111 protein-coding genes (2 of these 111 cut by a window edge) are annotated in these 112,889 nt (G+C 69.8%); 39 read left to right on the forward strand and 72 right to left on the reverse strand.

The genetic code is table 11. The features are described from left to right. Both ABD951_RS18800 and ABD951_RS18805 read left to right on the forward strand, forming a co-directional pair. Positions 1-643, forward strand: partial view of an ESX secretion-associated protein EspG gene (locus ABD951_RS18800; RefSeq protein ID WP_345348367.1) — the 3' portion only. 128 nt of this gene lie to the left of the window's left edge; 643 of the gene's 771 nt are visible here — the last part of the coding sequence; its start codon lies off the left edge, out of view; it ends in the stop codon at positions 641-643. A gap of 89 nt (positions 644-732) precedes the next feature. Further along, complete coding sequence (locus ABD951_RS18805; protein ID WP_345348370.1) at positions 733-1,368, forward strand: TetR/AcrR family transcriptional regulator; 636 nt, start codon at positions 733-735, stop codon at positions 1,366-1,368. 23 nt (positions 1,369-1,391) lie between these two features. Here the strand turns inward: ABD951_RS18805 and ABD951_RS18810 are convergent, their stop codons facing one another. Both ABD951_RS18810 and ABD951_RS18815 read right to left on the reverse strand, forming a co-directional pair. Then, positions 1,392-2,177: an enoyl-CoA hydratase gene (locus ABD951_RS18810; RefSeq protein WP_345348373.1), complete on the reverse strand. Its 786-nt coding sequence runs from the start codon at positions 2,175-2,177 to the stop codon at positions 1,392-1,394. Between the two features lie 19 nt (positions 2,178-2,196). Next, positions 2,197-3,165 carry an NADPH:quinone oxidoreductase family protein gene (locus ABD951_RS18815; RefSeq protein WP_345348376.1) on the reverse strand — a complete coding sequence of 323 codons (969 nt, stop codon included), beginning with the start codon at positions 3,163-3,165 and terminating at the stop codon, positions 2,197-2,199. A 169-nt stretch (positions 3,166-3,334) separates the two neighbouring features. Here ABD951_RS18815 and ABD951_RS18820 point away from each other — a divergent pair, with 169 nt between their 5' ends. From ABD951_RS18820 to ABD951_RS18840, 5 genes are all read left to right on the forward strand, one after another. After that, the gene (locus ABD951_RS18820) at positions 3,335-4,138 is read left to right on the forward strand and encodes a crotonase/enoyl-CoA hydratase family protein (protein WP_345348379.1); all 804 of its coding nucleotides are present in this window, start codon (positions 3,335-3,337) and stop codon (positions 4,136-4,138) included. A gap of 118 nt (positions 4,139-4,256) precedes the next feature. Then, positions 4,257-5,450, forward strand: coding sequence for a thiolase family protein (locus ABD951_RS18825; protein ID WP_345348382.1), 1,194 nt, complete (start codon positions 4,257-4,259; stop codon positions 5,448-5,450). A 57-nt stretch (positions 5,451-5,507) separates the two neighbouring features. Then, a complete protein-coding gene (locus ABD951_RS18830; RefSeq protein WP_345348385.1) occupies positions 5,508-6,269 on the forward strand; it encodes a 3-hydroxyacyl-CoA dehydrogenase in 762 nt (253 codons plus the stop codon). A 25-nt stretch (positions 6,270-6,294) separates the two neighbouring features. Beyond that, entirely contained in the window at positions 6,295-6,924 is a 630-nt protein-coding gene (locus ABD951_RS18835) for a TetR/AcrR family transcriptional regulator (RefSeq protein WP_345348387.1), read from the forward strand. A gap of 28 nt (positions 6,925-6,952) precedes the next feature. After that, the gene (locus tag ABD951_RS18840) at positions 6,953-8,110 is read left to right on the forward strand and encodes an acyl-CoA dehydrogenase family protein (RefSeq protein ID WP_345348390.1); all 1,158 of its coding nucleotides are present in this window, start codon (positions 6,953-6,955) and stop codon (positions 8,108-8,110) included. An 86-nt stretch (positions 8,111-8,196) separates the two neighbouring features. Here the strand turns inward: ABD951_RS18840 and ABD951_RS18845 are convergent, their stop codons facing one another. The 8 genes from ABD951_RS18845 to ABD951_RS18880 form a co-directional block, all read right to left on the reverse strand. Further along, on the reverse strand, positions 8,197-9,186 hold the full coding sequence (locus ABD951_RS18845) for an NAD(P)H-dependent flavin oxidoreductase (protein ID WP_345348393.1): 990 nt from the start codon (positions 9,184-9,186) through the stop codon (positions 8,197-8,199). 115 nt (positions 9,187-9,301) lie between these two features. Then, positions 9,302-9,934, reverse strand: coding sequence for a TetR/AcrR family transcriptional regulator (locus ABD951_RS18850; protein WP_345348396.1), 633 nt, complete (start codon positions 9,932-9,934; stop codon positions 9,302-9,304). Between the two features lie 74 nt (positions 9,935-10,008). After that, complete coding sequence (locus ABD951_RS18855; protein WP_345348399.1) at positions 10,009-10,866, reverse strand: enoyl-CoA hydratase-related protein; 858 nt, start codon at positions 10,864-10,866, stop codon at positions 10,009-10,011. A 3-nt stretch (positions 10,867-10,869) separates the two neighbouring features. Further along, positions 10,870-12,387: a class I adenylate-forming enzyme family protein gene (locus ABD951_RS18860; RefSeq protein WP_345348402.1), complete on the reverse strand. Its 1,518-nt coding sequence runs from the start codon at positions 12,385-12,387 to the stop codon at positions 10,870-10,872. 53 nt (positions 12,388-12,440) lie between these two features. Beyond that, a complete protein-coding gene (locus tag ABD951_RS18865; RefSeq protein WP_345348405.1) occupies positions 12,441-13,307 on the reverse strand; it encodes an SDR family NAD(P)-dependent oxidoreductase in 867 nt (288 codons plus the stop codon). A 178-nt stretch (positions 13,308-13,485) separates the two neighbouring features. Next, entirely contained in the window at positions 13,486-14,928 is a 1,443-nt protein-coding gene (locus tag ABD951_RS18870) for an MFS transporter (protein WP_425569886.1), read from the reverse strand. Further along, entirely contained in the window at positions 14,913-15,704 is a 792-nt protein-coding gene (locus ABD951_RS18875; protein ID WP_345348408.1) for an enoyl-CoA hydratase-related protein, read from the reverse strand. Before ABD951_RS18875 ends, ABD951_RS18870 begins: the two co-directional genes overlap by 16 nt. 41 nt (positions 15,705-15,745) lie before the next feature. Next, a complete protein-coding gene (locus tag ABD951_RS18880) occupies positions 15,746-16,696 on the reverse strand; it encodes a PDR/VanB family oxidoreductase (protein ID WP_345348411.1) in 951 nt (316 codons plus the stop codon). A gap of 170 nt (positions 16,697-16,866) precedes the next feature. Here ABD951_RS18880 and ABD951_RS18885 point away from each other — a divergent pair, with 170 nt between their 5' ends. The 3 genes from ABD951_RS18885 to ABD951_RS18895 all read left to right on the forward strand — a co-directional run bounded on the left by ABD951_RS18885 (position 16,867) and on the right by ABD951_RS18895 (position 19,272). Continuing rightward, positions 16,867-17,652: an SDR family NAD(P)-dependent oxidoreductase gene (locus ABD951_RS18885; protein ID WP_345348414.1), complete on the forward strand. Its 786-nt coding sequence runs from the start codon at positions 16,867-16,869 to the stop codon at positions 17,650-17,652. Between the two features lie 20 nt (positions 17,653-17,672). Continuing rightward, positions 17,673-18,539 (forward strand): alpha/beta fold hydrolase, encoded by an 867-nt coding sequence (locus ABD951_RS18890; RefSeq protein ID WP_345348417.1) that lies wholly within the window; start codon positions 17,673-17,675, stop codon positions 18,537-18,539. Positions 18,540-18,630: 91 nt separating this feature from the next. Further along, complete coding sequence (locus tag ABD951_RS18895; protein ID WP_345348420.1) at positions 18,631-19,272, forward strand: TetR family transcriptional regulator; 642 nt, start codon at positions 18,631-18,633, stop codon at positions 19,270-19,272. Positions 19,273-19,283: 11 nt separating this feature from the next. On the opposite strand, the gene ABD951_RS18900 is transcribed toward ABD951_RS18895, so the two are convergent. The 4 genes from ABD951_RS18900 to ABD951_RS18915 all read right to left on the reverse strand — a co-directional run bounded on the left by ABD951_RS18900 (position 19,284) and on the right by ABD951_RS18915 (position 23,292). Further along, positions 19,284-19,625: an antibiotic biosynthesis monooxygenase gene (locus ABD951_RS18900; protein ID WP_345348423.1), complete on the reverse strand. Its 342-nt coding sequence runs from the start codon at positions 19,623-19,625 to the stop codon at positions 19,284-19,286. A 130-nt stretch (positions 19,626-19,755) separates the two neighbouring features. Then, entirely contained in the window at positions 19,756-21,240 is a 1,485-nt protein-coding gene (locus tag ABD951_RS18905; protein WP_345348426.1) for an aldehyde dehydrogenase, read from the reverse strand. A gap of 10 nt (positions 21,241-21,250) precedes the next feature. Further along, positions 21,251-22,075: a mycofactocin-coupled SDR family oxidoreductase gene (locus tag ABD951_RS18910; protein ID WP_345348429.1), complete on the reverse strand. Its 825-nt coding sequence runs from the start codon at positions 22,073-22,075 to the stop codon at positions 21,251-21,253. Between the two features lie 200 nt (positions 22,076-22,275). Next, positions 22,276-23,292, reverse strand: coding sequence for a GNAT family N-acetyltransferase (locus tag ABD951_RS18915; RefSeq protein WP_345348432.1), 1,017 nt, complete (start codon positions 23,290-23,292; stop codon positions 22,276-22,278). Positions 23,293-23,473: 181 nt separating this feature from the next. Between ABD951_RS18915 and ABD951_RS18920 the strand changes: the two genes are divergently transcribed. Then, on the forward strand, positions 23,474-24,643 hold the full coding sequence (locus ABD951_RS18920; protein ID WP_345348435.1) for an aromatic ring-hydroxylating oxygenase subunit alpha: 1,170 nt from the start codon (positions 23,474-23,476) through the stop codon (positions 24,641-24,643). 54 nt (positions 24,644-24,697) lie between these two features. Beyond that, entirely contained in the window at positions 24,698-25,849 is a 1,152-nt protein-coding gene (locus tag ABD951_RS18925; RefSeq protein ID WP_345348438.1) for an acyl-CoA dehydrogenase family protein, read from the forward strand. 85 nt (positions 25,850-25,934) lie between these two features. Here the strand turns inward: ABD951_RS18925 and ABD951_RS18930 are convergent, their stop codons facing one another. The 27 genes from ABD951_RS18930 to ABD951_RS19060 all read right to left on the reverse strand — a co-directional run bounded on the left by ABD951_RS18930 (position 25,935) and on the right by ABD951_RS19060 (position 57,768). After that, on the reverse strand, positions 25,935-29,204 hold the full coding sequence (locus ABD951_RS18930) for a protein kinase domain-containing protein (protein ID WP_345348442.1): 3,270 nt from the start codon (positions 29,202-29,204) through the stop codon (positions 25,935-25,937). Between the two features lie 109 nt (positions 29,205-29,313). Then, entirely contained in the window at positions 29,314-29,943 is a 630-nt protein-coding gene (locus ABD951_RS18935) for a hypothetical protein (RefSeq protein ID WP_345348445.1), read from the reverse strand. 62 nt (positions 29,944-30,005) lie between these two features. Further along, positions 30,006-30,965, reverse strand: coding sequence for an MlaD family protein (locus ABD951_RS18940; RefSeq protein ID WP_345348448.1), 960 nt, complete (start codon positions 30,963-30,965; stop codon positions 30,006-30,008). Continuing rightward, positions 30,962-31,957 carry an MlaD family protein gene (locus ABD951_RS18945; protein ID WP_345348451.1) on the reverse strand — a complete coding sequence of 332 codons (996 nt, stop codon included), beginning with the start codon at positions 31,955-31,957 and terminating at the stop codon, positions 30,962-30,964. Before ABD951_RS18945 ends, ABD951_RS18940 begins: the two co-directional genes overlap by 4 nt. Next, on the reverse strand, positions 31,954-32,982 hold the full coding sequence (locus ABD951_RS18950; protein ID WP_345348454.1) for an MlaD family protein: 1,029 nt from the start codon (positions 32,980-32,982) through the stop codon (positions 31,954-31,956). Before ABD951_RS18950 ends, ABD951_RS18945 begins: the two co-directional genes overlap by 4 nt. Position 32,983: 1 nt before the next feature. Continuing rightward, positions 32,984-34,003, reverse strand: a complete 1,020-nt coding sequence (locus tag ABD951_RS18955) for an MlaD family protein (RefSeq protein ID WP_345348457.1) — start codon at positions 34,001-34,003, stop codon at positions 32,984-32,986. Next, positions 33,988-34,992 (reverse strand): MlaD family protein, encoded by a 1,005-nt coding sequence (locus ABD951_RS18960; protein ID WP_345348460.1) that lies wholly within the window; start codon positions 34,990-34,992, stop codon positions 33,988-33,990. The genes ABD951_RS18955 and ABD951_RS18960 overlap by 16 nt, the downstream gene beginning before the upstream one ends. Beyond that, positions 34,989-35,963 carry an Mce family protein gene (locus ABD951_RS18965; protein WP_345348463.1) on the reverse strand — a complete coding sequence of 325 codons (975 nt, stop codon included), beginning with the start codon at positions 35,961-35,963 and terminating at the stop codon, positions 34,989-34,991. The genes ABD951_RS18960 and ABD951_RS18965 overlap by 4 nt, the downstream gene beginning before the upstream one ends. 112 nt (positions 35,964-36,075) lie before the next feature. Next, a complete protein-coding gene (locus tag ABD951_RS18970; RefSeq protein ID WP_345348466.1) occupies positions 36,076-36,915 on the reverse strand; it encodes an MlaE family ABC transporter permease in 840 nt (279 codons plus the stop codon). A 38-nt stretch (positions 36,916-36,953) separates the two neighbouring features. Further along, positions 36,954-37,850 (reverse strand): ABC transporter permease, encoded by an 897-nt coding sequence (locus ABD951_RS18975; RefSeq protein ID WP_425569887.1) that lies wholly within the window; start codon positions 37,848-37,850, stop codon positions 36,954-36,956. Positions 37,851-38,000: 150 nt separating this feature from the next. Then, positions 38,001-39,014 carry an ABC transporter ATP-binding protein gene (locus ABD951_RS18980; RefSeq protein WP_345348469.1) on the reverse strand — a complete coding sequence of 338 codons (1,014 nt, stop codon included), beginning with the start codon at positions 39,012-39,014 and terminating at the stop codon, positions 38,001-38,003. Positions 39,015-39,246: 232 nt separating this feature from the next. Further along, complete coding sequence (locus ABD951_RS18985; protein WP_345348472.1) at positions 39,247-40,998, reverse strand: FAD-dependent oxidoreductase; 1,752 nt, start codon at positions 40,996-40,998, stop codon at positions 39,247-39,249. A 144-nt stretch (positions 40,999-41,142) separates the two neighbouring features. Further along, positions 41,143-41,781, reverse strand: a complete 639-nt coding sequence (locus ABD951_RS18990) for a TetR/AcrR family transcriptional regulator (RefSeq protein ID WP_345348475.1) — start codon at positions 41,779-41,781, stop codon at positions 41,143-41,145. 84 nt (positions 41,782-41,865) lie between these two features. After that, a complete protein-coding gene (locus tag ABD951_RS18995; RefSeq protein WP_345348478.1) occupies positions 41,866-42,510 on the reverse strand; it encodes a TetR/AcrR family transcriptional regulator in 645 nt (214 codons plus the stop codon). Positions 42,511-42,752: 242 nt separating this feature from the next. Beyond that, positions 42,753-43,991 carry a cytochrome P450 gene (locus ABD951_RS19000; protein WP_345348481.1) on the reverse strand — a complete coding sequence of 413 codons (1,239 nt, stop codon included), beginning with the start codon at positions 43,989-43,991 and terminating at the stop codon, positions 42,753-42,755. A gap of 28 nt (positions 43,992-44,019) precedes the next feature. Continuing rightward, positions 44,020-44,271 (reverse strand): ferredoxin, encoded by a 252-nt coding sequence (locus tag ABD951_RS19005; RefSeq protein ID WP_345348484.1) that lies wholly within the window; start codon positions 44,269-44,271, stop codon positions 44,020-44,022. Beyond that, positions 44,268-45,143 carry an SDR family NAD(P)-dependent oxidoreductase gene (locus ABD951_RS19010; RefSeq protein ID WP_345348487.1) on the reverse strand — a complete coding sequence of 292 codons (876 nt, stop codon included), beginning with the start codon at positions 45,141-45,143 and terminating at the stop codon, positions 44,268-44,270. The genes ABD951_RS19005 and ABD951_RS19010 overlap by 4 nt, the downstream gene beginning before the upstream one ends. A 329-nt stretch (positions 45,144-45,472) precedes the next feature. Next, positions 45,473-46,354 carry a sulfurtransferase gene (locus tag ABD951_RS19015; protein WP_345348490.1) on the reverse strand — a complete coding sequence of 294 codons (882 nt, stop codon included), beginning with the start codon at positions 46,352-46,354 and terminating at the stop codon, positions 45,473-45,475. Between the two features lie 147 nt (positions 46,355-46,501). Further along, entirely contained in the window at positions 46,502-47,857 is a 1,356-nt protein-coding gene (locus ABD951_RS19020) for an MFS transporter (RefSeq protein ID WP_345348493.1), read from the reverse strand. Positions 47,858-48,319: 462 nt separating this feature from the next. Then, complete coding sequence (locus tag ABD951_RS19025) at positions 48,320-50,728, reverse strand: CaiB/BaiF CoA transferase family protein (protein WP_345348496.1); 2,409 nt, start codon at positions 50,726-50,728, stop codon at positions 48,320-48,322. A 28-nt stretch (positions 50,729-50,756) separates the two neighbouring features. Beyond that, a complete protein-coding gene (locus ABD951_RS19030) occupies positions 50,757-52,199 on the reverse strand; it encodes an aldehyde dehydrogenase (RefSeq protein WP_345348500.1) in 1,443 nt (480 codons plus the stop codon). Positions 52,200-52,315: 116 nt separating this feature from the next. After that, a complete protein-coding gene (locus tag ABD951_RS19035) occupies positions 52,316-53,500 on the reverse strand; it encodes a thiolase C-terminal domain-containing protein (protein WP_345348503.1) in 1,185 nt (394 codons plus the stop codon). Then, positions 53,497-53,937 (reverse strand): Zn-ribbon domain-containing OB-fold protein, encoded by a 441-nt coding sequence (locus ABD951_RS19040; RefSeq protein WP_345348506.1) that lies wholly within the window; start codon positions 53,935-53,937, stop codon positions 53,497-53,499. The genes ABD951_RS19035 and ABD951_RS19040 overlap by 4 nt, the downstream gene beginning before the upstream one ends. After that, positions 53,934-54,248 carry a hypothetical protein gene (locus tag ABD951_RS19045; protein WP_345348509.1) on the reverse strand — a complete coding sequence of 105 codons (315 nt, stop codon included), beginning with the start codon at positions 54,246-54,248 and terminating at the stop codon, positions 53,934-53,936. Before ABD951_RS19045 ends, ABD951_RS19040 begins: the two co-directional genes overlap by 4 nt. Positions 54,249-54,376: 128 nt before the next feature. Further along, complete coding sequence (locus ABD951_RS19050) at positions 54,377-55,858, reverse strand: acetyl-CoA acetyltransferase (RefSeq protein ID WP_345348512.1); 1,482 nt, start codon at positions 55,856-55,858, stop codon at positions 54,377-54,379. Then, a complete protein-coding gene (locus tag ABD951_RS19055; protein ID WP_345348515.1) occupies positions 55,855-56,892 on the reverse strand; it encodes an LLM class F420-dependent oxidoreductase in 1,038 nt (345 codons plus the stop codon). The genes ABD951_RS19050 and ABD951_RS19055 overlap by 4 nt, the downstream gene beginning before the upstream one ends. Positions 56,893-56,958: 66 nt before the next feature. After that, positions 56,959-57,768, reverse strand: coding sequence for an enoyl-CoA hydratase/isomerase family protein (locus ABD951_RS19060; RefSeq protein ID WP_345348518.1), 810 nt, complete (start codon positions 57,766-57,768; stop codon positions 56,959-56,961). Positions 57,769-57,902: 134 nt separating this feature from the next. On the opposite strand from ABD951_RS19060, the gene ABD951_RS19065 reads away from it, so the two are divergent. After that, a complete protein-coding gene (locus ABD951_RS19065) occupies positions 57,903-58,724 on the forward strand; it encodes a glucose 1-dehydrogenase (RefSeq protein WP_345348521.1) in 822 nt (273 codons plus the stop codon). A 62-nt stretch (positions 58,725-58,786) separates the two neighbouring features. On the opposite strand, the gene ABD951_RS19070 is transcribed toward ABD951_RS19065, so the two are convergent. Together ABD951_RS19070 and ABD951_RS19075 are read right to left on the reverse strand one after the other, a co-directional pair. After that, positions 58,787-59,539 (reverse strand): SDR family oxidoreductase, encoded by a 753-nt coding sequence (locus ABD951_RS19070; protein WP_425569888.1) that lies wholly within the window; start codon positions 59,537-59,539, stop codon positions 58,787-58,789. After that, a complete protein-coding gene (locus ABD951_RS19075; protein ID WP_345348524.1) occupies positions 59,536-61,059 on the reverse strand; it encodes a class I adenylate-forming enzyme family protein in 1,524 nt (507 codons plus the stop codon). The genes ABD951_RS19070 and ABD951_RS19075 overlap by 4 nt, the downstream gene beginning before the upstream one ends. A gap of 184 nt (positions 61,060-61,243) precedes the next feature. On the opposite strand from ABD951_RS19075, the gene ABD951_RS19080 reads away from it, so the two are divergent. Next, positions 61,244-61,585 (forward strand): hypothetical protein, encoded by a 342-nt coding sequence (locus ABD951_RS19080; RefSeq protein ID WP_345348527.1) that lies wholly within the window; start codon positions 61,244-61,246, stop codon positions 61,583-61,585. A gap of 129 nt (positions 61,586-61,714) precedes the next feature. Continuing rightward, positions 61,715-62,203 carry a hypothetical protein gene (locus tag ABD951_RS19085; protein ID WP_345348530.1) on the forward strand — a complete coding sequence of 163 codons (489 nt, stop codon included), beginning with the start codon at positions 61,715-61,717 and terminating at the stop codon, positions 62,201-62,203. Here the strand turns inward: ABD951_RS19085 and ABD951_RS19090 are convergent. The 9 genes from ABD951_RS19090 to ABD951_RS19130 all read right to left on the reverse strand — a co-directional run bounded on the left by ABD951_RS19090 (position 62,178) and on the right by ABD951_RS19130 (position 75,966). Then, entirely contained in the window at positions 62,178-64,298 is a 2,121-nt protein-coding gene (locus tag ABD951_RS19090; RefSeq protein ID WP_345348533.1) for a molybdopterin-containing oxidoreductase family protein, read from the reverse strand. The genes ABD951_RS19085 and ABD951_RS19090 overlap by 26 nt on opposite strands. Then, positions 64,295-65,929 carry an FAD-dependent oxidoreductase gene (locus ABD951_RS19095; RefSeq protein ID WP_345348536.1) on the reverse strand — a complete coding sequence of 545 codons (1,635 nt, stop codon included), beginning with the start codon at positions 65,927-65,929 and terminating at the stop codon, positions 64,295-64,297. The genes ABD951_RS19090 and ABD951_RS19095 overlap by 4 nt, the downstream gene beginning before the upstream one ends. Beyond that, entirely contained in the window at positions 65,929-68,166 is a 2,238-nt protein-coding gene (locus ABD951_RS19100; protein WP_345348539.1) for a molybdopterin-dependent oxidoreductase, read from the reverse strand. The genes ABD951_RS19095 and ABD951_RS19100 overlap by 1 nt, the downstream gene beginning before the upstream one ends. Further along, on the reverse strand, positions 68,166-70,298 hold the full coding sequence (locus tag ABD951_RS19105) for a molybdopterin-containing oxidoreductase family protein (protein WP_345348541.1): 2,133 nt from the start codon (positions 70,296-70,298) through the stop codon (positions 68,166-68,168). Before ABD951_RS19105 ends, ABD951_RS19100 begins: the two co-directional genes overlap by 1 nt. 5 nt (positions 70,299-70,303) lie before the next feature. Continuing rightward, the gene (locus ABD951_RS19110) at positions 70,304-71,827 is read right to left on the reverse strand and encodes a class I adenylate-forming enzyme family protein (protein ID WP_345348544.1); all 1,524 of its coding nucleotides are present in this window, start codon (positions 71,825-71,827) and stop codon (positions 70,304-70,306) included. 242 nt (positions 71,828-72,069) lie between these two features. Further along, positions 72,070-73,320, reverse strand: coding sequence for a CaiB/BaiF CoA transferase family protein (locus ABD951_RS19115; RefSeq protein WP_345348547.1), 1,251 nt, complete (start codon positions 73,318-73,320; stop codon positions 72,070-72,072). After that, a complete protein-coding gene (locus tag ABD951_RS19120) occupies positions 73,317-73,985 on the reverse strand; it encodes a PaaI family thioesterase (protein WP_345348550.1) in 669 nt (222 codons plus the stop codon). The genes ABD951_RS19115 and ABD951_RS19120 overlap by 4 nt, the downstream gene beginning before the upstream one ends. Before the next feature lie 11 nt (positions 73,986-73,996). Beyond that, positions 73,997-74,776, reverse strand: a complete 780-nt coding sequence (locus tag ABD951_RS19125; protein ID WP_345348553.1) for an enoyl-CoA hydratase/isomerase family protein — start codon at positions 74,774-74,776, stop codon at positions 73,997-73,999. 5 nt (positions 74,777-74,781) lie between these two features. Beyond that, positions 74,782-75,966, reverse strand: a complete 1,185-nt coding sequence (locus ABD951_RS19130; RefSeq protein WP_345348556.1) for an aromatic ring-hydroxylating oxygenase subunit alpha — start codon at positions 75,964-75,966, stop codon at positions 74,782-74,784. A gap of 86 nt (positions 75,967-76,052) precedes the next feature. Here ABD951_RS19130 and ABD951_RS19135 point away from each other — a divergent pair, with 86 nt between their 5' ends. Next, on the forward strand, positions 76,053-76,649 hold the full coding sequence (locus ABD951_RS19135; protein ID WP_345348559.1) for a TetR/AcrR family transcriptional regulator: 597 nt from the start codon (positions 76,053-76,055) through the stop codon (positions 76,647-76,649). An 84-nt stretch (positions 76,650-76,733) separates the two neighbouring features. On the opposite strand, the gene ABD951_RS19140 is transcribed toward ABD951_RS19135, so the two are convergent. From ABD951_RS19140 to ABD951_RS19155, 4 genes are all read right to left on the reverse strand, one after another. Continuing rightward, positions 76,734-77,342 (reverse strand): TetR/AcrR family transcriptional regulator, encoded by a 609-nt coding sequence (locus ABD951_RS19140; RefSeq protein WP_345348562.1) that lies wholly within the window; start codon positions 77,340-77,342, stop codon positions 76,734-76,736. 64 nt (positions 77,343-77,406) lie between these two features. Further along, positions 77,407-78,072, reverse strand: coding sequence for a histidine phosphatase family protein (locus ABD951_RS19145; protein ID WP_345348565.1), 666 nt, complete (start codon positions 78,070-78,072; stop codon positions 77,407-77,409). 1 nt (position 78,073) lies between these two features. Then, complete coding sequence (pheA, locus tag ABD951_RS19150; protein WP_345348568.1) at positions 78,074-78,994, reverse strand: prephenate dehydratase; 921 nt, start codon at positions 78,992-78,994, stop codon at positions 78,074-78,076. A gap of 94 nt (positions 78,995-79,088) precedes the next feature. Next, the gene (locus tag ABD951_RS19155; RefSeq protein ID WP_425569889.1) at positions 79,089-79,820 is read right to left on the reverse strand and encodes a hypothetical protein; all 732 of its coding nucleotides are present in this window, start codon (positions 79,818-79,820) and stop codon (positions 79,089-79,091) included. A 125-nt stretch (positions 79,821-79,945) separates the two neighbouring features. On the opposite strand from ABD951_RS19155, the gene ABD951_RS19160 reads away from it, so the two are divergent. The 3 genes from ABD951_RS19160 (at position 79,946) to ABD951_RS19170 (ending at position 83,057) form a co-directional block, all read left to right on the forward strand. Continuing rightward, positions 79,946-80,713, forward strand: coding sequence for a DUF2470 domain-containing protein (locus tag ABD951_RS19160; protein WP_345348571.1), 768 nt, complete (start codon positions 79,946-79,948; stop codon positions 80,711-80,713). Between the two features lie 29 nt (positions 80,714-80,742). Then, positions 80,743-81,555, forward strand: a complete 813-nt coding sequence (locus ABD951_RS19165) for a CPBP family intramembrane glutamic endopeptidase (protein ID WP_345348574.1) — start codon at positions 80,743-80,745, stop codon at positions 81,553-81,555. Between the two features lie 293 nt (positions 81,556-81,848). Further along, complete coding sequence (locus ABD951_RS19170; protein ID WP_345349018.1) at positions 81,849-83,057, forward strand: LCP family protein; 1,209 nt, start codon at positions 81,849-81,851, stop codon at positions 83,055-83,057. A gap of 83 nt (positions 83,058-83,140) precedes the next feature. On the opposite strand, the gene ABD951_RS19175 is transcribed toward ABD951_RS19170, so the two are convergent. Continuing rightward, on the reverse strand, positions 83,141-83,419 hold the full coding sequence (locus ABD951_RS19175; RefSeq protein WP_345348577.1) for a hypothetical protein: 279 nt from the start codon (positions 83,417-83,419) through the stop codon (positions 83,141-83,143). A 380-nt stretch (positions 83,420-83,799) separates the two neighbouring features. Between ABD951_RS19175 and ABD951_RS19180 the strand changes: the two genes are divergently transcribed. Next, positions 83,800-84,351: a ferritin gene (locus ABD951_RS19180; protein WP_345348580.1), complete on the forward strand. Its 552-nt coding sequence runs from the start codon at positions 83,800-83,802 to the stop codon at positions 84,349-84,351. Between the two features lie 18 nt (positions 84,352-84,369). On the opposite strand, the gene ABD951_RS19185 is transcribed toward ABD951_RS19180, so the two are convergent. Next, positions 84,370-85,083 carry a FadR/GntR family transcriptional regulator gene (locus tag ABD951_RS19185; protein ID WP_345348583.1) on the reverse strand — a complete coding sequence of 238 codons (714 nt, stop codon included), beginning with the start codon at positions 85,081-85,083 and terminating at the stop codon, positions 84,370-84,372. 23 nt (positions 85,084-85,106) lie between these two features. Then, positions 85,107-86,774, reverse strand: coding sequence for an L-lactate permease (locus ABD951_RS19190; protein ID WP_345348587.1), 1,668 nt, complete (start codon positions 86,772-86,774; stop codon positions 85,107-85,109). 188 nt (positions 86,775-86,962) lie between these two features. On the opposite strand from ABD951_RS19190, the gene ABD951_RS19195 reads away from it, so the two are divergent. The 3 genes from ABD951_RS19195 to ABD951_RS19205 are packed head-to-tail and all read left to right on the forward strand — an operon-like array spanning position 86,963 to position 89,957. Then, positions 86,963-87,712: a (Fe-S)-binding protein gene (locus ABD951_RS19195; protein WP_345348590.1), complete on the forward strand. Its 750-nt coding sequence runs from the start codon at positions 86,963-86,965 to the stop codon at positions 87,710-87,712. After that, positions 87,709-89,337: a LutB/LldF family L-lactate oxidation iron-sulfur protein gene (locus ABD951_RS19200; RefSeq protein WP_345348593.1), complete on the forward strand. Its 1,629-nt coding sequence runs from the start codon at positions 87,709-87,711 to the stop codon at positions 89,335-89,337. Before ABD951_RS19195 ends, ABD951_RS19200 begins: the two co-directional genes overlap by 4 nt. Beyond that, complete coding sequence (locus tag ABD951_RS19205; RefSeq protein WP_345348596.1) at positions 89,334-89,957, forward strand: LutC/YkgG family protein; 624 nt, start codon at positions 89,334-89,336, stop codon at positions 89,955-89,957. Before ABD951_RS19200 ends, ABD951_RS19205 begins: the two co-directional genes overlap by 4 nt. A 64-nt stretch (positions 89,958-90,021) precedes the next feature. On the opposite strand, the gene ABD951_RS19210 is transcribed toward ABD951_RS19205, so the two are convergent. From ABD951_RS19210 to ABD951_RS19225, 4 genes are read right to left on the reverse strand one after another with little or no spacing between them, the layout of a single operon-like run. Then, positions 90,022-90,936: a DUF5926 family protein gene (locus ABD951_RS19210; RefSeq protein ID WP_345348599.1), complete on the reverse strand. Its 915-nt coding sequence runs from the start codon at positions 90,934-90,936 to the stop codon at positions 90,022-90,024. Positions 90,937-90,964: 28 nt separating this feature from the next. Further along, positions 90,965-91,732, reverse strand: coding sequence for a glycerophosphodiester phosphodiesterase (locus tag ABD951_RS19215; protein ID WP_345348602.1), 768 nt, complete (start codon positions 91,730-91,732; stop codon positions 90,965-90,967). Further along, on the reverse strand, positions 91,729-92,640 hold the full coding sequence (locus tag ABD951_RS19220) for a DUF4328 domain-containing protein (protein WP_345348605.1): 912 nt from the start codon (positions 92,638-92,640) through the stop codon (positions 91,729-91,731). The genes ABD951_RS19215 and ABD951_RS19220 overlap by 4 nt, the downstream gene beginning before the upstream one ends. Beyond that, positions 92,641-92,985 (reverse strand): rhodanese-like domain-containing protein, encoded by a 345-nt coding sequence (locus ABD951_RS19225; protein ID WP_345348608.1) that lies wholly within the window; start codon positions 92,983-92,985, stop codon positions 92,641-92,643. Positions 92,986-93,252: 267 nt separating this feature from the next. Here ABD951_RS19225 and ABD951_RS19230 point away from each other — a divergent pair, with 267 nt between their 5' ends. Beyond that, positions 93,253-94,182, forward strand: a complete 930-nt coding sequence (locus ABD951_RS19230; RefSeq protein ID WP_345348611.1) for an LLM class F420-dependent oxidoreductase — start codon at positions 93,253-93,255, stop codon at positions 94,180-94,182. Between the two features lie 78 nt (positions 94,183-94,260). Here the strand turns inward: ABD951_RS19230 and ABD951_RS19235 are convergent, their stop codons facing one another. From ABD951_RS19235 to ABD951_RS19245, 3 genes are all read right to left on the reverse strand, one after another. Next, entirely contained in the window at positions 94,261-94,860 is a 600-nt protein-coding gene (locus tag ABD951_RS19235) for an Rv1733c family protein (protein ID WP_345348614.1), read from the reverse strand. A gap of 117 nt (positions 94,861-94,977) precedes the next feature. Then, positions 94,978-95,646, reverse strand: coding sequence for a peptide-methionine (S)-S-oxide reductase MsrA (msrA, locus tag ABD951_RS19240; protein ID WP_345348617.1), 669 nt, complete (start codon positions 95,644-95,646; stop codon positions 94,978-94,980). 9 nt (positions 95,647-95,655) lie between these two features. Beyond that, positions 95,656-96,795 carry an acyltransferase family protein gene (locus ABD951_RS19245; protein WP_345348620.1) on the reverse strand — a complete coding sequence of 380 codons (1,140 nt, stop codon included), beginning with the start codon at positions 96,793-96,795 and terminating at the stop codon, positions 95,656-95,658. A gap of 191 nt (positions 96,796-96,986) precedes the next feature. Here ABD951_RS19245 and ABD951_RS19250 point away from each other — a divergent pair, with 191 nt between their 5' ends. The 4 genes from ABD951_RS19250 to ABD951_RS19265 all read left to right on the forward strand — a co-directional run bounded on the left by ABD951_RS19250 (position 96,987) and on the right by ABD951_RS19265 (position 100,196). Beyond that, positions 96,987-97,610 carry a superoxide dismutase gene (locus tag ABD951_RS19250; protein WP_345348623.1) on the forward strand — a complete coding sequence of 208 codons (624 nt, stop codon included), beginning with the start codon at positions 96,987-96,989 and terminating at the stop codon, positions 97,608-97,610. 114 nt (positions 97,611-97,724) lie between these two features. Further along, complete coding sequence (locus ABD951_RS19255) at positions 97,725-98,570, forward strand: SMP-30/gluconolactonase/LRE family protein (RefSeq protein ID WP_345348626.1); 846 nt, start codon at positions 97,725-97,727, stop codon at positions 98,568-98,570. A gap of 123 nt (positions 98,571-98,693) precedes the next feature. Continuing rightward, positions 98,694-99,221: a peptidase gene (locus ABD951_RS19260; protein ID WP_345348629.1), complete on the forward strand. Its 528-nt coding sequence runs from the start codon at positions 98,694-98,696 to the stop codon at positions 99,219-99,221. Between the two features lie 270 nt (positions 99,222-99,491). Further along, positions 99,492-100,196 (forward strand): TMEM165/GDT1 family protein, encoded by a 705-nt coding sequence (locus ABD951_RS19265; RefSeq protein ID WP_345348632.1) that lies wholly within the window; start codon positions 99,492-99,494, stop codon positions 100,194-100,196. Between the two features lie 23 nt (positions 100,197-100,219). On the opposite strand, the gene ABD951_RS19270 is transcribed toward ABD951_RS19265, so the two are convergent. Next, positions 100,220-101,011 carry an ankyrin repeat domain-containing protein gene (locus tag ABD951_RS19270; protein ID WP_425569890.1) on the reverse strand — a complete coding sequence of 264 codons (792 nt, stop codon included), beginning with the start codon at positions 101,009-101,011 and terminating at the stop codon, positions 100,220-100,222. After that, the gene (locus ABD951_RS19275; protein WP_345348635.1) at positions 101,008-101,595 is read right to left on the reverse strand and encodes a GlcG/HbpS family heme-binding protein; all 588 of its coding nucleotides are present in this window, start codon (positions 101,593-101,595) and stop codon (positions 101,008-101,010) included. The genes ABD951_RS19270 and ABD951_RS19275 overlap by 4 nt, the downstream gene beginning before the upstream one ends. A 163-nt stretch (positions 101,596-101,758) precedes the next feature. Between ABD951_RS19275 and ABD951_RS19280 the strand changes: the two genes are divergently transcribed. Then, positions 101,759-102,925, forward strand: a complete 1,167-nt coding sequence (locus ABD951_RS19280; protein ID WP_345348638.1) for a sensor histidine kinase — start codon at positions 101,759-101,761, stop codon at positions 102,923-102,925. Continuing rightward, positions 102,922-103,542 (forward strand): response regulator, encoded by a 621-nt coding sequence (locus ABD951_RS19285; protein ID WP_345348641.1) that lies wholly within the window; start codon positions 102,922-102,924, stop codon positions 103,540-103,542. Before ABD951_RS19280 ends, ABD951_RS19285 begins: the two co-directional genes overlap by 4 nt. On the opposite strand, the gene ABD951_RS19290 is transcribed toward ABD951_RS19285, so the two are convergent. Next, the gene (locus tag ABD951_RS19290; RefSeq protein WP_345348644.1) at positions 103,511-104,116 is read right to left on the reverse strand and encodes a TIGR03086 family metal-binding protein; all 606 of its coding nucleotides are present in this window, start codon (positions 104,114-104,116) and stop codon (positions 103,511-103,513) included. The two genes, ABD951_RS19285 and ABD951_RS19290, sit on opposite strands and share 32 nt — an antisense overlap. 167 nt (positions 104,117-104,283) lie before the next feature. Between ABD951_RS19290 and ABD951_RS19295 the strand changes: the two genes are divergently transcribed. Continuing rightward, entirely contained in the window at positions 104,284-104,682 is a 399-nt protein-coding gene (locus ABD951_RS19295) for a PPOX class F420-dependent oxidoreductase (protein WP_345348647.1), read from the forward strand. Positions 104,683-104,746: 64 nt separating this feature from the next. Then, positions 104,747-105,100, forward strand: a complete 354-nt coding sequence (locus ABD951_RS19300; RefSeq protein ID WP_345348650.1) for a TraR/DksA family transcriptional regulator — start codon at positions 104,747-104,749, stop codon at positions 105,098-105,100. Between the two features lie 100 nt (positions 105,101-105,200). Here the strand turns inward: ABD951_RS19300 and ABD951_RS19305 are convergent, their stop codons facing one another. Then, complete coding sequence (locus ABD951_RS19305; protein WP_345348653.1) at positions 105,201-105,527, reverse strand: hypothetical protein; 327 nt, start codon at positions 105,525-105,527, stop codon at positions 105,201-105,203. Between the two features lie 274 nt (positions 105,528-105,801). Between ABD951_RS19305 and ABD951_RS19310 the strand changes: the two genes are divergently transcribed. After that, complete coding sequence (locus tag ABD951_RS19310) at positions 105,802-106,569, forward strand: SDR family NAD(P)-dependent oxidoreductase (RefSeq protein WP_345348656.1); 768 nt, start codon at positions 105,802-105,804, stop codon at positions 106,567-106,569. A 124-nt stretch (positions 106,570-106,693) separates the two neighbouring features. Continuing rightward, positions 106,694-107,209 carry a hypothetical protein gene (locus ABD951_RS19315; protein WP_345348659.1) on the forward strand — a complete coding sequence of 172 codons (516 nt, stop codon included), beginning with the start codon at positions 106,694-106,696 and terminating at the stop codon, positions 107,207-107,209. Between the two features lie 11 nt (positions 107,210-107,220). On the opposite strand, the gene ABD951_RS19320 is transcribed toward ABD951_RS19315, so the two are convergent. Continuing rightward, entirely contained in the window at positions 107,221-107,877 is a 657-nt protein-coding gene (locus tag ABD951_RS19320) for a YoaK family protein (RefSeq protein WP_345348662.1), read from the reverse strand. A 33-nt stretch (positions 107,878-107,910) separates the two neighbouring features. Next, complete coding sequence (locus ABD951_RS19325) at positions 107,911-109,479, reverse strand: TM0106 family RecB-like putative nuclease (RefSeq protein WP_345349024.1); 1,569 nt, start codon at positions 109,477-109,479, stop codon at positions 107,911-107,913. 225 nt (positions 109,480-109,704) lie between these two features. Between ABD951_RS19325 and ABD951_RS19330 the strand changes: the two genes are divergently transcribed. The 5 genes in view from ABD951_RS19330 to ABD951_RS19350 are tightly spaced (at most 38 nt apart) and all read left to right on the forward strand, a layout consistent with a single transcriptional unit that may run on beyond the window. Continuing rightward, the gene (locus tag ABD951_RS19330; protein ID WP_345348665.1) at positions 109,705-110,322 is read left to right on the forward strand and encodes a DUF6474 family protein; all 618 of its coding nucleotides are present in this window, start codon (positions 109,705-109,707) and stop codon (positions 110,320-110,322) included. Positions 110,323-110,342: 20 nt separating this feature from the next. Then, complete coding sequence (locus ABD951_RS19335) at positions 110,343-110,876, forward strand: hypothetical protein (protein ID WP_345348668.1); 534 nt, start codon at positions 110,343-110,345, stop codon at positions 110,874-110,876. 38 nt (positions 110,877-110,914) lie between these two features. After that, a complete protein-coding gene (locus ABD951_RS19340; RefSeq protein ID WP_345348671.1) occupies positions 110,915-111,562 on the forward strand; it encodes a YcnI family copper-binding membrane protein in 648 nt (215 codons plus the stop codon). A gap of 32 nt (positions 111,563-111,594) precedes the next feature. Next, complete coding sequence (locus ABD951_RS19345; protein WP_345349027.1) at positions 111,595-112,110, forward strand: copper resistance CopC family protein; 516 nt, start codon at positions 111,595-111,597, stop codon at positions 112,108-112,110. Continuing rightward, positions 112,110-112,889: the 5' portion of a CopD family protein gene (locus ABD951_RS19350; RefSeq protein WP_425569891.1), read on the forward strand. The gene runs 213 nt beyond the window's last position; only the first 780 of its 993 coding nucleotides appear in the window; it begins with the start codon at positions 112,110-112,112; its stop codon lies beyond the right edge, outside the window. The genes ABD951_RS19345 and ABD951_RS19350 overlap by 1 nt, the downstream gene beginning before the upstream one ends.

Consider the following 112,889-nt stretch of genomic DNA (forward strand, 5'->3'; position numbering starts at 1 on the left):
GTCCCTCGCCGCGCGGGGGCTGCTGCCGGCCGGGCACCCCGATCCCGGAGTGGCCGATCTGCTGGCGGTCCTGGCCCGTCCGACGACGGAACTCGCGCTGCGCCGGTACACGGGTGCCGGCGAGGCCTCCCGGATGTGCGCGGTCCGCGGCGACACCGGTACCTCGGTCGCGGCGCTCCGGGGCCCGGCGTCGTATGTGCTCACCGAGCTCGACGCGATCGATCCGGTGCTGGTGCTCGACGTGCTCGGCCACCGTGCTCCGCTCGACATCGGCGCCCTCCGTGCCCCGACCGAGCCGCTCGCCGCGGCGATGGGCGACCTCACCGACCCGCCCGCCGTCGCGCGCCGGCTGTCCGCGCTGGGGTGTGCCCGGCGCGACGCCGACCGGCTCGCGGTCGCGTTCGCCGGGTGCATCGGCCACGCGGAGATCGTCGCGATCACCCACGAGGGCGGCGGGCGGCGCCGGATCACCGGGCCGGTGACGGTGTTCGACACCCCCGCCGGACGGATCGTCGGGACGTCGACGGTGTCCGTGGACGGCACGGCCTGGACCACCCTCGGTCCCGGCGGCGACGCCCGGGTGCGGCAGGCGATCCGGGACCTGCTCCCCGGATCGTCCGAGATGGTCACCGAATTGCCGTGACCACGGGGCGGTCTCGTGACGCGGTCCACACCGCCGGTGCCGGTACCCTGTCCGGTGACCATGTGGCGATCGAGACGTTTGGTAGGGCAATGGGTGAACCCGTCGACGGGACGGCTCCGGACGAGGGCGGCATCGACTGGCGCCGAGTCGAGGACGTCGAGCTGACCCCGATCCTCGAGGCGTCGCTCGACGCGTTCTACGAGCTCGGATACCACGGGACCACGGTGCGCGAGGTGGCCCGCCGCGTCGGGGTGACGGTGCCGGCGCTGTACTACCACCACGACAGCAAGGAAGGCCTGCTGATCGCGCTCCTGGAACTGTCGACCGCGGACGTGCTGGCGCGAGCGCACGCCGCGGACGCCGACGGCGGCGACGACCCGGTTCGGCGGCTGGCGAACGTCATCGAGGCGATCGTGCTGCGGATGACGGGTCGCGCGCGGCTGGCGTCGCTCGAGGGCGAGATGCGGTACCTGAGCGACGAGAACCGGCAGCGTTACCGCGCGGTGCGCAAGGGCATCGAGGAGGTCGTGCTGCGGATCGTCCAGGACGGCACGGCGAGTGGGGATTTCGACGTCGACGATCCCGCGGAGACCACCCGTGCCCTGCTCGGCATGTGTCAGTCCATCCCCCGCTGGTACCACGCGGAGGGCACGCTCTCCCCGGAGGAGGTCGCCGCGAAGTACGTGGCCATCTCGATGAAGACCGTCGGAGCACGGACGAAGTAGCCGCAGGGCCGGGTCGACCCGGGTCAGCCGCGTCCGAACACCGCTGCGCGCTTGTTCAGGAACGCGTCCACGCCCTCGGCGAAGTCCGCGGCGGCGAGCAGTTCGAGCTGGCCGCCGCGTTCCCGGGCGAAGGCCGGGTCGAGCTGGCCCAGGGTCGCGTCGTTGATCGCGCTCTTGGTGGCCGCGAACGCCTCCGACGGGCCCTCCACCAGACCGCGGACGAGCGCGTCGACGTCGTCCGCGAACGTCGCGTCGGGGTACACGCCCGCGATCAGGCCGGCCTCGAGGGCGGCGGCGGCGGGCAGCCGCTCGGCGAGCAGCGCCAACTTCAACGCACGCGCCCGGCCGATGGACGCGGCAACCAGCGCGGTCGCGCCCCCGTCGGGCATCAGCCCGATCTTCGTGAACGCGAGCAGCAGGTAACTCGACTCGGTGGCGACGGTCAGGTCGGCGGCGAGCGCGAGCGAGACACCCACACCGGCGGCGGGGCCGTTGACGGCCGCGACGACCGGACGCGGGAACGCGCGCAGTGCGGCGACCAGTCGGTTGGCGGCGTCGATGGTGGACGGTTCGGGCGGTCCGGACAGGTCGCCGATGGTGGACAGGTCGGCGCCGGTGCAGAACGCCCGGCCGGCGCCGGTGAGCACGACGACGCGCACCGCATCGTCTCCGACGTGCTTGTCGAGGGCGTCGGCGGCCGCGTTCAGGGTTTCGGCGGTGACGGAGTTCATCCGGGCGGGCCGGTTGAGGGTGATGCGCAGGACGCCGTCGGCGAGGTCGACGAGGATCTCGGAGGTGTCGGTGCTCATGGTTGTCCTTCCGGGAGGTTCAGGATTGAAGGGTGAGGGCCACTTTTCCAGCAGCACTTCGTGATTCGAGACTGCGCAGGGCGTCGGCAGCCCGTTCGAGGGGGTAGGAGGTGGGTTCGGCGACCTGGAGGGCACCCGACTCGAGTTGCGGCGCGAGCTCGGCCCACTGCCGCGCCGGGTAGCCGAAGTCCTCGCGGACGTACTCGCCCCAGCCGGCGCCGACGACCGTCGTGTTCCTGAGCAGCAACCGGTTCACCTTGACGGTGGGGATCTCGCCCCCGGTGAAGCCGAGCACGACGTGCCTGCCGTTCGTCGCGAGGCTGCGCAGGCTGTCGAGGAACCGGTCACCGCCGACGGGGTCGAGCACGATGTCCACCCCCCGTCCGCCGGTGATCTCGGCGACGGCGTCCTTGAAGCCGTCGGCGAGCACGGTGTGGGTGGCGCGGTTGGCCTTCGCGACCTCGGCCTTGTCCGCGCTGCTCACGACCGCGATCGTGTCGAGCCCGAGCGCGGCCGCGACCTGCAGGCACGCGGTGCCGAGGCCGCCGGCGGCGCCGTGCACGAGGACGGTCTCGCCGGCCCGGTACCGGGCGCGTTCGGTCAGCGCGAAGTGCGCGGTGAGGTAGTTCATCAGAAAGCCCGCACCGGCGGTCAGCGAGACGGCGTCGGGCAGCCGGAAGACGGTCGACGGGTGCACGGCGACGGTCTGCTGCCAGGCGCCGCCGAAGGCCAACACGGCGACCCGGTCGCCGGCGCGAAATCCGCTGTCGCTCGGCGCTTCCCGAACGACACCCGCCCCCTCGACGCCGGGCACGAACGGAGTCGGGCGGACCACCTGGTAGCCACCGGCGGTCTGCAGCAGATCCGGGAAGGAGACTCCGGCGGCCACCAGGTCCACGACCACCAGCCCGGCCGGGTCGGGTTCGGGGATCTCCACCGTCCGCACCCCGTCGGGTCCGATCGCCTCGACCACCTGCACTGCCCGCATGCCGTCTCCTGCATCGTCGAATCCGGCCGCGATCGCGACCGAATCCATCAGTACCAGACCCCCTGAGCGGGCGCTAGCTAATGCCACCCATTGACCCGCCCGGGCAACCCGTGATAGGTCTCTTAGCGAGCGTTCAGTAATCGCGTCCACACGAATCCGAGGAGTACCCATGGCCGACGAGCCGAGCACCGCGTCCGAGCCGGCAGCGCTGTACGAGCGCCGCGGGAACGTCGCGCTCATCACCCTGAACCGACCCCGGGCCATGAATGCGGTCAACGCGGCCCTGTCCACGGCGGTCGGCAACCTGCTCGAGCAGGCCGAGGCGGATTCCGAGGTGCGGGTCATCGTCATCACCGGCTCGGGTCGCGCGTTCTGCGCCGGGGCCGACCTCAAGGCGCTCGGCTCCGGCCAGTCGCTGGACGCCGACGGCCACCCGGAGTGGGGCTTCGCGGGCTACGCGCAGCACTGGGTCAGCAAGCCGACCATCGCCGCGGTCAACGGCTTCGCTCTCGGCGGTGGCACCGAACTCGTCCTCGCCAGCGACCTCGCGGTCGTCGACGAGAACGCCCAACTCGGCTTGCCCGAGGTCAAGCGGGGCCTGTTCGCCGCAGCGGGCGGAGTCATCCGCCTGCAGCAGCAGATCCCGAAGAAGGTCGCTCTCGAGATCGCGCTGACCGGTGAGCCGATCAGCGCCGCGCAGGGCAAGGAGCTCGGCCTGGTCAACCGCGTCGCCCCGGCAGGTACCGCGCTCGAGGTCGCCCTCGAGCTGGCCGAGAAGATCGCGGTCAACGCGCCGCTGTCGGTGCGTGAGTCCAAGGCCATGATCCACAACACCGCGCTCGGCCCGGACTGGGAGCAGGGCGTCTGGGACGCGAACGCCAAGGCCCTGCAGGTCGTCTTCACCAGCGCCGACGCCAAGGAGGGCCCCGCCGCGTTCGCCGAGAAGCGTGAGCCCGTCTGGCAGGGCCGTTAGCCCACCCACCACCCGCGCCGCTGACCGGGAGCCGCCCCTCCGGACCCGGTCCGGTGCCCCGTCGATCCCCTCCGGGGCACCGGACCGACACAACCACCACACGAAAAGGATCACCACCATGACGAATGCAGTCATCGTCGACGCCGTCCGCCTCGCCTCCGGCAAGGGCAAGATGGGTGGCGCTCTGTCCGGGACGCACCCGGTCGAGCTGCTGGCCACCGTTCTCCGCTCGATCGTCGAGCGCAACAACCTCGACCCCGCCCAGGTCGACGACGTCATCGGCGGCTGTGTCGCCCAGGTCGGCGAGCAGTCACTGAACATCTCCCGCACCGCACTGCTGTCCGCCGGATTCCCGGACTCGGTGCCCGCCACCACCATCGACCGGCAGTGCGGGTCGAGCCAGCAGGCCGCCCACTTCGCCGCCCAGGGCATCATCGCCGGCGCCTACGACATCGTCATCGCCTGCGGCGTCGAGTCGATGAGCCGCATCCCGATGGGCACCGCGACCCTGGGCAAGGACACCGCCGGCCCCGGCATCGCCGCCCGCTACCCCGAGGGCCTGGTCAACCAGGGCATCTCCGCCGAGCTGATCGCCGCGAAGTGGAAGCTCGACCGCGACACCCTCGACGCCTACTCCGCGCGGTCGCACCAGCGCGCCGCCGCCGCGATCGCCGCGGGCGCGTTCGACAAGGAGATCGTCCCGATCGACGTCGTGGGCGCCGCCGGTCAGACGGTCGCGCACACGGTTGACGAGACGGTCCGCGCCGCCACCACCGCCGAGGGTCTCGGTGGTCTCAAGCCCTCGTTTTACACCGATCAGTACGCGGCCCGCTTCCCGGAGGCAGGCTGGCACATCACCCCCGGCAACTCGTCGCCGCTGACCGACGGCGCCTCCGCGGTGCTGATCATGAGCGAGGAGGCCGCGAACAAGCTGGGCCTGACCCCGCGCGCCCGCTTCCACTCGTTCTCCGTCGCCGGCGACGACCCGGTCTTCATGCTCACCGCCCCGATCCCGGCCACCCACAAGGTGCTCGCCCGGGCCGGCCTGAGCATCGAGGACATCGACGCCTACGAGGTCAACGAGGCGTTTGCTCCCGTACCCCTCGCCTGGGCGCACGAGTTCAACGCGGACCCCGCGAAGCTGAACCCGCGGGGCGGCGCGATCGCCCTCGGTCACGCCCTCGGCTCCTCCGGCACCCGCCTGCTCACCACGCTCGTCAACCAGCTCGAGGCCACCGGTGGTCGCTACGGCCTGCAGACCATGTGCGAGGGCGCAGGCATGGCCAACGCCACCATCATCGAGCGTCTCTGACCCCGTACCCTCGCTCCGCGAAAGCGTTGCAGACCAACCTGATCCGAAAGGCAACCCATGATCATCAATGACAGCGTCGCGGTCGTCACCGGTGGCGCGTCCGGCCTCGGCCTCGCCACCACCAAGGCCCTGCTCGCGGACGGCGCCCAGGTCGTCATCATCGACCTGCCGTCCTCCAACGGTGAGACCGTCGCCAAGGAGCTCGGCGACCGCGTCCGCTTCGTCGCCGCCGACGTCACCGACGAGGCCGCAGTCACCGAGGCCCTCGACGTCGCCGAGTCCCTCGGCCCGCTGCGTGTCGCGGTGAACTGCGCCGGCATCGGCAACGCCATCAAGACCGTGGGCAAGCAGGGCGCGTTCCCGCTCGACGCCTTCAAGAAGGTCGTCGACGTCAACCTGTTCGGCACATTCAACGTGCTCCGCCTCGCCGCCGAGCGCATCTCGAAGACCGAGCCGATCGAGGGCGAGCGCGGCGTCATCATCAACACCGCCTCCGTCGCCGCGTTCGACGGCCAGATCGGCCAGGCCGCGTACTCCGCCTCGAAGGGCGGCGTCGTCGGCATGACCCTGCCGATCGCTCGCGATCTTGCGTCGCTGCTGATCCGCGTCGTCACCATCGCACCGGGCCTGTTCAAGACCCCGCTGCTCGGTTCGCTACCCGAGGAGGCCCAGAAGTCCCTCGGCGGCCAGGTCCCGCACCCGTCGCGCCTCGGTGACCCGGCAGAGTACGGCGCCCTCGCCGCGCACATCGTGTCGAACCCGATGCTCAACGGTGAGACCATCCGTCTCGACGGCGCCATCCGCATGGCACCGCGCTGAGGCACCCGTGAACGAGGAGGGGCCGATGTCCGCACCGCCCGAAACCACCACTGACTGGCGGGAATTCGAGCCGATGCGGCTCGGCCCCATCCTCGACCACGCACTGGAGGCATTCCACGAGAACGGCTTCCACGGGACCACCGTCCGTGATCTGGCCCGCCGGATCGGGGTGACGGTGCCCGCCCTGTACTACCACCACGAGAACAAGGAAGCGGTTCTCGTGGCGATCATGGACACCACCGTCCGTGACCTGATCGACCGCTGTCGTGCCGCGGTCGCCGACGGCGGTGACGACCCGGTGCGGCGATTCAGCCTCTTCATCGAGGCGGTGGTGCTGAACATGACGCACCGCGCACGACAATCGGCACTCGACTCCGAGGTGCGGCACGTCTCGCCGGCCAACCGCCGCAACTACGCCGCCACCCGCAAGGAACTCGAACTGATGGCGCTGGACCTGGTGACCGACGGTGCCGAACGGGGCGTGTTCGTCGTCGACGACGTCCCGGAGACGGTCCGCGCCCTCCTCGGCATGGGGCAGTCCATCGCGCGCTGGTACCAGATCGACGGCCCCCTGACCCCGGACGAGGTCGCCGAGCGCTACACCGCCATCGCCCTGCGCGTGGTCGGATGCCAGGCCCCTCCGGCAGCCCCCTGACAGCCGCGCCCACAAAGGAGCAGAACCCATGCAGCGCACCCACTTCGAACCCGATCACGAGGACTACCGCGGCACCGTCCGCGAGTTCCTCGCCCGCGAGGTCGAGCCCCACTACCTGCAGTGGGAGGAGGACCGCCTGATCGACCGCGCGTCCTACGTCGCGGCGGGCAAGTCCGGCATCCTCGGTCTCGGCGTGCCGGAGGAGTTCGGCGGCTCCGGCGTCACCGACTACCGCTTCCGGCAGGTGGTCACCGAGGAGATCGCCCGCGTCGGCGCCACGTCGTTCGGCTCCAGCCTCGCGCTGCAGGACGACATCACGATCCCGTACATCCTGCACCTGGGCACCACCGAGCAGAAGGAGCGCTGGCTGCCGAGGATGGCGGCCGGCGAGCTCATCGGTGCCATCGCGATGACCGAACCCGGTGCCGGCTCGGACCTGCAGGGTGTCAAGACGACCGCGGTCCGCGACGGTGACGAGTGGGTGATCAACGGCCAGAAGACGTTCATCACCAACGGTATTCACTCCGACCTGGTGATCGTCGTGTGCCGCACCGACCCGAACGCGGGGTCCCGGGGCTTCTCGCTGATCGTCGTCGAGCGCGGCACCCCCGGCTTCAGCCGGGGGCGGAAGCTGCACAAGGTCGGCCTCGCCGCGCAGGACACCGCCGAGCTCGTGTTCGAGGACGTCCGCGTGCCCGCGGACAACCTGCTCGGCACCGAGGGCCGCGGCTTCGTCCACCTGATGGAGAACCTGCCCCTGGAACGCATTGGGATCGCCGTCGGCGCGATCACCGCGGCCCGGGCCGCGTACGAGTGGACCAAGACCTACGCGTTCGAACGCAAGGCGTTCGGGAAGCCGATCGGCGACCTGCAGAACACCCGCTTCGTGCTCGCCGAGATGCTCACCGAGATCGAGGTCACCGAATCGCACATCGACCGGTGCGTGATCGCCCTCAACGCAGGCGAACTCACGGCCGTCGACGCGTCGAAGGCGAAGTGGTGGGCCACCGAACTGCAGAAGCGGGTCGTGGACCGCTGCGTCCAGATCCACGGCGGCTACGGCTTCATGATGGAGTACCCGATCGGCCGCGCCTACGTCGACACCCGCATCCAGACGATCTACGGCGGCACCACCGAGATCATGAAGGAGATCATCGGCCGCGACATCGCCGCGGAATTCGCGTAGGCCACCCCCGCATCCACCGTTCCCACATGTCACATCGGGTGCGCTCGAGTGAGCCAACGTGACATGTGGGAACCCACTGGAGGGGGTCAGGTGCCGAGGAGGGCGGCCCTCGCGGCGGCGTATTCGGTTTCGAGCCGCTCGACCAGTTCGGCGGCGGGCACGACGGCCTGCACCGCGCCGACACCGTGGCCCGCGCCCCAGATGTCGCGCCACGCCTTGGCGTCACTCTTCGCCGAGTCGCCGTCGCCTTCGCCGGTGCCGGTGCCGAAGTCCATCGCCGACGGGTCGGACGTGGCGAGGTTGTCCGGGTCCATGCCGGCCGCGGAGATGCTGCCCCGCAGATAGTTTCCGTGCACACCGGTGAACAGGTTGGAGTACACGATGTCGGAGGCGCCGGAGTCGACGATCATCTGTTTGTAGGCGTCGGCGGCGTTGGCCTCCTCGGTGGCGATGAACGCCGAGCCGATGTAGGCGAGGTCCGCGCCCGCGGCCTGGGCGGCGAGGATCGAGCGGCCGTGGGCGATCGAACCCGACAGCAGCAGCGGCCCGTCGAACCACTGCCGGATCTCCTGGATCAGCGCGAACGGCGACTGGGTGCCCGCGTGCCCGCCGGCCCCGGCGGACACCGCGATCAGGCCGTCGGCACCCTTCTCGACGGCCTTGTGCGCGAACTTGTCGTTGATGATGTCGTGCAACACGATTCCGCCGTACGAGTGGATTGCCTCGTTGACGTCCTCACGGGCACCGAGCGAGGTGATCACGATCGGCACCTGGAACTCGACGATGGTCGCGAGATCCTCGTCGAGCCGGTCGTTGGACCTGTGCACGATCAGGTTCACCGCGTAGGGCGCCGACGGCGCCTCCGGGTTGTTCGCGTCGTATTTCGCCAGTGCCTCGGTGATCCGCGTCAGCCACTCACGCAGCTGCGACTGCGGGCGCGCGTTCAGCGAGGGAAAGGATCCGACGATGCCCGACGTGCACTGGGCGATGACGAGGTCCGGGTTCGACACGATGAACATCGGCGACGCCACCACGGGCAGACGCAGCCGGTCCTCGAGGATCGGGGGCAAAGCCATGTAATTCTCCTTGCGCAAGAGTTGCGGTCACCCCAGCATCGCATGGTTACTTATCGATCGCTAGGGGCCTGGTAGTGGCGGCGGGTGGCCTGCGTCACGGCCCGCGGGGTCCGGCTCAGATGCCCGCCGCGGCGGACGCCTCGGGCGTGAGAATGCCGGGAACCAGGAAGTTCGTCAGCATCCGACGATGATCGGGGTCCTTGTCGGAACCGAAGTCCATCCGGCCGACGAGGATCAGCTCGACAAGCGCGATCCACTGGCAGATCTCCGCGTTCGTGCGATCGGCCCGCACCTCCCCGCGGTCGCGGGCCTCGTCGATCAGCGGCGCCCACATCTCCTCGGTAAGCCGCGCCGCCAAGCCCGAACTGCCGACCAGAGCCGTCGCCAGGTCCATGTGCTCGGGGCTGACGATCAACCGCACCACCGGGTCCTTGCGGCCCATGTCCACCAGATAGATCAGTCCGTCCACAATCTGGTCGGCGAACGTCTTCCGCTTGCGCAGGAAAGTTCGGGCCTTACCGAACATCCGCCGGGAGCGCACCTCGATCAGCGCGGTGATCAGGGTGTCACGGTCACTGAAGTAGCGATACACGGTCGGTCGGGAGACGCCAGCTTCCTTCGCGATGTCGTCCATCGTGGTTTTCGCCACGCCGTAGCGCTCGAAAGTCCGTTCGGCGGCCTCGAGGATCTGCCCCCGCGCCTCCTCCAGATCCTCACTCAGGACACTTCCGGTTCGCCGTCGAGCCATGTCACCCTTCTCCAGGTGTACGGCCGGGCGCCCTACTCCCGCGACGATGTTACCGCCGCGGGAGTGGGCGACGGCTACCCGGACTCACCGAAGAGATCAGGCAATCCGGCCGAAATCCGATCCGGAAAGTCCGGCTCGCGCTTCTCCAGGAACGACTCCACACCCTCGCGTGCGTCAGGCGAGGTTCCCCGCAGGTAGACCGCGAGCGAGTCGGCCCGATGTGCGGCCTCCGGGCTGTCCGCGCCGAGCATCCGCCACATCAGCTGACGGGTCAGCGCCACCGACACCGGGGCAGTGCCGGTCACCATCTCGCGCGCGACCTCGATCCCGCGCGCGAGCACCCGGTCAGGGGGCACGATCTCGCTGACCAGCCCGTGCGCGAGCGCCTCCGCGGCCGGGACCATCCGGCCGCCGAGCGTCCACCGCAGGGCGGTGGAGATGCCGACGACACGCGGCAGGAACCAGGACGAGCAGGCCTCCGGGACGATGCCGCGCCGGGTGAAGACGAACCCGAATCGAGCGGTGTCCGAGGAGATCCGGACATCGGCGGGCAACGTCATCGTGACGCCGACGCCTGCGGCGGGACCGTTGATCGCGGCGATCACCGGTTTGGTGGATCGGTGGAGCCGCAGCGCGACCCGCCCACCCTGGTCGGCGGGTGCGCCCCCGGTGTCCGGGTCGTCACCGAGGACGAAGGTGTCGCCACCGGCAGCGAGATCGGCACCGGCGCAGAACGCCCGGCCGGTGCCGGTCAGCACCACGGCGCGCACGGCGTCGTCCGCGTCGCACTCGTCCATCGCCGCGAGGATCCGCTCGCACATCTCGTCGGTGAAGGCGTTGAGTCGGTCCGGCCGGTGCAGCCGCACGATCGCGATCTCACCGTCCCGCTCGACCACCACCGGACAGTCGGTCACCACACCCGAGTCGCTCATCGTTCAACGCACCTTGTTGAATCGCTCAGCCACGTCACGGTATTCGCAGCGGATCGCGGTCTTGGACAGCTTGCCGCTGGGCAGCCGGGGCAGCGGTTCGTCCCGTATCACCACGTACCGCGGCACCTTGTAGTCCGCGACAACCCGGTCGCAGTGCGCGACGATCACGGCGGCGTCGACGTCACCGCGGACCGTGACGATCGCGGCCGGGGTCTCGCCGAACCGTTCGTCCGCGGCGGCGATCACTGCGACCTCCTCGACACCGTCGATGTCACCGATCACCCGCTCGATCTCGACCGGGGAGATGTTGATGCCGCCGGTGATGATCAGGTCCTTCATCCGGTCGACGAACTTGACCCGGCCGCCGTCGTCGAGGGTGCCGAGGTCACCGCTGTGCAGCCAGCCGCCGCGCAGCGCCTGCGCGGTGGACTCGTCGTCGTCCCAGTAGCCGGGGGTCACGCCGGGACCGCGGAGTACGATCTCGCCCTCCTCCCCCGGGTCGGCGTCGGTGCCGTCGGAGCGGACCACCTTGAGTTCGGTGAAGATCGAACCGCGCCCACAGGTGTCGGGGTGGGTGAACGCCTCGGCCCGGGTGGTCGCGGTGGCGACGCCACCGGCCTCCGTCATCCCGTAGATCTGGCGCAGCTCCACGCCCTTGTCCGCCCACGCCTTCAGCAACGCGGGCGCGACCGCAGCGCCACCCACGATCGCGGTACGCAGCGACGAGATCTCGGTGTCCGCGAACTCTGGCGTCTTGGCGATGGCCTCGAACACCAGCGGCACCCCGAACAGGGCGTTCACGCGGTGCTCGCCGATCAGCCGGGCCGCGCGAGCCGGTTTGAATTCCTTTTCGATCACGAGTGTGTTGCCCAGAACCACGGCCATCACCAGGCCCCACACGAGGCCGGGCGTGAACACCAGCGGAAGCAGCAGCAGCGAGGTCGATCCGGGCCGGAAACCCTCCTCGGTGAGCGTGGCCTCGAAGACGATGCTGAGCAGCGTCCGGTTGGTGCAGATGACGCCCTTCGAGAGCCCGGTCGAGCCGCTGGTGAACAGCAAAGCGACCGGCTCGTCGGGGGCGACGTCGATGCGGAAGTCGTCGCGGCCGCCGGCGCGCAACCCGGTGAACTCGTCGAAGGACAGACTCCGGAAATCCTGGCCGAGGGTCCGGGTCTGCTCGATCTGCTCGGCGAACTCGGCCGGGGCGATCGTGAGCACCGCCCCGGCGTCGTCGAGGACCTTGCGCAGCTCGGCCGGCTTGAGCCGCGGGTTCAGCGGTACCAGGACCGCACCCGCCTTGAGCACGCCGAGCGCGAGCACCGGCCAGGTCATCGAGTTGGGGCCGAGTACGCCGACCCGGTCGCCAGGTGCGATCCCGGCGTCGGCGATCCGGCGTGCCACCCGGCTCGACCAGTCCTGCAGTTCCCGGTAGGTCAGCGTCTCGTCGTCGACGACCAGCGCACGCTGATCACCCTTGGTGTCGGCCCACCAGTGCAGGGCCGACCCGATTGTCGCAGCCATTGTTGTCCTTCTAGAGTCGAATCACGTTGGAGTGTTGTCGATTTCGTGTCGGTTCAGGAGCCTGATTCGGGGTTCAGGTCCTCCTCGAACCACATCCCGACCCGAGCAAGAGTGCCGCCGTCGGTGGTCGGCAGGGTGACGCCCGAGACGTACGCGGAGTCGTCGGACACCAGGAAAAGCGCAGCGCGCGCGTTGTCCAGCAGCGACGGCGGACGGTTCAGCTTGAGCGGAATCGGCGAGACGGCCGGGTTCCACGGCCCCGCGACCTCCTCGTAGGACTGCCCGACCACCGGGGTTCCGGCCGGCGCGAGGAAGTTCGGCGACATCCCGTGCGTCGGGGCGATCGCGTTGACGCGGATGCCGTGCTTGCCGAGGTCGAGGCTCAGGCCGCGGACCAGTCCGTTCACGCCCGCCTTCGTCGCCGAGTACAGGGCGATGCTGTGGTACGCCGCGAGCGAGGCCGCGGACGAGGTGGCGAGGATGACGCCGCCGCCGTTCTCCTTCATCGCGGGTACCGCGGCCTGCGCCGAGTAGACGACGCCGCTGAGGTTGACGCCGAGCACGTGGTGCCAGTCGTCCTCGGTCAGATCCTCGAACGCGACCTGCTCGCCCCCGGCGACGGAGGGCACGCCGCCGCGCGAGACCACGCCCGCGTTCGCGAACATGATGTCGAGCTTGCCGAACTCCTCGACGGTGCGGGCGACGGCCGCGACCACCTGCGCCTTGTCGCTCACGTCGGCGACGATGTCGATCGCGGTTCCGCCCTGCTCCTGCACGAGCTTGACGGTGCCCGCGGCGCGCTCCGGGTCGATGTCGACAACCGCGACGCGGGCGCCCTCGGACGCGAACAGCTGCGAGGACTGCCGTCCGAGTCCCGAACCACCGCCAGTGATGATCGCGACCTTGTCGTTGAGTTTCATGTGGGAGCTCCTTAGGCCCGCAGAGCGGGTTCGCCGGGCGACCGGCGTTCTTGAACGGGATCGCGAACGAAGTTGGCGTGCACCGGATTCAGGACACGATGCAGACGAGCGCACCCAGGGGCGGTGACACCTCCGGCGCGTTGTGACCCACGCTACGCGCCCAAATATGAGACGTCAATCAATATTTGTTCTTTGACAACCATCGGGTGGACACTGCAGCAACACCCGCGCCGGCGGCGACCGCTGCACCGAGGCCGAAGGCGATCACGTACGCCGACTCCGCGGCGGCGCCGGTGCCGGGCACCGTCATCGCCGCCAGCAGGGCAGCGATCACGGCGCTCGCGAGCGAGCTGCCGAAGATGCGCGCGATCGCGTTCATCCCGTTGACCACGGCGGTCCCGGACACCGGTACCGCGTCGACGAGCAGGGCGGGAAGGGCCGCGTAGGCACCGCTGACGAACACGTTGACCACCACCACGGCCACGACCATCTGCCACGGTCGCCCGTGCGCGAGCACCAGGAGGGCGAACGCGGCGGCCCCGACCGCACACATCGCGACGAGAACCCGATCCGCGCGGAACCGAGTGACCAGCCTGCCGCTGACGGAGGCGGTCAGCGCTCCCGCGACGGAGCCGGGCAGCAGGAAGATCAGGCTCGCCTCCAACACCGTGGAGCCGAACCCGTAGCCGGCGACGCCGAGGTCGGCCTGGACGAACTGCGCAATGCCGAGGAACTGGACGTACATCGCCGCACCTATCAGGAACGCGGCCAGGTGAGCAGGGGTCACGGTTCGCCCCGTCAGTGCACCCGGCGAAACCAGCGGTGCGGCACAGTGCTTTTCGTGTCGGTACCACCACACGAGAACGACGAGACCGACCACCGCCGAGACTACTGCGAGACCTGTCCCCCACCGGCCACCCTGGGCGATCGCGAGTAGGAGGGCGGACAACCCGACGGCGAGCAGTACCGAGCCCACCGTGTCGGTTCGGCCGCCACGTCCCCGCTGGACCCCGGTGCCGGGTATCGACATCCAGGAGATCACCAGCGCAATCAGACTCAGCGCAAGCAGCATCCAGAAGACCCGGCGGTGGTCTCCGTCGCCGGCGACCAGCAGACCGGCGGCGACCATCCCGAATCCTCCTCCGGCCGCCATGATTCCGGACATCAGGCCGATGGCGTGGGTGAGCCGCCTCTCGTCGAGAACCGCACGCAGCACCGCCACCCCGATCGGAAACAGGGCGAACGCGGTGCCCTGCAGCACCCGCCCGACGATCAGCGGCGTCAGGGACTGCGCCACGACGCAGAGCACCGAACCTGCGGCGACCACCATCAGCACACCGATCAGCACGGGGCGTCCCCCCAGCTGATCGGCAAGCCGGCCGAGGACCGGCGTGGTCACCGCGGCCGCGAGCAGGTTCGCGGTCAACACCCAGCCGACCGCGGTCGGCCCGATCCCGAGTTGCCGCGCAATTGTCGGGATCACCGGCACCACGGCGGCCTGCAGCACCGATAACGTCATCACCGAGAAGCACAGTGCGCCAACGACACGACCGCCCGTGACGCCGGCAGTGGGGTCGGCGGACGCGTCGGTTCGGGGCGCCGCCGTCAGTGACCGGTCCACTGCGGCGTCCGTTTGGCCGCGAACGCCCGCGGACCCTCCTTCGCGTCCTCGCTGGTCATCACCACTCGGGTGGCGTCACGGTTGAGAGTCCAGTCCTCGGGCGCCCAGCCCGTGTACGCCGCGGCGCTCTCGTGCATTACCCGCTTGCTCTGCTGCACCGCGAGCGGCGCGTTCGCCGCGATCGTGCCGGCCAGATCGAGCGCCACGTCCAACGCGGTCCCTGCGGGGGCGACGGCGTTGACCAGCCCCAGCTCGTACGCGCGGGCGGCGGGCACCGGCCGCCCGGTGAGCGCGATCTCCGCGGCGACCTTGGGGGGCACCTGCCGGTGGATTCGCAACACGCCGCCGGCTGCCGCGATCAGTCCGCGGGTGACCTCGGGCAGTCCCAACGACGCTCGCTCGTCGATGACCGCCAGGTCCGCGGACAGCACGATCTCGGTGCCGCCGCCGAGCGCGAAGCCGTTCACGGCCGCGACCACCGGCTTCGGGATCCAGTGTCGGACGATGCCCGCGAAGTCCCGTTCCCGGTGCTCGGGGTCGTAAACGCTGCGGCCCGCGGCAATCTCCTTCAGGTCGGCGCCGGCGCAGAACGCCCGGCCGGCGCCGGTGATGACCACGACCCGTACCTCCGGGTCCGCCGCGGCCCGCTCGAGCGCCGATCCGGCCGCCGCAGACAGCGCGGCGTTGACGGAGTTGAGCGCGTCGGGCCGGTTCAGGGTCACGATCGCGATGTGATCGCGGACCTCGTACAAGGCGGCGGGCTCGGGTTCGGTCACGAGGTCTCCTGACAGGGTGTGGTCGGTCACGGGCGGTGTGGTCAGAGGTCGAGGACGAGCTTCGGGGTGCAGCTGCGGGAGACGCAGATCATCATCGCGTCGTTCGCGGCCTGCTCGTCCTCGGTGAGCACGGAGTCGCGGTGGTCGGGCCGGCCGGCCAGGACGGCAACCTCGCAGGTCCCGCAGGTGCCCTCCCGACAGGAGAAGTCGACGGCGACCCCGCTGCGCAGTAGGGCGTCGAGCACGGACTCCGACGCACCGACCTCCACGACGGCACCGCTGCTGCTCAGCTCGACCTCGAACGCGCCGTCCTCGCGGGCGTCGATCTGCTTCGGGGCGAACCGTTCGACGTGCAGAGTCACGTGATCGCGGTCCCGGCAGGCGGACTCGATCGCCTGCAGCAGGGGTTCGGGTCCGCAGCAGTACACCGCGGTGCCTGGCGGCGCGGCGTCGAGCGCGGAGACGAGGTCGAGGATGCCGTACTCGTCCTGGGGCCGCAGGTCGACCCGGTCGGGGTACGCGGCCGTCAGATCGTCGGCGAATGCCATGCTCGCGCGTGTGCGGCCGCCGTACAGCAGCCGCCACGGCAGACCGCCTTCGTCGACCCTTCGCAGCATCGGCAGCAGCGGGGTGATGCCGATGCCGCCGCCGACGAACAGGTAGGACGGTGCGGCTGTCAGTGCGAAGTTGTTGCGGGGCCCGCCGACGCCGATCAGGTCGCCGACCTCGAGCTTGTCGTGCACGAACGCGGACCCGCCGCGGCCGTTCGGTTCCCGCAGCACCGCAACGGTGAGCGAGCTGCCGTCGGCCGGGTCGCCGCACAACGAGTACTGACGGGTGATGTCGCCGAGCACGAGGTCGAGGTGGGCACCGGGCTCCCAGTTCGGGAGCGCGGCACCATCCGGGTCCGCCAGGGTCACCGCCACGACACCGGCCGCGGCCGGCTCCTTGCCGATCACCCGCATCTGCTGGGGCGTCTGGTTGTCGGTCATCGGGCTACCTGTTCCACTCGGACTGAACTTGCGTAAATCTTATGTGATTAGATTTAAGGAACGCAAGGGCGACGTCGGAGGCATTGCCTTCCGCCAACCCCCGGGTCTAAATCTATAGTTATTAGACATCCGCGGCACTCAGCTGCCAGCCAGACAGGAGCACCGACAGCATGGACGCCCCCCTCCCCGACACCGGATCGGTTCTCGACCTGTTCGGCCTGTCCGGGTCCGTCGCCGTCGTGACCGGCGCGGGCAGCGGCCTCGGCGCCGGGTTCGCTCGCGCGCTGGCCGAGGCTGGAGCCGACGTGGTGGTCGCGGCCCGCCGGCGCGACAGGCTCGAGCAGGTCGCCGCGGCGGTCCATGACGTCGGCCGCCGCTGCCTGGTCGTGCCGACCGACGTCACGGACCCTGACCAGTGCGACGCACTGGCGCGGGCGACGATTGAGGAGTTCGGCCGCCTGGACGTCCTGGTCAACAATGCCGGCGTGACACATGCCGCGCCCGCCACGCGCGAACGCCCGGAGGACTACCGGAACGTGCTCGAGGTCAACCTCTTCGGCGCCTACTGGACCGCGCAGGCCTGTGCTCGAGTGATGCGTCCCGGGTCGAGCATCGTCAACGTCGCGAGCATGCTCGGGCTGGTCAAGTCGGTACTGCCGCAGGCGGCTTACGCGTCCAGCAAGGCCGGGATGATCGGCCTGACGCGCGACCTGTCGAACCAGTGGTCGGGACGAAAAGGGATTCGCGTCAATGCGATTGCCCCCGGGTTCGTGGACACCGACATGACCGGCGAGATGTCCCCGGAGACCCTCGCCGAGTTCCTGCGGGACTGTCCACTCGGCCGCACCGCCACCCAGCGCGAGATCGACGCCGCGGTGGTGTTCCTGGCCAGCCCCGCGTCGGGGTACGTGACCGGTTCGACCCTCGCGGTCGACGGCGGCACGTCCGGCCACTGACCGACAGAAAGGTCCGAACCATGACCGACACCACCACCGTCGTCCGCTTGCGAAGCGACGGCGTCACCCTCGTCGCGGACCGCTGGGATCCGGTCGACCGGCCGACGCGTGGCACGGTGCTCCTGCTGCACGGCGGCGGGCAGACCCGGCACTCGTGGCAGCGCACTGGAGAGCGGCTCGCTCGGAACGGCTGGAGCGCACTGGCGGTCGACGCCCGCGGCCACGGGGACAGCGACTGGGCCGACGACGGCGACTACTCCATCGCGGCGCACGCCCGCGACGTGGTCGCCGTCGCGGGTGTCCTGGACGATCCCCCGGTCCTGGTCGGCGCGTCCATGGGCGGCATGGCCTCGCTGATCGCGCAGGGCTCGCACCCCGACCTCGGCCGCGCACTCGTCCTGGTCGACATCACCCCGCGCGCCGAGCCGGAGGGGCTCGCCAAGATCAGCGCCTTCATGCACGACGGTCTGGCCGGATTCGACACCCTCGAGGACGCCGCCGCGGCCGTGGCCGCCTACAACCCGCACCGCCGACGGCGCCCGCGCGTCGACGGCCTGCGCAAGAACCTCCGAATGCGCGACGGCCGCTGGTACTGGCACTGGGATCCGCGGATGCTCACCCACCGGGAGAACGGTCCCGAGCAAGCGGGAGTCCGTGAGGAGCAGGCCCGGACGGCGGCGCGCGCCATCACCGTGCCCACCCTGCTGATCCGCGGTGCGCAGTCCGATGTGGTCAGCGTCGACGGCGCCCGCGACCTCCTCGATCTGATCCCCGGGGCCCGGCACGTCGACGTCGGCGGCGCCGGACACATGGTCAGCGGCGACGACAACGACGTGCTCGGCGAGGGCCTGCTCGAGTTTCTCGACGGATCGGTACCGACGCGGTGATCGACCGTCCCGGTGGCCGACCGGCCACCCGTTACGATCAGACTCATCACGCCGGGTGCCCGACCCGGCGACACCGAGTGGAAAGCCCGAGATGCCCCGACCGTCGAAACCGCTGATCAGTCGCGCCTCCGCGGTCGCGGCGTCCATCGAGATCATCGACACCGAGGGGCTCGAGGCGTTCAGCCTGCCGCGCCTGGCCAAGCACCTCGGTGTCCGGGCACCCTCGCTCTACCACCACTTCTCCGACAAGTCGGAGATCCTCTCGGCGGTGGCCCGGCAGATCGCGGGGGCCGGCTCGATCCCGCGCCGCAAGCCCGGACCGGACTGGCCGGAGTACTTCGTGTCCATAGCGCTCAACTTCCGGCAGTCGATCCTGCGCCATCGCAATGCGGCGCCGATCCTGCTGCAGTACCTGCCGCGTGACCTGCTCATCGGCACCTACGAGGAGACCGCCCGATTCCTCGAGGCCTCCGGCGTACCGGCCCGCATGCACGTGCAGATCCTGGACGGGATGGAACGCCTCTCGCTCGGCGCGGCGCTCACCGAGGCCATGCGCGGTCCCAGTACCCGCTCGACGATCTTCCCGAACGTCGACCCAGAGTCCCAGCCCACACTGGCCCACGCGCTGGCCGAGAACGAGCTGACGTCGAAGAAGCTGTACGAGGAGATGGTCCGCAGCTTCCTGTACGGCGTGATGCGGGACGAGGCGGACGCCACCGCCCGATCGGCCTGATCGGACCCGGATCAGGGCCGCTCGAACAGGTCCACGGCCGTCGTGGCGCGGTCGTTCGGCAGTTCCTCGGCGATGTTCGCGCCGGTGCGCAGCCACCCCCCGCGCAGCGATGAGCGAAGCCAGTTGTCCAGGGCGCCTTGAGTTTCGAAGCGGAGCACGATCACGCACACATCCGAGACGCTGCTCTCCTTGAGCCATCCCCCGCCGAGGAAGCCGGGGAAGATCCGAGCCAGGCCGAGGCCGCTCTGAATCCAGTCGGCGAACTCGTCGTCACGACCCGCCCGGATCCGGCGCACGATCGTGGTCGTCACGTTCGCGCCGGAACCTGCTGCCACGTCGTCGGTGTTGTTCACTGTTCTCGCCTCGACTCCCACGCACATCACGCCGTGCGACTCCCCCAAAATAGCAGCGCAACGGATACAGGCGGTGACCCGGAACCACAGGTTCCGGGTCACCGCCTGTATCGATCGCGGCCGGCGACCCCTACGCCGGCATGTGCACGGTCTTGGTCTCGAAGAACTCCTCGAGACCCTCCACCCCGCCCTCGCGGCCGACGCCGGACTGCTTGTATCCGCCGAACGGCACGGTGAAGTCGATGACGGCGCCGTTGACGCTGATCGTCCCGGTCCGGACGCGCTGGGCCAGGGCGTACCCGCGGTCCAGGTCCTCGGTGTACACCGCACCGGACAGCCCGTAGATCGAGTCGTTCGCGATCGCGACCGCGTCGTCCTCGTCCTCGTAGGTGATCAGCGAGATGACCGGACCGAACACCTCTTCCTGCGCGATCCTCATGTCGTTGCGGACCCCGTCGATCAGGGTCGGAGCGACGAAGAACCCCTGCTCGACGCCCTCCGGACGCCCGCCGCCGAGTACGACCGTCGCTCCCTCGGACTCGGCCGTGGCGATGTAGCCCTGTACCCGGTCGCGGTGCCGCTCACCGGCCAGCGGGCCGAGGAAGTTGGTCGGCTCCCACGGGTTGCCGATCGGCAGCGAGCCGTATGCGGCCTTGAGCGCCTCGACGACCTCGTCGTGCCGCTTTCGGGAGACGAGCACCCGGGTCAGCGCGATGCAGGCCTGCCCGGACTGCATGCAGCCACCCATCGGCAGCGACTGCAGCACGTGGTTCAGGTCGGCGTCGTCGAGGATGATCGCGGCCGACTTGCCGCCGAGCTCCAGCGAGACGCGGGCGATGCGCCGGCTGGCGAGTTCCGCGATGCGACGGCCGGCAACGGTGGAACCTGTGAACGTGATGTGGTCGACGTCGGGGTTGGTGACCAGCGTCTCGGACACCTCACGGTCGGCGATCAGGACGCTCACCACACCCTCCGGGATGCGGCCTTCGGCGACGAGTTCGGCGATCACGTCGGCGAACACGGCCGGCGACAGCGGCGCATCGGGTGCCCCCTTGAGGATCACCGAACAACCGGCGGCGAGCGCCGGGGCGACCTTGAACGCGATGGTGCCGATCGGTCCGTTCCACGGAATGATCGCGGCAACGACGCCGGTCGGCTCCTTGAGGATTCGCGAGATTCCACCGTCTGCCCGGGTCCGATCCTCCCGAACTTCGAACGCGCGCGCCTCGGCCGCGACGGCCCGAAACAGGCCCGCCGTCATCTGCTGGGTACCGGCACTGACGCTGACCGGGATCCCGACCTCGAGCACGCCGATCGCGGTCAGTTCCTCGACGCGGCGCTCGAGTCGGTTCGCGATCTCGTCGATCACGTCGGCGCGCTCGGCCATCGACTTGCCCGCCCACGCGCCGTCGTCGAAGGACCTGCGCGCGGCGGCGACCGCGCGTGCGACGTCTTCCTCTGTGGCACTGCGGATTCGGGCGGAGCGCTGCTCGGTCCAGGGGTCGATCAGGTCGATCCACTCGTCGCCAGTCGAATCGACCCAGTGGCCGCCGATGAAGACCTGCTCGCGGTCGGCGACCGTGGGCGCCGAAGGGGTGGTGTCGGTGATGGTCATCGGTGGCCTCTCAGCGGTTGTTGTAGCCGGCGTCGACGGGCAGGGTGACCCCGGTGATGTAGCGGGCCTCGTCGGAGGCGAGGAAGACGATCGCGTTGCTGATGTCGACCGCCTCGATCAGTTCGACCGGCATCGGGTTCTTGTAGGCGTCGTCGCTGGCCACCTCGGGATGCGAGTTCACGAACGCGCCGTACTCGGCGTTCGCGACCATCGGGGTGTTCACGCCGGTCGGATGGATCGTGTTGACCCGGATGAAGTGCTTGGCCAGCTGCTTCGAGTACAGGCGCATCAGGCCGACGACACCGTGCTTCGCCGCCGAGTAGCCGGCCTGGCCGGGGAAGGTGTTCAGGCCGATGCTGGTCAGACCGGCGGCCGAGCTCGTGATTGCGATGGATCCGCCGTTGCCGCGCTCGATCATGCCGGGCACGGTCACATCGAGCACGTGCCAGACACCCGTCAGCATCGTGTCGACGGCATCGTGCCAGGCCTGGGGCTCGGCGCCCTGGTCGATGACCGGCATGATGCCGGCGTTCGGCACCACGATGTCGACGAACCCGAATTGTTCGACGCCGGCGTCGTACGCGCGCTGCACGTCCTCGCGCATGCGCACGTCGCCGACGGTGGTGACGATCCGGCCTCCGGCCTCCTTGACCAGCCGCTCGGTCTCGGCGAGGTCCTCCTCGGTGGCCATCGGGTAGAACACGGACGGGATCTGCGCGCAGATGTCCATCCCGATGATCGCCGCGCCCTCCTCCGCGAGCCGGACCGCGTGCGAGCGCCCCTGTCCGCGGGCCACGCCGGTGATGAATGCGACCTTACCCTCGAGCCTCTTCATGTGCTTCCCTCTCTCACTGGGCAATTCGACTGCCTCACGCCGGCTGACCAAGATCTGCAGGCGGATTGTCGGTTCAGGGGGGCGACCTCGGCCCGACCGGGCAAGGCGAGCGAACATGCGCTCCGTTGTGATCCCCGACACAGGACGCTACCGGCGGGGCCAGGTGGCGTCAATACAAATGTCAGATTTTGTTCGCCGTCTCATTGGACAAAGCGCACCGGTCCCGACCAGTGCCCCACCTGGAAGCACGCGTGTGCCTCGTCCTGCTCGAACGAGAGCAGCCGGCACATCCGCAGAGCCCGCTCGTCATCGGGGTCGATGCGCATCAGCGCAAGCTGGGCGCCGGCCTCACGCAGTTCCGCGAGCACCTGGACGAGCAGGGCGAACGCCAGCCCGGAGCCGCGTGCGGCCGCCGTGACGACCAGCGCCCCGATCCATGCCGCGCGCAGTTCCTCGCGGACACGGAGCGTGGGGTCGTACCACGCGACGCCCACGGCACGACCGGTGCCGTCCGTCGCGGTCATCGCCAACTCCGAAGGGGAGGTGGCAGAAAGCTTTTCGCGGTACGGCTCCGGAAGGGAAGCATCCCCGAGAACCGCATCCACCGCGGCCGCGACCGCGGGATCGCCGACGGGACGCGGCGGGTCGATGCGGTACGGCTCGGGCAGGTTCGTGTCCGGGAGCGGTTCCGCCCACGGCCCCGACAGGTGCCGCAGCAGTGTCCACAGCCGGCTCACGGCCGGGACACCGAACCGCGACGTAAGCCGTTCCGACGCGGGGTGGCTGCCGTACGCCCAGGCCCGCAGGGCCCGCGCGCCGGTGCCGGCCCACCCGCCGTCGGCGTCGACGTCGAGGCCGAGCTCCTCGACGAGCTGGGTGGCGATCCCCCGGGATCGATACTCCGGGTGGACGACGAACTGAACCACGCCCAGTCCGTCGACCCCGACCGTGAGATGCAGATACGCCACGACGACCCACGGCACGTCGGGCCCGGACCCTAGGTCACGGCGAGCCCGGATCGGGAGATGCAGCACGCGAGCGCCGTCGACGAAACGGGAATCCGACGCCTCGGGTCGACTGTCGCCACCGGTGACGTCCTCCTCGCTGATCGCCGAGAATCCGGCCTCGTCGTCGTACGCGGCGGCCAGGCGCACCAACGCGAGCACCTCGTCGCGATCGTCCGGACTCAGCGCCTCGCACCACTGGTAAGCGATCATCGTCACTCCTCGTCGAGCGGATTGGTGTCAACCTAATGCCTGTCGGTTAATGCCACAAGGGCGACCGACGGGCCCAGGCTTTACACCTAAACCTACATCAATTAGATTTAGTGGCATCGACACGACGGGCACGCCCCCTGGACTCCACCCGGGCCGGCGACCGACGACAGGAGGCGAAGCGATGACCGAGGTCGGAGCACCCCGCGAGGAACGCATTCGGCGGGCACTGAACCACTTGCGCAACGACACCACCGACGAGTTCGAGCACATCACCTGGTTCGAACCCGTCGAGTTCACCGATCCGGAGGTCGCCAAGCGCGAACGCGATCGCGTCTTCGGCCGTGTTCCGTCGATCGTCGCCCACGGCTCCGAGATCCCCCGTGCAGGCGACTTCTTCACACTCCAGCTGCCGCGGAACAATGTCATCGTCGTCCGCCAGCGCGACGGCAGCGTCAAGACCCTGGTGAACCAGTGCCGCCACCGCGGCGCCATGGTCGAGAAGGAGGAGAAGGGCCGTTGCCGCCTGTTCTCCTGCCCGTACCACCGCTGGTCGTACGACACCGACGGAACGCTGCGCACGATCACCCGCGACAACACTTTCGGTGAGGCCGACCGCTCCGAGCGCAACCTCGTGCAGCTGCCCACCGAGGAACGGCACGGATTCATCTGGGTCGTCGACGATGCCGCCGCGACCATCGACGTCGCCGACTGGCTCGGGCCGGAGATGGACGCCATCCTTGCCTCGCAAGAGCTCGACTCGATGGTGAACACCCGCGTCACGGTGTTCGAGGAGCCGGTCAACTGGAAGCTGATGCAGGATGCGTTCCTCGACGGCTACCACATCCAGTACGCGCACCCGAACACCGCCGCCAAGCACATCCACACCAACGTGATGGCCTTCGAGGACTTCGGGCACCACTGCAGGTTCATGAACCTGCGCAAGACCATCGACCGGTGGATCGAGGAGGACCCCGGCGACCGCAGCCTGGCCGAGCACACCACCGAGACCTACTTCATCGGGCCCAACAGCACCCTGCTCCGCCAGCCCGACCACTACCAGCTACTGACCTTCCGGCCGCATCCCAGCGACCCGCAGCAGTGCCGCATGGAGATCCGCCTGATCGGCCCTAAGCTCGAGAACAGCGGATTGACCGAGGAGCGCTGGAACCGACTCTGGGACAAGAACGTCGAGATTCTGGTCGCGGTCCTGCACAACGAGGACTTTCCTATCCTGCGCGACTCGCAACGAGCCATGGCCAGCGCCAACGCCGGCAACATGCTCCTTGGCCGCAACGAGGTCGCCAATCAGGTCTTCCGCCGCGAGATCCAGAAGCTCGTCAGCGGAAACTGACACCGAACAACGGCGGTGTGGTGCCTGCAGGCACCACACCCGGAGGAGGCTTACGTGGAGAGCGAGCTCTTCGACAAGGATCACGAACTGTTCCGCGACTCGGTCCGTGGGTTCGTCGACAAGTGTGTTGTGCCGAACCTCGAGAAGTGGGATGCCGATCGTCTGATCGACCGCGAAACCTGGCTCGCCGCGGGACGCCTGGGGCTGCTCGGCCTCACGGTGCCCGAGGAATTCGGCGGCCCCGGTGAAACCGACTACCGATACCGGGTGGTCATCCAGGAGGAGATCGCCCGCGTCGGCGCGTCCGCGCTGCAGTCGGGCTTCTCCACCAACGACGACATCGTGCTCAACTACCTCTTGCGGCATGCGGACCACGAGCAGAAGCGCCGCTGGCTGCCCGGGTTCGTGACCGGGCAGACGATCGGCGCGATCGCGATGAGCGAGCCCGCCGCGGGCAGCGACCTGCGCGCGATCACCACCACCGCAGTACTCGACGGCGACGAGTGGATCATCAACGGCGCCAAGACGTTCATCACCAGCGGCATCCTCGCCGACCTCGTGATCGTCTTCGCCAAGACCGACCCGGAGGCCGGCTCGAAGGGCTTCAGCCTCTTCGTCGTCGAGGACGGCACCGAGGGCTTCACCCGCGGCCGCAAGCTGGACAAGGTCGGCCTGCACGCACAGGACACCGCCGAACTCTTCTTCGACAACGTGCGGATCCCGAGGGAGAACCTGCTCGGCGAACGCGGCGCCGGATTCGCCTACCTGATGCAGTCACTGCCGCTCGAACGCCTCGGCATCGGCATCGCCGCGCAGGTCTCGGCCGAGGCGGTGTTCGGGTGGACGATGGACTACGTGCGCGAGCGCACCGCGTTCGGCAAGCGGATCGGCGACTTCCAGGGCATGGGATTCGACCTCGCGAAGCTGCGCACCGCGATCGAGGTCTCGCGTGCCTACATCGACCGCTGCGTCCGCGAGTACAACCAGGGCACCCTGACCGCGGTCGACGCGTCCAAGGCGAAGCTGTGGGCGACCGAACTGCAGGGCCAGGTCGTCGACGCCGGCGTCCAGTACCACGGAGGCTACGGCTACATGATGGAGTACCCGGTCGCCAAGGCGTATCTGGACCACCGGATCCAACGAATCTACGGCGGCACCAACGAGATCATGAAGGAGATCATCCACAGGGATCTGATGAAGGCCTGACGACGGAAGACGACGGGAGCGTGTCACCTGCGTGCGCGGGCGACGCGCTCCCGTCGTCTTCGACTGTCACTCCACGAATCCTCGGTCAGGAGCGCTCTTCTCGACTTCGCTCGACGACCCACGCGGCGATCTGTGCGCGCGAGGTGAACCCCAGTTTGGCCAACGCGTGTTCGACGTGCCCGCCCACCGTGCGCTGCGAGATCGCCAACCGCGCGGCGATCGCTTTGTTGGTCAGACCCTCGGCGAGCAGGTCGGCGACCTGACGTTCTCGTTTGGTCAGCATCGCCGACCGACCCGTTCCTCGCCCGGCCGGCCGAGGTTGCTCACCCAGGGCGAAGGCGATTGCCTCGTCGATGCGCATGGAGCCCCCCTCCCGACTGGCAGTCTCGAATGCTTTCACGCCGAGTGTCGCGCGCGTGCGTCGCACACACTCGTCGTGGTAGACGAGCAAATTGGGAAACAACACAGTGGAGCTACCCACGACGCGTCCCTGTGCATCGGCGGCGCCCATCAGGACGGCGGCACGCCGTGCGTCATTTCCCTCGCTCGCTGTCCAGGCCAGTGCCTCCAGACAGGTCGTGCCCATGAGGGGATCGCCGACCTGCTGGGTCAGCCGCAAACACTCTTCGAGCACTCGCTCCGCACGGTCGCGCTCACCGCGCCGCCACACGGTCACTCCCAGGGCCCACAACACGTATGCCCGATACACCGACTCGCCGTGGGACCCGGCAAGGCCCAGCGCCTTCTCGTGGCAGGCGAGAGCCCCCGCGGAATCTCCTCGCAGTTCGTGAGCCCATCCGAGCGAGATCAGCGCCCCCAACTGCAGGGTGACCTCGCCGCATGCGCCGAATCCGTCGACGGCGTCTTCCAGGCGGGTGCCCGCGCGGGCAAGTTCGCCACTGGTAAGGGCGACGAACCCGTCGACGAAGGCGTACAGCGCGCTCGTCATCGCATCGGCGCCCCCCTCGGCAAGAAGGCGAAGCTCCCCCATTCGAGCGGTTGCGACCGGCAGGTCACCCTGAATCGCGGACATGATGCTGTCCGCGTAGAGCGCGCCGGCTCGTTCCTCGCTCGGCCCCCCTGCCGGACGCGCCAGCGCGCGGTCGAGCCAGCGGCGCCCCTCGTTGAACATGCCGCGTGCTATCCAGAACGAGTACAGGGCGGATGCGATCCGCAAGGCATGCTCGCCCGACTCGGAGAGGCTGAACTCCAGCGCCCTACGCAGATTCGGCAGCTCCCTGTCGAGCCGGCCGATCCACTCGAGTTGCCGAGGACTGACCCACCCGTCCGCCGCGTCGATCGCCAACTGCTCGTACCAGTCCCGGTGTCGCCGACTCATGCCCTGGTATTCACCGGCTTCCTCGATCCTCTCCCTGCCGTAATCGAGCACGGCCCCGAGTAGCTTGAATCGGACCGCGCCGTCCGTTTCCCCCCGGATCAGGATCGACTTGTCCACCAACGCGGACAACAGGTCGAGGAGTTCCTGCGGGTCGAGGTCGCTGCCACAGACCCTCTCCGCCGCGTCGAGATCGAACGTCTCGGCGAACACCGACAGCCTCCCCCACAACTGCTGTTCAGCCTGGGTGCACAGGTCGTAGCTCCAACCCACGCACCACCGCAACGTCTGATGTCGCGACGGGGCGCCCCGCCTGCCGCCGGTCAGCAGCGCGAACCGATCGTCCAGCCGCCGCAGAATCTGGTCGGAAGACATCACCCGCAGCCGCGCCGCCGCCAGTTCGATCGCCAACGGCAAGCCGTCCAGCCGGGAGCAGATCCGAGCCACCGTGAGCAGGTTGTCCTCGGTCAGCTCGAAGCCCGGTACCGCCGCGACACCCCTTTCCGCGAACAACGTCAGGGCGTCGTATCGGGTCAACTCCCGCAGCGATGGCGCGCTCGTCGGGTCGGGAAACTCGAGCGGCGCCACGGGCAGCACCGACTCGCCGTCGATGCCGAGCACCTCGCGACTGGTGGCGAGAATCCGCACTTCCGGGCATGCGCGCAGCAGCGACTCGGCCAGCTCCGCGACCGCCTCGACGACCTGTTCACAGTTGTCGAGCACCAACAGGAGTCTCCGAGTCGACAGAAAGTCGACCAAGACCTCGAGCATCGGTCTGCCGCCCTGGTTGCGGAGACGCAAGGTCGACGCGACGACGTCGACCACCAATGATGCATCGGACAGCTCACCCAACTGAACCAGCCACGCCCCGCCGGCGAAATCCCGCCGCACCTTGCTCGCGGCGCGCAGAGCAAGACGTGTCTTTCCGACTCCACCGATTCCGGCCAACGTCACCAGACGCGACTCCGCCAGCGCGTTCCTCACCTCGGACAACTCCGTTCGGCGCCCGACGAAGCTGGTCAACTCCAGCGGGAGGTTTCCCACCTCCCCGCTCGACCCGCCGGCTTCCCGACCACCGCCGGGCGCATCCGCGCCGTGAGCTCGCCGGCCGGCACCCCGTTGAGACCGCACCGACATCTCGTCGACTCCGAAACCGTGACCGAGCTGGACCCGCTGAAGTTCCTCGCCCAGGTCCGCGGCGGTGGGGCGGTTCCGCGGGTCACGCGACATCGCCGACTCGACCACAGCGCACACGTCGTCGGAGATTCCGCTCTCGCGCAGGTCCGGTACCGGCTGTGTGGTGATGCGCAAGAACTGCGCCACCACTTGCTCGCCGGCGCGGCGCTCGAACGCCGCATGGCCGGTCAGTGCGCAGAACAGCGTGGCGCCGATCCCGTACACATCGGATGCCCGGCTCGGGGCGCCGCCCTCGAGGACCTCGGGTGCGGTGAAAGCGGGCGAGCCGGTGACGACGCCGGTGGCGGTCTCGAACCCGCCGGCGATGTGAGCGATTCCGAAATCCGCCAACACCGGCTCGTCGAAGTCAGTGAGCAGGATGTTCGCCGGCTTGACGTCCCGGTGCACGATGCCGAGCCGGTGCGCCGACTCGACCGCCCCGGCAATTTTCACGCCGAGCCGGAGCACCTCCTCCACCGGAAGGGGTCCGTGCCGGCGAATCCGTGCGTCGAGTGAGCCCTGCTGGTGGTACTGCATCACCAGGAACGGGCGGCCACTCACGGTTTCCCCCACCTGCAGGACCCCGACGATGTTCGGGTGCCCGGTGAGCCGACCCATCGCGCGCTGCTCCCGGAGGAATCTGGCCCGATTCTCGTCGTCGAACGAGGACAAGAGGACCTTCACCGCGACGGTGCGGTCGAGGCCTGGCTGAGTGCAGTGGTAGACGACGCCGAATCCACCCCGCCCAATCTCATCGGCGTCCTTGAAGCCGGCCGCACTCAACTCTGCGATCACGGCAGAACCCACGTCGCGCTGGGTCTCGAAGCGGTCGTCGTCGACCATTCAGCCACCTGCGATCCACCCACACGGACGCACACCGCGTGCCACTCGCCGAACGATACGCACACCCAGGATATCTGCTCCGGGAAGGGACGAGCTCGCGCCGAGCCGCTCACCGCGGCCCAGGACCACCTCGGTCCGGTTCCGGTCCGATACCGCTGATCTCGGTGATTGTCCAGTTGTCGGTGCTGTCGAGGCTCAACTTGTAGGTCGCCGTCGACTGGATCCCCTCCGGTGCCTGCGCGTTCGACGTGAACACGCCGACGAAGCAGTCCACGGTGTAGATGCCGTTGCCGGCATCCACCGCCTTCGCCGCGATCGGCTGCGCCGTGGAGGTCCACTGAAGCGGGACCACGATCTGCTCCATCGACGTCGCAGCCTGGGTGAGTCGCTGCTGGAGTTGAGGTGTCGTCCCCGCGGTGAGGCGGCTCTTCCAAGCGCCCAAGTCGTGGAAATCCATCTGGGCTGCCCCTGTCGCGTAGTCGAGCGCCGCCTGTTCGGCGTGCGAACGGGCGTCCGCGTCCGCGCGCATCGCGTCGAGCTCGTTGGTGGTGTCGTCGAGCTTCCAGCCGCCGACACCGATCGCCGCGACGGCGACGGTGCCGAGTACACCCACCGCAATCGTCCGCGTGGTGAGTCGCCGTGCAGAAGTGCGGTCGTCGGCCGGAGGCCGTGAGGGCGACCCGTCCTCGCCGATCGGGTTGCGCTCATCGAGTTCCTGCAGAAGTGAGGTGTTCGACATCGTGGCCTCGTTTCGTTCCGGTTTGTGTGAACCTGTGCGCACGAAGGTCGTGCGGTGGAGTGTCAGTTGTCAGAAGTCGTGACGTGAATGGTCAGTGCATCACCCGATTTCGTCGAAGCCATCACGTTCTGGAGGAGCCGGCCGATGTTGACCGAGCGGACGGAATTGGCCGCCTCCGACACCGCCGGAAGGAGGTTCACCCCGATGGTGTTGAGGTCTGGTGCGGTCTCGTCGAGAAACTTCTGGAGTTCACCGATGAACGGGCTGGCGCCGTTCGCGATGCCTGCGTTGAGTGGGCCGCGGTCCGCGGCGAACCTGATACCGGCGAGGAGGTCCTGGAATCCGGATCCGAAGGGGGCGAGATGCGGCGCCGCCTCGTGCATGCCGGGCGGGATCGAACCGCTGCCCTGCAACATCGGCTGCAGCGTCCGCAGAACCGTGGTGAGGCTGTCCGAGCGTTGGGTGAGCGTGGCAGCCATCAGCTTCCCGGCCTCGCTGATGTCGGTGTACACCCGCGGATCGTCGGGCAGCGCGACGTCCAGGGTCCGGAAGATCTCCCGAACCGCTTGCGGTTTCACCTGGCTCAGCAGGTCGGTCAGGCGTTGCGACAGTTCCTCGAAAGTCGTCGGGACCACCACCCGGTCGGGCGCGATCACCGCGGCGTCGTCGAGGTAGGGGCCTCTCGCCGTCTTCGGCCACACGCCGAGGACGGGTTCACCCAGTGCGGAGAGGTTGTCGACCCGGAACGCGCTGTCCACCGGGATGGGATGACCGCGGTCGTACTTCCACGCCACGTGGACGGAGTCGGCCGATGCGGTGATGCCGGTGATCTCCCCGATTTCCACCCCCCGCAGCAGAACCCGGGCGCCGACCACGAGACCGTTCGTGTCCGGGATCTCGACCGTGGCGGTGTTCACGTCCTCCGCGATCCCGGTGCGCAGTCCCGACTGGAACATGTACGTGAAGGACAGCGCACCGATCGCGACCATCCCGACGACCGACAGGATCGATTGCCTGCTCATTTCAGGGCCCCCAACATGCGCAGGATGTTCTCCGTGTCGGCCAGCTTCTGGCTGCCGTCCTTCGTCTGCACCGAGACGATGTCGACCGACGGATGATCTGCATAAGGAACCAGCGTCGTTCGAAGGAACTCGGACAGCTGCGCGGCTGCGGTGGTGCCGCTCAGGGAGACGTCCGTCGTGTCGGCCAGGGACTCGAACATCGGGACGAGCCACAGTCCGCCGGCGTAGAGGCTGCCGACCGACGGCAGGATCTGTCCGATGTGGGACACCACCGAGACCGCCAGGCGCCTCCAGTAGTGCACGGCCCCTGCGTCGAAGATCGTCGACAGCGACTGGCTGTTGTCGTCCAACACCACCGCAGTGGCGTTCATGCCGTCGAGGGTGCGGTCGATCTCGGAGGTGCGGTCACCCAGGTCGTGGAGGTCCGTCGACACCACAGATGCGAGGCTCCGGATCTCGGGCACCGGTGGCATCACGGTGTTGACCCTCCCCATGACGTCCTCGATGCGCTGGATGCTGCCGCCGTTGACGAACGTCGCGAGGACGGCCATGGTGTCCTCGAGTTGCGGCGGTGACGTGGTGTGCTCGATCGGCACCGAGTCTCCCGCCTCCAGGTAACGCGTCTCGCGGGTTGCCGAGTCCCGGATGAGCGCGACGTAGGTGTCGCCCAGCAGGGTGTTCTGCCGGACGATCGCGTGGATCCCGGCAGGTATCCGCGTGTCGGCACGGATACCCGCGGTGACGGCGACGCCGTGGTCGTCGACTTCGAGGTCGCTAACCTCCCCGATCCGGACGCCGTCCATGATCACGTCCGCGCCGGCCGGCAGGTTCATCGCGCTCTCGAACTCGAGTGAGATCTCGTAGCCGTCGCCGATACCGCCCCGCACCGAGGGGAGGTCCTCGGGCCGCAACGAACACGCCGATGCGGCGAGGACCAGCAGCAGCACCGCCACCCCCCGGGCTCTGCGGGCCACGTCCGTTCTCGTGGTCACTGCACTGCTCCCTTCATGAGGATCTTGCCGAGCAAATTCGCCGGGTCGATGCCGGTACCGTCGCCGAGGGTGACCGTCGGCGGCGTGAAATGCACCGTCAGGCCGCCCGTCTTCCTCGACTGTTCGTCGAGGGCTGCCGTGAACGACGGGAGGGAGCCGACCAGGCCGGACAGGTCTCCGGCCCGTCCGGCGGCAAGGGCGATAGCCTGTGCCACCTGGCCGTGTACGAACGGCCAGATGTCGCCGCCGTATCGGGTCTGGACGTCGTAGAGCGTCGCGACCAGCCAGCCGATGCCGACGCAGACGTCGATCGTTCCGGGAAACAGGTCGATACCCGCAGTGGCGATCGACGGCAGCTGCTTCGCGATCGACGTGATGGCACCCCAGTCCGCGAGCGCCTGTTCGTTCAGCGGAGCCATGGCCCCGATCGCGGATCCGATGTCGGCGACCAACTTGTCGGGATCCGCCATCGCACCGGCTGCGCTGAGCATCATGGCCCGAGCGGGCTCACCCTGCCCCTGAAGTGCTGCCGACACCCCCGCGATCGCGCCGGCGACCGTGTTGCTGCCGTCGGGTGAGAGCGCCGCGAGAAAGTCGGCTGCGGATCCAACCACTTCGGAGATGGTCTTCGGTGTGTAACTCTGCTCGAGGGGAATGCACGATCCCGGTTCGAGGACGGGCCCATTGGTGTAGTTGCCGACCAATTCCAGACTCCGGTCCGCCAGAATCGACTTCGATCGTGTCACCGCCTTCACGTCTGCGGGAAACACCCGGCCGACGCTCGTGGTGAAGGTGACCTCGACGTGGTCGCCCTTCTCGGTGATCGAGTCGATCGTTCCGACCTCGAAACCCATCTGGGTCACCGGATTACCGGTGTACAGACCGACGGTGTCGGGCATCTGCGCGCAGTATGTCGCGGTCGTGCCGGAGCTGTTCGTCCCCGCCGCGGTGACGCCGTTTCCACCGATGCCCATCGCGGCCACCGTGACGATCGCGACCACGGCCCACTTCTTCGCGTTGGTCATCTCAGCAACTCCGTCCCGGCACCGGCATGCAGATGTCCGATGCCATCAGCGTTCCACCGCCGATCGTGACGATCCCCTCGGGCGTAAGCCATTTCGCCAGTTGGTCCCGCGCCGAGGACAACGCGTCGATCGACGGGCCCATCGTCGCGTTGAAGTCCTCGATCGTCGCCCTGACCTGTTCGATGCGTCCCGCGAGGTCGTCGCTGTGATCGAGGTAGTACTGCTCGTACGGAGCCACTGTCATCAGGATGTTTCCGAGGAGCCGGTACGCCTCGTTGAAGCCGGCATGATTGGTGTTGTACGTCGACAACACGACGTCCATCTTCCGGATCACCTCGAAGATCATGTCGCGGTCGGTGTCGAAGGTGTTCAGGTATTCGGAGGCCAGGTCCGTGATCGTGCGAACCTGCTCGCGTTGCCGGTCCATCACCCGCGCAATGGAACTCATTCCCGAGATCACCGATCCGATCGAGCCCGGGTTGGATCGCAGTGCATCGGCGACCTGTGCGAGGTTCGCATCGATCGAGCCGGCATCGACGTTGTCGGTCACCTTCGGTGCGGCCTGCAGGACGTCGCCGATCGAGTACGGCACCGTCACCTGACCGACAGGCAGCGGCTGATTTCCCACCGACACGTCTCCCACCGGCACGATCGTGATCGCATATCCGCCGACCGGGGTCAGCATGCGCACGTCGATGTGGGAATCCGGTCCGACGACAACGTCCTTCTCGATATCCATCGTCACCCGGACCGAGTCGGTACCGAGCGTCATGTCCGACACCGATCCGACGGAGATCCCCGCGACGCGGACATCCTGTCCGACGGAGATCGCCGACACGTCCGTGGTCTCGAAGGAGACCTTCGTGCGCCCGGGCGGGTGCAGGTACAGGATCGCGGTGGCGGCGAGTGCCAGGACGACGACCACGGCGACGGCGGCACCGATCCGCACGTCGTTGTCGAACCAGGACAGCCGGCGACCGAACCGACCGCGTGGGGCTCGCGTCTTCACTGCGCGTTGCATATGACCACCTCACTACCGCTGAGCAGTACTTCGACGTCGGTCGGGAGTTGGGCGACACCGTCCGCACACCCGTGCGCTCCCCCACTCGCCGGAACCTGCATTCCGGCGATCGATGCCGGGAGCAGCCGGAACGCCTGCGCCACCTCGTCGATCGAGCCGAATGCCTTCGCGACCTCGGCTTCCACGTTCACTCCCGGCTTCAAGTGGTAGGCGTCGAGCAGCCGTTTGATCGGCGTGAGGAAGTACGGACCGTACGAGGCGGTCTTCGCGAACTCGTCGATCACGGTCATCGCGCTGGAGATCGGGTAGTCCACCGAACGGATGAACTCGACGACCGCGTCGGACCGACCACCCATCGTGTCGGAGATGCGCGCGAGGTTCCGCGTGAGCGTCGAGATGACCTGTTCCCGGCTCGATGCCAGGTCGGCGAGCTTCTGTGCGTCGTCCAGCATCGGTTTCAGGCCACTGCCGTCGCCCTGGAGGACGGCGATCGCGTTCTCCGAGAACCGGTTGACCTCGTCGGTACTCATGGTTGCGAGCACCGGCTGCAGGCCGTTGAACAGCTCGGTTATGTCGAACGACGGCCGGGTGCTCGACAGGCCCAGGTGCTCGACCGGCTCCCCGGACCGAGCGCCGAAGTCCGCATCGATGTACCGGACACCGGTGAGGTTCTGGTACTTGACCGACAGGACCGTGTCCGACGTCAGTTCGTAGGCACGTTCGAGCGTGAACCGAACCTCGGCGATCGTCCCGGAGTCGCGGCGCACCAGATCGATCGACTCGACCTTGCCGATCCGCACCCCGCGGGTGCGGATGTCCCCGTTGGAGCCGAGTCCCGACACATCGGAGAACTCCGCTGTGTAGCTTCGCGTCTCTCCTGTGACCGGGCTGCGCATCGCGGAGATGACCAGGATGAACAGCAACACCGAGATCACCACCGCGACGGCGAGTTTCACGAGCGTCGCGACCAGCGCGCCGCGGGTGGTCATCGGGCACCTCCGGTCGGCGTGAACGGTCCGAGCCCGAGTGGAGCAGCCAGTGACGGGAAGTCGTCGAGCACGATGCGTAGCCGCAGCCGCTTTCCGTCCGGGCCGTTGACGAAGGCCGAGTCGAGCCGTCGAACGATCTCCCGGGCAGCATCGGGATTCAGCCCGCCGCTACTCAGGTGCGGGAAGAGGTCCGAGGCCGCGGTGACCGACTGGATGAGAGGCGTGAGCTCCTCACCGTGCGAGGCGAGCAACGCGCCGGCCTGCCCGAACAGCTTGTTGCCCGCGAGCGCGAGGCCGGCGTCGGACTCGTCGAAGACGGAGTCGTCGACCCCGATGGAACCGTCGGGTGAGCGGTTGTAGGACGGGCTGTCGTAGATGTTCATCAGGGATCGAATTGCTTGGTCGCTGAACTCGGGTGCGGCTCCGAGGATGTCGTTGAAGCGGCTGAGCAGATCGGTCGGCAGCGCGTACTGGGTCCGAGCGACCCGATCGGCGACCAGCACGCCGGTGTCGATCCACGGCGTGACACCGTCGAGGTAGTGCACCGTCTTGTCGAGGGATTTGATCATGTCACTTGTGAGCGTTCCGTCGATCGCCGACGATCCCTGCTCGATCATCGTGGACATCGTGTAGTCACCGCGCGGGGTTCTCTTCAGCTCCAGACCGGACTCGAGCTTCTCACCGGTCGGTGTCGCGAGAATGTTGACCGCCGAGGTACCGAAGTAGTTCTCCGGCCGGTAGTCGATCTCGAACTGGTCTGTCAGACCGTCTATCTGGTGCTCGTCGAGGACCAACTGCAGCCGGACGGTGTCCGCGGCGGTACGGTCGAGTTCGGAGACGCGGCCCACCGTCTGCCCGTGCAGCACGACCTTGGTTCCCGTCGCCACTCCCGGCCCGACATACGGCACCTCGACACCGACCTCGACACCCTGCGGCGCCGTCAGCCGGGGATACAGCGTGGCGGTTCCCACGACCGCTGCACACGCGAGCGCGAACACTCCTACCCCGGTGGCCGTAAGCAATCGAGACTGATGTTCGGCGGATCCCCGGAGAAAGTCCTGACTCCTCGAAATGCTCATGTCCTCATCCCTTGAACACCAGTTCTGGGCTCAGTCCCCAGATGGCGACTGTCATCAGAAAGTTCATTACGACGATGGCTACGAGACTCGCGCGAATCGCGCGACCCGACGCCGATCCGACACCTGCCGGCCCACCGGAAGCGAAATACCCGTAGTAGCAGTGGATCAGGGTGACCACCGAACAGAAGATCAGCACCTTGGCCACCGAGGCCACGAGATCGGGAACGCTGAGGAACTGCCCGAAGTAGTGGTCGTAGGTGCCGGCCGGCTGATTGTGGAAGGTCTTCACGACGATTCCACCTGTCATGAAGCTCACCACCAAGGCCATCAGGTAGCCGGGAAGGACGACGAGCATACTGCCGATCAGGCGCGTACCAACCACGAACGGAATCGCCTGCAGGCCGATGGATTCGGTCGCGTCGATCTCCTCCGAGATCCGCATCGCACCGATCTCTGCGGTCATTCGACAACCGGCCTGTGCGGCGAATCCGATACCGGTGATGATCGGCGCGATGACGCGCACGTTACCGAACGATCCGATGATCCCGGTCAATGCACCGAATCCGAGCAGATTGAACGCCATGAATGCCTGGATCGCGACCACCGCGCCGACCGCGATGCCGAGAAAGAACATCAGACTGATCACACCGCCGTCGACGACCAGAGATCCGTTGCCCCAGGCCATGTTGTTCATCGCGGTGACAGTTTGCTTCCGGTAGTGCCGAACCGTCTTGGGAAGCAAACTGATCGTCTTGCCGACGAACAGTGTGATCTGGCCGAGTTCCGCCGCCGCGCCCCGAATCGAAGCGGTCACCGCAGTGAACAGCCCGATGGGCAGCACCATTGCGCGGGTCCCGCCGTGTGCGGGTGTCCGGGGCGCCATCACGCCAGCCGCGCCGGGAAGAACATCATCTGCAACTGGCTCACGAGCAGGTTCGTCGCAAAGATGCAGAAGACACTGAGAACGACGGAGGCGTTGACGGCATTGGCCACGCCGGTCGGACCGCCCTTGGCCTCCAGACCTCGGAGACTCGCGATCACCACCACCGTCGCCGCGAAGATCACCGACTTCAGAACCGAGAACGCGAGATCCGTCGGGGTCGCGAATGCGCCGAACGACTGCCAGAAGCTTCCTGGCACGACGTCGTTGACATTGGCCGAGATCATCAGGCCCGCCGTCACGCCGGCAGCGATGATGATGATGCACAACATCGGGGCGATCGCGATCATCGCGATGAAACGCGGTACGACGAGCCGCTGCACCGGATCGATACCCATCACGCGAATAGCCTCGATCTCCTCACGGATCGAACGTGCACCGAGGTCCGAGGCGATCGCCGATGCCGCGGCGCCACTCATCAGCAGACCTGCCGCCATTGGTGCGCCCTGCCCCACGACTCCGAGGCCGCTCGCCGCACCCGCGAGCGAGTTCGCTCCGACCTGGTTCATGATGCCGCCGACCTGGACCGACACCTCGGCACCGATCGGTACCGCCATCAGCAGCGCCGGCAGGGCGGTGACCTTGAGCAACTTCCACATCTGCTCGACCACCTCCCCGACCGGCAGGCGCCCCGACACGGAGTCGGTGACGCAATACCGAAGCACGTTGCCCCCGAGCCGGGCGGATCGGCCGATCGTGGCGAGGCTCTGCGCGGGCCTGACACGGACGTACGCACCCAGCCACGCGAACACCGACGCGCCGAGCCGGCGCTTGCTCAGCTGATTCTGCGGCGCATCCTGCACAGTTTCCGGCGCGGGTGATGCGAGCTGCCTGCTCATCGCGCCACCACCTCCCCGATCTGCGGACTTCTCGGACATTCCTGAGGTATCAACCGTCGGAACCTTTCTCGTCGCCCCTCATACGGATCTTGGGTCTGTGCCGTGCCACCGTCGGTGCGTCTACGATGCACCCGCAACACAGATGCACCTTTACAACACAATTGCACCGAATTCAATTGCGGCGGACTCACATTCGAGGTCATTGATGATCGCCGCCCGGGCTTGCACCGGGAGGGTATGCAGTATCTGACGCACCCGGCTCCGCCGACGACCCACCGCTCGGCGCTCCGGCATCCCCGGCGTCGCCCTCATCTGCGGCACGATGCCGTCCAGGCCGTCGACTCCGCCCGCGTGGTGGCCCGCGTCGACGAGGGCCTGTTCGTGCGCCATCTGTGCCTCGTCCTTCTCCTCGGACATCCCGATCGGACCGATCATCGCTCCCCCCAGGAACTGCTTGACCACCGGCTCGTCCGACGTCAGCAGCACCTCGCGGGGTCCGAACATCACCAGCTCACGCCGGAACAGCATTCCGATGTTGTCCGGCACCGTCCGGGCGAGGTTGATGTTGTGCGAGACGATGAGGATCGTCGCGTCGATCTCGGCGTTGATATCGATCAATGTCTGCGAGATATAGGTCGTACGAACGGGATCGAGGCCCGAGTCGGGCTCGTCCACCAGAATGATCTGCGGCTCGAGGACCAGTGCCCGCGCCAGCCCGGCGCGCTTGCGCATGCCGCCGGAGATCTCACCGGGAAGCTTGTCCTCCGCCCCGAGCAGACCGACGAGTTCGAGCTTCTCCATCACGATCTTCCGGACCTCGGACTCGGACTTGCGCGTGTGCTCCCGCAACGGGAATGCCACGTTGTCGTACAGGTTCATCGATCCGAACAGCGCGCCGTCCTGGAACAGCACCCCGAACAACTTGCGAATCTCGTACAGTTCCTTGGCCGAACACGTCATGATGTCCACGCCGTCGATCACGATGGATCCCTGCTCCGGTCGGAGCAGGCCGATCAGCGACTTGAGGAAGACCGACTTTCCCGTGCCCGACGGTCCGAGGAGCGCACTCACCTCACCAGCAGGCAACGTCATCGTCACGTCTCGCCAGATCTGCTGGGAGCCGAATGACTTCGTCAGACCCTCCACAGCAACTTCGATACCCACTCAAAAGCTCCTTCCCACCCCGTCAACCCTTGTGCACAACACATTCGATTCATGTGGACATACGTGCACGCCAGCAGAGCCTCGAGCGAAACGGTCCCTGTGACATGCACCAGCACGGTCACGGACGCCGTCTCACGGCCTCTCCGTCACCGTTCGTCCCCCCCGAGGACGTTGTCGGGCAACACGAAGTCGCCCCGTTCATCACGCACGGCGCACTGGGGCGCCGGAAGCCTCAGCCGATCGGTGAAGCCTGTCGACCGAGAGCGATGTCGACCATCTCCGAGCGATCGACCGCCTTGAGGCGAGGGCGTCCCACCTTCCGTCCCGCTTTCCGCTCGTGGGAATCCAGACGCTTCCAGCCGGCGAGGTCCAGCCTCTCGGGTTGCCGTTGCTCCACCAGGTCCGCGAACTGTTCGGAAGTTCCTTCCGGCACAGCCAGTTTGCCGGATGCGAAGTCAGCCACGATCTGCACCGCGGTGGCTTCCGAGCAGGCGCGATTCGATCCGATCACACCACTCGGCCCACGCTTGAGCCAGCCGGCCGTGTACACCCCACGCACCTGTACGCCGGAGTCGGGATCGACGACGGCTCCGTTGCGGTTGGGCAGAACCCCACGAGCGTGGTCGAAGGGCAATCCCTCGACGGGCCTGCCCATGAATCCCACGGACCTGATCACCAGATCGGCGGGAACGGTCTCGCTGCGGCCGGACGCCGAGATCCCGCCCTCGGCGGTTCGTTCGTTGACATCGATGCGGAGGCCCTCCGTACGGATGTCGCCGAGAATCCCGGTCGGTGATCCGAAGAACTGCAAGTGAATCCGGCGGTTGCCGGGAGTCGGCTGTGCCGCCGCGTAGCGGTTCAGGACGGACGCGCGGATCCGGGTGAGCTCGTCGTTCGCGTGAGCGGCCTCGAACGAGTGCGAGGCCGTGACATCGACCCCGGCGAGGTTGCCCAGGCCCAGCAACTCGGGAGTGCTGAAGGCTGCGTGCTCGGGACCTCGCCGGCCCAGCACGACCACTTCCCGGATGCGGCTCGCCGCAAGGGCCTCGAGGGCGTGGGCGGCGATGTCCGTGCCGATCAGCCTGGCCACGTCACCGGCGAGCACCCGTGCGACGTCCAGGGCGACGTTGCCGTTACCCACCACCACCGCGCGCTCCCCGGACAGATCGAAGGTGGCATCGGCATGATCGGGATGGCCGTTGTACCAGAGAACGAAGTCGCGCGCGGAGACGCTGCCGGGAAGGCCTTCCCCGGGAACACCGAGCGGGCGATCTCCGTTCGCACCCGATGCGTACACAACGGCGTGATGATGACGCAGCACCTCGTCATGCGTGACGTGCACGCCCACTTCGGTGTTCAGGTGCACGGTGCATCCGCGCTTGCCAAGGGTACGGCCGAACAACGTCGCGATGCTCTTGGTGGCGGCGTGGTCGGGTGCGACTCCGTAGCGGACGAGCCCTCCGGGCGCGGGCAACCGTTCGAGGACGGTGATCTCGACGTCGAGTCCTCGGATCGTGTTCAGAGCGTCCACGACATAGCAGGCCGACGGGCCGCTTCCCACGACGGCGACCCGGAGCGGGCCGCTCGTCGCGGCCACGGTCACGGGTTCGACGACATCCGGTGCGGCCGACCCGGGCCGATCCGAGTAGTAGGCCGCGTTGATCGCGACGAAGGGTTCGAGTGCGGGCGTGACGTCCTCGGGCGGCACGATCGCGTCCACGGGGCACTCGTCCACGCATGCGCCGCAGTCGATGCACGCGTCCGGGTCGATGAACAGCATCTCTGTCCGGACGAATGCACGCTCACGCGGGGACGGATGGATGCAGTCGACGGGACATACCGCGACGCAACTCGCGTCGTTGCAGCACGGTTGGGTGATCACGTGCGCCATGGTCGCTCCTGACGTTGTTGCCCGGATCTCGTATTCGCCGGCTGGAACGCCGCGGGGAGAACTCGGTGTGCACTCGGAGAATCTGGTGGACATGCGTGTTTTTGCGGAGCCGTTCACTGCCCCGAACCTGCCCCGACAACAGGTTTACAAATAACAATCTGTGTCATACGTTACGGCATGTGATGCGGGACACGCAACAAGCACATCGCCGGTCGCGCGGGTCGGCCCGCGCGACCGTCACGCGCCCGGTTCCGGCCCCCGAGGTGCCGGATCTGCCACGATGCCGGGGAGCAGCAGCTTGGCCAGCATGCGTCGATGGTCGGGGTCACTCGCGGCACCGAAATCCATGCGCCCCACCAGGATCAGTTCGACGACGACGATCCACTCGGTGATCTCGCGGTTGGTCAGGCCGGGACGGATCTCGCCGCGCTCACGGGCGGCATCGAGTACCGGCGCCCACATTTCGTGTGTCAGTTGCGCCGCCAGTCCCGAGCTGCCGGTCAACGCGGTGTCCCAGCCCAGTTGTTCCGGGCCGACGATCAGGCGGATGAGCGGGTCCCTGCGCCCGCGGTCGACGAGTTGGGCGAGCCCCTCGACGAGTTGCTCGGCAAGGCCGTCGCAGCCGGCGAGGAAGGCGTGCGTCTCCTCGAACAGGCGCCGGGACCGGGCCGCGATGAGCGCCGAGACGAGGGCGTCACGGTCACGAAAGTACCGATAGAGGGTGGGGCGGGAGACGCCCGCCTCCTTGGCGATGTCGTCCATCGTCGACTTGACCACGCCGTACCGCTCGAATGCCGCCTCGGCGGCATCGAGTATCCGGGTGCGCGCTTCGTCCGCGTCCGTGCCGAGGACGCTCACCGCCCGTCGTCGTGCCATCTCCGTCACCTCCGGTCGAGACGAGTCGTCACCGAAACGGCGACCGGCCGGAGCCGGGGAGCGGCGTCCGACTCCACGGTGTCCTCAACCGCACACCGCAGCCGGGCCGACGCTCGTGCGTGCCGGCTCGCGGACGATCGCGGGCAGCAGGAACCGGGTGAGCATGCGCCGATGCTCCGGATCGTCACTGTCACCGAAGTCATTACGCCCCATCAGGATCAGCTGCACCATCGTGATCCAGTCGCAGATCTCCTCGTCCGTCGTTCCGGGACGGATCTCGCCCCGGTCGCGGGCCTCGTCGATGAGCGGTGACCACATCTCGGTGTTCAGCCGGGTCGCGAGACCCGACGTGCCGAGGAGGGCGGTGGCGGTGTCCATGTGTTCGGGGGTGACCAGCAACCGCATGATCGGGTCGCGCCGGCCACGGTCCACGAGGTGCACGATTCCGTCCACGACCTGCTCGCCGAACGTCGGCCGCTCGCGGAGAAACGCACGCGCCGTGTCGAACAGCCGGCGCGACCGCGCCTCCACGATGGCCGAGATCAGCGTGTCCCGGTCCCGGAAGTAGCGGTAGACCGTCGGCCTCGACACGCCCACCTCCTTGGCGACGTCGCCCATCGTGGCCTTGACGATTCCGTAGCGCTGGAAGACGGACTCGGCCGCGGTGAAGATCTGGGCACGCGCATCGTCCACGCTCTCACCCAGGACGCCGACGCGCCTGCGCGCCATTCGACCCTCCACTTCACCGGTTCGACACTGCCATGCGGCTCTGGAAAGGGTATCAGGCACAACTGCACCCTCGGCGCCGTAGGAGCCACGGGCGCAGCGTATCTCGTCCGTATCCACCCCATAGGAGTGTCCCGGCGTGGCCGCCCCCTTGCGGCCGCACCGGGACACCCGGGTGGCGTCCGGCCCCCTCTCTGCCGACCCCTACCCTGCGATGCTGGTCTTCTCCTGCCGGGCAGGCTCGTTCACACCGCCGGTGTGAACTGGATCGGAAGGCGCGCACAGCCACGCACCTGGCTGCCGTGCAGGATCGGCGGATCCGCCTCCACGAGGCGGTAGTCCGGGATACGCCGGTGCAGTTCCTCGAGAGCAATGGACAGTTCGATCCGCGCGAGGTGCGATCCGAGGCAGCGGTGCGCGCCCGAGCCGAACGAGAGGTGCCGATTCGGATGCCGTTCCAGCTGAAGGTCGTTCGGGTCATCGAACTCGCCCTCGTCCCGATTGGCGGAGCAGAGCATCAGGATGAGCTGGTCACCCGCCTTGATCTGGACGCCGCCGAGTTCGACGTCGCGGGTGGCACACCGCCCCGGCACGACCGCCGCCTCGATTCGGAGGATCTCCTCGACCGCACTCGCGATCAGATCGTCGTTCTCGATCAGCTCCGCGCGCTGCTCCGGGTTGTTGTAGAGATGGATGACGGCCCAGGCGAGAGAGCCCTGCACCGTGTGCAGCCCGGCAATGAGGAGCAGGAAGAACATCCGGTTGAGTTCCTCGTCGGTCAGCAGCCGCTTGCCGTCCTCGAGCTCGACCTCGGTGTGGATCAGCGCCGAGGTGACGTCGTCACCCGGATTCTTCCGCCGCTCGTCGACGATCTTCTGGAAGTAGCCCAGCATCTCGAAGCCGGCCATGGCCCGAGCCTGCTGCGACTCTTCCTCGGTTCCACCGGGTTTGCCGACGAGGATGGTGTCCGTTGCCGCGGTGAACATCGGGGCGTCCTCGACCGGCCAGTCCATCAGTGCCAGGAACACCCGGGTGGGCAGCTCGTGCGCGAACTCGCTGATGAACTCCGCTTCACCCTTCGCGGCGAAGCCGTCGATCAGCTCGTTGACCAGATCCCGGATCTGCTCGGTCAGCGCCTTCATCCGGTTGGGGGAGAACAGCGGCTGCAGGGCGAGTCGGTAGCCGGTGTGCTCCGGCGGGTCGAGCTCGATCGGGATGAACTTGCCCATGCCGCCCGGCCCGGTGACGAGGTTGTTCGGGTAGCTCGAGAAGGTCTCCGGATCGCGCAGGACCTCGTGAATCTCCTTGTAGTGCGTGACGATCCAGTGCCCACCGTGAGCGGTGGAGTACACGACCGGGCCCTTGCCGGCAAGCTCGGCGACGCGATCCTGGATCGTGTCGACCGGCGCGGTCAGGGCCGGGTCGTAGATGTCGAAGTCGACGACGAGATCGCTGGGCGCGTCGTCCAGAGTGGTGGTGGTCATGTCGTTCCTTCCTCGGAACTGGTTCTGATCAGACGGATTCGACGGTGAGGGCGCGTTCCGGGCACACCTGCACGGCGGCCCGGGCGGCGTCGATCTCGGCTGCGGTTTCGAGCGGATCGCGCACAATCACGGGATCACCCTGATCGTCGCAATCGAGCACCTCGGGATACCCGCCGTAACACAGGCCGTGACCGGCGCACGCGGAGCGATCGACGTTCAGGCGAATCCCGGTCCCGTTTCCGGTGCTGTGGCCGGACGAGGCGGCGGACGTGGCGGTCATGCGCCGTGGCCGTCTGTCGAGGGTTCCAGGTCCTCCGGGAACCACATGCCGACGCGGGACAGTGTTCCGCCGTCGGTGGTCGGCAGCACGACACCCGACATGTAGGCAGAGTCGTCCGACACCATGAACAGCGCCGCTCGGGCGTTGTCGTCGAGTGACGGCGGACGGCCCAGCTTGAGCGGGATCGGCGAGACTCCCGGATCCCAGGGGCCGGCGACCTCCTCGTAGGACTTCCCGACGACCGGAGTGCCCTCCGGCGCGAGGAAGTTCGGCGACATGCCGTGGGTGGGCGCGATGGCATTGACGCGAATGCCGTACCTGCCCAGGTCCAGGCTCAGCCCGCGAACGAGCCCGTTCACGCCGGCTTTCGTCGCCGAATACATCGCGATGCTGTGGTAGGCCACCAGGGACGCGGCCGACGAGGTCGCGAGGATGACGCCGCCACCCTGCTTGCGCATCGTGGGAACGACGGCCTTCGCGGTGTAGAAGACACCGGAGAGGTTCACGCCGACCACATCCTGCCAGTCGGCGTCGGTGAGGTCCTCGAAGTCGACCTGCTCTCCTCCGGCCACGGACGGCACTCCGCCGCGAGAAACGATGCCGGCGTTGGCAAATGCGATGTCGACGGCACCGAACGCGTCGACGGTCGTCGCGACGGCGTCGGCGACCTGCTTCTCGCTCCGGACGTCCGCCGTGATCGCGATCGCGGTACCGCCCTGTTCCTCGACGAGCGCGACCGTGCCCTTGGCCCGTTCGGCATCGATGTCGACGACGGCGATCGTGGCGCCCTCGGAGGCGAACAGCTGCGAAGACCGCCGTCCGAGCCCCGACCCTGCGCCGGTGATCAGGGCGACCTTGCCGTTGAGTTTCATACGAGCTCCTTGTGTGAAGGGGAGTGCATGGTGAGCCACGTGCTACAGCGGTGGTAGCCGTGGAGAGATGTCACCCGAGCCGGGCGACCTGAAGACCTTTGCCGGAGGCGGTGCCCCTCGCGGCGTGTGACCGACATTACATCTACGGACACATGACGTCAATCGATTTTTGTCAGCAGCTCGGCATTTCGTCGGTAGGAGCACTGAGCTCCACGAGAGGGCCGAGCACCGGGCGGGGCTCAGCGCACTACAGACGCCTGCGTCCTGCGAATACAGCAGTGGGGCGGACCGTGACGGTCCGCCCCACTGTGCCCCCTCGTCACACCGAATCAGGCGGTCGGCTCACCGACCTCGAGGGGCAGCGACTCGTCGGACACCCATTCGTTCATCGACCCGTCGTAGACGGCGACGTCCTCACGACCGAGCCGGGCGAGCTGGAAGGCGAGGAAGGTCGCCGCGATGCCGCCACCGCAGTAGGTGACCACCGACTTGTCCGCGTCGAGAGCACCCGCCTCGGCGAACAGCGGCCGGACCAGCTCCAGCCCGCCGACCCTGCCGTCCTCGGTGACCAGGTCGCCGAAGAAGACGTTCACGCTGTCCGGGATCCGGCCCGGACGCCCGTACCCGTAGGTGTCCACCTCACCCCGGAACGTCTGCGGCTCCAGCGAGTTCACCAGGACGCCGGCCGGGTTTCCGATCCCGGCGAGGATGCTCTCCTTCGTCGCGAGCAGTTCGGGCCGGCGCTCACCGGAGAAGGCTGCTGCCGGGTAGGTGTTGCTCCCGCCCTGCTCGATCTCGTGCCCTGCGGCCTTCCAGGCACCGAGACCGCCGTCGAGGACCGATACCCGGTCGAAGCCCTCCAGCCGCAGGTTCCACCACAGCCGGGTCGCCCACAGGTTCCCGCCCTGGTCGTAGAGAACGACATGGGTGTCCGGTCCGATGCCGAGGGCACCGGCCCGCTGCGCGAAGGTGTCGTGGTCGAGGCTGGTGAAGGCATACGGCGACTGCGTGTCGGCGAGGTCGCCGAACACGTCGGCGTGCGCGGCGCCGGGGATGCGCTCCGCCTCGTACGCCTCCCGCCCGGACGTGGTGAACGGTTCGCCCGCCTCGGTCTTCCCGTGCGAGATGCTGACGTCGTAGATCCGGATGTTCCGATCCGAACGGTGGGCGACGAGCCAGTCGGCGTCGACGAGCAGGGGGACGGTGGACATCGGGGTGCTCCAATCCTGCGCCACGGCAGCACCGGCCGTCGCGCGTCGAATAATCTAGTTGCTTTAGGCCAGAGTATCGTCCCGACCGAGAACGGCACGGGTTCCGATCCCCACGATCGGAACCCGTGCCGTGACGTCCGGGTGCGGCTACACCGGCAGAGTCTCGACGTCTCCGCCCGCCTCGAGCGATTCCGATCGCGTCCGCGAGAGTGCCGCCGCGACCAGGCCGAGGATCGCGATGCCGCAGAGCAGCAGGCTCAGCCAGGCGGTGGTGTCGTGGAAGGCCAGTGGCACCGCGACCACCGGCACGATGGCCGCGCCGAGGGCGTTACCGGTCTCCCGGCCCAGACCGAGTCCGCTGTAGGCATGCCGGGTCTCGAACAGTTCGGTGACGTAGGCGCCCATCGGGCCGAAGATCGACGCGACCCCGATGCCGTTGCCCAGAGCGAGGACGAGCCAGAACACGGTTGCGGAGCCGTGGTTCGAGAGCAGCCAGAACGCGGGCCACGCGAAGACGGCGCTGTAGACGAAGCCGAAGATGATCACCGGCCGTCGGCCCATCCGATCCGAGAGGCCACCGAACAGCGGGATCAGCAGTGCGTTGGCGACCTGGGCAAGAATCAGGCCGATGAGGATGTCGGTCTTGCCCAGCCCGAGCTGGTTGGCGCCGAAAGTGCCCATGAACACGATGAAGAAGTAGCCGATGCCCGTCATGCCGATGGCCATCACCATCACGGCGAGCAGTGCCCGCGGCTGCTGGCGAATCACGTCGCGGACCGGAGTCCGAGCCGTGTCATCCGCGTTCTCGATTCGCCTGAACTCCGGCGTCTCGGGCAGTGACCGCCGCAGCCACAGCCCGTAGGCGAGGATCAAACCACTGAGCAGGAACGGAATCCGCCACCCCCAGTCGAGAAAGTCCTCCTTCGACAGCAGGGTCGACACCAGCAGCAGTGCACTGGTACCCAGGACGCCACCGAGCGCCGAACCCATACCCGGGAGTGAGCCGAGCAGTCCCCGCTTGCGTTCCGGCGCGAACTCCACCGCAACCAGCGTGGCACCGCCGTACTCGGCGCTCGCGCCGATGCCCTGGAGGATCCGGAGGCACACCAGCAGGACGGGTGCGAGCCATCCGATCTGGGCGTATCCCGGCAGCACGCCGACAAGCATGGTGGCCGCGCCCATCAGTACAAGGGTCAGCACGAGAATTCGCTTGCGCCCGATACGGTCTCCGAGACTTCCGAGGACCACCCCGCCGATCGGGCGGACCAGGAAGCCGACCGCAAAGGTGCCGACCGCCTGCAGGGTCCCCAGGAACGGGCTCGATCCGGAGAAGAACACGCTCGCGAAGACCACCGAGGCCGCAGAAGCGTAGAGGCTGAAATCGTAGTATTCGAGCAGGGTTCCGACGAAGGCGGCGCGGCTGGCCCGGCGCGAGTCCGCGGTGGAGCGCGCCCGGCTCGAGTCCGTCAGGGTTTCGGTGACTTCGGTTCTGGTCTCGGTCATGCACACCTCGATGTGTGTAAGGCCGGGCGATCACCCGGAATGTCCTGTGATGCGCAACACATTAACCAATAGTCATTAGATTTGTCTACGGAAGATTCTTACGCTCGACTTGGCGCCAAATGCGTGCAACCACCATCTATTTCGATCGAAAGTTGAACTCCAGTCGACATCCGGCGAGCCCAGGCCGGACTCGTACGCGTGACGGACGGCGTGCGGGCCTGGTCGCAGGCCCGCTTGTTCGGATCGAAGCGGAACTCCTGCCGCGCAGGTGACGGCGGCATGATCGTGCCCGCATCGAGGAGGAATGGTGCGAAGTTCCGTCAACAGCGCGTGAATGCCGTTGCAGGTCTGCCGGTTCCACAGTACTGCGTCCATCCGGAAGCAAACTGCGACGACAGCACGTCACCCGAGATGACCTGCTGTCGTCGCAATTTCTAGGCGTTCCGGCCCGTGCTGTCCGGGCTAGCCGGTCGCCACCTCACGCACTAGGGCAGGGTCGGTCGCCGGAGGCTGCAACACCCCGGACCGCACCAGCGCATCGATCTCGGCGTCGTCCAGGCCGAGCAGTTCGGCGCAGATCTGCCGGGTCTGCTCGCCGGCCAGCGGAGCCTGACGGGTGGGCGGGTCGGCGATCTCGCCGAACACGGCGACCCGGGCGGTAGCGGACAGGGGCGTCGGCAGCAGCTCGTGCTCGACCGTCGTGTACGTGGCACGAGCGGTCAGCTGCGGGTCGGTGAGCAGTTGCGGCAGCCGCAGCATCGCCCCCGCCGGGACTCCCGCGGCCTGCAGCACCGCCGTCGCCTCCCGTGGGTCCCGGTCCCGCAGCCAGGTCGCGATGATGCCGTCCACCTCGCCGCGGTGCGCGATCCGCTGCGGGTTGGTGGCGAACCGCCTGTCCCCCACCAGGTCCGGACGATCGACCACACCGCACAGCGCCGCCCACTCGTCGTCGTCGCGGACGGTGACCACGCACCACTCGTCGTCACCGGCGCACGCGTACACGCCACTCGGCGCGGCGTACGGATCGACGTTGCCGGGCGCGGTGATCGTCCCGGGCCGGAGTCCCTCGGTGACCAGCTGGGTGCCGAGCTGCACCAACGCCGTGTCCGCCTGGGCCACCTCGAGGTTCGTTCCCCGTCCCGTCCGACGCCGGTCGATCAACGCGGCGAGCACCGCGATCGCGGTGACGTGCGCGGCGATGTGGTCGGGATACACGGTCTGGCCGTCGCAGAGCAGTTCCTCGTCGTCCGGGTACCGCCACAACGCCGACACCCCGCACGAAGCGCGCACCAGAGGGCCGTAGCCGAGCCGGGTGCGCCACGGTCCGGTGCTGCCGAACGCACTCGACTCCGACACCACGACACGGGGATTGATCTCGGCGAGGGTCTCGTACGACAAGCCCATCGACGCCAGGGTGCCGGGTTTGAAGTTGGCCAGCACCACGTCCGCATCGGTGACCAGCCGCCGGAAGAGGTCGACCCCCTCGGGGCTGCGCAGGTCGATCCCGAGACTGCGCTTGTTGCGGTGTCCCCAGGCGACGGACGCGGCCAGCGCCGCGCCGCGCTTGGATTGGCGCAACCCGTCCGGGAAGTTCGCGTTCTCGATCTTGATGACGTCGGCGCCGTAATCCGCGAACTGGCGGCTCAGCTCGGCGCCGAACACGATCACCCCGAGGTCGAGGACGCGCAGCCCAGCCAGCGGCGCGGACGACGGGTCACCCGTACCGGCGACGATGTCCCGCGCCGCGAAGGCCCGATCGTTGTGCTCGCCGAGTTGCGGTGCCCGCGTTCGGATCCCGGCACGATCTCCCCCGACACGGACATAACCCGACGGCACGCGGGCCCGGAGCCCGGGCGCGATCTCCGCGTCGACGAGGGAACCGGACGCCGCGAAGTGCTCGGTGGTGAGCACCTCGGCGAGGGTGTGCACACCGCCGACCGGCACGCCGCGGCGCGCCCCCTCCGCCACCAACTCCGTCTGGGTGTACGCGGAGAACAGCTGCTCGATCAGCGGGTGCAGGGTGTCCGCGGCCACGAACCGTGCGGGGATGGTGTCGTACTTCGGGTCCGCGAATTCCTCGGGTTCGCCGAGCCATTCGAACATGCCCCGCCACTGCCGCCTGGCGAGCAGGCAGATCCGGACGTGACCGTCCTTGCACGGGAACACCGGATAGAAGTTGGCGGCGTTCGGCCGTCCCCGCGGGAAGTCCTCGGACCGCGCGGCGGCCGCGGATCCCTGGGTGCCGAAACCGGGATCGAATCCGTGCACCATCGCCTCGAACGCGGACACGTCGACGGTCTCACCACGACCGGTACCCAATCGGCGGTGGTACGCGAGCAGCGCCGCCCAGGCGGCGTGGGCGCCGACGGTTTCCTCGACCAGCCCGGTCGGCGGCAGCAGCGGTTCGGCGCCGGGCGCGCCGGAGCGGGACAGGACACCGGAGAGCCCGTAGAGCACCTGCTCGGTCGCCACCCAGTCCCGGTACGGTCCGGTCTGGCCGAACCCGCTGATCGACACCCATACCAGTCCCGGTGCGACGGAGCGAATCTCGTTCGCACCGACACCGTACTCGGACAACCGGCCCGGGTGCAGCGACTCGATCAGGATGTCCGCCCCGGCGGCGAGGCCCCGCAGTCGCTCCCGGCCGGCGTCGGTGTCCAGGTCGAGCGTGATACCGAGCTTGTTGGCATTGCGCAGCGCGAACGGAATGCTGACGCCGTCGACGACGGGTTCGGCGGCACGCGACCGTGATCCGCCGGGCATCTCGATCCGGATCACCTCGGCGCCGAGGTCGGCGAGGTAGCGGCCGGAGGATTCGCCGAGACCGTCGGTGAGGTCCAGCACGCGGACGCCGTCCAGTGGAAGAGTCATCGTTGGCTCCGTTCGATCGGTGATTGCCCTAGCCGCCGAAGTAGACGGACTTGGCGCTGTAGTACGGGGCGAGCCCCTCCGGGCCCAGTTCGCGGCCGAGGCCCGACGCCTTGACGCCGCCGAACGGGGCCGCCAGGTCGAGCGCATAGTGGTTCACGCCGACGGTGCCGCTGTGGATCCGGTCGGCGATAGCCAGACCGCGCTCCTCGTCGGTGGTCCACACCGTGCCGCCGAGGCCGTACTCGGAGTCGTTGGCGATCGCGATCGCCTCCTCCTCGTCGCCGTACGGGGTGACGGTCAGGACGGGGCCAAAGATCTCCTCCTGCGCGATCCGCGCCGCGTTGTCCACGCCCTCGAACACGGTCGGCTCGACGTACCACCCGACCGACTGATCGGCGGGCGTCCCGCCACCGGCGGTGATGCGATACCCGTCGGCGCGGCCGGCCTCGATGTAGCCGAGCACCCGGTCACGCTGGGCGGCGCTGACCAGTGGACCGATCTGGGTGGCCTTGTCCAGCGGGTCGCCGATGCGCAACGCCCGCACGGTCTCGGTCACCGCGTCGACGACCTCGGAGTACCGGCTGCGCGGGGCGAGGATGCGGGTGCTGGCATGGCAGGTCTGCCCGTTGTTGACCAGGGACACCTCGAGCAGGTTTGCGGTGAACACGTCGAGGTCGGCGTCGGCCGCGACGATCGCGGCCGACTTGCCGCCGAGTTCCAGGGTAACCGGGCGCAGGAGCCGACCGCAGACCTCGCCGATGGCCCGCCCCGCGGGAGTCGATCCGGTGAACGCGACCTTGTCCACACCCGGGTGCTCCACCAGGTACGCGCTCACCTCCCGGCCGGCGGGCAACACATTGACCACACCGGCCGGAAGCCCCGCCTCCACGGCGGCGTCGGCGAAAACGAAGGCGTCGAGCGCCGTCTCGGGTGCCGGCTTGAGCACCACGGTGCAGCCGGCGGCGAGGGCGGGGGCGATCTTCATCGCCGCCAGCGACTGCGGGTAGTTCCACGGGGTGATCGCGGCGACCACACCCACCGGCTCCCGGCGGACCACCGTGCGTCCCCCGAACACGCTGGGTCGCACGTCGTCCCGCTCCGCGCGGCGAATCAGGTCCGCGTAGTAGCCGACCATCAGGCCCGGGGCGTAGCCGTTGGCACCGATCGACAGCGAGATCGGCATGCCGTTCTCGCGGCTGCTCAACACCGCGGTCTGCTTCGCCCTGCCCTTGAGGGCCGCCGCGAACCGGTCGAGGTGATCGGCGCGCTGTTCGGCGGTCAGGGCGCGCCACGGCGTCAGCGCCCGGCGGGCGGCCGCCACCGCCGCGTCGACATCCGAGTTGTCGGCCAGGGCGGTGGTGCCCAGCACCTTCTCGGTGGCGGCCTCGATCACGTCGTAGGTCGAGTTCGAGTGCGGTGCGGCCCAATCGCCGTCGATGAAGAACGTGCGCCGGTCCAGGGTGGTGTCCATTGTGGATCCTCCGGTAGTGCTGTCGCGCCCGGGTCGGGCAGATGTCGCGCCCGGGTCGGGCAGATGTCGCGCCCGGGTCGGGCAGATGTCGCGCCCGGGTCGGGCAGATGTCTCGGTCAGAGAGTGTCTTCGTGGCCGAACAGCGTCGAGCTGACCAGCGGGGCCATCGGTCCGCCGATGAACAGCGAGGTGCGCGCCCCGGCAACGGGATTGGTCGAGGTGCCGCGAACCTGCCGGACGGCCTCGACGGCGAGCCCCATGCCGTTGACGAACGAGTCGGCGATGTTGCCGCCGCTGGTGTTCACCGGCAGCTTGCCGATCCCCGCGGTGAGGTTGTCGACGGTGAGCACCTCACCGGCGGCGGGGCCGGTCGGGGCCAGCCCGTGGTCGATCAACGCGGCCACGGCGGGCCCGCTGAAGTTCTCGTAGACCTGCACGACGTCCACGTCGTCCGGGCCTAGACCCGCTGCGGTCCACAACCTCTCGGCGACCCCGGGTCGTCCCGGTCGTCCGGCGAATCCCGCGCTCGTGTAGAGGTCGTCGTTGTCGATGATCGACGAGTAGCCGCCGGGTGCGCCCTGCGCACCGGCGAGCACGTAGGCGGCGTCGGGACGCATGCTCTTTGCCCGCTCGGCGGAGACCAGTACCAGCGCCACGGCACCGTCGCTCTCCCGTGAGCAGTCGAACAGGTGGAACGGTTCGGTGATCATCCGGGACGCGTCGTAGGTCGCCTCGTCGAGTGGCCTGCCGTATCCGGCGGCGGTGGGGTTGTTCTGCGCGTGCCGGTACGCGGCGAGCACGAGTGCCCGCATCGCCTCGCGGGGCACCCCGTCGTGCTCGAGCAGCCGCTGCGTGCGCAGGGCACACACCTGCGCGGGTGACCCGACGCCGTGCGCGAGGTAGTGCGGTCCGTAGAAGTACTTGGCGTACCCGAGGCGTCCGGTGTCCTCCTGCGCCATCGAGCGGTAGACGACGACGCACTCGGCTTGACCGGCCGCGATCGCGACGGCGGCGTTGTTGACGGCGGCGGCGACGGTGCCGCCTCCCCCGCCCCACATCATGTTCGACCAGCGCACGTCGTCGACGCCGAGGGCGCCGCCGATGATCGCACCGTCGTGCCCGCCGCCCGCGTAGGAGACGAATCCGTCGAGCTCGCGCGGGGAGATACCCGCGTCGGTGCACGCGGCGACGATGGCCTCGAGCGTCATCTGCAGCTCGCCGTGCGGCGCCTCACCGCGCTTGTAGTGCAGCTCGGACACGCCGACGACGGCGGCCGCTCCACGCATCGAGATCCCGGTCATGCCTGTGCTCCTTCGCGTCGACGCCACCGCAGCAGCGGCCAGGTCGCGCCCTCGTCGAGTTCGATGTGTCCGACCACCGGGTCGCCGATCCGGACGTCGGTGTCGTCACCGGTGAGAATGCCGAGGACCCTGCGGTTTCCGGCGCCGGGGAGTTCGACGAGGACCGTCACGTAGGGAACGCGGTCGGCGAGTTCGGTGATGAACGGGTAGTGGCTGCGCGCCCAGCTGTAGACGGTGCCGACCGGCTCGACGGTCTCCCAGCCGGGGTCGAAGGTGTGGCAGTGTCCACAGATCCACTGCGGGCCCCAGATCCACTCGGCGCAGTTGCCGCAGCGCTGCAGGCGCAGTTCGCCCTCGCGCAGTCCGTCCCAGTAGGGCAGGTCGAGTCCGTCCGCGGCCGGGCCCCAGGGGAATTCGACCGCAACGTCACCGCTCATGCCGTGGCTCCGGGCACCGCGAAGTTCTCCAGCGCCGCGGCCTTCCACTGCCCGTCACGCAGCTCCCAGATCGACCGCAGCCCGATCACGCCCTCGGGAGTGTCGTAGACCGTCTCACCGATCTGCCGGTCACCCTCGAGGCGCACGTCCTTGATCTCGAAGGCGTTGACGACGCCGCGCGGTACCGAGACTCCGTCGAAGACGGCGGGGATGTTCTCCTGCACCATGTCGGCGATGGCCGCCTTCATGTTTCCGGACACGACGTAGCCCACGTGACGCTCGTACAGCGTCCGAAAGTCCTCTGCCGACATTCGATTCTCCTTGCTCCACGGGCGCCCTCGGCGCCGGCCCGACGCGCTGCGCCGGTCTGCGATTTACCTTATGCCTTTAGGTAATGGTGCGTCAACGGTCGGGGTCACGTTTGGCGCCCGGGTCGAGCTCAGTCGAACCCGAACCCGCCGTCCTCGGCGACGACGACGCCCTCCCCCGCCTCCTCGGCGGCCAGCAGCCGGTTCAGCGCCGCGGGATCAGTTGTCGACGCGAGGGTGCGACCCCCGTCCGGGGTGCGGCCCGCGAGGAAGCCGCGCTCCGGCGCACCCGACCGGTCGTACAGCACCGCCCACGACTCCGCCCTCGCCGGGCCCGCGTACGTCGGATGCGCCTTCGTCGTCGGCTCGCGGTCCACCGCCGCCTGCACGTCGTCCCGTCGGAACCCGCCGACGGGCGGCTCGGTCCGGTACACCCCGAAGGCGTGTTTGGTGAGGTACCCGCTGTTCGCCGTGACGAGCCCGTAGCTGCCCGGCGACTCCCGCAGCCGGGTGGCCAGGGTGGCGATGGCGTGGGTGCTGTAGTTGTTCCACGGCCCGCCCGCGAAGGTGAGCCCACCGGTGAGGGTCAGGGGTCGCCCCGGATCATCCAGCGGCAGCCCCAGTTCCCGCGCCGCGACCTGGACCGCGGACGGGAAGCAGGAGTACACGTCGACGTGCGCGACGTCGTCCACACCGATGCCGGCCAGCTCGAGCGCCCGGGCACCGGCGATGCGGATGGCCGGCGAGCGGTCCAGCGCGCCGCGCTCGGCGATGTCGTAGGTGTCGTGCGACTCGGTGCCGGACTGCGGGAACACCCAGTTCTCGCGTGGGATCCCGAGCCGGGTCGCGACCTCCGCCGAGCAGAGCAGCAGCGCGGCGCCCTGCTCGACCATGTTGTTCGAGTTCAGCAACTTGGTGTACGGCGAGACGATCCACCGGTTGTCCGCGGACGGGGTGACGATCTCGGCGGCCGTGTACTCGCGCTGGGTCCAGGCGTGCGGGTTGGTCGCGGCGACCTTGCTGAACCCGGACCACAGGGCACCGATCGCGTCACGGTGCTCGCCCATCGTCCGACCGTCGGTGATGCGGAGCGCCTGCTCGAACAGCGGGTAGATGTAGGCCGGCCGGTCCAGACCGGCGCGCATCTCGGTGTCCGACTGCATCGGCACCTCGTCGACGACCAGCGGCGCCTTCGGTACCGACTCGTCCTGCACCGTCCAGTCGGGACGAATTCCCAGCCCACGCAACTTCATCCGGGTGCGCCACGACTCGGCCCCGCCGATCAGCACGACGTCGGACCGGCCTGCCGCGATGTCCTCGGACGCGGCATTCACGAGCACCTGCGGCGTGCTGCCGCCGCTACCGGTGTAGGCCGTGTGTCGCGGCGCGGCCCCGATCCGCTCCCCGACCAGAGCGCCGGGGTCGCGGTACTTCCACGACAGCAGGCCGACGATCCGGACGGAATCGACGAGTTCGAGCAGCCTGGCGCTGCCGGCCTCGTCCGCGGCCAGGCGGGCGGCGTCGGCAATCAGGTCCACCGGTTCGCGGCCACCGTCGCGGTTGTTGATCTGGCCGCCGCCGACGAGGACAGGGGTGCGGGGGTCCAGGGTCACGACCGCACCGCCTCGAGGATCCGTTCCCGCGACTCGGGCCGGGGCCAGCCGCCCAGGATCAGTGTCGTCAGACAGGTTGGCTTCCAACGGTTCACGATGTCCTCACAGATCTTGTCGGCCGGCCCGACGAGTGCGACGTCCTCGACCATCGCCGTGGGCACCGCCTGCGCGGCCAAATCCGCTCTGCCGCTCAGGTACAGCTCCTGAATCTCGGCGCACGCGTCACCCCAGCCCATCCGTACGAACACGTCGTTGTGGAAGTTCGCCTCCTTGGCACCCATGCCACCCGCGTACAGCGCGACCACGGGCTTGAGCCGGGATGCCGCCCGCTCGACGTCGTCGTCCTCGACCAGCCAGCACACATTGGCCACCTCGAAGTCGTCCGCGGTGCGGCGGGCGCCCTCGCGGGCGAAACCCTCGGCAAGGGCGGCGCGGTAGAAGTCGTCGGTCTTCGGCGAGAACCACAGCGGCGTCCAGCCGTCGGCGATCTCGGCGGCCAGGGCCACGTTCTTCGGCCCCTCGGCACCCATGTAGATCGGGATGTCGCGGCGGAGCGGATGCACGATCGACTTGAGCGGCTTCCCGAGTCCGGTCCCGCCCTGGTAGGGCAGCTGGTAGTGCCGCCCGTCGAACGTCACCGGCTCGTCCCGGGCCCACACCGTCCGCATGATCGCGATGTACTCGCGGGTGCGCTCGAGCGGTCGCGGGTACGGCTGTCCGTACCACCCCTCGACCACCTGCGGACCGGACGCGCCGATGCCGAGAATCACGCGACCACCGCTGAGGTGGTCGAGGGTCTGAGCCGCCATCGCCAGCGCGGTGGGCGTGCGCGCCGACATCTGGCACACCGAGGTGCCGAGCGCGATCTTCGAGGTGCGCGCGCCCCACCAGGCGAGCGGGGTCAGCGCGTCGGACCCGTAGGACTCGGCCGTCCAGAAGCTGTCGACACCGAGGGCCTCGGCCTCGGCAACGATCTGTTCCATCCGCCGCGGTGGTCCCGAGCCCCAGTACCCGGCCATGACTCCGACCTTCACTTCGGTACCGTCCCTTCGTCTCGTCTGTTCACAGCTGTTGTCCTGTCAGTGGTTCTGGTAGAGCTGTCACGCATTCCGGTAAACAGGGGGACGCTTCTCGAGGAACGAGTACACGGCCTCGCGGTGGTCCTTGGTCATGGCGGCGAGGATCTGTGTCCGGTTCTCCAGGTCGATCGCGGCGCGCAGGCTCGGAACCTCGAGGTTGGACCACATCACTTCCTTGGTCATCCACACGCCGAACGGGCTGTTGCGTGCGATGTTCTCGGCGGTGTCGAGCGCGGCACCGAGCAGCCGCTCCACCGGTTCGACCGAGGACACGATCCCCACGCGCTCGCACTCGGCGGCGTCGACGGGGCGTCCGGTGAGGAGAATCTCTGCCGCCCTGGAGAATCCGATCATCCGGGGAAGCAACCAGCTGACGCCGATGTCGCAGCTGGACTGCCCGCGATTGATGAACGAGGCGTGCAGTGCGGCGGTGTCGGCCATGATCCGGACGTCGGCCATCAGCGCGAGCGCCATCCCGCCGCCGGCGGCAGCGCCGTTGATCGCGGCGACCACCGGAGGCCGCGCGCCGCGGAACGCCTCGACCAGCGAGGCGATGTGCTGCTGCACCCGCATGCCCGCCTGCGGCCGCCCCTCGCCGGCGGCCGCGCCGGGCGGGGTGCCGTATCCGCGCAGGTCGATCCCCGCGCAGAAGGCCCGACCATTCCCGGTCAGCACGATCGCGCGGGTCTCGGAGTCGTGGCGGACGTCGGCCAGCACCGTGTGCAGTTCCTCGACGAGCTCGACGTTCAACGCGTTGAGGGCGTCCGCGCGGTTGAGGCGGATCAGCAGTACACCCGGCCGCGGCCGTTCGGTCAGGATCAGTTCGGACATGCGGGGCCTTCCCCTCGTGCGATGGCGACGGCCTCGACTTCGCACTGTGACCGTCGACATATCAAGCTAATGTCTTTAGGTTAATACCTCAAGGTCCATGGTTCGCACGGACGGCAGGGAAGGGACTCGACACAATGGCGGAACTGCACGGCAAGGTCGCGGTGGTCACCGGAGGCGCGAGCGGTATCGGTGCCGCGACCTGCGCTTTACTGGCGGAGCGGGGCGCCCGGGTGGTGGTGACCGACATCGACGACGCACGCGGTGAGGCGGTCGCGGCCGCCCTCGGCGAGGCCGGTGTCTACCTGCGCACCGACGTGACCCGCGAGGACGACATCGCGGCCGCGGTCGAGGCCGCGACCGAGCACTTCGGGCGACTGGACGCGATGGTGAACAACGCCGGGCGGGTCGGCGCGTGGACCTATCTCGAGGACACCACCGCCGACGAGTGGGACGCCTCGTTCGCGGTGCTGGCACGTAGTGCGTTCCTCGGCACCAAACACGCGGCGCGGGTGATGCGCGGGCAGGGCTTCGGCTCCGTCGTCAACGTGTCGTCGGTGGCCGGGGTGCGCACCGGCTTCGGCCCGCACCCGTACGGCGCCGCGAAGGCCGCCGTGCTGCAGATGACCCGCAGCGCCGCACGCGAACTGGCCGAGTTCCACGTCCGGGTCAACGCCGTCACGCCCGGCGGCGTCGCCACCCGGATCGTGGGCCACGGCGCGGGCCTGCACGGGGACGCGCTGGATGCGAGCGTCGCCGGTGTCCGCAAGGGACTGGCATCGTTCCAGCCGATTCCGCGTGCGGGCGAGGGCGAGGACATCGCCGGCGCGATCGCCTACCTGATCTCCGACGCCGCCTCGTTCGTCACCGGGCAGAACATCGTCGTCGACGGTGGCCTGACCCTCGGCAAGGCGTGGCCGGGCAACTACCGGGCCGAGGCCGACGCCGCCAGGCGCTGACGCACCTGTGAGCCCTTTCGGTCCCACGCGGACCGAAAGGGCTCACAGGTGGCGGAGCTGCCTCAGATGCCGACCGGTCCACCGAGCCACACGCCGACCTCTTCCCCGGACACGTGCCCGCCCTCCTCGCTGACCAGGAACGACACCGTGGACGCGATGGACTCGGCCGGGATCCTCGGCCAGAGGGCCGCGAGGTTCTCCACCGCGTTCTCGCCGCCCGACGCGATGATGTCGGTCTCCACGAACCCCGGCATCACGGTGTTGACGGTGATCCCGCGGCGCGCGACCTCGAGCGCCATCGAGCGGGTCATGCCGACCAGCCCCGCCTTGGCGGCCGAGTAGGCGCTCATGCCCGGCGACGGCCGCCGCCCACCCGACGGGCTGCTGACGAAGACGACTCGACCCCAACCGCTCTCGTACATCGCGGGCAACGCAGCGTGCGTGCAGTAGAACGCCCCGCTGAGGTTGACGCCGATCACCCGGTCCCAGTCCCGCGGGGACTGCTTGCGCGCCGCCCCGGCGATGTTCATGCCGGCGTTGTTCACCAACACGGTGGGTGCACCGAGTTCGGCCGTCGTCGCGGCGATCAACCGCTCGGCCTGCACCGCGTCGGACACGTCCGCGCGGATCGCGACCGCGCGTCCTCCGCCGGCGACGATCTTGTCCACGACGTCCTCCGCGTCCGCCGCGCTGGACGAGTAGTTGACCGCCACCGCGAACCCGTCGGCCGCCAGCCGCCGGGAGATCGCGGCCCCGATCCCCCGCCCGCCTCCGGTCACCACCGCCACCCGCTGCTGCTCCGACACCACCGTCACCGCACCTTCGGGTAGGTCTGCGGCACATCGGAATAGGTCTCCCGCAGATCGCGCTTGGAGATCTTGCCGCTCGCCATCCGGGGCAAACCGCCGTCGACGAACACGACGTACCGCGGGACCTTGAAGTCGGCGAGGTTCCGGTTGCAGTGCTCGACGACGTCCGACTCGGTCAGCCCCGCCACCTTCTTCACGATCGCGGCCGGTGTCTCGCCGAACTTCTCGTCGGGGACGCTGATCACCGCGACCTCCTCAACACCGGGCATCCGGTTGATCACCTGCTCGATCTCGGCGGGCGAGATGTTCAGGCCGCCGGAGATGATCATGTCCTTGAGTCGATCGACGAACGTGAGGTAGCCGTTCTCGTCGAGCTTTCCGAGGTCGCCGGTGTGCAGCCAGCCGTCGATCAGCGCGGCGCGGGTGGCGTCCTCGTCGCGCCAGTATCCGGGCATCATGCCCGGGCCGCGCAGCAGGATCTGCCCGACCTCTCCGGGGGCGCAGTCGTTCCCGTCGGCGTCGACCACGCGAATCCTGGTGAAGATGCCACCGAACCCGCACTTGTCGGGGTGTTCGGCCGCCTCGTGGCGGGGCATCGCGGTGGCAGATCCGCCGATCTCGGTCTGCCCGTAGATCTGCCGCAGCTGCACACCACGGGCCAGCCAGACCCCGACCAGCGCCGAGGGCACCCGGGCGCCACCGACGTGGGCGGTGGTCAGGTGGCTCAGGTCCGCGCCCTCGAAGCCGGGCACGCGGGAGATCTGCTCGAACAGGATCGGCGGTCCGGTCAGGGTCGTGGCGCGGCTGCCCTTCATCACCCGCAGGGCCGCCTCGGGATCGAACCCCGGCTGCAGCAACAACGTGCCGCCGTGCAGGACGGTGCGGGAAATGCCCCAGATGATGCCTGCCGCGGTGAAGAGCGGAAGCACGAGCAGCGGGCGCAGGCCGTTCTGCTCGATCGGTTCCATCAGCGACCACTCGTGCATCTCGCCGGCGATCGTGGCGTGCGTGAACACGACCCCCTTCGGCTTGCCGGTGGTGCCGCTGGTGAACACGATCGCGGTGGGCTCGGACTGCTCTGTCACCGGCGTGTGGAACGGCGCGTGTGCGGCACCGCGGAGCGGGCGGACGTCCGTCTCGAACTCCGCGATGGCGAAGGTGCCGCGCGCCGCGTGCACCTCGTCGAGTCGCGACCGCAGGCCCGCGTCGCAGTACACGACCGTGGGCTCGCAGTCCTCGACGAGGGTGGTCAGCTCGCCGGCGAGCATCCGCTGGTTGAACGGCGCCGAGATGGCGCCGACCTTCATCGCGCCGAGTGCCGCGACGCACCATTCCAGGGAGTTGGTGCCGAGGTAGCTGACGCGGTCCCCGGCCGCCACGCCTCGCGCCGCGAGGTCGTGGGCGACGCCGTCCGCCCAGGTGTCGAGTTCGCGGTAGGTCACGACGTCGCCGGCGAAGTCGATCGCCGGCTGGTCGGGGACGGTCCGCGCCCAGTAAGTCAGTGCGTCGATCACGGTTCCGGTCATGGAAGGCCTCCCGAGTAGTCGTCGCGGCCGGATTCTCGTCGCCCGCCGCAGCGCAGGACAGGGGTACGTGGCACCCGTCGGGTGGCCCACGTCACAGCGGTAAACCTAATGGTATTTGGTTCTCTGCACAAGGGCGACTTCACGGCACCTGGCCTGCGGGCCGAGAGTTTGTACGCTGCATCTCATGTCGAACGTATTCCTGACGGCGGTGGGCGCCGAGTCGACGATGCCGGAGCGCAGCACGGTCGCCGCGCACCCGGCGGTCTGGCTCGTGCGGTCACCAGACGGAATGGACGTGTTCGACGCGACGTTCGGCCAGGTGCTCCACACCGCGAAGTTCGAGGGATACGGTACGTCGACGGTGTCGGACACCCTCGACTACGCCGCGGTCACTCTTCAGGATCGGGCGCAGCTGCGTGGGCGCGACGGCACGGTGGTCTGGGAGCACGTGCACGGCGGTTGGCCGCAGTGGGGAACGGGCTCCGCGTACTGGGATTCGGCAACGGAGACGTTCGCGTTCACGTAACCGGGCGACGACAGCGACCACTGGCGCCTCGTCCGCGATGGGAGGACGGCGGCAACCGTCGAGCTCACCGAGCTGACCGCGGGAGGATCACATGTCGCGCGCAGCGCGGACGGCCGGCTCGGGCTCTCGATGGGCGCCGGACAGGACGGCTGTGCGGTCTACTGGGTCGACCCGCGGATGCCCGGCGCGCAACTCGATCCGATCGTCTACGACGACGAGATCGTCCTCGATGTCCGCGGGCAGGACTCGGTTGTGACGCTGACGCACGAGACGGACGTCCTGCGGGTGCGATCAACCGTGGACGCGGTCTCGTTCGCGTCGACGCGCTCGGACGAGATCGGCGCCGGAATCGACGAGGGCGTGCCGTTTCACTGGGTCGTCGCCGTCGGGGACCGCCTGGTGGTGTGCGTCGGCGACGACGAGGAGCGGGTGTTCGTCTCCGCCGCGGACCTCGGATCCTGGATGGAACTCGACCGCCCCACCGGGTTGGTTGCGGGAACCGTTCTCGTGAGTGGGCCGGGCGGCCTGTGCGCGGGCTACGACTGGTCCTCGGGAGCGGTGCGGCTCTGGCAGGTGTCCGAGTTCCCCCGCCTCACCGCCGGAGCACATCCACGTTGATCCCGGTGAGCTGCGACTGGTTGCTCAGCGGGTCGTAGCCCTCCGTTCCGGTGGGCGCGAGGCGGTTGACGTTCACGCCGGGGTGTCGGCGGGCCACGTCGAGCCCGCGAGCGGTGCTCTGACCCCAGCCGTGCGTCATCGCCACGACTCCCGCACGCAGGGCGTCGTCGTACACCAGCACCGCGTCGACCTCCCCGTGCCGGTTGCGCACCGCGACGTCGTCGCCCTCGACCAGACCGCGGTCACGCGCATCGTCCGGGTTCATCCACAGCGGATTGTCCTGGTGGACTCCCTGTTTGAGAACGGGAATGTTGTGCAACCAGCTGTTGACCATGTAGTTGGTCCGGCGCGTGATCAGCTTGAGCTGGTCGGCGGGCTCCCGTGCGAGCTCCTCGAAGATGCGTTCCGCGGTGTCGTAGGCCCGTGTGAAGAGTGACGGACAGCAATCGATCAGACCGTCCTCGTGCTGCACCGCGATGTCGAAGACGTCGGACGGCACGGCCTCCGGCAACACCGCCGTCTGGCACCGCATCGCCTTCAGCCGGTCGATCGTCAGGCCCGACTCCCGCATCACCGCATCGACGGCGGCGAACGGATTCGGTTCCGGGTCGTCGAGCAGGGTCGGAACACCCATCTCCTGCTGGATGCGCGACAGAATCCACCAGTCGTCGCGTCGCTCCCCCGCCGCCGGGACAACCGCGGGGGTGTACTGCACGTAGGGCTCCATCGCGACACCCATGGTGTTCAGGAAGTTCACGTCCTCCCGCTCGAGCCAATCCGTCGCCGGCAGGACGTAGTCCGCGATCTCACCGGTGACGGTGCGGTACAGGTCGACCGTCACGATCAGCTCGAGCTGCTCGAGAGCTCGACGCAGTCGTCCGTCGCCGCCCACCGACAGCAGCGGATTACCCGATACGACGATCAGTGCGCGGATCGGATCGTCCGGGCTCTCGATGAACTCCGGGAGCAACGCCGCGGGGAGATCGCCGCCGACGGTACGCATCTCCCCGAACGGGCCCTCGAAGAACGGGTCCTCCCGCTTGCGCTTCGAGTGCTGCACCACGTCGGCGACACCGCGGGAGTAGATGTTGCCGCCGCGCCTGCCGAGGTTGCCGGAGAACAGGCTCACCATCGTCAGCATCCAGTACGCCAGGGCGCCCTGGCGGCCCTGGTTCACGCCGGTGGCCATGTAGATGCTCGCGCTCGGCGCCGCGCAGAAGTCGTCCGCGACCCGCCGGATCGCCTCGGCCGGGACACCGACGACCGACGCAACCCGCTCGGCGGGATACCGCCGGACGAAGTCGAGCAGGCCGTCGACATTCCGGCCGTGACGTTCCACCTCGGCCCGGTCGTACCCGATCCGGAAGACGATCTCGTGCAGCAACGCGGCGAGAAAATAGAAGTCGGTGTCCGGCTTGATCTGCAGGACGTCACCGGTCTCCGGTGACGACGACTCGATCCTGCGGGGATTCACGAAGAGCACCGTGCCGCCCCGCTGCTTGACGGCCCGGATCTTCGCCATGGGATCAGAGATGTGGATCAGCGTCATGTGCGATACCTGCGGATTGCTGCCGAGGCACAGGAAGTAGTCCGTGTGCAGCAGGTCGGGGATCGGGTGCGCCATCGACGCTCCGTAGATCGCCTCGCTGGCAGCGTATTTGGCGGAGGTGTCCTGGGTTCCGGCGCTGAAGCGCATGCGGGTGTCGAAGCCACGCGCGATCGTCGCGGCGTTCGCGTAGTAGGCGCCGTTGAAGGCCGACGGGTTGCCCTGGTACACCGCGAGCGCGTTCCGTCCGTGCCGCCGCCGGATGTCCTGCAGCCGTTCAGCGATGTCCCGGGCGGCGTCGTCCCAGTCGACCGGTTCGAAGACGCCGCGTTCCTCGCTGCGCGGGTTCGCCCGTCGGAGCGGCCGGTCCAGCCGATCCGGATCGCGGTGGACCTGCAGGTAGTGCACGCCCTTGTGGCAGGAGAATCCGCGGTGCACCGGGTGATCCCGGTCGGGTTGCAGCCGGGTGACCTCACCGCCGTCGACCTCCGCGAGCAGGCCGCACCCCGGCTCGCAGATTCGGCAGAAGGTGTGGACGGTGCGTGTCATCGAGGACCTCGGGCGGCAGTCGCGACGGACACCGCGGTGTCTGCGTCCACGATCTTGATGCGGGGACGGCCCGCCTCCCGGCCGCGCTCTCGCTCGTGGCGGTCTATCGCACGCCAGTCCGCACCACTGAGCGCATCGGGGCGGCGGGTGCGGACGAGCGTCGTCAGTTCGCCGGCCGTGGACACCGGTGTCGCGAGCTGCCCGTCGCGGTGATCGGCGAGCAGCGACTCGACCGTCTCCGCCGCGCAGTAGCGGTTGGTGCCGATCACCCCGGTCGCGCCGCGTTTGATCCAGCCGGCCACGTACTGACCCGCGACGGGGATTCCGGTCTCCGGCTCCACCACGCGGCCCGCGACATTGGCGACCGTGCCGGTGGCATCGTCGAACGGGAGACCCGGGATCGGCAGCCCCCGGTAGCCGACGGCCCGCAGCACCAGCCCGCACTCGATCGTGCCGCCGGCCCCGGACTCGGTGTCCGCCACCTGCAGCGCCTCGACGCGGTGCACACCCACCGCCGCCTTCGGGGTGCACCCGAACCGCAACACGATCCGCCGATTGCCCGGTGTCGGCGTGCGCCGGGAGTAGTCCGCGAGGATCTGCAGCTTCGTCGGTGCATCCGGGCCCGCGTCCACCGGCCCGTCCACGAGCACGTCGATCCCCGGCAGCGATCCGAGCGCGAGCAGCTCGGGGGTGGTGCAGGCCGCGTGCTCGGGTCCGCGGCGGCCCAGCACCACCACCTCCTCGACCCGGCTGTCCGCCAGCGCGGACAGGGCGTGATCGGCGATGTCGGTGCGGCGCAACGTCTCCACGTCGGACACGAGGATGCGAGCCACGTCCAGTGCGACGTTGCCGTTGCCGACCACGACGGCGCGCGAACCGGTCAGGTCGAAGGAGCGAGCGGCGTCGTCGGGGTGACCGTTGTACCAGGCCACGAACTCCCTGGCGGCGTGGCTGCCCGGCAGGTCCTCACCGACGATGCCGAGGCGCCGATCGCCTGACGCACCGGACGCGTGGATCACCGCGTGGTGGTGGGCCAGCACCTCCTCGACTGTCACGTCGCGCCCGACCTCGACACCGAGGTGGAACGCGAAGCCGGTGCGGCGTGCCGTGCGGTCGAACACGCGGTCCACCGTCTTGGTGTGCCAGTGATCCGGTGCCACACCGAAACGCACCAGTCCCCCTGCGACAGGGAGCCGTTCGAACATGGTGACCTCGGCGGCGATGTCGCGGCGGGCGAGGAGTTCCTCGGCGGCGTAGAACGCTGACGGCCCGGATCCCACGATCGCCACCCGCAGCGGCGGCGGGTCGACCACACCCGCGGTCGCGATGGCGAATGGCAGCGGCTGGACGTGCGCACCCGGGGCTGCGGTGCGCGGATTCCGTTGGAAGTACTCGGCATTGATGTCGCGATAGCGGTCGATGTCCGGTACGACTGCGTCACCGGGGACGATCGCGTCCACCGGGCAGACGTCGGAGCAGGCGCCGCAGTCGATGCAGGTGCCCGGATCGATGTACAGCATCTCGGTGCGCCGGTATTCCCGTTCGGCGGGAGTCGGATGGATGCAGTCGACTGGGCACACCGCGACACAGGTCGCATCGTTGCAGCAGTTCTGGGTGACCACGTACGCCATCAGGAGTGCTCCTCGCTCGTGCGCGTCACCGTGACCGGGACGCCGTTGAAGATCGGGGACGCGGTCAGCGCCTCCAGTGCCGTGTCGTCGTCCACCAGCGCGTTGTAGTTGCTGCCGGGAGCCGAGGCCGACCGGGGTGTGCGCAGTCCCGGACCGTCGTGGCCCCACCCGTGCGGCATGCTCGCCACCCCGGGCCGCAGCGCATCGTCGATCCTCAGTTCCGCGGCCACGGTGGTGACGCGGGACGTCACCGCGACCCGGTCGCCGTCGACGAGGCCTCGTTCGGCCGCGTCGTGCGGGCTCATCAGCAGTGCGCACTGGCCGCCGTCGGGCTGGGGCAGCGCGTTGTGCAGCCACGAGTTCATGCCCCGGCGCTGGCGCCGGTTGATCAGCACCAGTTCCGGGGCGGGCCGGGTCATGCTCGCGCGCAGGCGTGGCAGATCTCGGGCGATCATCTCGGGCACGAGGTGAATCCGTCCGTCCGGGGTGCGCAGCACCTCCGGCAGGCGAGAGGTCAGTGGTCCGTAGTCGATGCCGTCGAGGTTGTCCTCGAGCGCCGCGAGGGTCAGTCCGCCGGGGTCGAGGCCGAACCGGTCACCGTAGGGTCCGCTGCGCAGTCGCAGGTCGAGCAGCCGTTGCGGTCCGCGGCGACCGGCGGTCGCCTCGCCGGCCCGCTCCGGTTCGCAGCCGGCGAGTTTCGCGGCCCGCCGCGCGGCGACGGCCGCGACCTCGTCGTCCATCTCGTCGACGGGACGGTGCGGGGTGCCCTTCGCGATCGCGGCCAGCCGCAGCAGGATCTGCCATTCCGCCATCTCTCCGTCCGCGAGGTCCAGCAGCGGCGGCGTGTAGCGGGCCACGTTCCGGATCTGGAAGTGCGACAACGTCACGTCGTGGTGGCCACGGGTCGTCACCGGCGGCGGGGGCAGGATGACGTCCGCGTGGCGGGTGGTCTCGTTGAGGTAGCAGTCCACCGACACCATGAACTCGAGCGCGTCGAGCGCCTCCTCGATCGCACCGCTGTTCGGGAGGGACCGTGCGGGGTTGCCGGCGAGGGTGATCAGTGCGCGGGTGCGGCCGGGTCCGGGGGTGAGGATCTCCTCGGCGAAGCACACGGCGGGCAGCTCCCCCATCGCCTCCGGCAGCCCCCGAACCCGGGACCGCCAGCGATCGAACATCAGCTTCGGCGGCTTCGTGACCGGCCAGGTGTTCTGACCGCCGGCCGGGGGCAGCGAGAACATCGCACCGCCGGGGCGGTCCAGATTCCCGGTGACGATCGTGAGCACCTCGACGAGCCAGTTCGCGAGCGTGCCGAATTCCTGCATGCAGGTGCCGATCCGCGAATGCGCCACCGCCGCAGTCGCTCCCGCGAACCCGCGGGCGACTGTCCGGATCAGCGCGACGTCGACCCCACAAGCCTCGGCGACCGACTCCGGGGTGTACTCGCGTGCCAGCGCGAGCGCCTCGTCCAGACCGTCGACGACGTCCGGCACGCGGCCCGGTCGGGCCAGGCCCTCCGCCGCGATCACCGAGAGCACGCCGAGCAGGAACAGCGCGTCGGTGCCGGGCCGGATCGGTACGTGCTGGTCCGCGACCTCGGCGGTGCGGGTGCGCACCGGGTCCACCACGACGAGGGTGCCGCCCCGCTCGCGCAACGCCTGCAACCGGTGGTGCATGCCGGGCGCGGTGACGGTGCTGCCGTTGGACACCATCGGGTTCGAGCCGAGGATCAGCAGATAGTCGGTGCGGTCGATGTCGGGCAGGCTCATGCCCAGCCCCGTGCCGTACAGGAGCATGTGCGCGAGGTTCTTCGGCCACGTGTCGACGCTGGCCGGCGAGTAGACGTTCCGGGTGCCGAGCGCACCGATCAGCTCGCCGAGATAGAACGTCGAATCCAGGTGGTGGGCGGCCGGATTGCCGTGGTAAAGCGCGCAGCTACCCGGATCGTCGGTGACGAACTCCGGTAGCCGGCGCGCGATCTCGGCGAAGGCCTCGCCCCAGGTGGCCTCCCGGAACCCGCCGCCGGTGGTGCGCAGCAGCGGTGTCCGGATCCGGTCGGGGTCGCCCTCGATGCGGCCGAGCCCGAGACCCTTCGCGCAGCTGTGTCCCGCGCTCATCAGGTCCGCGGGGTTCGGGGCGACCCGGGTGATGGCACGGCCCTCGAGTTCGACCAGCAGCCCGCAGGTCGACTCGCACAGCGGGCAGATGCGATGCCCGGTGCGTGCTTCGGTGGTGGTCATCACGAATCGTCCTCTTCGCTCGTCGTGGGCTCGACCGCGACGGGAACGGCGGTCATCGTCGGCATCGCGTTGATCGCCTGCACACCGTCCCGGGTTCCGGTGAGCACGTTGACGTTCACCCCGAGGTCCTCCCGCCGGTCGACACTGCCGAAGCAGTGGGTCATCGTCACGGTGCCCCGGGACAGGGAACGATCCGCCCGTGCGGTCGCGCGCAGCCGTCCCGACGCCGAGCGCACGGTCACCCGCTGACCATCGGCGACACCGAGGGCGGCGAGGTCGTCGGGGTGCATGCTCGCCGGGTTGGTTCCGCCCGGTACGAGCCCGGGCACGCGGGTTCCGGTGGAATTCACGGTCTCGCGGATCCGGCGGACCGTGAGTAGCAGCGGAAACCTTTCGGTGACAGCCGTGTCCGTCAGCGCTGCGCGCAGTTCGGCGCGCACGTCGTCGGACATCAGGTGCAGGCGGTGGCCGGCTCCCTCCGCGGTCGCGGGGCCCACGACGGCGCCGCTGTCGCCGGCGAGGTGACCGTGCGGGGCGGCGACCAGGTCGGCGAACGGGACGCGTCCCCGTTCGGCCATCATCGCCAGCATCTGCTCGGAGGTCGGCGGCGCGGCGGGATCGAGGATGCGCCCGGCGAACTTGACCGGCTGCCCCGAGGCGGCCGCGAGGTCGAGGAAGAACCGCCAGTCGTCGACGACATCGGGAGGCGGCGTCACGACGGCGGGCGTGAACTGCGCGAACGGGCGCGGGAAGAACGGCTCCATGATCGCGGTGTGGTCGGCGCGTTCGTACATGGTGGTCGGGGCGATCACGTAGTGCGCGAGGCGCGCGGTGTCCGACATGCGGGGGTCGACGCACACCAGCAGGTCGAGGGACCGCAACGCGCGCAACGCCTTCCCGCGGTCCGGCAGTGCGGCCGCCGGGTTCCCTCCCGACACGATCAGCGCCCGCACCTGGTCGGGACCGGGTGCGAGGATCTCGTCGGCGAGAATGCCGGACGGCAGCTCGCCCCGGATCGCGCGGACCCCACCGATGCGGCTGCGGAAGCCCCGCTCGTAGCCGCGGGCGGGCGGGGCGACCTCGGCGCGCGCCGGTACCTGCCGGGTCAGGACGGCACGGTCGTCGGCCGGCTCCCCCTCCCGCCGGAACCGGCCGCACACCACGTTCAGGGCGGCGACGAGGTGCTCGGCGAGGTTCGAGTGCGGGCCCATGCACAGCCCCGTCCCGCTGGTCGCCATCCCCCGACTGCCGGCCGCGAACATCCGTGCCGCGGTCCGGACCTGGTCGGCGGGCACGCCGCAGATCCGCTGCACGACAGCGGGAGTCACATCGGACACGACGTCGCCGAGAGCCCTCGGATCGGCGGTGAACCGGCGGCAGAAGTCGGCGTCGTGAAGACGCTCGGTGAGGACGACGTGGAGCAGACCCGCGAACAGCACGGCGTCCGTCCCCGGCCGCGGGGCCAGGTGCACGTCCGCGAGGGCCGCGGTTTCGGTGCGCCGCGGATCCACCACGATCAGCCGCAGTCCCCGCTCCCGGGCCGCCCGCAGCGTGACGGATGGGTTCTGCACGACCGCGCCGTCCCCGTCGCCGCCGTTTCCGGAGACGACGGGATTGGTGCCCGCCAGCAGCCACACGTCCGCGTCCTCGAAGCGTTGCCGTCCACCCAGGTAAGTTCCCATCCGTTCGGCGACAACCCATTTCGCCGACTGGTCGATGGTCATCGTGGAGAACAGCTTGTGCGAGCCGGTGCCCTTGAACCAGGCGCGGGCCATCGGCGGCGTGAGTGCGGCGAAGTTCTGCTGCGTCCCCATGAACAGCGCGACCGCATCCGGCCCGTGACGGTCCACGATGGCGCGCAGACGATCGGCGATCTCGGCGACCGCCTCGGAGACCGGCACCGGCACGTGCGTACCGGTGCCGGTGCGCCGCATCGACGTGGTCAGCCGATCCGGCCCCTGGGCGAGATCGCCCGCGCGGCGACCCTTCTGGCAGGTGTAGCCACTGGATATCGGGTGACGGGCGTCGCCGAGCACCCGCACGATCCGCCCGTCCTCGACGTCGAGCAGCACACCGCACGACGAGGCACACAGTCGGCAGTACGACGTGTGTCTGGACGTGGCGGATCGCATCGGACTCATTCCACCGCGACGGCGTGCGAGGGCACCTCCGGGAAGCGCTGGCGCAGAGACGGTTTGGCGAGCTTTCCGGAGAAGGTGCGTGGAAGCGGCTCGCCGAGCGCGACTGCATGCTTGGGGCGCTTGAACTTTGCGAGGTTCTCGCCGGCGACGGCGGCGATATCCGCGACGATGTCCGCGGCGGGACGGTCGCTGTGGAAGATCACCATCGGCACCTCGCCCCACCGGTCGTCCTTGACGCCGATGACGGCGAGATCGACCAGGCCCTCGATGCCGTGCAGGGCCTTCTCGATCTCGGCGGGATACACGTTCAGGCCACCGGAAATCAGCATGTCCTTGCTGCGGTCGACGATCTTGAGGAACCCGCCCTCGTCCCGCATCCCCAGGTCGCCGGTACGGAGCCACCCCTCGACCAGCGTCGCGGCGGTGGCCTCGGGCTTGTTCCAATACTCCCGCAACGTGTGCTCGCCGCGGACCAGGATCTCGCCGACCTCGCCGGGCGGGGTGTCGACGCCCGGGTCACCGATCCGGACGTGGGTGCCGACCAGCGGCAGACCGGCGAAGCCTGGACGCGAGACGGCGTCCTCGTATGCCAGCGTCGACACCATGCCGGACGCCTCGGTCAGGCCGTAGCACTGGGTGAGCGGGATGCCGTGCGATCGGTAGAAGTCGAGCAGGTCGAGGCTGACCGGCGCGCCGCCGGTGCCCGCGAACGTGAACTTCGCGAGCTTGCGGGTGCCGAAGTCGGGCAGCATCGTCATGCGCTCCCAGATCACGGGGACGGTGGTGGTGGCCGTGATCTGTTCGCGTTCGAAGGTGTCGAGGGCGATCTCCGGGTCGTACTCGCGCAGCAGCACCATCGTCGCGCCGGGGACGACGACGAGCTGCATGAAGATCGACAGGATCGATCCGGTGTACACCAGCGGGGCGGAGCACAGCACCCGGTCCCGGGACGAGAAGCCGAACGTGAGGGTCTGCGAGATGCCGGGGGTCATGGCGTTGCGGTGGGTGATCAGGGCACCCTTCTGCACGCCGGTGGTCCCCGAGGTGTAGCAGATGAAGCCGGGGTCGTCGGCGTCGATGGCGACCACGGGTGCGGTGCCGGGATCGATCAGCCGCTCGTACGGCGGGTGCGCGCTGCCGCCGATCGCGTAGGTCTCGAACTCCAACTGCTCGGCCGCGACCTCGAGCAACGGCGCGAAGGCGTCCTCAACGATCACGACGCGCGGTGCGGAATCGACCACCATCGGCGCCAGCTCCCTTGCGGTGAGCCGGAAGTTGAGCGGGACGCTGATCGCGCCGAGCTTGAGGGTCGCCAGGATGACGTGGGCGAGCTCGAGACGGTTGAGCATCATCACGGCCACACGGTCACCCTTGCGGACGCCGCGGGCCGCCAGACCGCGGGCGACCGCGTCGGTGATCGCATCGACCTCGGCCCAGGTCTGCGACGTGTCCCCGAACACGATCGCCTGCTGCTGCGAACGCGTCTTGCCCCAGAACCGGGTCAGGTCCGCGAGATTCATCTGTGCTCCTCGATTCGTAGGCCGGCCCGCCGGCATGTGGTCGTCGGACGGTCCACCCGGCCGCGGCGTCGGCTGGTGTGACCGCCCTCACTCCGTGCCTCAAAAACCTAACAGCTATAGGCAGCTTCCGCAATTCCCGATTCGGGACCTGCAGACGGTCGAATCGAGGCACAATTGAGCACGAGAACGACACCCACGCAACAACTCTCACGCGGATTTCGTTCTCGGCCGGGTGCGGCGGATCAGTCCGCCGGACGCACGCTGCCCCGGTTCCGGTCGGGGTGAACCGTCGCGGCGATCCGAGCGTCGTCGTATCGCGCCACCGACCTCAGGACCTCCTCGGTGTCCGCGCCGACGACCGGCGGCAGCGCGGGCTCGAACTTCTCACCGGCGACCCGCACCGGGCTGACCACGAACTCGAGCTCACCGACTCCCGGGTAGTCGACGCGGTAGGTGTTCTCCCGCGCCCGGAAGTGCGGATCGGCGAGCATGTCGGTCACGCTGTTGACCGGGCCACCGGCGATGCCGTGTTCGAGGAACAGCTGCACCCACTCGGCGCGGGTGCGCTGCGCGAAGATCTCCGTCAGCGCCCGCCACACCAGGTCCGCGCGGGCGGGTGCACCCTCGTCGGCAGTGGTGAGATCGACACCGATCAGGTCCTGACGATCGACCGCGACCAGGAAGTTGTGCCAGAACTTCTCGACGTGCGACCCGAACAGGATCGCCTCGCCGTCGCTGGTGCGATAGGCTTCCAGGCGCGGCCAGTCCGGCAGACGCCCGTCCGGCAGCCAGGTCGGACGTGGAATGGACCGATCGCGGTTCAGCTCCGCGTCGACCAGGTCCGGCATCCACGCGGCCGCGACGTCGATGCCCGACACCTCGACATGGCATCCCTCACCGGTGGCGCTTGCCTTGCGCAGCGCGGCGAGCAGACCCATCGCCCCGTATGCGCCGAGCGCGTACATCGCGATCGGCGGAGTCGTGGAACCCGCCATGCCCTCGGTCGGCGGCTCCGCGGGGGTGCTCACCGCGCGGATCCCGGCGTAGGCGTCGAACACCGGACCTCCGGTGCCGAGGACGCGGTACGGGCCGTCGGTGCCCATGCCGGAGACGGTGCACAACACGATCTTCGGATTCACCTGTCGCAGTTGCTCGTAGCCGACCCCGAGCCAGTCGAGATAGCCACCGCGCATGCCCTCGACGACGGCGTCGCACGAACGGGCGAGGTCGAGGAACGCCTGCTTGCCCTCGGGGCTGCGCAGGTCGAGAACGACGGACTTCTTGCCACGGTTCCACCGCAGATGCATGAATGCCGGCCCGTCCGCGTCGCCGATCGCCCGGTTGCCGCCGACACGGACCGGGTCGCCGAGCGGTCCCGACTCGACCTTGATCACTTCGGCGCCGAGGTCCGCGAGATGCCCACCCAGCGAGGCCGGGGCCAGCTGGGCGACCTCGAGGACCCGCACCCCGCTCAGCAGTGAGAACCCACTCATCGGTCACTTCCTTCCGCGTCTTTCGAGATATTCAGTGTCTGTTCGGGTTTGAGCTCCACCCACAGTCCTTCGGCATCGGCGACGAGAACGTCCCCGTGGTGCAGCGCGCCGCGCAGGAATCGTTTGCGTCCCTCCTGCCCGAGCAACTCCGCCGTCACGGTCAGCTCGGTGTGCAGCGGTGCGGGCGCGCGGTAGTTCACGTTGAGGTAGGCGGTGCGCCCCCAGGGGCGACCGGCACTGTTCGCCAGTCGCGCGAGGATCTCGTCGAAGATCAACGGAGTTACCCCACCGTTCATCGCGTACCGGCCCGAGTGGAACCGCCCCACCGTCACGCGTCCGGTGACCGTGGTGTCGGTGACGGTGTCGATGTGCAGGGCGGGCGCAAGGGCGTGCCCCTTACCCGGTATCTCCCAGCGCTTTCCGGCGATCTGCGTATCCTCGTCGACCTCGAAGGTACGCAACCGCCGCGCGGCCGTTCGTAGTGCGGTCGCGACCTCCGCCGCCACCTCGGGTGTCGGACGGCTCCGGGTGACCGCCTCCTGCACCTCGCGAAGTGCCTCCACCAGATCGGCGTACTCGTCGTCCGTGTCGGCGTTGACCGTGGGGCGGAACGGATCCGGCCAGCCCGGGTTCCAGATGTCGAGGGTCGTGGTGGGCTCGGTCATGCCGGCCTCCTTCACGTTCGGCTGCCCGACCGGGAGAAGAACCCGGCGAACAGGTCGGTGATCGGGCGGGGACGCAGGGTGGTGCGGGACACGGTGTTCTCCCGGTCGTAGCGGGCCCGCAGGTCCCGGCCCGGGCCGTCGAGCAGCAGGGCCTTGATCTCGCGCAGCCCCTCCGGCGGTTGCCCGGCGAGCTGGACCGCGGCATCGAGCGCCACACGCGCCACGTCCCCGTCCTCGGCGTAGCGGCTGAGCAGCCCGATCCGGTACGCCTCGTCACCGCCGACGGTGCGCGAGGTCATCAGCAGGTCCCGCGCCTGGCCGGCGCCGACCAGGCTGTCGAGCAGCCACGTCAGATTCGCGCCGCCGTAACGCGCGGCGGTCACCGTGAACCGGGTCGCCGGCCCCCCGACCCGCAGGTCGGAGCAGGCGGCGAGGATGGTGCCGGCGCCGTGCGCCGCGCCGGCGACCGCCGCGACGATCGGCTTCTCGAACGTGAGGTACCGCCACAGCAGCTCCTCCCGCTCGAGCATCGCGTCGGCGGCCGCCGCCGGCGACATCTCCGCCAGCTCCCCGAGGTCGTATCCCGCGGAGAAGGCGTCCGGGCCGGCGCCGGCGACGATCACCGCGCGCACCGAGTCGTCGCCCGCGGCCGCCGCGAGGGCGTCTTCCAGCTCCCGCTGCAGCGCGAGCGAGATCGCGTTGCGAACCTGCGGACGGTTGAGGGTCAGCCGGAGCACCCCCGGCGCGGGATGGTCGCGCAGCAGGATTCCGGACGAGTCGTCTGCCGCCATCGGGGCTACCGGGCCGCCGCGGGCTGCGCCGCGCGCTCGCGCTCGAGCTCGGCGACGTCACCGGCGACCATGTTGTGGAACAGCTGACCGGGCAACTCGTTTCGGCCGTAGATCAGCTCGTCTACCTGGCCGTGCGCGGCGTTGTCGGTGATGGTCTTGGTGACGAACCAGTCCTCGGCGTGCAGGGTCTCCATCAGCAGCTCCCAGTTCTTCTCCAGGATCCGCTCCTCGCGCGGGGTCTCCGGCTTCCTCGGCGACAGCAGCCGGATCGTGCAGTGGCTGACGTTCGGGTCGTCCTTGTCGGGGGCGATGGTCCAGATCTCGAAGTGGTTCGGCTCGGTGACCAGCATCGTGCCGGGGTAGATCGTGTAGTTCGCGAGCGAGTAGTCGCGGACGTCGAAGCTGTCCGGGTCGGCGTCGCGGACCTCGGTGATCGCCTTGCGCGCCACCACCAGTCGCCAGGACCGGTCCACCACGTCGAGTGCGGTGATGTTGCCCTCGAGATAGTTGCACACGGTCTTGGTGTGCAACTGGCACAGGTGGTACGAGTCCTGCACGCCGTCGACCGCGATCTTCCAGTTCATGTCCAGCTTCCAGGTCTCCTTGCGCACCTGGAAGGAGTCGGCCATGCCCGTGTCGGCAACCTCGGCGTCGTGCTTGGCGCCGAGCACCGCGGCGATGTCCAGCTCGGCGCCGACGGTGGGCACCACCCAGACCAGCCCGTGCCGGACCTCGCACGGAAACTCCACCAGGCCGTACTCGGTCCGGTCCATGCCGTCGAAGCCCTCGGCGTGCGGAAGTCCTTGCAGCGCACCGTCTTTGCCGTAGGACCAATTGTGGTACGGGCAGGCGAAGACCCGCTTGCACCCGGACTCGCCGAACTCGACCTTGGCCCCGCGGTGCCGGCACACGTTGGAGAAGGCCTTGACGCTGCCGTCGTTCTGCTTGACCACGAGCAGTGGCGTGCCGATCAGCTCGGTGGTGAGGAAGTCGCCCGCCTTCTGCAGTTCGTCGACGTGCGCCACGATGTGCGGGAACCGACGCACGACGTCCCGTTCCTTCGCGGCCAGCTCGGGGTCGTTGAACACCGAGAAGGGCACGCGTAGCAGGTCGTCCGCGTAATCGGTCGTGTTGTTGTCCACGTGGGCGATGAGCCGCTGCGTGAGGCTGATCTTCTCGTCTCGCTCCATGGATCGAGGGTGACACACGAGACAATCAATGTCTAGCGTCTTATCTAATTACTTTCGGTTGTTTCCGGAGTTGGTACGGTTCTCGCGTGGCAGCACGCACCGACACCGACACCCGGACCGACGTCCGCTCGGCGATCCTGGCGGCGGCCGAAGCGTGTTTCGAACGGTTCGGCATCGCGAAGACGACGATGGAAGACGTCGCCAGGGCGGCGTCGATGTCGCGCGCAACGGTGTACCGCTACTTCTCGGACCGTGAGTCCCTGATCGCCGAATCGGTGGTCCGACGCGCCCGTGCGAACATGAGCCGGGCTCGCGCGCGCATCACCCGCTGGCCGACCGTCGAGGAACGCATCGTCGAAGGCATCTGCCAGGACATTCGGAAAGGCCATCTCGACCCGATGGTGAACCGGCTGGTCTCCCCGGAGTCGATGGCACTGTCGACCCAGCTGCTGGGCGAGTCCGGCCGCGCGGTCGAGCTGACCCACGAACTGTGGGGACCGGTCCTCGCCGACGAGCAGGCCGCGGGGAACATCCGCGCCGACCTCGACCTGCGGCTGCTGTCCGAGTGGATCTCCGAGCTCGAGATCATGTACATCAGCCAGTACGGCACCGACGACGGTGCCCTCGACCGGGTCCGGGAGAAGCTGCGCGCCTTCGTCGTTCCGGCACTGCTCCCCCGGTGACCGCCACCGGCCCATGCCGAACGGGAGTCCGGTTGTCCGCGTGCACCGCGCACGATCGGAACCGAGCGGGGTTCACTGCTGGGGTCAGGCGCGATGCCACCGGTCGAGCTTCGCCGCGATCCCGTCCACATACCGGTCGAACGCCCGCTCGACGCGGTCCCGGTCGCCGGTGGCGAGCAGGTCGAGGGACAGCCCGCGGACCTGGCCGAGGATCAGCGTGGCCTCGGCGGCCGCCTCCTCCTCCGGGCAGCCCGCGGCACGCAACCCGGCCTCGAGCACCTCAAGCCACTGGCCGACGAAATGCTCCAGGAAGCGAGCGTTCTCGTCCGGGCGCAGCACCGCCTGGACGTAGATCTCGAGCATCACCCGGAACCGGGGCAGCGCATCGGGCGCCATCCGCACACCCCACCACGACCGCAGCAATTCGATTGGGTCACCGCCCGTTTCCGACAGCAGCTCGGCCGGGATCGACTCGCCACGCATGTCCTCGATGACCTCGGCGAGGAGGTTCTCCTTGCTGCCGAAGTGGTGCAGCAGCGACGCGTGCGAGACGCCGACCTCCTTGGCGAGCGGTCGCATCGACAGGTCCGCGACCCCGTGCGCGACGACGTACGCGGTGATCGCGTCGAGCAGCTGCCGACGCCGGCCCGCGTAGCGCAGGGTGCGCTTGTCGACTCGCTCGGCTCCGGTCACCGATTCAGCGTACGCAGCCCGGAACACCCCGCACCGGACGGGAGTCCGGGCGACCGGTTCCCCGTCAGCCCATCGGGTCGTCGACGACGTCGACGGCAGGCGCCACGAACGGCGGCAGCAGGGCACCCCACCGAACACACTCCCAGCCGCCGGCGGTGGGGAGCAGTTCGACGGTCTGGGTGTTGTCCAGGTGGGTGTCCGCGGAGAAGGTGCCGTTCATCCCGGCCAGGTAACCGGCCACCAACCGGATCGCGGCACCGTGGCTGACCACCAGCACGTCGCCCATCTCGTCCACACCGTCGAGGTAGTGGGCCCTCAAGGATTCCACGACCGGCAGGTACCGGGCGAGGACGTCCTCGCCGGATTCGCCGCCGGGCATCCGGGCACCGAGTTCGCCCGCGTGCCACGAATGGAACACCCCGGCGTAGGTCTCGTGCGACGCGCGGTCCGACCGGTCCTCGAGATCGCCGGCCTGCGCCTCGTGGATACCCTCCCGAACCTCGACCACGATCCCGGACGCGCGTTCGATGAAGCCGGCGGTCTGCCTGGCGCGCAACGCCTCCGACGCCACCACCGCCTTCGGCAGCGGCCCGGTCAGCGACGTGCCGAAGGCGTGTGCCTGCCCCTCGCCGAGCTCGGTGAGCCGGGCCCCCGGCAGCCGGGTGTCGAGCCGTCGGGCGACGTTCGCCTCGGTCTGACCGTGCCGGACCAGGATCAGCTTGCCCGCCACGTCAGTTCGTTCCTTCGGTCTCGCCGGCCCGGACACGTCGCAGCCAGTCGGCGGCCTCCTCGTCGGACGGGGGCCGGCGTCCGCCCGGGGTCGCGGTCGGCCACGACCCGAGGAACCGCACGGTGTGCTTGCGGTGCAGCGCCTTGAGCGCCTCGGCGACCGCGGTGTCCTCGACGTGTCCGCTGCAGTCGAGATAGAAGCGGTAGGTGCCGAACTCGATGCGGGTGGGGCGTGACTCGATCCGGGTCAGGTCGATTCCGCGGGTGGAGAACTCGGCCATCGCACCGACCAGGGATCCCGGCTCGTGGCTCAGCTGCAGCACCACCGACGTGCGATCGGACCCGGTCGCGGCCGGGACCGGGCGCGGCATGGTCACGAGCACGAACCGCGTTCGCGCACCGGAGAAGTCGGCCACGTTGTCGGCCAGGACGTCGAGGCCGAGCCGGGCGCCGGCGAGGGCGGTCGACACGGCTGCGTCCGCCAGGCCCGCGGCCACGTCCTCGGCGGCACCGGCGTTCGACGACGCCGATTCGACCGCGACGCCCGGCAGCTGCTTCTCGATCCACATCCGCACCTGCGCGGCCGCGACCGGGTACGCCCGGATCGTGCGGACGTCGGCGAGGACGGCGCCCGGTCGACCCACGATCGTGAAGCTCACGTCCAGTTCCGTTTCGGCGACGATCTGCAGCCGGGCGCCGGCGGCCAGCGCGTCGAGTGTCGGCGGCACCGGACCCTCGACCGAGCTCTCGATCGGCACCACCGCGCCGTCGACGGACCCGTCGCGGACCGACTCGAGCGCGGCCGGCGGGCTGCCCGCCGGCACCCGCTCGACCGGTCCGTCGAACGCGCCCGCCGACTCGAACTGGGCGAGCGCCATCTCGGTGAAGGTCCCGGACGGTCCGAAGTAAGCGATGCGAGGCACCCGTCCAGGTTACGCACCGCGTTCGGCACCCCGGCCGCACCCGATGCACCCGCGTCGCGGCCGCACGCCGAGCGAGTGGCCCGGGATCAGGGGCTCAGGCGCCGCCGAGGTGGGCGGTGATGCCGCGTGCGTGCAGGTGCTGCTCGACCGCGGCCGCGTCGGGCACGGCGATCGCGAGCAGCACTTCGCGGACGGCTCCCGCCGCGGCGGCGCTCAGCGCGGCGACGGGGGCCGGGTCGGCCGCCGCGAAGGCGGCGGGGATGTCGTCGCCGCGGAGCGCCGCGACCGTGGCGGCGAGGATCGCGACCACCTCCTCACCGGTGCTCGCGTGCGCGACGAAGCCGGCGTCGGAGTGGGCGAGGACGGCGAGAAAGTCGGCGACGGCGTCGGCGCCGAGACCCGACGCGAGCACCGGGTGGGCGCCGGCGGCGGCGATCCGTTCCGCCGACTCCGCGGCCCACCCACGCCCGGCCGCGCCGGGATCGACGCGGATCGCGAGCCGGGCCGGCAGCGGGTGCGGGTCGCCCTGCGCGAGGGCCAGCGCGTCGTCGAGCTGGTCGAGCGGGCAGTCGACCTCGATGCGGGCCAGCCCGGGTGCGGCTGCGGGCAACGTCTCGGGGGCGACGTCCAGCCGCAACCACAGCGGGCCGGCGGCCGCGTCCACCCCGTCGAGCGCGCTGGCGGGGAGCAGCGGCGGTCCGAACAGTGCGTCCCGGCGGCGGCTGCGCAGGGCGGCGGCGTCCGCGCAGATCTCCGCGAGGAGGCCGGTGAACGGGGGCGGCGAATCGCGCGGGGAGGGCGGTTGCAGGTTGAGCATCGTGGCCACGGGTCCACGGTAATCGGCGGTTCGAGCGGTTGCGTGCACGGGAGCGCTGACCTAACTTAGGCATGGCTAACCTATTGTGATCGGCACTGCATCCCGGCCCCGTCGGGAACCGCAAAGGAGACCGCATGACCGCCTCGACCACGCCCGGTCCGTCGACCGCCGAACGCGTCCGCACCGCCTGCGCCCGCGCCCAGCAGGCCGTGCTCGCCGTCGACGGCGGCGACCCGGCCACGGTCTCGGTGCACCACCTGCGGTCCGGCGGCGACGTGGTGCTCGCGGTCCCGACCGACGTGGCCGTCACCGCACTCGCCCGGCAGGCCGGGCGGGGCGGACTGCCCGCCGTCCTCGAACTGACCGACCACGCGCCACTCGTCCTCCGCGAACGGGTCCGGTCGCTGGTGTGGCTGCGCGGCACCCTGCACCCGGTCCCGACCGGGGCCGTCCGGCCGCTCGCCTCCGCCGTCGCCGCCGAGAACCCGAATCCGGCCCTGCTCGACGTCGGGCACACGACCACGCTGCTGCGGCTGGTGCTCGACTCCGCCGTGGTCGCCGACGGCCGGGGCGCCGAACCCGTCCCGCTCGACGACCTGCTGACCGCCGCGCCGGACCCGTTCTGGGCGGTCGAGGACCGCTGGCTCGAACACCTCGAATCCGACCACTCGGACTTGATTCACCAACTCGCGCAACGCCTCCCCCGGTCGGTGCGGACCGGTCGGGTACGACCGCTGGGCCTGGACCGCTACGGCGTTCGGCTGCGGGTCGAATCCGAGGGCGGTGACCACGACGTCCGCCTGCCGTTCGGCGCCCCCGTCGACGACCCCACCGGGCTGAGTCGCGCGCTGCGGATCCTGGTCGGCTGCCCCTTCCGGGCCGGATTGCGCGCGCGACGCTGACCGGGCGGCGAGGCGCTACCGTCGAGCCCGTGACCCGGCTCGACGACTGGCTTCGGCCCGCCCCGCCCCCGCAGACCGAACCGCCGCTCGACCCCCGCGCGCGGCGCGCGCTGTGGACCGAGGTCACGATCGTGCTGCTCGTCACGTTCGGGCTCAGCGGGCTGTCGGGGGTGCTGTCGCTGATCGAGACCGCGATGGCGCCGGGCCGGCTGTCCGATCAGACGGTCGCCCTGAACGCTCCTCGGGCGACGATCGGCTGGATCGACTTCGGCCGGCAGCTGATCGGCATCGCCCGGTTGTGTGCGTGGGCGGCGCTCGGCCTGTACCTCCTGTGGCGCAGCGGCCTCGGACCCGACCGGATCGGCTTCGGCCGGCACCCCCGCCCACGCCGCGACCTGCTGCCGGGCGTCGGTCTCGCCGCGCTGATCGGACTGCCCGGGCTCGCGCTCTACCTCGCCGCGACCGCGGTGGGCGCCAACCTCACAGTGGTGCCGAGCACACTCGACGACCACTGGTGGCGGCTGCCGACGCTGGTGCTGTGGGCCCTCGCCAACGCCGCCGCCGAGGAGGTGCTCGTCGTGGCGTACCTGATCTCCCGGCTGCGTCGCCTCGGCTGGAGCGAGAACGCCTCCCTCGCGGCGTCCGCGCTGCTGCGCGGCAGCTACCACCTCTATCAGGGCCTCGGCGGCGGTCTCGGCAACGTCGTGATGGGCGTGCTGTTCGGCCGGTACTGGCAGCGGACCGGCAAGTTGTGGCCCCTGGTCGTCGCGCACTGGCTGATCGACACGGTCGCGTTCGTCGGGTACACCGCGCTGCACGACCACGTGTCCTGGCTTCCCTGACCAGTACAGTTTCCGGTGTGAACGGCGACAATCCCCGGTACCGCGACGCCCGCGACCCCGCAGCGGGTCACGGCGGCGACCCGCGCCGGGCCCAGTCGTGGGGCCCCGGTCCCGCACCGCGCGGTGCGGGCGGCCCGCAGGCGGCCGGAGGACGCGTGCCTCCGCAGTACCCGCAGCGCCGCCCGGTTCCGCCGCCGCGCGGCGGGGCGCCGGTGGACCCTCGCCAGGAGCGGTACCGCGGCGGACCGGCCGATCCGCGCCGATCCGCGCCGCCCACCCCGGAGGGCACCCAGGTGATCCGTCGCGACGGACGCCCCGCGGCGCCCGAGCGGGCCTGGTCCCGGGAACCGGAACCGTCCCCGCGCGCGGGGCGACCGGCCGCACCGCAGCGGCCTCCGCACGGATCCGCGTCCGGATACGCACCGACGCAGACCCCGCAGCCGTACGCCGACGCCCGGCGTCCCCGGTCCGGCACCCCGGTCCCGCCGCCGCCGCCGGCTCGGCCCGGCCGCCCGGCGTCGACTCCCCCGGCCGGACCTTCGAGGCCCCCGCGCCGGCCGGCGCACTGGGGTCGCCGGATCGGGCTGATCCTGCTGGCCCTGCTGGTCGTCGCGGCCGGGTCGGTCGTCTACCTGGACCGCTCCCTGAACCGGATCGACGCGCTCGCCGACTACCCGGGCCGGGTCGGCGACACCCCGGGCACGAACTGGCTGCTCGTCGGGTCCGACAGCCGCACCGGGCTCACCGCCGAGCAGGAGCAGGAGCTGTCGACCGGCGGCGAGCTGGACTCGCAGCGCACCGACACGATCCTCGTCGTGCACATTCCGAAGAGCGGTCCCGCGACGATGGTGTCGATCCCCCGCGACTCGTACGTGCCGATCCCCGGCAACGGGCGCGACAAGATCAACGCCTCGTTCGCGATCGGCGGGCCGCAACTGCTGGTCCAGACCGTCGAGCAGGCGACCGGACTGCGGATGGACCACTACGCCGAGATCGGATTCGGCGGGTTCGCCGGCCTCGTCGACGCGATCGGCGGCGTCGACCTGTGCGTGCCGTACCCGATCGACGACCCGCTCGCCGGCGTCACCCTGCAGCCCGGGTGCCAGGAGCTCACCGGCGCGCAGGCGCTCGGGTTCGTCCGCAGTCGGGCGACGCCACTCGCCGACCTGGACCGGATGAACAACCAGCGCACGTTCATGGCGGCCCTGCTCGCCAAGGCCACCAGCATCGGGACGCTGGTCAACCCGTTCCGGTTGTGGCCGCTGATCACCAAGTCCGCGGGGTCACTCCAGGTCGACGACGGCGACCACCTGTGGAACCTGGCCGGCCTCGCGTGGGCGATGCGCGGCGACCTGGTGACGACGACGGTTCCGGTCGGCGGATTCGAGGACGTCGCCGGCTCCGGCAACGTCCTGCTGTGGGACCGCGAGCGGGCCTCCCGGTTCTTCGACGCCCTCGCCAACGACGAACCGGTGCCGGCGGATCTGATCACGTCCAACTGACCGCGGCCCGGGGGCACGATTCCGTCCGGCCCCCGGTGCGGCCGTGGCGCACCGCCGTGGCGACGGCTGCCGCGCGCCGGGTTTCACCCGACGGCCGCGGCACCGACCCGGCGCGCGTGCAGCACGCTGACACACGGCACGTCCCGGGTGCGCACGTGCTGCATCGCGATCGCCTCGGTGGCCGTGCACAGCCCGTCCAGGACATCCTCGGTGGCGACCGCCGCGACCAGCTCGCCGTCCGGCATCGTGGTCGGTTCCAGGCCGTTGCTCGTGAGCCAGCGCGCCGCCTCGGCGAGCGAGTCGGGATTCCCGATGCACAACACGCGGGGACGCGACGGGGACAGCGAAACGCCGGCGCTCATCGTGTCTGCACTCCGGCTGCGGGGCCCTGTTCGACGGGGACGTCCCGCGGATCCTCGTCCGCGAACATGGCCTCGATCCGGCGCTTGATCTCTTCGGTGCTCATCGTCGTGACTTCCTGTGTGAGTTGGTGTTCCGGGTGTTCCCGGTGCGAGTACAACGATCGCGGCTCCCGGCCGCCGCGTCTGTCCACCACCCGGGCCGCCGGGGGGACGAATCCGCCCTCCCCCGATCGGGGGACACTCACGGGGCGAGTGCGTCGACGCGCCCGAAAATCCGCACGGCGACACCGGAATCGGCGACGGCGAAATTAGGGAACACTGTCCTCAATAAGGTTCGACTTGGATGCGCACGGCCCTGACCAGCGCTATCGTCGCTACCCATGACCATGCCGGACGACGCGAACCAGACCAAGTTTCACGCCCTCCTCCACGATCAGATTCGCTTCGAATTCAACGCCTCGCACCAGTACATCGCGATCGCCGTGTATTTCGACAATGCCGATCTCCCGCAGCTGGCGCGGCACTTCTACGCGCAGTCGGTCGAAGAGCGCAACCACGCGATGATGATCGTCCAGTACTTCCTCGACCGGGACATCGAGGTCGAGCTCAGCGGAGTCGACCCCGCCCAGTCGCACTTCGCGAGCCCCCGCGAGCCGATCGCGTTGGCCCTGCAGCAGGAGAAGACCGTCACCGAACAGATCGTCCGGCTCGCACGCACCGCGCGCGACGAGGGCGACTACCTCGGTGAGCAGTTCATGCAGTGGTTCCTCAAGGAGCAGGTCGAGGAGGTCGCCTCGATGAGCACCCTGCTCGCGATCGCCGACCGTGCCGGCACCAACCTGTTCGACCTCGAGGCCTTCGTGGCCCGGGAGATGAACAGTGCCGCAGCCGAATCCGTCGGCGCCCCCGCCGCGGCCGGCGGCGCACTCTAGCCTGCTGCACGGCCGGCGCTACGCGCCGATGCCCTCGTAGTAGCCGCGGATGTGGTCGAGGATCCGGCGTTCCGCGAGTTGCGGATCGCCGGCCTCGACGGCGTCGACCAGTCCCCGGTGCTCCTCGCGCAGCCGCGTGCACGTGACCGGCCAGGTGGTCGCGTCCGCCCCGGCCACGACGTACGACTCGATCGACTCGCGCAGCCCCGCCATCATCGCCGCGACCACCTGGTTGCCGGCCGCGTCGGCGAGCGCAACGTGGAACTGCGAGTCGAGAATCAGGAACTCGGTGGCCGAGAGTGTCCGGTCGTCCATCGAATGCAGCAGTTCCACGGCCGCCGCGAGATCGGCCGCCGGGCGCCGGGCCGCGAGGGTCCGCATCACCTCCGACTCGAGCACCAGACGGGTCCGCACCACGTCGGACACCGGAAAACCTTGCGCGGCAACCTGCATGCGCATCAGCATCGACATCCCACCGGTCGGGCGCGCGACGATCATCGCGCCCGCGTTCGGACCGGAGCCGGTCTGCGCGCGCAGCAGGCCCAGCGCCTCCATCACCCGGAGCGCCTCTCGCACCGAGGACCGCCCGACTCCCAGGTCCGCCGCGAGGGCCCGCTCGCCCGGCAGCCGCTGGCCCGGGCGCACCTCCCCGGACACGAGCATCCGCTCGAGCTGCGCCAGCACCTGCTCCCAGGCGCGCGGGCTGGACTCGGACGGCGACTGCGACGACATGGGACGTCAGCCTAGGCGGGCGGTCACGGCAGCATCCACCCCAGCACCGGAGTCGACTGCAGGTACACCAGCGTGCACAGGATCAGAAGCATGCCGAGGCTGTACCCGATCACCTTGCGCAGCAACATCGGTTCGCTGCCCGCCTGCCCGACCGCGGTCGCCGCGATGGTCAGGTTCTGCGGGCTGACCAGCTTGCCGACGACGCCGCCGGAGGTGTTGGCCGCCACCAGCAGCGTCGGGTCGATGCCGGCGTGCTGTCCCGCCGTCTGCTGCAGTTTCGCGAACAGGGCGTTCGCGGAGGTGTCGGAGCCGGTGACCGCGGTCCCGAGCCAGCCGAGGATCGGCGAGAAGAACGCGAAGACGGCGCCGGTCCCGGCGAGCCAGGTCCCGATCGCGACGGTCTGTCCGGACTGGTTCATCACGTAGCTCAGGCCGAGGACGGTCGCGACGGTGGCGATCGACAGGCGCATCTTCACCAGGGTGCGGACGAACGTGGTCGCCGCGGCGCCGAACGTCATCGGGAACCGGCCGCCGCTGTCGACGAGGCTGTACACGGCGGTGACAACCAGGCCGCAGAGCAGCAGCAGGGTTCCCGGGTTCGACAGCCAGGAGAACGTGTAGACCGCACTCGTCGCGGGGTCGCCGGTGCCGGTGAGCAGGTTGCCGTACAGGCCGGGCCACTGCACCTTGCGGTCGGTGCCGGTCAGCCACGCCGGCAGGTCGAACCCGACCGTCCACAGCTTCGCGACACCGAACACGACGACCACCAGCAGGTAGGGCATCAGCGCGAGCAGGACCCGTGACGGGCCCAGCGGTTCCGGTTCGACGTGCGAGCGCTGGCCTTCGGGGGTGGCGGGCGCCCAGAAACGCAACATGAGTACCGCGGCACCGAGTCCGGCGAGGGAGGCCACGACGTCGGTGAGCTCGTAGGAGAAGTGGCTCGAGCACCAGAACTGGGCGAACGCGAACACCGCACCGGTGACCAGCGCGATCGGCCACACCTGCCGCAGCCCGCGCCGGCCGTCGACCAGGAACAGCAGCAGCAGCGGCACGAACAGCGCCAGCAGCGGAGTCTGTCTGCCGACGACGGCGGCGATCTCGGTCGCCGGGATGCCGGTCAGGTTGCCCGCGGTGGTGATCGGAATCGCCATCGCGCCGAACGCAACCGGGGCGGTGTTCGCCACCAGGACGGTCACCGCCGCCCGGATCGGAGGCATCCCCAGGGCGATCAGCATCGCACCGGTGATCGCGACCGGGGCACCGAATCCGGCGAGCGCCTCGAGCATGCCGCCGAAGCAGAACGCGATCAGCATCGCCTGCACCCGCATGTCGCCGCGACCGATCGAGTTGAACACCCGGCGCAGATCCTCGAAACGACCACTGACGACCGTCAATTCGTAGAACCAGATCGCGGTGACCACGATCCACATCACCGGGAAGAGCCCGAAGGCTATGCCCTGCAACGCCGAGAGCGCGGTCAGCGAGACCGGCATCGAGAACCCGACGATCGCGACGACCGCCGCGACGGCCAGCGCCCCCAGCCCGGAGTACCAGGCCTTGAGCTTGAAGCCGGCGAGCAACACGAAGAAGGTCAGCAGCGGGGTCAGGCCGATGAGCGCCGTGAGGGTCAGGTTGTGCGCGACGGCGTCGGTGGCCGGGGCGAAGGTCACCGCCAGGTGGTCGGTTGCCACATGAAACTCCTGAGATGGCGCCGCTGGTCGCGGCGGGTTTCGACGTCGACTGTGTGGTCAGACCACAGCAAGGTACACCATGACCGCGGTCACAATCGAGGCCCGAGCCCGGATCCCCGCCGCTCTTGCAAAATCGCGCTGACCGTGGGTTACTGTGGTCAGACCACAACGACGATTGCGGAGATCCCATGCGAATCGCGCTGTTCGCCACCTGCATCGGGGACACGATGTTCCCGAGCGCGGCCAAGGCGACCGCACTGCTGCTGACCCGACTCGGGCACGAGGTGGTGTTCCCGCCCGGCCAGACGTGCTGCGGCCAGATGCACGTCAACACCGGGTACCAGCCGGAGGCGCTGCCGCTGGTGACGAACTACGCCGACGAGTTCGGCGACACGTCGATCGACGCCGTCGTCGCGCCGTCCGGGTCGTGTGTCGGGTCGGTCCGCCACCAACACGAGATCGTCGCGTCCCGCTACGGCACCGCCGCGCTGTGCGAGCGGGTGCAGACGGTCAAGGCCAAGACCCACGAGCTGTCCGAGCTGCTCGTCGACGTGCTCGGCGTGACCGACGTCGGCGCCTGGTTCCCGCACCGCGTCACCTACCACCCCACCTGCCACTCGCTGCGGATGCTGCGGGTCGGCGACAAGCCGCTGCGGCTGCTGCGCGCGGTCCGCGACATCGATCTGGTCGAACTGCCGGAGGCCGAGTCCTGCTGCGGGTTCGGCGGCACCTTCGCGATCAAGAACGCCGAGACCTCCACCGCGATGCTCGCCGACAAGATCCGCCACGTCGCCGACACCGGCGCCGAATCCCTCTGCGCCAGTGACTCGTCCTGCCTGATGCACATCGGCGGCGGCATGTCGCGGCTGCAGATGGGCACCCGCACCGTCCATCTCGCCGAGATCCTGGCGTCCGTGGAGCCGAAGGAGCCCGCATGACCACCGCCGACCTCGGGGACTCGGGCCGACGCATCGGCCTCGGCCTGCCCGCGGTTCCGCCCCGTGCGCCGCAGGGGGTCGGTTTCCTGCGCGGCAGCGAGACCTTCCCGAAGGCCGCCCATCACGAGCTCGCCAACGCCCAGCTGCGCCGCAACATCGGCAAGGCCACCCACACCATCCGGGCCAAGCGACTGCGGGTGACCGGCGAGCTCCCGGACTGGGAAGCGTTGCGCGACAGCGGCTCCGCGATCAAGACCGATGTGATGAACCGGCTCCCGGAGCTGCTCGAACAACTCGAGGCGGCGGTGGTGGCGCGCGGCGGCGTCGTGCACTGGGCGGCGGACGCGGTCGAGGCGAACGCCCTCGTCACCGACCTGATCCGGGCGACCGGGTCCACCGAGGTCATCAAGGTCAAGTCGATGGCCACCCAGGAGATCGAGCTCAACGAGCACCTCGAGACCCAGGGCATCACCGCCTACGAGACCGACCTCGCCGAACTGATCGTCCAACTGGGCCACGACAAGCCCTCCCACATCCTGGTGCCGGCGATCCACCGCAACCGCTCGGAGATCCGGGAGATCTTCCTGCGCGAGATGACCGGGGTCGACCCCGATCTCGACGCCGAGCCCGCGCACCTCGCGGCAGCGGCCCGAAAGTTCCTGCGACACAAGTTCATGACCGTCCCGGTCGCGGTGTCCGGCGCGAACTTCGGGATCGCCGAGACCGGCACCCTCGGTGTCGTCGAGTCCGAGGGCAACGGCCGCATGTGCCTGACGATGCCGCAGACCCTGATCACGGTGATGGGCATCGAGAAGGTACTCCCCCGGTTCGCCGACCTCGAGGTGTTCCTGCAGTTGCTCCCCCGCTCCTCCACCGGCGAGCGGATGAACCCGTACACCTCGATGTGGACCGGCGTCACCCCCGGCGACGGGCCGCAGGAGTTCCACCTGGTGCTGCTCGACAACGGCCGCACCGCCGCCCTCGCCGACGCGATCGGCAGGCAGGCGCTGCACTGCATCCGCTGCTCGGCCTGCCTCAACGTGTGCCCCGTGTACGAGCGCACCGGCGGTCACGCCTACGGCTCCACCTACCCCGGCCCGATCGGCGCGGTCCTCACCCCGCAACTGGCCGGCATGGACGCCCCCGACGACCCGAACGCCACCCTGCCGTTCGCATCCAGCCTGTGCGGCGCCTGCTTCGACGCCTGCCCGGTCAAGATCGACATCCCCTCGCTCCTGGTCGAACTGCGGCACCAGAAGGTGGAGAAGGCAGGAATGACGGCGGAGAAGGTCGCGATGAAGGCCGCGTCCGTCGCGATGAGCTCAGCGCGGCGATTCACGTTGGCGCAGAAGGCCGCCGGTCTCGGCCGGATCGCCGCCGGGAAGAAGGGGAAGATCTCCACCCTGCCGCCGCCGCTGAACGGATGGACCGCCGCCCGCGACATCCCGGCACCGCCGAAGCAGACGTTCCGGCAGTGGTGGGACTCCGCGGAGGGCCGCGCCGCGATCGCCGCCGAGAGGCCGGGCCCCCAGCCCGAGGCTTCGCCCGAGAAGCCGAACCCCCAGCCCGAGGCTTCGCCCGAGAAGCCGAACCCCCAGCCCGAGGGACCGGAGGCCGGCCGATGAGCGCACGCAAGACGATCCTGGCCCGCATCCGGGACGCCCGGACGCTGGCTCCGCCGGCGCCGCAGCAGGTTCCGCGGGAGTACCGGACCGGACGCACGATGCCCGACGCCGAGCGGGTGGACCTGCTGGTCGACCGGCTCGTCGACTACAAGGCCCACGTGCACAGGTGCACCGCCGCCGAACTGCCCGACACCGTCACGCGGGTGCTGGACGAGATCGGCGCACGCCGCGTGGGAGTTCCTGCGGGGCTGGATGATTCGTGGCTCGGCGGGTTCCCGGGCGAAGTGGTCGTGGACTCGTCGGACGTTCCGGCGCCGCGACTGTCGGAGCTGGACGCGGTGGTGACGGCGTCCACCGTCACGTGCGCCGAGACCGGCACCATCTTCCTCGACGGCAGCGCCGATCAGGGGCGCCGCGCGCTGACACTGGTGCCGGACGTGCACGTGTGCGTCGTGCGGGTCGAGTGCGTGGAGGTCGGCGTGCCGGAGGCCCTCGCACGCCTGGTCCCACACCGGCCGACCACGCTGATCAGCGGCCCGTCCGCGACCTCCGACATCGAGCTCGAGCGGGTGGAGGGCGTGCACGGCCCCCGCAACCTGCACGTCGTCATCGTGCGCTGACGCGCCGGTGAGTGATCTTCACCCCCGGTCGGGGTGAAGATCACTCACCGGCGGCGGAGCCGCCCTACCGCAGGGTGACCTGGCGGCCGCGCAGTCCGTCGCGGGCGCGCCGCTCGTCGGAGGTCAGCGGGGCGTCGACGGCCAGCGCCTGGGCGAGCCGGTCGCCGAGCTCGGCGGTCGCGGCCGCCCACTCCTGGGCGTGCTTCTCGGGGTCGAGGTCGAACACCGGCACCAGCAGACCGTGCGTGCGGAACGAGCCGGCGTAGCGCGAGCCCTCGCCGACGTGCAGTCCCCCGGCCGCGTGCACCCGGGCCAGGGCCAGCATCAGCTGGTCCTCGTCCTCGGGCCGCACCCAGCGCAGGTGCGCCTTCTCGCCGGCGTCCACCCACCACGCCGCGACGACGCCGTCCGCATCCAGTCGCGCCGACGGCATGATCACCGAGTTGGCCTGCTCGACCGTCGCCGCGACCTCCGGCGCCGGCGTGACGCCCTCCGGAATCCACCAGTTGAAGTCCTGGTGGACGGTGATCTCCAGCGCCGCGGCCTGGTCGATCACGTCGGCGAGCCGCGGACCCTCCGGCTGGGGGTTCGCCGCGGTCAGCGACTCACCCGGCGTCGCGGTCGCCGCCCACGCCACGGCCGCGCCGAGGTCGGCGGCCAGGTCGGGGGACTGTGCCTGCACCTGCAGGCCGACGAAGCCGGTCGCGGCGGCCTCCTCGTCGCGCACGAGCGCCGCGACCGCGCCGGGCAGCACCGTTGCGATCACGACCGGACGCTCCCCGGCGGTCAGCGGCAGCGGCGCCGTTGCGGACGGGACGAACTCGCGCAGCGCGACCAGGTCGCACTCGGCGGCGAGGCCGGCGAACGGCCGCGGCACCGTCGTGGCGGCGGCCGCCTCCTGCGCGGCGCGGCGCTCGGCGAGCTTCGCGGCGCGATTGCTGTCGGGCTTGGGACCACTGTTTCTTTTGCTCTTACCCACGTCGGGCAACCTACACGCACGAACCGCGTCAAACCGACCGCTCGCCGAGCCATTGTTTGGTGCGGCCCGGATGGTTCGTCGCGATCCAGCCGACCCCGAGGTCGCGGCACAGGTCGACGTCGGCACGGTCGTCGACGGTCCAGCAGTACGTGGCACGACCCGCCGCGGCCGCGCGGTCCACGAGTTCGGGATGCTCCCGCAGCGTCTTGATCGACGGTCCGACCGCGGTCGCGCCGACGGTGGTCGCGGCGCCCCCGCCGAGGTAGCGGGACGCCTCGCCGAGCAGCACCGTCGGCAGCAGCGGCGCGGCCCGGCGGATCCGCCACACCGCGGTCGCGGAGAACGACATCACGACGGCGCGCGAGTGGTCGGCGGACGCGGGGGCGGCCAGACCGAACCGGGCCAGCTCGGCGAGCACCTTGCTCTCGACCAGACCGCCGTAGCGGACCGGGTGCTTGGTCTCGATGAACAGCTTCGTCGGCCGCGACGTGTGGTCGAGGACCAGGCTGATCAGTTCCGCGAGCGTGAGCACGGGTTCGCCGTTGTCGCCGAAGTCGAGGGCAGACAGGTGCCGGAGGGTCATCTCGCTGACCACGCCCGACCCCGTCGACGTGCGGTCGACGGTGCGGTCGTGCACACACACGAGGTGCCCGTCCCGGGTGAGCCGGACGTCGCATTCGAGGCCGTCGGCGCCCTGCTCGAGCGCCAGCTCGTAGGCGGCAAGGGTGTGTTCGGGTCGGGCCGCGGACGCGCCTCGGTGCGCGACGACCAAGGGTCCCCTGCGATCCGGGCTCATGCGGCCACCACCCAACGATTCCGGGACCGGGGCCTGCCCCCGAGGTCGAGTCGGTCCACCCGGCGCATCACGACCAGCGTCAGCACCGCGATCCCGACCGCGACCAGGTCCACGATCATCGCGAGCACGACCCCGTTCGCGCGGGCCTGCAGCGAGTCGTGCGACCGCCACGCCAGGCTGACGACGAGCAGGACGCCACCCGCGACCCACGTCGACCACCACAGCCGCACCACCCGGCGGATCCGGGGTTCGACGCCGGCCAGCTCGGTCAGGAACACCCCAGGCCAGACCAGGTTGGCGACCGGGACGAGGCAGCCGAAAGCGACGGCCGCCGACGATCGCGGGTCGACCCGACCGATCCGGGCCCACGCCGCCCGGCGGGCATCGAGCAGCCAGGCCACGGACGCCGCCGCGGCGGCGAATGCGACCAGCGGGGCCAGGACACCGAACGTGAAGACGAGGCTGTCGGAGACGGCGAGCACCGCCGGCGAGATCAGTGTCGTGCGGTTGTACAGCAGCAGCCCGTACCGGAACAGTTCCGCGAGCGCCCCGGCGAGGAACAGCCCGGCCGACGCGACGAGGAGGGTCGGCGCCAGCTCCGCGAGCTGCTGGGTCCGGGTCGGCCGCGGCTCGGACAGGTCGGCGGGCGCCGGGTCGACCAGCCCCCACCGCGGCACCTGCTGGTACGACGGCGTCGGATCGTCGCCGGACGCGGGCTCGGTGGCCGGGGCGGCGACGACGCCGGGCCGGCGGGCGACCCAGCGGAAGTTGCGTCGGGCGGTCGGTTCCAGGCGCCCGGGTGCGGTCGGCGACATCAACACCCCGCGACACCCCGGGCACCATTGCGCGGGCGCGCCGACGACGGGCCACCGGGTGGCGCAGCGGACACAGACCTGGACGGCGCTCATCTAGTAGATCTTCGCCGTCCTGCCGTCGTCCGCGACGAGCGGCCGACCGGACTTCTGCCACGCCACCATGCCACCGCTGACGCAGACCGCCTCGAACCCCACTTCGTTGAGGTAGGTGACGACGGTGATCGACCGGCCGCCGGACCGGCACAGCACGTAGACCTCGGCGTCGATGTCGATCTCGTCCATCCGGGCGGGCACGTCGACCATCGGGATGTGCAGGGCGCCGGGGGCGTGGCCGTCGTTCCACTCGTCGACCTCCCGGACGTCGAGGATCACCGTCCCGTCGTGCGGGGGCGACGGCACCTCCGCCACCGGAACGAACGGAACGTCATCGAAGCTCACACGTCGATAGTGTCACGACCACACCCCGCCCGGCAGCCGAGCCGGGGCATCCGTCCCCAACCCGGAATTCCACAGGCTGGGGAACGTCGCTGGGACGGTTTTCCACAGGCAACTCGCGCTCCCGAGCCCGGCAATGTGACCCGCTCCACAGGCCGCCCACAGGTTGTCCACCTGTTCGTCCACAGTTTCCACAGGCCCGTCCACAGGTTGGTGCACAACGCTGTGTGCAGAGCGAAGCGACGGCCCGATGGTGCACAGTGGACGGTCATGGAGCTGCGAATCTTCACCGAACCCCAGCAGGGCGCGACCTACGAGCAACTGCTCCGCGTCGCCCAGGCCGCCGAGCGACTCGGCTACGGCGCGTTCTTCCGGTCCGACCACTACCTCGCGATGAACAGCGACGGGCTGCCCGGCCCGACCGACGCGTGGATCACCCTCGCCGGCATCGCCCGCGAGACGTCCACGATCCGCCTCGGCACCCTGGTCACCTCCGCGACGTTCCGTCACCCCGGTCCGCTGGCGGTCACGGTCGCCCAGGTCGACGCGATGAGCGACGGCCGCGTCGACCTCGGCATCGGCGCCGGCTGGTACGAGGAGGAGCACCTCGCGTACGGCATCCCGTTCCCCTCGCTCGGGGAGCGTTTCGACCGGCTCGAGGACACCCTCGCGGTGATCACCGGCATGTGGGCGACGCCGGTCGGCGAGACCTTCTCCTACGACGGCGCGCACCACCGGGTCGTCGACTCCCCCGCGCTGCCGAAGCCGCAGCAGCGGCCCGGCCCGCCGATCCTGATCGGCGGCAACGGCCGCACACGCACTCCCGCGCTGACCGCGCGCTACGCCTCCGAGTTCAACCTGCCGTTCGGCTCCCTCGAGACGACCGCCACCCAGTTCGAGCGGGTCCGCTCGGCCTGCCGTGCGATCGACCGCGACCCCGCCGACCTGGTGTACTCGAACGCGCTGGTGCTGTGCTGCGGCCGTGACGAGAGCGAGATCGCGCGCCGCGCCGCCGCGATCGGCCGCGAGGTCGACGAGCTGCGCACGAACGGGCTTGCCGGCTCGCCCGCCGAGCTCGTCGACAAGATCGGCCGCTACGGAGAACTCGGCACGACCCGCATCTACCTGCAGACCCTCGACCTCGACGACCTCGACCACCTGGAACTCGTCGCATCCGAGGTCATGCCGCAGGTGCGCTGAGCGCCCCGTCGCTTCCCGAATGGCCCGTTCGTTCACTCCGACCGGATGGGTGGGCCATTCCGGAAGGGCGCCCGCCGGTCAGTACGAGGTCGCGGTCCCGAGGAACTCCCGGATCTCCCTGCTCCACTCCCGGTCCCGGCGCCGGTTCAGCACCCCGCGGGCGGCGAGGAAACCGGTGAACGCGACGAGCGCGCCCGACACCCAGGTGAACACCGCGACGAAGATGCCCGACGTGGCCGCGTCGGACGGGCTGATCGGCCTGCTCGCGAGGTCGCCGTCGGGGTCGACCCAGATCTGCACCTCGGTCCCGGCCCGGGTGCCGGGGTCGACGGCGACGTCGGCGCGGTGGGTGACGCCGGCCCACTCCCAGTGGGCGGGGGCGGACTCGACCGTCGCGACGGGCGTCGGGTCCGGGCTGACGGAGTCGGCGGCGGAGTCGGCGGCGGTGGTCGCGGTCACCTGCCGGAAGTCGCGGGCCTGCTGGTGCGCGATCGCGGTCTGCTGGTCACCGACGAGCGCGCCGAGCCACACCGCCAGCGGTAGCAGCGCGACGAGGAGAACCGCGACCGCGACCGCCAGGGTGCCTTCCACCCGGTCGACGCGTCGGCGCAACGGGTCGTGACTGCGACGTAGCGACCGCCACGTCAGTGCTGCATATCCCCGCGCGTCACGCCACATCGCCCATCCCCTCCTGGTCGCCTGTTCAAGGCCCTCACTCCAGGGTCGACCCGGACCCGTCCCAGATCAAGCGGTTCGGGACAGCCTCACGTGTGGCGTTCGGCACGTTCGCGCGCGTCAGGCACCGAGACCGACCGGGCAGCTGACGCCGGTGGCGTGCACCGGGCAGTACCCGCCGGGGTTCTTCGACAGGTACTGCTGGTGGTAGTCCTCGGCGTAGTAGAAGGCGCCGAGCGGGGCGATCTCGGTCGTGATCTCGCCGTACCCGGCGGCGGCCAACCGCGTGCCGAACGCGTCCGCGGTCGACCGCGCGGTCTGCGCCTGCGCGTCGTCGACCGTGTAGATCGCGGACCGGTACTGGGTGCCCTGGTCGTTGCCCTGCCGCATCCCCTGCGTGGGGTCGTGGTTCTCCCAGAACTGTTGCAGCACACCCGCGTACGTGATCACCTTCGGGTCGAACACGACGAGCACGACCTCGGTGTGCCCGGTGCGGCCCGAGCACACCTCCTCGTAGGTGGGATTCGGTGTGAAGCCACCCGCGTACCCGGCGGCGGTGGTGTACACGCCGTCCAGCTGCCAGAACTCCTTCTCGGCACCCCAGAAGCACCCCATGCCGACGACCGCGGTCTGCAGGCCGTCCGGGAACGGCGGGGTGAGGGTGTGCCCGTTGACGTGATGCGCGGCCGGGACCCGCATCGGTTCGGGCCGGCCGGGCAGGGCCTGATCGGCGGTGACGAGAACGGACTTGGCGCCCGGGGCGCGCAGGATGTCGTCGAACCAGGACATGATCCGATGCTACGCGCGCCGCGCAACCTCGGATTCGTCGCGCGCACCCGGTCCGGGGCCGCCGACGCGGGAGGCGAGGGCACCGACCCACCGCCCGGCGGGCACCTCCACGGCCCGGTACAGCAGCTCCGAGGCGACACCCGTGACCACGAGGAACACGACGACCGCGCCGGTCTTGCCGAACAGGCCGACGGACCAGTCGTAGGCGCGATAGAGGATCAGCGTGTGCAGCAGGTAGATGGCGTAGCTGCGGGTTCCGACCCAGCGGACGGCGGTCCAGCGCGCGATCGGCCCGTCGTACCGCGCCAGCAGCAGGACCGCGATCGCGACGAACGTGATCGTCCACAGGTAGCGGTCGCCCGCCCAGTAGGCCCGGATGTCGGTGGCCAGCGCCACCACCTCGGCCTGCGCGAGGGCGGCGACGGCCAGCCACCGCCAGCTCGCGGCGCCGCTCCACGCCAGGTAGACGATCTGGCCGACGAACACCGCGGGCAGCGTCGCCGCGACCTTGGTGAGCATCGGCACCGAGTACGGCTGCGGCACGTACAGGTTGTAGAGCAGCACCAGGGAGCACAGCAGCGCGCCGAGGATCGGCACCGCGATCGGCGCCGCGCGCAACAGCGGTCGCGTCACGACGCTGTACACGTAGAAGACGATCTGCACGACCAACGTCCACGTCACCCCGAGGACCGCGACCTCCGGCCTGAGGAAGAACCCGCCGAGCACGAAGCTCAGCAGGGACTGTCCGGTGGTGATGCCGTCCTGACCGCTGAACATCCCGTTGACGCCGAGTTTGACCAGCAGGATCGCGACGGCGATCGCGACCCACAGCGCGGGCAGCAGCCGACCGATCCGGTTCACCAGGAACCGGCCCGGCGGGTTCCGCAGCGCCGACGCCGTGAGCAGCAGGCCGGTCAGCATCATGAACACCGCGACGCCGAGGAACGACAGGTGCTGGTTGAGCCGCAGGCCCTCGACGCAGACGGTGTACACGGAGTCGATCAGCCACCAGCCGGTGCCGAGGTCGTCGATCAGATAGAACGAGATGTGCGAGTACAGCACCGCGAGCACAGCGAGCGCGCGCAGCAGGTTGGCGCCTCCGAACTCGATCCGCCGGGCCGGCGCGGGGAGGGCGGTCGGCTCGGGCATCACGCAATATTAGGGTTCCGTTCACCTGGGAGACGAATTCCCGACCCCAGGTGGCCGCGCCGGCCGAGCCCGGCGCTCCCGCGTTCCACCGGCGGTTGCGGACGGTGTACGAATGGGATTGGGTTAGTGCCCGAGAAGGATCGAACAAGGTACACGCCGGGCGTCCCCACGCCCATAAGGAAGGGACCGAAGTGTCTGTCTACACGCTGCCTGAACTGCCCTACGACTACGCCGCCCTCGAGCCGCACATCTCCGGCAAGATCATGGAGCTGCACCACGACAAGCACCACGCCGCGTACGTCGCCGGCGCCAACACCGCCCTCGAGAAGCTCGCCGAGCTGCGCGAGGCCGACGCCCTCGCCCCCGTGGTGAACCTGCACGAGAAGAACCTCGCGTTCCACCTCGGTGGCCACACCAACCACACCGTCTTCTGGAACAACCTGTCCCCCAACGGCGGTGACAAGCCGGAGGGCGAGCTGGCCGCCGCGATCGACGACCAGTTCGGCAGCTTCGACGCCTTCCGCAGCCACTTCTCGGCGAACGCCAACGCCATCCAGGGCTCCGGCTGGTCCATCCTGGCCTGGGACTCGATCGGCCAGCGGCTGATCATCGTCCAGCTGTACGACCAGCAGGGCAACATCTCCATCGGCCTGACCCCGCTGCTGATGCTGGACATGTGGGAGCACGCCTTCTACCTCGACTACCAGAACGTCAAGGGCGATTACGTCAACGCGTTCTGGAACATCGTGAACTGGGCGGACGTCGCCGCGCGCTTCGAGAAGGCCCGCACCGCGACCGCCGGTCTGATCGCCTGACCTTCGCGTCTCCCCGCTCGCCGCGTCCCGGTTCCCCGGGCGCGGCGAGCGGCGTTTTCGGGGCGAGGAGTTTTCGGGGGTATCAAATGCCCCCGCCGGTCGTATCGTGAAGTGGTGACCGTGACGGTGGACACACTCGTCGACGGGCTCGCCTTCCCGGTGGGCGCGCGCTGGCACGCCGGTCACCTGTGGTTCTCCGACCTGTTCACCGGCGAGGTGCTCGCACTCGACCCCGCCGGCGGTGCGCTGAACACCATCGCGGAGGTCGCCGGGCTGCCGGCCGGGCTCGGTTTCCTCCCGGACGGGCGACTCCTGATCGCATCCACCCGCGACCGACTGCTGCTGCGCCGCGAGGCCGACGGCTCCGTTCTCGTGCACGCGGACCTGGCCGGCGTCACGACCCGTCGTCTCGCCGACCTGTGCGTGGACGCCGTCGGCCGCGCCTACGTCGGCAGCCGGGGTGACGACGACGCGCCGGCCTCGACCGCCGATCTCGCGATGGTCGAGGCCGACGGCACCGTCCACGACGTCGCCGGCGCCCTGACCTGCACCGGCGGCATCGTGGTCGGAGCGGACGGCCGGACCCTCACGGTCGCCGAGAGCCGCGCGGTCCCGGCCCGGCTGACCGCGTTCACGATCGAACCGGACGGCGGCCTCGAGCAGCAGCGGGTGTTCGCGGAGTTCGACACCGGGACCCAGCCGGAGGGGCTCGCGATCGACGCCGAGGACGGGATCTGGGTCGCGTCGCCGACCACCGCCGACGTGCTGCGCGTCGACACGTACGGCGCCGTCACCGACCGGCTCACCATCCGGTGTCCGTACGCGGTCGCGCTCGGCGGGGACGACGGACGCGACCTGTTCGTCTGCACGTCCCGCTCCCACGTGCCGGAGGAGGCCCTCGAGGAGCGTTCCGGGACGGTGCTGCGGATGCGGGTGAGCGTCCCCGGGCCCGGTCACTGACGCCGGACGTCCCGGCACCGCTGGCACTCACCACGAGTTGTCTGCCAATGGCGTTTGGGCGCATTCTGGAGGTATCCGCCGGCAGCGTCGCCGGACGTTGTTGACCATGGTCAGGGGGCGGGTATGAGTAGAAGCGAATACATCGGAGTCTCACCCTTCCAGGCCGCGGGCGCGTTGCGAGGCTTCGTCATCTCGGGCCGCTGGCCGGACACCACGAAGGAATGGGCGCAGTTGCTCGTGCTCGCCGTCAGAGTGGCCTCGGTTCCCGGATTACTCTCCACCTCAACGGTTTTCGGTGCACGGGAGGAACTGCCGGACGACCCGATGCCCGGCACGGTCGGCCTGGTCGTCGCGGAGGGTCCGATTCTCGGCGAATCCGCCGTGACTCCAGGCTGTTTCGCCGAGCGGCAACCTCCGGCGCTGCTGGTGCTGCACCCCCCGTCGGAGACGGTGCCGTCGCTCCCCGAGTGCGTGGGCGTGGCGTCGGGATGCGTGCTGCTGCCGGGGCTTCCCTATCTCGGACTCGACCATCGCGCGGCCTGGGTGGAGGCGGAGGCCGACGGCACGGTCACCTCGATGGTCAGCCGAGTCAGCCTGGACCCGAACAGCGATCCCGACACCGCGGTTTTGGCGATGCTGCTCGCCGCCTGACCGGACCCGGAAGTCGAAAGTTCGGTTTCCCAAACTTGTTGTGGCGCTTGGCAAATTCGGCGAGCGCAGGTAGTCTTTCGCTCAGCGAAGGGGAGTAGCCCCCAATCGAGCAGTCGACATACTGGCCCGGCCCGCCTCGGCGGACCCGCCCGGCTGCCCGAACCGGCACCCGCCGGTGGGCGAGACCTTCGGTCGTCGACGCACCCGCGTCGACGACCGGAGGAGCATTTCCCGGTTTCCTCCGACACGACGAAACGGAGGAGTGTCCGCGTGCTTGCCGCCCTGCTGCTGAGCTTCGGTGTCATCTTCGTCGCCGAACTCGGCGACAAGTCCCAGCTGATGGCGATGACGTTCGCGCTGCGCTACCGGTGGTGGGTGGTGATCGGCGGCATCACCGTCGCGACGACGGTCGTGCACCTGGTGTCCGTCGGTGTCGGCCACTACCTCGGCGTCGCGATCCCGACGAACCTGATCAGCATCCTCGGCGGCCTGGCGTTCGTATTCTTCGCGGCGTGGACCCTGCGCGGCGACAGCCTCACCGACGAGGAGCAGAGCAAGGCCGGCCGGGTCGGCACCTCCGCGTTCCTGGCCGTCGCGTCCGCGTTCTTCCTCGCCGAACTCGGCGACAAGACGATGCTCGCGACGATCACCCTGGCCGCCGACAACGACTGGGTCGGGGTGTGGATCGGGTCAACGGTCGGCATGGTCGCCGCGGACGCCCTGGCCATCGTCATCGGTGCGGTCCTCGGCAAGCACCTGCCCGAGCGGTTCATCCAGCTCGCCGCCGCCACCCTGTTCCTGGTGTTCGGCGCGATGCTGCTGCTCGAGGGCCTGTTCCCGGGCAGCATCGCCGGCCCGATCGCCGCTGCGTCGATCCTCGTGGCCGCCACGACGGCCGGCGTGGTCCGGTGGGCCCGGTCCCGGCGGGCCGCCGCGCTACCGGCCGACGAGACCCGAGAGCCCCTCGACCGGTAGCTGCCCGGACGGAACCCGACCGATCAGTTCGCCCCGCGCGCGACGAGCAGCGCCACGATGTCGCCCTGGCCTCGACGCTGCGCATTCCGCAACGCGGTGCGGCCGTCGGCGTCCCGGATCGACGGGTCCGCACCCGCGTCGAGCAGCTGCCCGACCACGTCGACGTACCGGTCCGAGCCGTCGCCGTAGACGATCGCCTCGTGCAGAGCAGTCCACCCCGGCTTGTTGACGTGGTTGACCGGGACACCGGCCCGGATCAGTGTGCGCACGGTCTCGACGTGCGCGTGCTCGGATGCCGGGATCAGCGCGGTGCCGCCGAATCGGTTGGTGCTCCGCACATCCGCGCCGTGCGTGAGCGTCATCGCGAGGATCTCGTCGAGGCCCTCGGCGCCGGCGTACAGGAACGCCGAATCCTGCATTCCGTCCTGCGCGTTCACGTCGGCACCGGCCTCGATCAGGGCGGTCGCCGCCGCGACGGCGTTCGCCTTCGTCGCGGCCACCAGCGGGGTGCGCCCACCCTGCCCGCGGGCCTCGATGTCCGCTCCGGCTGCGAGCGCGTCGCGCACCGCCGCCGCGTCGTTCCGACGGGCGGCGGCGAACAACGCGTCCTCGAGCTCGGGAGTCGACACGAGCGGGCGGACCGCGGCCGCGTCGGCCGAGGGAACCGGCGCCGACTCGGCCACGTCCGCCGGCGGCGCCTCGAACACCGTGGCGCTCGTCGTCGCGGGGTCACCGTCGGCTGGTATGCCGCTCCCGCACGCCGCCACGGTCAGGGCCGCGGCCGTCAGGACCGCGGCCGCGACCCCGGTCCTCACTTCAGGCTTCCCTCGATTGCCGCGAGACCGGCAGCGGCGCAGGCCTGGTCGGCGTTGCCGTCGGGCGCGCCGCCGACACCGATGCCGGCGATCGACGCGTTGCCGACCTTGACGGTCACGCCACCGGGCAGGAACAACGTGCCCGGCAGGTCCGCGACGGTCGGCCCGTCGCCCTTGGCACGCGCGACGAGGTCGCTGGTGTTCGCTCCGAACGCCGCCGCCGTGTAGCCCTTCTCCTGCGACGCCTCGACGGTGTGCTGGGCGGCGTTGTCGCCACGGAGCATCGCCTGCACGTTGCCGGCGCGGTCGACCACCGAGACGGTGACGAAGCCGAGGCCGTCGGCCTGGCACTTGGCGAGCGCGGCCTGCGCGGCACGTCCGGCGGCGGCCACCGACAGCCGGTTCGCGGTCACGGTGCCCTTGTCGGCGGCGCCGTCCGGCTGCTGCTGCGCGGAGACCGCGGCGGTGGCGACCGGGGTCGCGGAGGCGGTGTCGTCGGTCGATCCGCACGCGGCGGCGGCGAACAGCGCGACGGCGGGAACGGTGATCGCGAGGATGCGGGACAGGCGGCGAGCGGTGGTCATCGTCGAGCCTTTCGGACGAGGGGAATCGGTCCCTTCGAGCTTCGCCGCGCGGGTGGGGTCGAGGCATCGGCCGCACGTATGCCCCGGGCTCGGTCGTTCGGCGGCCCGCGGATCATCCGAATGGCCGATCCGCACCGGTGGGGCCGTCCGTAGGATCGGCCCGATGCAGGACAACGGGGCCTTCCGCGGGCCGCTCGGACTCGCGATCCACGTGTCGTTCTACGTGCTGCTCGCGGCGTCCACGGCCCGGTACCTGACCTATCACGGTGTGAGCGGACGGTGGGTCGTCGTCGCGGGCCTGATCCTCGTGCTCGCGGCGCTGTACGCGGTGATCGTCGTGCTGACGCGACGCGGCGGCGCCTGGCGGCCGTGGGTGTGGCCGGTACTGACGTCGTGGGTGGCGCTGGTGTGGCTGGCGCCGAGCTTCGCCTGGTCGGCGTTCCCGATCTTCTTCCTGTGCACCCGGGCGTTCCCGCGGTGGGCGGCGTACCTCGTCGTCGCGGGGCTCGCGGTGTTCGCGGGCATCGAGTTCGTCTCGTTCAGCGGCCGCACCGAGTGGCCGGTGGTGTTGGCCCCGCTGTGCACCGGTGCGCTGATCGTCCTCGCGTACGGGCAGGTGGAACGCGACAGCGCCGAACGCGAACGCCTGCTCGGCGAACTCGTCGCCGCGAAGACCCGGCTCGCCGAGACCGAGCGGGAGGCCGGTGTGCTGTCGGAGCGGGAACGGCTCGCGCGGGAGATCCACGACACCGTCACGCAGGGGCTGACGAGCGCACTGCTCCACCTCGAGGCCGCCGACGAGATCTGGTCCCAACCTGGAACGCTCGCCCGGGACGAGGTGCGCACCGCGACGGGGACGCTGCGGGAGAACCTGACGCAGACCCGCAACCTGGTGCACTACCTCAGCTCCCCCGACCTCGCGACGCAGACCCTCGACGCCGCCCTGCTCGCGGCGGTCCGCGGCTACGTCCCGACCGCGCAGCTGCGGATGATCGGCGAGCCGAGGCCGCTGCCGTCCGATGTCGAGCACGCGCTGCTGCGGGTCACCCAGAGCGCGGCGTCGAACATCCGACGGCACGCGAACGCGCACACTGTGGGGGTGACCCTGACGTACCTGCCCGAGGCTGTCGCCCTGGACGTGTTCGACGACGGCACCGGCTTCGACGTCGGTGCCCGCGGTGGCGAGTCGACCGGCACCGCCGGCGGCGGTTTCGGGCTGCCCGCGATGCGGCAGCGGGTCGAGGCGCTCGGTGGCACGTTCTCGGTGGACAGCGCTCCGGGCGAGGGCACCGTCGTCGCGGCACAGATCCCGGTCGGGGGCGGCTCGTGATCTCCGTACTCCTGGTCGACGACCACCTCGTGGTGCGGGCGGGACTGCGCGCCCTGCTGGATTCGCAGCCCGACATCGAGGTGGTCGCCGAGGTCGACACCGGCGAGGAGGCGGTCACCGCGGCCACCGACCGCTCCCCCGACCTGGTGATGATGGACCTGGCGCTGGGCGCCGGGATCGACGGGGTCGAGGCGATCCGGCGGATCCGCGCCGACCGCCCCGACCAGCCGGTACTGGTGTTCACCACCTACGACACCGACACCGACGTGGTCCGCGCGCTCGACGCGGGAGCGGTCGGCTACCTGCTCAAGGACTCGGCACCGCGGGACATCTTCGCCGCGATCCGCGGCGCGGTCGAGGGCCGCAGCATGCTGTCACCTCCGGTCGCGGCGCGGGTGCTCGACCGGATGCGCCGCCCCGACCAGGCCCTGACCGCACGGGAGGCCGAGCTGCTGACGCTGCTCGCCGAGGGCCTGACGAACCGGGAGCTGGGCCGGCGGCTGCACATCAGCGAGGCGACGGTCAAGACGCACCTCGCCCACATCTACGCCAAGCTCGGTGTCGACTCGCGCGCGGCGGCGGTCTCTATCGCCCTGCGGCGGGACGGGATTCGCTGATCCATCGCGGCTCGCGACCTGCGAACCCGAGGAGCCGATCGAGGTCGGGGGCATCGGATGGGACCGGGACGACGGGGCCGTACAAGCCCTCCCGGCCGGCCTCCTCCGCCGGCTCGGACATCGCCGCGGCGAATCCCAGGCACCCCTGCACCGTCGCGGGGTCCGAGTCGAAGCGCTGACCGGTGGCACGGGCGAGATCCCACCCGTGCAGGAAGAGTTCGTCGAGGGCGACGACCCCCATGACGTCGGCCGGCAACGTCACACCACCTGCCTCGGCCTCCCCGGCCCACGCCGCGGGTGCCCGCCACGCGTCGACGAGTGCGTCCAGCCCGGCGTCGAGTCGGGTCCGCCAGTCGGGCGGCAGGTGCGCCGGCCGCCCGGAACCGTCGCCGGGGAACGGGGTCTTGCGGGCGGCGGCGGTGAACGCCGCGGTCAGCTCGAGGAGGTGGCGCAGCAGGTCGGCGACCGACCACTGCGCACACGGCGTCGGCAGGTCCAGTTGGTTCTCCCGCACCCCCGCGGCCAGGCGCGACACCTGTTCCGCCGCCGGTGCCAGGTCGTGATCGATCGTCATGTCCGCCTCCGTTCACGAGTGCCCACTCCCAGGGGTGGACCCGTCGACGGCTCGAAACTCATCGGTGCCGATCCCTCGTCGACGCGGCGAGTGGCGTTCGGCCCTCGTCGCGGCGACATCGGGAGGACACTGGAGGAGTCACGTCGTCACCCACAGGAGGGTCGGACATGACCGAGCACCCACCCCCGGACGCCGTCGCCGCAGCGAAGGTGGTGTTGCTGCAGACCCGCAAACGCGACGGCACCTGGGTGGACACCCCGGTGAACATCGCGGTCGCGGGCACTCACACCTACTTCCGCACGCCGGGCCGTGCGTCGAAGAACAAGCGCCTGCGCAACTTCCCCGGCGTGCGACTCCGGCCGTGTACGTGGTCGGGCAAGCCGACCGGCCCGGAGCCGGTCGAGGCCACCGCACGGCTGCTGTCGGGAGTCGAGGCCGATGCCGCCGCGAGAGCGATCGACCACCGGTTCCCTGTTCTGCAGCGGGTGTTCGTGCGGGCGACCCACAAGGTCATGCGCACCCCCACCCTGCACTACGACCTGACCGACTTCCGGGCCGTCGAATGACCCCCCCCCGGACAAAATCGGACCTGCGGGTATCGGATCCGCATGGTTTCACGTTGAACGAGACATGACGCTTCCGGAATCGGGCACCGCCTCGCCGCGTCAGCGCATCGCCGCCGAACGGGCCGAGGCCGCGCACCGCATCGACTTCCTCACCACACGGCTCGACGAGATCATCGAGGGATCCCACCTGACCACCGCCGACGACGAGCACGACCCGGAGGGCGCGACCGTCGCCTTCGAACGCGCCCAGACGGCGTCGCTGCTCGCTGAGGCGCGCCGCGACCTCGACGAACTCGTCGAGGCCGAGCGCCGCCTCGACGCCGGCACCTACGGGATGTGCGAGAAGTGCGGCCGCCCGATCAGCGCGGAGCGACTGGAGGTGCTCCCGGCAGCGCGGCGGTGCATCGACTGCGCCTGACTCCCGGCCCATGCCGGGGCATTCCGCCAGGCCCGCGGTACCGCGGGCTACAGGCGCGTCACCGCAGGCACTGAGGCGAGGACCGGCAAGCCCGGCCTCGCTATCCGATGTTCTCGGGGGGCGGCATGGAGGTACCCGGAGGGCGGCCGTGAAGCCAGTCGTCCCATGCGATCGATCCGATCGGGGTGTCCGGGGGAGGGCAGTTCCCACAGCCAGCCCAGACATCGGCCCCGTCGATGGAGCCCGCGCCAACGGAGCCGCTGAGCAAGCCCAGCAGGGCGAAGTTGACGACAAACTCGGCAGAACCCACCGCATCGGACGAGGACTCCGCGGCGGACGCCGTACCCCCGCCCAGCCCGACAGCGCCGCCGAGCAGCGCCGCGGCGACCAGGGCGGACGCGCCGCGGCGCATCGGGGTTCGAGACATGCACACTCCTTCGTTCATGGGTGAACGGGCACGCTCCTGTCGGCCGCCCCCGCATCGACGGGGACAGAATAGGGACGAAAGCGATGCATCGCCCGCGGAATTCGATGATCACTTTCCGCAGGTCACAGCGTTAAACGGAACTTCACACGGCGGTCAATGCCGTCGCCGATCGAAATTCGGTGAACTACGGTTAACCAGAATCGTCCGACCGCGCTATCGTTCACTAAACTACTAGGACGACCTAGTAAACGCCCACAACGAAGGGGATCGAACAGTGGAAATCCAGGGAACCGCGGCACTGGTCACCGGAGCGGCCTCCGGCCTCGGCGCCGCCACCGCGAAGCGTTTCGCGGACGCGGGGGCGACCGTCTTCGGGCTGGACCTGTCCCAGTCCATCGAGCGGGCAGGCGACAACGTCCCGGCCGGCGTCACGCTCATCCCCACCGACGTGACCAGCGCCGACGAGGTGCAGGCCGCGGTCGACCAGATCGTCGCCTCGGGTGTCCCGCTGCGCACCGTCGTCAACTGTGCGGGCGTCGGCTGGGCGGGCCGCATCCTGTCGAAGAACGGCCCGCACGACCTCGAACTCTTCCGCACGGTCATCACCGTCAACCTGCTCGGCACGTTCAACGTGATGCGCCTGGCCGCCGACGCGATCGCCAAGACCGACACCGTCGACGACTCCGGTCAGCGCGGCGTCGTCATCAACACCGCCTCGGTGGCGGCGTTCGAGGGCCAGATCGGACAGATCGCGTACTCGGCGTCGAAGGGCGGCGTCGCCGGCATGACGATCCCGGCCGCGCGCGACCTCGCCCAGGTCGGCATCCGCGTCAACACGATCGCCCCCGGCATCATCGACACCCCGATGCTCGCCGGCGTCACCGACGAGTACCGCAAGGGACTCGAGGCGGGTGTCCCGTTCCCGTCCCGCCTCGGCCAGCCCGCCGAGTACGCGCAGCTCGCGCAGATGATCGTCGAGCACGACTACCTCAACGGCGAGACCATCCGCATGGACGGCGCCCTGCGCATGGCGCCGCGGTAACGACCCGCAGCGAGTCGATCGGGCCCCGGGCGACCGGGGTCCGATCGACCCCGGCGGCGGCGCCCGACGGCTAGGATCCCGAAGGGCAGAGCGCATCAGCCGTATCCCGGGGGAGGCGCAGCGCATGTCCGAGTCCCGCATCGCCCGTACCGTCGCCGCGGTCGCGACCGCGCTCGCCCTCAGCGTGGCCGCCGGCACGTCGGCGGCCGCGGCACCGTCGGCGGCGGCATCGTCGACCGCGGCACCGGTCACCACCGCGTTCCAGGTCCCGCTGACCTACCTGTCCAACTGCTTCTTCCTGCTCATGTGCGGCCTACCGCTGCCGGTGACCGTGACGCCGACCGTGACACCGGGACCGGCCGCGGGCACCGTGACCTTCGACGTGCTGCAACAGACCCTGTCGTACGACTGCGACGCCACCTGGATCCACTGGCGCAACCTCGCCACGGGCGCATCGGGGGACACTCGGGTCGACGCCGCGTCCCGCTACCTCGGGCGCGGTGCGTCGCCCTGCGATCACACGGTCACCGAGGTGAGCACCGGCAGCGGCCCCGTGGTCGCCACCGTCACCGCCCCGCCCGGGGGCGACCCACCGCTCGTGACCGTCAACCCCGGCTTCGGCGCCTTCCTGGTCCCGTAGCGGCCGCGCCCTCACCGCTCGTCGAGGTAGAACAGCACCAGCGCGGCGCCGAGCAGGCCTGCCGGAATCCAGGCGGCGGGCCCGCCGAATGCCCTGGTGCACACCGCGCCCAGCACCGCCCCGCCCGCGAAGCTCGCGATGATCGCGGCGTAGACCGCGGCCGCGCGACGCGCGTCGCGGTCCCGGTCGACCAGCCCCGCGTACGCGGCTTCGGTGAACCGCATCAGGTTTCCGGTCGTCGCGATCGCGATGTAGGACAGGGTGCCCACCGTGCGGAAGAGGCCGATCTGCATCGCGGCCACGAACGCGATCGGCACCGTGACGACGGCGTCCGGCACGCTGACCGGCACGAACCCGACGGCCACCAGCACGACGACCTGCGCGGCGACCGCGAGCCGGATCGGGTGGGCCACCACGTGTTCCGCGCGCGTGCTCTCGAGCAGGTTGGCGAACGCGACCCCGACCACGAACGCGAGGATCGGCCACACGTGCGCCAGGGCACCGTGCCAGTGCCGATCCGAGAGATCGATGCCGAGCAGGATGACGTTGCCGGTCTGGGCGTTCGCGAACACCCCGTCGCGGCTGACGTAGGTGTAGGCGTCGAGGAACCCGCTCGCGGCGGTCAGCAACGCCGCGAAACGCAACGACGTCGAGGTCCGGGTGGTCACGCCGCCCTCCCTTCCCCGACCGGATTCCGCGTGTCAGAGCTCCGACGCGAGCGGAACCTCCGCGGCGGCGCGGTCGGTCATCCACTCGCGCAACACCTTCGTCGCCTGCACGTCGTCCTCGTTGTAGACCAGCAGGCGCTCACGCTGGGCGGCGTCGGGTTCGCCGTCGTAGCCGACGGCATCCCGGTACCAGCTCATCGACGCCTCGCCACCGGCCTCCGAGTCCCGCCAGTGGAACCCGGCGACCGGGGCGATCTTCTTGAGCCCCTTGCCGTTCGGGCAGATGAACTGGTCGCTGACCGCCTGGTAGACGTCCACCCAGTGGGGGCCGTCGACGAACGCCCGCACCTCCGCGACCGCCGGGATCCCCGGCAGCCCCGCGAAGCGGGTCGCGGACTCCAGCAGCCACTTGTCCTCGGCCGAACGCGAATAGCAGTAGGCCGCAAAGGTTTTGCCTCGGGCCAGGGTTCGTTCGAGGGTGCCGGTGAGCCATCCCCAGAACTCGGCGAACGACCGCGCCTCGTCGACCGTGGGCAGCGGATCCCAGGTGACGAACGGCCGGTACGGCTGGGTGACCCCGTTCTCGGTGAGGAGGGTGCCCCACAGATAGGCGCCGTGTTCCTGGTAGCTCTCCATGTCGACGTCGACCTCGACGTCGGCGCGGGTGACCGTCACCTCCGCGGTGCGCCGCACCAGCGGGATCCCGGACAGCCAGGCCCGGGCGAGAACCACCACGTCGTCGAAACCGTTGCCCGGCCACTCCTCGGGTGGCGGGCCGTCCCACGCCGCGAGGGCGTCGATGGTACGCACCCCCATCCCGCGCAGCACCTCGGCCCGGGACCCGGTCGCGACCAGGCTGACGTCCCGGCTCTCGGTCAGGCTCGCCTTGCAGTCCGGCCACCACGGGCAGGAGCGGCACTCGCCGACCTGTGACGGCGCCGTCGCCAGCTCGCCGCGGGCGACGGCGATCCGGTCGGCGAACCGCTCGTCGTACTGGTCCAACACCGCCGACAGGTCGTGGACGAGGATGCAGTCGCCGCCGTACCCGATGACGCCGCCTACCCCGGCGGGGCTGGCGTGGCCGTTGTGTTCGAGCATCCGGTGGATCTGCGCGAGCCGGAACTGGTCGCGCTGCTGGGCGCGGACCTTCCTCGTCTCGTCGACCTCGGGCGCCCAGTCGTCCAGGCCGGAGGTGACCGCGCCGGAACCGGGGTCGGTGACCTTGTGGTTGACGACGATCACCGGGATGTAGCCGCCGCGTTCGCGGTCACGCACCAGCAGTTCGGCCCGCCCGCGGCGTCCGGTGTCGTACTCGAGCGGCAGCACCGCACCCCAGATCCGGTCGACGCCGTCCGCACATGCCCGCAGCGTGGCGCCGGCCCGTTCGCTCGCCCGCGTCGTCGGGTCGATGATGATCCAGCTGCGGGTGCGCGCGGATCCGGACATCAGCCGCTCCCGCATCGACTCCCGGAACGCCCGCGCCGCCTCGCGGCGCTGCTGCACCCCGATGTCCTCGGGGACGTCGGCGACGGCCTCCGGGTAGGCGGTGTCGAGGTGGACGCGGTGCCGGCACCCGGTCAGCGCCCGCGGGTCGAGGAGCACCGGTCGCCGCTGCGCCGGGTTCGGGGGCGCAGCGGCGTCGTCGGGCGGGCTCGTGTCCCGCGGGCCTGAGGAAGTCACGATGGAACAGATTATGGTCCGCCGGTCCGACACCCCGTGCACGCAGTACGTCCGGACGACGCCACCCTCGGAGGCCGGCGCCCCCGGCGGATACCCTGTACCCGGCAGTGTTCCGGCGCTCGAGCACCAGATGGAGGGGCCACCCGCATGGGTTTGTTCAGGAAACGCAAGACGCGCGCGACCCGCCGCGCCGAAGCCAAGGCCCTCAAGCACAAGGCGAAGCTCGAGGTCAAACACGGCGCCCGCAACGAACGCAGGAAGCTGCGCGCCGAGGCGAAGTCGGCGAAAAAGGTCGAGAAGGCGCAGCTCGCGACCCTGAAGGCGCAGGAGAAGGCCGCCAACCGGTCCGCTTTCAGCGTCTCCCAGATCCGGCGCTATCTCGGCATCGCCCGGCTGCTGACGCCGGTGCTGGCCCCGCTCGTGTACCGCGGCACCGTGCTGATGCGTGCCCAGCTCGACCAGCAGCGGGCCCACCGACTCGGCGTCGCCCCGGAGGAGCTCGGCTCCTACACCGGGCACGGCGCCCGGCTCAGCGCCCGGATCGCCGGCGCCGAACGTTCCGCCGACCAGATCGCGAAGCAGTTCCCCGACGCCGAGACCGCGCAGTTCACGTCCGCGATCCGTGGTCGGCTCGCCGAGCTCGACACCGCGGTGCACGCTGCCGAGCAGATGCCGATCCAGCGTCGCCGGTCCGCCCATCACGCGATCTCCGCCGAACTCGACGGCGTCGAGGCCGACCTGCTCGCGCGCCTCGGCGTGCACTGACCGACCCGACCCGACCCGACGTGACGCCGCGCCGCACCCGCGACACCGCCACCCTGCGTGGCGGAGCGGTCGGTGCGCTGACGGCGGCGCTCGCGGTCGCCGGGCACGGGATCGGCGGGGGCGGCTACCCGACATCGGCGGCGCTGACGCTGCTGGTGCTGTGCTGCGGCGGGGTCGGTGCGCTCGCCGGCGGGCTCGCCGTCTCGCCGCGCGGCAGCCGCGCCGCGCTGGTGAGCACGCTGATCGCCGGCCAGGTCGTCGGCCATTTCGCGTTGTCGACCACCCTGCCCCACCAGCACGCGGAGGTCGGGACCCGCGGGCTGTCGATGCTGGCCTCCCACGCCGCCGCGACCGCGGTGTGCGCGGCCCTGATCCTCGCCGCGGAGAAGCTGTACGGCCCGGTCACCCGGGCCCTGCGGGTCGTGCTGCACGCACCGTCCCCGGTCGTGACGGCGACGGCGGCGCTCCCGTTCACCTCGGCCCCGGACCCGCACCGGCGCCGAGTGCTCGACCACATCCTCTCGAGGCGGGGACCGCCGGCCGCGTACGCGTAGCCGCTCGTCCCCCAACCTCGTCGAGAGAAAGTCAACAAATGAACATGCGTTCTCCCCGCGTCGCGCTGGTCGCGACCGCGACCGCCGGTCTGCTCCTGTGCGGCGGAGGTGTCGCGTCCGCGCACGTCAGTGTCGCCGCCCCCGGCGCCGCGCAGGGTGGGTACACCGTGCTGACCTTCCGGGTGCCCACCGAGTCCGAGACCGCGGGCACCACCAAGCTGACGGTCACGCTGCCGAACCTGAAGTCCGCGCGCACCGAACCGATGCCGGGCTGGACCGCCCAGGTCACGAAGGACCCGGCGTCCGGTGTGGCGACCGCCGTCACCTGGACCGCGGACCCGGGTGTGTCCGTCGGTCCCGGCCAGTTCGAGCAGTTCCTGCTGTCGGCCGGTCCGCTGCCGGAACAGGATTCGGTGTCCTTCCCGGCCGCGCAGACCTACAGCGACGGCCAGGTCGTCGCCTGGGACCAGCAGCCGGCGGCGGACGGGTCCGAACCCGAACACCCGGCCCCGAGCGTGACGCTGGCGGAGGCCTCGGAATCCGGGGACGCGCACGGCGGCAGCTCCTCCACCGAGGCCGACGCCACCGACACGACCGCCCGCTGGCTCGGCGGCATCGGCCTGGTCCTCGGCGCGCTCGGTGCGGCGCTCGGTCTGGGGGCCACGATCCGGAGCCGGCGCTCGTGACCGCCCGGACCCGCATCCCCGCGCCGGCCGTGCTGCGCGTCCTGGCGGTCGCGGTGCTGACCGCGCTCGCCGCGCTGACCGGGATCGGTGTCGCGGGCGCACACTCCGCGGTGATCGCCACCAGCCCGGAGGCGGGGGCGTCGATCGCGACCGGCCCCGATCAGGTCAGCGTCACGTTCAACGAACCGCTGCAGGAGAGCTTCGCGTCGCTCACCGTGGTCGGGCCGGACGGGAACCTGTGGTCGAAGGGCGACCCCACGGTCACCGGGCCGACAGTCAGCGTCCCGGTCGGCGCGCTCGGGCCGGTCGGCGAGTACACGATCGCCTACCGCGTCACCTCGGCGGACGGGCACCCGGTGAGCGGCACCAGCAGGTTCACCCTCACCACCGAGGGAACGGGCACCCCCGGCGCGAAGGCAGGCGGACCGGCCGCGACCGGAACCGACGACAACTCCGACCAGAGCTGGCTGCTCTGGGCGTTCATCGGGGCCGGTGTCGTGGTGTTCGGCGCCGCGCTGACGTTCGCGCTGCGCAGGCCGCGCACCTGATGGGCGGCTTCCCCGCCCGTGCTCGGTCGTGGTGGCCCCGGCCGCCGGCACCGAGCACGGGCGCGGGGCGCCTCCTTCTCGTGGTCCCGGCCGCGCTGGCCGGGGTCGCGCTCGCCTGGCTGCTCGCGACGCCGGACGGGCCGGACCCCGCCGCAACGGTCCGGGTGCTCTCGGACCTGCTCGGTTCGACGGTGCTCGGGCTGTGCGTGCTCGACCGGCTGCAGCACGGCGAACGCCGGCCGGTCGTCGCCCGGTCGGCGTTGTGGCGGCCGATCGCGGTGGCGGCCGGCTGTTGGGCGCTGACGGAGTTCACCCTGCTCGTTGCGGCGGCATCCGAGGTCGCGGCCGGTCCCCTGACACCGACCGCCCTGGCCCGCTTCGTCGGCGGGATCAGCGTCGGGCAGCTCGGCGCCGCGACCACCCTCGCCGCGGCGGGGACCGCAATCGTGTCGGCGGCGGCGTTCCGCCGCTCCGAGACCGCGTGGCCGGTGACGCCGTTCGCCGCGGTCGCCGCGGTCGCGCTGCTCGCCCGTCCGGTCACCGGGCACATGTCCACGCAGGTCCTGGGCTCGGTCCTCGTCGCGGCGCACGTCCTCGGCGCGGCACTGTGGCTGGGACCGCTGGTCGCGATGGCCCTGCTGCTGCGCGGACGCGGCGCGTGGGCGACGCTGCTCCCCCGCTACTCGGATCTGGCCTGGAAGTGCGTCGCGGTGCTCACGGTGACCGGAGTCGTCGACGCCGCGGTCGCACTCGGCGGCATCGGCGCGCTCGTCGACACC

The sequence above is a fragment of the Rhodococcus olei genome (assembly GCF_039540555.1).
GTDB lineage: Bacteria > Actinomycetota > Actinomycetes > Mycobacteriales > Mycobacteriaceae > Rhodococcus_G > Rhodococcus_G olei.

Coding starts and splice junctions, on each gene's coding strand:
- ABD951_RS18805 (WP_345348370.1), top strand. CDS start 733: ATGGGTGAACCCGTCGACGGGACGGCTCCGGACGAGGGCGGCATCGAC.
- ABD951_RS18810 (WP_345348373.1), bottom strand. CDS start 2,177: ATGAGCACCGACACCTCCGAGATCCTCGTCGACCTCGCCGACGGCGTC.
- ABD951_RS18815 (WP_345348376.1), bottom strand. CDS start 3,165: ATGCGGGCAGTGCAGGTGGTCGAGGCGATCGGACCCGACGGGGTGCGG.
- ABD951_RS18820 (WP_345348379.1), top strand. CDS start 3,335: ATGGCCGACGAGCCGAGCACCGCGTCCGAGCCGGCAGCGCTGTACGAG.
- ABD951_RS18825 (WP_345348382.1), top strand. CDS start 4,257: ATGACGAATGCAGTCATCGTCGACGCCGTCCGCCTCGCCTCCGGCAAG.
- ABD951_RS18830 (WP_345348385.1), top strand. CDS start 5,508: ATGATCATCAATGACAGCGTCGCGGTCGTCACCGGTGGCGCGTCCGGC.
- ABD951_RS18835 (WP_345348387.1), top strand. CDS start 6,295: ATGTCCGCACCGCCCGAAACCACCACTGACTGGCGGGAATTCGAGCCG.
- ABD951_RS18840 (WP_345348390.1), top strand. CDS start 6,953: ATGCAGCGCACCCACTTCGAACCCGATCACGAGGACTACCGCGGCACC.
- ABD951_RS18845 (WP_345348393.1), bottom strand. CDS start 9,186: ATGGCTTTGCCCCCGATCCTCGAGGACCGGCTGCGTCTGCCCGTGGTG.
- ABD951_RS18850 (WP_345348396.1), bottom strand. CDS start 9,934: ATGGCTCGACGGCGAACCGGAAGTGTCCTGAGTGAGGATCTGGAGGAG.
- ABD951_RS18855 (WP_345348399.1), bottom strand. CDS start 10,866: ATGAGCGACTCGGGTGTGGTGACCGACTGTCCGGTGGTGGTCGAGCGG.
- ABD951_RS18860 (WP_345348402.1), bottom strand. CDS start 12,387: ATGGCTGCGACAATCGGGTCGGCCCTGCACTGGTGGGCCGACACCAAG.
- ABD951_RS18865 (WP_345348405.1), bottom strand. CDS start 13,307: ATGAAACTCAACGACAAGGTCGCGATCATCACTGGCGGTGGTTCGGGA.
- ABD951_RS18880 (WP_345348411.1), bottom strand. CDS start 16,696: ATGACCGACAACCAGACGCCCCAGCAGATGCGGGTGATCGGCAAGGAG.
- ABD951_RS18885 (WP_345348414.1), top strand. CDS start 16,867: ATGGACGCCCCCCTCCCCGACACCGGATCGGTTCTCGACCTGTTCGGC.
- ABD951_RS18890 (WP_345348417.1), top strand. CDS start 17,673: ATGACCGACACCACCACCGTCGTCCGCTTGCGAAGCGACGGCGTCACC.
- ABD951_RS18895 (WP_345348420.1), top strand. CDS start 18,631: ATGCCCCGACCGTCGAAACCGCTGATCAGTCGCGCCTCCGCGGTCGCG.
- ABD951_RS18905 (WP_345348426.1), bottom strand. CDS start 21,240: ATGACCATCACCGACACCACCCCTTCGGCGCCCACGGTCGCCGACCGC.
- ABD951_RS18910 (WP_345348429.1), bottom strand. CDS start 22,075: ATGAAGAGGCTCGAGGGTAAGGTCGCATTCATCACCGGCGTGGCCCGC.
- ABD951_RS18915 (WP_345348432.1), bottom strand. CDS start 23,292: ATGATCGCTTACCAGTGGTGCGAGGCGCTGAGTCCGGACGATCGCGAC.
- ABD951_RS18920 (WP_345348435.1), top strand. CDS start 23,474: ATGACCGAGGTCGGAGCACCCCGCGAGGAACGCATTCGGCGGGCACTG.
- ABD951_RS18930 (WP_345348442.1), bottom strand. CDS start 29,204: ATGGTCGACGACGACCGCTTCGAGACCCAGCGCGACGTGGGTTCTGCC.
- ABD951_RS18935 (WP_345348445.1), bottom strand. CDS start 29,943: ATGTCGAACACCTCACTTCTGCAGGAACTCGATGAGCGCAACCCGATC.
- ABD951_RS18940 (WP_345348448.1), bottom strand. CDS start 30,965: ATGAGCAGGCAATCGATCCTGTCGGTCGTCGGGATGGTCGCGATCGGT.
- ABD951_RS18950 (WP_345348454.1), bottom strand. CDS start 32,982: ATGACCAACGCGAAGAAGTGGGCCGTGGTCGCGATCGTCACGGTGGCC.
- ABD951_RS18955 (WP_345348457.1), bottom strand. CDS start 34,003: ATGCAACGCGCAGTGAAGACGCGAGCCCCACGCGGTCGGTTCGGTCGC.
- ABD951_RS18960 (WP_345348460.1), bottom strand. CDS start 34,992: ATGACCACCCGCGGCGCGCTGGTCGCGACGCTCGTGAAACTCGCCGTC.
- ABD951_RS18970 (WP_345348466.1), bottom strand. CDS start 36,915: ATGGTGCTGCCCATCGGGCTGTTCACTGCGGTGACCGCTTCGATTCGG.
- ABD951_RS18975 (WP_425569887.1), bottom strand. CDS start 37,850: ATGAGCAGGCAGCTCGCATCACCCGCGCCGGAAACTGTGCAGGATGCG.
- ABD951_RS18985 (WP_345348472.1), bottom strand. CDS start 40,998: ATGTCCACCAGATTCTCCGAGTGCACACCGAGTTCTCCCCGCGGCGTT.
- ABD951_RS18990 (WP_345348475.1), bottom strand. CDS start 41,781: ATGGCACGACGACGGGCGGTGAGCGTCCTCGGCACGGACGCGGACGAA.
- ABD951_RS18995 (WP_345348478.1), bottom strand. CDS start 42,510: ATGGCGCGCAGGCGCGTCGGCGTCCTGGGTGAGAGCGTGGACGATGCG.
- ABD951_RS19000 (WP_345348481.1), bottom strand. CDS start 43,991: ATGACCACCACCACTCTGGACGACGCGCCCAGCGATCTCGTCGTCGAC.
- ABD951_RS19005 (WP_345348484.1), bottom strand. CDS start 44,271: ATGACCGCCACGTCCGCCGCCTCGTCCGGCCACAGCACCGGAAACGGG.
- ABD951_RS19010 (WP_345348487.1), bottom strand. CDS start 45,143: ATGAAACTCAACGGCAAGGTCGCCCTGATCACCGGCGCAGGGTCGGGG.
- ABD951_RS19015 (WP_345348490.1), bottom strand. CDS start 46,354: ATGTCCACCGTCCCCCTGCTCGTCGACGCCGACTGGCTCGTCGCCCAC.
- ABD951_RS19020 (WP_345348493.1), bottom strand. CDS start 47,857: ATGACCGAGACCAGAACCGAAGTCACCGAAACCCTGACGGACTCGAGC.
- ABD951_RS19025 (WP_345348496.1), bottom strand. CDS start 50,728: ATGACTCTTCCACTGGACGGCGTCCGCGTGCTGGACCTCACCGACGGT.
- ABD951_RS19030 (WP_345348500.1), bottom strand. CDS start 52,199: ATGGACACCACCCTGGACCGGCGCACGTTCTTCATCGACGGCGATTGG.
- ABD951_RS19035 (WP_345348503.1), bottom strand. CDS start 53,500: ATGACCGGGATCTCGATGCGTGGAGCGGCCGCCGTCGTCGGCGTGTCC.
- ABD951_RS19040 (WP_345348506.1), bottom strand. CDS start 53,937: ATGAGCGGTGACGTTGCGGTCGAATTCCCCTGGGGCCCGGCCGCGGAC.
- ABD951_RS19045 (WP_345348509.1), bottom strand. CDS start 54,248: ATGTCGGCAGAGGACTTTCGGACGCTGTACGAGCGTCACGTGGGCTAC.
- ABD951_RS19060 (WP_345348518.1), bottom strand. CDS start 57,768: ATGTCCGAACTGATCCTGACCGAACGGCCGCGGCCGGGTGTACTGCTG.
- ABD951_RS19065 (WP_345348521.1), top strand. CDS start 57,903: ATGGCGGAACTGCACGGCAAGGTCGCGGTGGTCACCGGAGGCGCGAGC.
- ABD951_RS19075 (WP_345348524.1), bottom strand. CDS start 61,059: ATGACCGGAACCGTGATCGACGCACTGACTTACTGGGCGCGGACCGTC.
- ABD951_RS19080 (WP_345348527.1), top strand. CDS start 61,244: ATGTCGAACGTATTCCTGACGGCGGTGGGCGCCGAGTCGACGATGCCG.
- ABD951_RS19085 (WP_345348530.1), top strand. CDS start 61,715: ATGGGCGCCGGACAGGACGGCTGTGCGGTCTACTGGGTCGACCCGCGG.
- ABD951_RS19090 (WP_345348533.1), bottom strand. CDS start 64,298: ATGACACGCACCGTCCACACCTTCTGCCGAATCTGCGAGCCGGGGTGC.
- ABD951_RS19095 (WP_345348536.1), bottom strand. CDS start 65,929: ATGGCGTACGTGGTCACCCAGAACTGCTGCAACGATGCGACCTGTGTC.
- ABD951_RS19100 (WP_345348539.1), bottom strand. CDS start 68,166: ATGACCACCACCGAAGCACGCACCGGGCATCGCATCTGCCCGCTGTGC.
- ABD951_RS19105 (WP_345348541.1), bottom strand. CDS start 70,298: ATGCGATCCGCCACGTCCAGACACACGTCGTACTGCCGACTGTGTGCC.
- ABD951_RS19110 (WP_345348544.1), bottom strand. CDS start 71,827: ATGAATCTCGCGGACCTGACCCGGTTCTGGGGCAAGACGCGTTCGCAG.
- ABD951_RS19115 (WP_345348547.1), bottom strand. CDS start 73,320: ATGAGTGGGTTCTCACTGCTGAGCGGGGTGCGGGTCCTCGAGGTCGCC.
- ABD951_RS19120 (WP_345348550.1), bottom strand. CDS start 73,985: ATGACCGAGCCCACCACGACCCTCGACATCTGGAACCCGGGCTGGCCG.
- ABD951_RS19125 (WP_345348553.1), bottom strand. CDS start 74,776: ATGGCGGCAGACGACTCGTCCGGAATCCTGCTGCGCGACCATCCCGCG.
- ABD951_RS19130 (WP_345348556.1), bottom strand. CDS start 75,966: ATGGAGCGAGACGAGAAGATCAGCCTCACGCAGCGGCTCATCGCCCAC.
- ABD951_RS19160 (WP_345348571.1), top strand. CDS start 79,946: ATGACCGCCTCGACCACGCCCGGTCCGTCGACCGCCGAACGCGTCCGC.
- ABD951_RS19175 (WP_345348577.1), bottom strand. CDS start 83,419: ATGAGCGCCGGCGTTTCGCTGTCCCCGTCGCGTCCCCGCGTGTTGTGC.
- ABD951_RS19180 (WP_345348580.1), top strand. CDS start 83,800: ATGACCATGCCGGACGACGCGAACCAGACCAAGTTTCACGCCCTCCTC.
- ABD951_RS19185 (WP_345348583.1), bottom strand. CDS start 85,083: ATGTCGTCGCAGTCGCCGTCCGAGTCCAGCCCGCGCGCCTGGGAGCAG.
- ABD951_RS19195 (WP_345348590.1), top strand. CDS start 86,963: ATGCGAATCGCGCTGTTCGCCACCTGCATCGGGGACACGATGTTCCCG.
- ABD951_RS19200 (WP_345348593.1), top strand. CDS start 87,709: ATGACCACCGCCGACCTCGGGGACTCGGGCCGACGCATCGGCCTCGGC.
- ABD951_RS19205 (WP_345348596.1), top strand. CDS start 89,334: ATGAGCGCACGCAAGACGATCCTGGCCCGCATCCGGGACGCCCGGACG.
- ABD951_RS19215 (WP_345348602.1), bottom strand. CDS start 91,732: ATGAGCCCGGATCGCAGGGGACCCTTGGTCGTCGCGCACCGAGGCGCG.
- ABD951_RS19220 (WP_345348605.1), bottom strand. CDS start 92,640: ATGAGCGCCGTCCAGGTCTGTGTCCGCTGCGCCACCCGGTGGCCCGTC.
- ABD951_RS19230 (WP_345348611.1), top strand. CDS start 93,253: ATGGAGCTGCGAATCTTCACCGAACCCCAGCAGGGCGCGACCTACGAG.
- ABD951_RS19235 (WP_345348614.1), bottom strand. CDS start 94,860: ATGTGGCGTGACGCGCGGGGATATGCAGCACTGACGTGGCGGTCGCTA.
- msrA (WP_345348617.1), bottom strand. CDS start 95,646: ATGTCCTGGTTCGACGACATCCTGCGCGCCCCGGGCGCCAAGTCCGTT.
- ABD951_RS19245 (WP_345348620.1), bottom strand. CDS start 96,795: ATGCCCGAGCCGACCGCCCTCCCCGCGCCGGCCCGGCGGATCGAGTTC.
- ABD951_RS19260 (WP_345348629.1), top strand. CDS start 98,694: ATGAGTAGAAGCGAATACATCGGAGTCTCACCCTTCCAGGCCGCGGGC.
- ABD951_RS19275 (WP_345348635.1), bottom strand. CDS start 101,595: ATGACCACCGCTCGCCGCCTGTCCCGCATCCTCGCGATCACCGTTCCC.
- ABD951_RS19280 (WP_345348638.1), top strand. CDS start 101,759: ATGCAGGACAACGGGGCCTTCCGCGGGCCGCTCGGACTCGCGATCCAC.
- ABD951_RS19290 (WP_345348644.1), bottom strand. CDS start 104,116: ATGACGATCGATCACGACCTGGCACCGGCGGCGGAACAGGTGTCGCGC.
- ABD951_RS19295 (WP_345348647.1), top strand. CDS start 104,284: ATGACCGAGCACCCACCCCCGGACGCCGTCGCCGCAGCGAAGGTGGTG.
- ABD951_RS19300 (WP_345348650.1), top strand. CDS start 104,747: ATGACGCTTCCGGAATCGGGCACCGCCTCGCCGCGTCAGCGCATCGCC.
- ABD951_RS19305 (WP_345348653.1), bottom strand. CDS start 105,527: ATGTCTCGAACCCCGATGCGCCGCGGCGCGTCCGCCCTGGTCGCCGCG.
- ABD951_RS19315 (WP_345348659.1), top strand. CDS start 106,694: ATGTCCGAGTCCCGCATCGCCCGTACCGTCGCCGCGGTCGCGACCGCG.
- ABD951_RS19330 (WP_345348665.1), top strand. CDS start 109,705: ATGGGTTTGTTCAGGAAACGCAAGACGCGCGCGACCCGCCGCGCCGAA.
- ABD951_RS19340 (WP_345348671.1), top strand. CDS start 110,915: ATGAACATGCGTTCTCCCCGCGTCGCGCTGGTCGCGACCGCGACCGCC.